Below are 114,165 nucleotides of genomic sequence, written 5' to 3' on the forward strand. Positions count from 1 at the left end.
CACAGAGTTGGGATCAAGCGGATCAATTTCTACTAAGTAGCCAAAGCGGTTGATCTCATTGGGCTGCTTGGCCAGGTCAAAGCGTTCATGCAGGCGCTCCCACTGGCGCAGCGTTGGGCCTTCCTCGGAGCCGAGGCGCTCACAGTACTTCTTGGCCTGCTCATCTTTGACGTCTTGGTAGTTGGCAAAATAGGGCTCGAAGTTTTCCTCACCGGAAAGGTAGGTGCCCCAAGGAGTCATGCCGCCGGAGCAGTTGGCAATGGTGCCAAGCACTGTGGTGCCCTGAGGGTCATCTTTGGTTTTTACATACTCGGTGCCGGCGAGCACACCCTGGATCTTCATGGGGGTGGTGGCGGTAATGCGGCGATTTAGTGGGCCAAATTCGCGCTTGAGCTCGCCTTTATCGCCCACCTTGGATACTTCGAGCACGCTTTGGCCGTGATTGGCCAGGCCGATATTGATTTGCTCATCGGTGGGATTATCCACGTCGTAGCCAGGGAACATGTGCGGCTCGGTGGTGTATTCGTGGGAGCACACATACACCATGCGGTTGTCGTCGCTGGGGTGGTCCATCAGCCCGGCGAAGTCATTATTAAAGCCGAATTGGCGCTCGGCATTGGCCGCGGTTTGGTTGTTGATGTCGAATTCCGGCACGCCCTCGAACATCGGATCACCCCAGGCGATCAGCACGTTCTTGTCGTAGCCTTCGGGTACAACAACCTCGTCTTTTTTATTGGGCTCAACCACGGGGAAGTTCATGCCCTGAGGCAATGCGATGTTCTTGGCCTCGCTGCTGGCTGCGGCTTGTGCGGTGCTGCTTGCCGCGCTGCTTCCTTCACTGCCGCAGGCTGCGAGTACCTGGGCGCCTGCGAGTGAGGCCACCGCCACGCCGGAGCCCTTGAGGATCCCGCGACGGGAGACGATTGCGCCAAAGTACTGGTTATTCGATTGATTGGTGGGTTCGCCCAGGCAGGCGTTACCGCACTTGTACTCGCAGGTTTTTGCCGATCGGCTTGATGCAAATGAGCTAAGTAGATTTAAGCCCTTGATCCCCATGTTGCTGCGCTCCTGAAGTGTTGTCCGAATCTTGTCCGGCACTTCACGCTAGGAGCTTCAGGTGTCAGCGCGATGTGGCAGAAGTGAATCAAGGGTAAACAATCAGCTTTTCGACGCCACCCTACTCACCACCGGCGAACATCACCGTATTATCCGGCCCAAACTCGATACCGGCTTTGCGTAGATCGCTGGTCACGGCAACGATGGCTGCGTCGAGTGCTGCCACGGTATCCATCTGGCGCGAACCAGACCAGAAGCGAACCTCCATCGTGGCCATACCATCGGCTACCTGGCGCAACACGGCCACCGGTGCTGGGGATTCGAGGATGGCATCGACCTTTTCTAATGCCTTGACCGCTACTTCACGAGCCTTTTGGAAGTCCTCGGCATGCCGGATCTTGACATCGAAATTGGTGCGCACCCACTCGTGGCGGGTTTGCACCGTGACGATGGAGGTGTGCAGCGTGCCATTGGGAATCAAGACCTGGCGGCCGGAGAAGGTGCGCACCGTGGTGGTGGAAAGGTTGATATCGGTGATGGTGCCTGCAACATCACCAATTTGGATTTGGTCGCCCACCAGGGGAGTTTCTCGCATCAAAATGACAAGGCCTGCGAAGGTATTGCCAAGCACCGTTTGGAAGGCGATACCGGCTGCAATGGAGACAACGCCCAGCCCGCCGATGAGGTTCACGGGTTTGACCGAAGGAAAGACGTAGGTAATCGCTGCCGCGACGGCCAGCGCAATCACCACCCACTGCGTAATCGAGGAAAACGCCCGGGCGGAGGCCTTGGTTCGGTGGGCAATCTTCAGCAGCGCCTGGTTCACAATCAGCTTGACTATCCAGGCGATCAGCGCGCCAACGGCAATGATGACTAAGCCAATGCCGAGATCATGCCAAGTAAGCGATTGAACGGCCTGTTGTACCTGGTCGGCGGGATTATCAGCGGCGAGCGTAAAAGACATGAGAAAATTGTAATGTTTCAGCGTCTAAAACGCAGCACGCCCTACTCGCTGTGTTGTTGCCACCACTGCACCACGCTCATTGCTTTGTGTCCCGTGAGCTTTTCCACGTGATCTGTCACCCCATCGAGCTCACCATTGGCAATGGCGGTGTAGGTGGAGATCCAGGCATCGACCTCCCATTCCGGGGCATTGTACGAAGCTCTGGATTCGCGGGCCTGCTCGAGTGTTTCGTTGATATAGCGCACCGGGGAACCAAGGAAATGGCTGGCGATGGTGGCAACTTCTTCCATGGTGATGGCCGCAGGTCCGGTGAGTTGATAGGCCCGATCGCGATGTTGTTCAGGCTGCGCCAACACCGCCGCGGCGCTGCGTGCTACGTCCTCGCGGCTGACAAAAGCTGCTTTGCCATCGCCCGCCGGGCCACGGATTGCACCATCGACGATGAACGCGGCTGTGGCCTCGGTATAGAAATTGTCTTGAAGGAAGGTGTAGTGCATACCGGAGCGTTTGATGTACTCCTCGGTGGCATAGTGCAGCCGAGCATGCGCGAAGGTGGCATCTGGCGCGGCGCCATAAAAGGAGAGGTAGACAATGTGTTGGACGCCTGCCGTGCGTGCGGCGTCCACTGCGTGTTGGTGCAGCTCTAAACGATCATCGCGTTCGGTGGTGGAGACTAAAAAGACCACGTCTTGGCCTTGAAACGCTGCGCGGAGCGTTTCGGGTTTCGCAAAATCGCCATAGACCCAGCCCGGTTCTTCTCGTGGGGTGCGCGATAGTCGGCTGATCTGAGCCTGGGGTGCGAGTTGGCTTAAGTTTGCTGCGGTGTGGCTGCCGATAAAACCGCTGGCGCCGGTGATCAGAATCTTCGTTGTCATGTCCACGAGTGTAGCGTCGAAAAGCTTTGGGCGCCGGGGCGGGGATGGCATTGATAAGGGGCGGGAAGGTTTCGGAATGCAAAGTGCGGATCGGGCAGAGGGGGTGATATGCAGCTTTTTGCTACCCCCGGAGCCGGGCAGGATTCGCAGTTTGGTGATTTGGCAGCAATGAAAACGTTATCGAAGTGCCCTGCTCGTGGCGCTGGTGGCGATTTTTCGGCGTAGAGCTGCACTTCTTAGGTAACACTTAGATCATTGACTAATAGGTAAGGCTTACCTTAAATTGGCGCCAGCACAGCCGAGGCCGTGCGGCGCCTGGCCACCACCTCCAAGGGAGTTGGATGCCGAGGCGAGAGTGAAAACCCCCTGTTTCCTCCCTTAAGGAGCACCCCAGAACTATGAAGCGCTCAGCTCTACCCCGCCGCGCGGCGGTTGGAATGCTCGCAGCGACGATGGCGATCGCGCCATTTATGGTCGCAGTCCCTCAAGCCGGTGCTGATGAAACGCACCAATGCGCCAATCTAGAAATTAAGCCCGGTCGCGGAATCGGCGAGCTCAGCATGGACACCTCCCGGAATTACAAACCAGGTGAGGTAGTCACAGTGAAAGGCTCCGGATTCGAGCAACGCCCCGCCGAGGGCGGCTCCTTCTCCTTCAAGATCGACGATAATAAAAACAAGTGGCCCGTCGACCAGCCCGATGCACGCTTCGAGAAGATCTCCCAGCCGGAACCCCAGATCATCATCCCCGCAGAATCCATGCTTTCTGCGGATGGAAGCTTCGAAGTGCAGCTCAGGCTGCCTGGTGACCTCAAAGACGGCGCGCACGTCATCCGTGTGCTCACCGGTAATGACGGGGGCTCCATGACCTCCCAACCAGTGAAATTCACCGTCAATTCCGGTGCCAATGATGGCCACTGCGGAACCGTGATTGAAGGCAACCAGGATGGAGCAGCTGAAGGCGCTCAACCATCCGAAGGTGGCAACCAAGACGGCGCCACCACCGAGACCCCAGCCGAGCCAGAGAAGCCGGCAGAGTCCGAAAAGCCAGCAGAGCCTGAGCAGCCCAGCGAGACTGAAAAGCCTGCAGAACCCGAAGGCAACCAGGGCGGCCAAGAAGGCGGATCCGAAGAGCAAGCCAACAGCAGCGATGCCTCGGCAACCGCGAGCGACGCCAAGAACAACGACCGCGGTCAGACCGTGAGCGCGAATGTCTCCCTTGAAGGCTTCACCCCCGGTTCCAAGGTAACCGCCACAGTGAACGGCCAAGCAGTGCTGTGGGGAAGTGGCCGTAACGCAAGCGCGGATCCGATCACCATCGGTGAAGACGGCACCTTGAACACCGCTGTCACCCTGCCCAAGGGCTCTGCTCCCGCCGGTGAGAACACCATCGTGATCACCGCCGACGATGACAAGACCGCAGAAGCAAAGATCACCACCACCGCAGGTGTGCAGGCATCTTCTACCAGCGCTAATGCAGAAACCACCGTTACGGTGTACAACCTGCCCGATGGTGCCAAGGTCACCGCGGTAGGCGCTAAAGGCAAGAACTACTACACCGGTTCCGGTGTCGACGCCGATAACCACGTCGCTGTCGTCGAAGGTGTGAAGCTGCCCAAGGACGCACCAGTAGGTGCTGCACTCGAGGCAACCTTTAGCCACAACGGCGCAAACCACACCGTTGCCGGTCCGAAGATCACCGCCGATAACTCCCCGGTCGCTGCCGATAGCTACTCCAGCATCTCCACGCAGCTTCCATCCGGCCTGTACCAAAGCGCGGCGAACACCAACACCAACGAGCTCTTTGTTACCCGCGCGGTAGGCCGCCCGCCGATCAAGGAATCCACCCTGTACAAGCTGGATGCCACCACCTTGGAGCTCAAGCAAGAGGCCAACGCATCCGCGATTGACCCCAACAACCCCGACGCTGGTGTGCACGCAGTCTACGGTGTTGGCCTGGATAACCAGCGTGGCCTGGTGTGGACAACCAACACCCGTACTGGCTCTGTTGCCGTGTACAAGCAGTCTGACCTCTCCTTGGTCAAGCAATTCCCCTCGGGCATCGTCGATCACGCACGCGATGTTGTAGTGGATGAGCAAACCGGCAAGGCGTATGTTTCCTCGCCTACCGGCAGTGGCATCATCGCTGAAGTAAGCGCCGACGGCAGCGTCCGCAATATCGAGCTCGGCGACTTCGGCGGCACCATGTCCCTGGCATTCGATCAGGCAACCCGCAGCCTCTTTACCGTGTCGCTTTCCCAGCCCAAGGCAGCCAAGGTTGATCTGGCCTCCGGCGATATCACCGTCATCGACCTGCCAGCCAACGATGTGGATCGTGGCTCCGGCGTTGCCTGGGACCCAAGCCGCGGCAACCTCTATGTGGCATCGCAGGGTAGCTCCAACGTTGTGGTGTACAACCTCGAGCAGAAGCAGCTTGTAGCAGAAGTGCCCACCGGTGCTGGTGCCCTCAACGCTGTCTATGACCCGGTCCATGACCGCGTGTACGTGACCAACCGCGGTGGCGGCACCGTCACGGTACTCAATGCCGAAGACTTCCAGATCGTGGCCAACCTGCCTGCTGGCGGCAACACCAACCACACCGCACTCGGTGCCAATGGCGTGGTGTACACCGTGCAGAAGTCTGCCACCACCAATGACAAGGGCGAGCCCACCAACACCGTGTACCGCTTCGCGCTCAACGAGTCTGCCCCCGCGCAGCCCGGCGGCACTGAGCAGCCCGGTGGTACTGAGCAGCCCGGCGGCACCGAGCAGCCCGGCGGCACCGAGCAGCCCGGTGGTACTGAGCAGCCCGGCGGCACCGAGCAGCCCGGTGGCGAAACCCAGACTCCTGGTGAGGGCACCGAAGATCCCGGCCAAAACGAGGGCGGACAAACCGACGGAGGTAACACTCCTGCTCCTGAGGAGCCTGAGCAAGGCGGCGTGTTCAAGCCTGGCCGCGTGGTGTCCTTCCTCTTCTCCGCAGTCACCTCCCTGCTCTCCATGAACTGGGTATTCCAGCTCACCGTAGCCTTCGGTGTGCCGTCTTGGATTAGCAAGTGGCTGCCTCGCTGGTAGGCCAGCACCTCTTGCATTAAGGCAAGAACCGCCCAATGTGGACGGCAACGTCTACAAGCAGGGCAAACCATAACCGCGGGCGGCAACGCCCGCGGTTATACCCGCACCTAAATCCCAAATACTTCGCGCTGAAACACGCGCAGCGATCGCTGACATAACTAAACACATTTAAAGGAACCCACCATGCTCACAATGCGCCGCTCGGCTACACATTGGCTCTTTGTTCTGCTCGCACTGCTGATGGCACTCTTTCTGTTCGCCTGCAGCTCAGAGGATGCTTCTTCCAACAATGCTGCTGGTGAAGGCAACACCCGAGTAGTGAAAGACAGTGACGGTGTAGAAGTCACCGTTCCTGAGCGCCCGCAACGTGTGATTACCTTTTCTGAACCCACATTGGATTCGGTCTTAGCTCTAGGCGTAAAGCCTGCCGGCACCGTAGCTGGTCGTGGTCTGACCACCGTGCCGGCATATCTCCAGGAACGTGCCGGTGACACTCCTATCGTCGGCAGTGTCGGCCAACCCAATTTCGAGGCCATTGGTGCTTTAAACCCAGACATGATTCTGGTGGATGGCACCAGCGTGAATAACAACCCTGACGTGATGGCTGCACTTGGAGAGATCGCCCCCACCGTCATGACTGGCTACGCCGGTGGCGACTGGCGCAAGAACTTCGCCATCGTTGCAGATGCCATGAACATGAATGAAGAAGGCAAGAAGGTACTCGAAGAGCACGATCGCCTTGTTGCAGAAACCTCCGCAAAGCTTGAGCCCTTCAAGGACAAGACCTTCTCCATCGTTCGCTGGCAGGGCAATGGTGCCTCCTTGATCCTCAAAGAACTTCCCGCAGGTCAGTCCCTGGAAGAACTCGGCCTGAAGCGCCCTGCAAATCAAGATAAGTTCGGTGGCGGACACTCCGAACCTGTGTCGAATGAAAACCTGGGCGATATCGACGCCGATTACATCTTCTTTGGCACCCTCGGTGGCTCCTCAGTTGGTAACCCCAATGCAGGTGGCAATGCCGACTCCAACGCTGCAGGCGCCTCGCTCGATGAAGCCCGCCAGGTACCAGGCTTTGACCAGCTCACCGCGGTACGCGATAACCACGTGATTCCCGTCGAGGGTTCTGCTTGGACGTCCACCGGTGGTCCTTTGCTTGTGCAAAAGATTATCTCCGACGTCGATACCCTGCTCGTGCAAAACCCTGCCATGCAGCCCTAAGCCAGAAGGTTTCTAGCGATGAATAGTGCTATTCAACCCCCGCGGCCCAGTGCTCAGACCTCTCGGGCCTTGTTAGGAGGACGCGCCAAGCGATTGGCCGCCCTTGGTGCAGGACTCGCCCTTGGCGTATCCCTCCAGGCAGGCAACGTGGTGTCCTTCATCCCGGTGCAACCTGCTCATGCACAAGATGCACAGTGTGCCTCCGGTGCTACACCTGAATTTGATGTTGCTGCAGAAGCCGATGCGCAAAATCAACTTCGGATCGTTGGTACGGGTTGGTGTAATTCCGAAGGACTCGGTGGTGCAAAGATTGCCGTGAAATTGGATGAGGGCAATATCAATCACCTCGATACCTCACTGCATGAAAACACCACCATTTGGTACATCATCGAGGCACAAAGCGACGGCAGCTTCGATGTGAATATGCCCTTGCCGGATGGCACCAATAGTGGAAAGTTGGGCTCGAATCCCACCTTTGGCCCAGGTGAGCACTCGATTCGCCTTTTGTCTGGTTCCTTGCAAGAAGGCGATGTGCGCGAGACACGCCCCACTCCTTCAGAGAAAAAGGAAGGCAAAGGCCGATTCTTGCTCGGTGAATACAAGCCCAATGGTCTGCCAGATACCGTCTTTAACTACGACAATGACTTAAGCAGTGACAAGAAAAACGGCGTGAAGGTCAGCACCAAAGGTGACAAGATTCAGGTGCAGGTGCCTTCTGCCCAGCCCGGCACCTGGGTGTACCTCTCCGCCTATAACGAGTGCGGGCAAACCAATGATCCCTACGGTGAGCAGTGGTTCCAGCTCGCTGAAGGCTCGACGGTCACTGCTGCGCTCAAGCCTGTCGACGCCCTACGTGGCAACGTGAAAATCACCGTCCAAGACGGCAGCCGCGGGGCTGGGCAGAAGCTGATTGGTTGGGATTATCTTGATTCCTCCGGCAAGCGTCCGGGTTGTGCCGAGCCCGCCGAAAGCGACGAGGCCGAGGATAACCAAGGCGGCGATGCGCAGTCGGATAAGCAAGAAACAAGCAAGCCAGAAGGCAACTCGGGTGCCGCTGAAAAAGGCAGTAGCGATCACCACGACGATGCTGATAGCAACACCTCTAGCTACTCCGGTGGTGGCACCAATCCGAGTAGCACCATTGCCCTAGGCGAAGACGCCGAGGCGGTATCGGGCGGTTTTTATGCCACCGATGATTCCTTCAGCGGCGGTGGCGGCGATAGCAGCGGTGGAGGTTTCACAGATAGCGGCTTTGATAGCAGCGACGATAGCCAACCGCGCCCGGATCACGATCCGGAACCGCCGGTGAAAAAGGCCTCGGAGCTTAACGACGACAACGCCGGCGAGGTCGACGCCAGCTTAGACGGCACCATCCTTTCGCTGCACGCAGAGCCAATGGCTGCTGGTGACTGGGTGTTCCTGCACTCCTATAACCCAGACCCCAAGGCATTGGGGTGGGTGGAAGCTGATGTCGACGGCAACGTCTACATCGACATCGCCGGGCTCAAGAAAGGCTCGCCCAAGATCACCTTGACCAGCGCAGATGACGAGTTACTGGGCTGGGTGCTGATCGATCTGGGTGATGAATCCAATGGCAATCGCCCCAGCGTGCGTACTGCTTCTTCTCAAACACCACTCATGGATGGCCGTGACTGGGCATTGATCATCGGCGCGCTTTTCGCCGTTGGTGTCGCCGCAGGCGGATTGATGCTTGGGCGTCGATCGCGAAGCTAATGCCCAGTGTTTTTCAAAGCAACCAGAAAGTCCGAGACATGAACAAGATCTCTCCAAAAGCAATGCTGCGCAGCACCGCTAAAGCTTGTGCTGCTGTATGCGCTGCCGCTGCCTTGGCCCTCGCGCCGAGCTTCGTGCCTCAGGCTGAGGCACTGCCGCCCGGTGGAGCCAATGGCTCCAATACGGGCAATAGTGTTTCCACCGTTTCTCCTACCACGGTGCAGCGCTGCGGCACCTTGAACTACCAGCTTCGCAATTTCGCCCCCAACACGATGGTGAGCGTGAAATTCGATGATGGTCAGCTTTCAAGCCAAGACCAGTCCCAGCAGGGCGCTGGCGTGGTGGCTCGCCAAATGAGCGATGCCAACGGCAACGTATCCGGCACCTTAAATATTGGCTGCAATTTCCCCACCGGCTCGCACTGGCTGCGCTTCCTTGCCACGGAACGAAAAGGCGACTCTGATCGAGAAACCCTCGGCTGGAGCAACCGAAGCCCCAACTTCACCGTGGTAGAAAAGGCCTCGAAGCCAGCCACGCAAGGCCAGGCATCTGGCGGTAACCAGGGGGCGAAGGAACAAAAGCCTGCCACCGGTGGCCAGAAGCAAAACCAAAGCCGAGGCAATGGCGGATCCAATAACTCCGGCGGATCCAATAGTGGCCAAGGCAATCAGCCCAAGGCCAAGAACTCCATCAGCCTCAACCGCGGAGGCAACTCCGGTGGTGCCAGTGGCGGCTCCGGTGGTGCGGGCGCACCAGGTGGGGCACTTGATTCGTCGCCAGGCGAAGAAGGCGGCGAGGGTGAGGACGCATCCTTGGCCGTGCTCGATGAAGGCGACGATGGCTCCAACGGCCAGGGCAGTGAAGGGGCGCAACAAGACAACACGCAGCTCAGTGCCGCTTCGCAGAACCGCAAGGATCGCGCACCAATCATGGGCGCGGTGATCGGTGGCGCCATTTTGATTGTCGGTTTCGCCGCCATGGCCTTGTGGTACACCACCACTGAGCGCCGTCGCCGCGCAGATGCACAGCTTTTAGGTGCTCAGCAGCAGGTAGTGATGCCAGATGCCGCCCAAGGCGGGTATCACGATGAGGCCTCGCACCCCAGCACGGCTACCTTTAGCCCTCAAAGCTATGATCCGCACGCGGATTATGGCCCACCCCAAGGCCCACAGGGTCCGCAGGGTTCTCAAGGCCCGCAGGGCCCGCACTCACCACGCTAGATGCTTGGCCAGGTGTGGTGTACGTGAGAAAAAATACCGTGGCAGTACTGGTGCTGGTGCTACTAGTACTGCTGAGCATGGGATTGTCTATGGCCATAGGCTCAAATCTCATTCCCTTCCGCACGGTGTGGCAGTCGCTGTGGCATCCAGACGGCTCTTTCGAGTCGGTCGTGGTCACCCAACAGCGTTGGCCGCGAACACTGCTGCTGATTGCGGTGGGCGCGGCCTTGGGCACGGCGGGTGCGCTGATGCAGGCGCTGACCCGCAACCCCTTGGCTGATCCCGGCATTCTGGGTGTCAATGCAGGCGCATCCCTCGCCGTGGTGGCGGCGGTGGCCGTGTTTGGGATATCCACGATTTCCTTTTATGTGTGGTTCTCATTTATCGGCGCCGCGCTCGCCGCCGTGGCGGTGTACATCATTGGCAGCACCACCACCGCGAGCATCGGTACCGCAGGAGGCCCGCCGAATCCTTCGCGTTTGGCCTTAGCTGGTGTGGCGGTAAGCATGGCCATCCAGGCGATTGTGCAGGTCATTATCTTGACCAACCAGCAGGCATTCAACGAGTTTCGCTTCTGGGCTGCAGGCTCGGCTCAAGGACGCGGCTTTTCGGTGTTCCTCACCGTGATTGGATTCATCCTGCTGGGGCTCGTCCTTGCCTTCCTCATCACGCCAGCGCTCAACGCCATGGCGCTTGGCGACGCCGCCTCCACCGCCTTGGGCGTGCGCCTTGGATTGGTGCGAGCAGTGGTGATGTGTTCAGTGACTCTGCTCGCTGGCGCAGCTACCGCCGCAATTGGTCCAATCATGTTCGTTGGCTTGGCGGTGCCCTATGTAGCGCGCACCATCGCGGGTGCAGATTGGCGCTGGATTGTGGCGCTCTCGGCCCTGGGTGCGCCCTCGTTTTTATTGCTTGCCGACGTCCTCGCCCGCGTCGTGGTGATGCCCAATGAAATTGAAGTGGGTTTGATGTCAGCCATCATCGGTGGCCCGATCTTTGTCGCCTTGGTGCGCCGATCGAAAGTGAGCGCCATATGAGCCAATTCAAAACTGTCTCCCTAGGATCCCGCCGCCCAATCACCGTGCGCATCGCACCACGCAGCGCCTTCGTCGCCCTGCTTCTTGCAGTGGTGATTTGCGTGCTGGGAGCCTTCGCACTGGTTACAGGCGAGTACCACATGACCATCGCAGAGGCGCTTCGCGCACTTGCCGGTAACTCCCAAGACCGTCTGGCTAATTTCTTTGTCCAACAACAGCGTGCGCCCCGCGTGCTCGCAGCCATCATTGTTGGCGCAGCCCTAGGTGTATCCGGCACGATCTTTCAATCCCTTTCCGATAACCCCCTGGGCAGCCCAGATGTGATCGGATTTAGCACCGGTGCGGCCACCGGTGCGCTGCTACAAATCATCGTCTTTTCTGCCACTCCAGCCGGTGTGGCCGTAGGCGCACTCTGCGGTGGCTTGGTTACAGCCATGGTGGTGTACGGACTGTCCTATGAATCCACTATGGGTGTAGGTGGTGTCCGTTTGGTGCTGGTAGGCATCGGTGTGTCGGCCATCTTGCACGCGGTGAACTCCCTGCTGATTGTGCGAGCCTCGCTGGCAAGTGCTCAAACCGCAGCGCTGTGGTTGGCAGGCACACTCAACGCCGTCAGCTTCGACTCCATGCGGCTATACGTGATCGCCATCGTGCTGTTATTGCCGATGGCACTGATGTTGAGCCGACCCTTGAACACGTTAAGCAGTGGAGACGACATTGCCACCAGCGTTGGCGTGAAAGTTCGTACACGTCGCAGCCAATTAGTCGCCATCGGCGTTGCCTTGATCGCAGCGGCCGTGGCCATCGCAGGCCCTGTGGCCTTCGTTGCTTTGGCGGCACCGCAGATTGCTAAACGCCTCGCGCGTTCTGGCGAATGCGAAATGATCGCATCAGGCCTTTGCGGAGCGATGCTGGTGCTGGGTTCAGACATCGCCGCTCAGCGCCTTTTTGCTCCTACACAATTGCCCGTTGGCGCAGTCACCGGCACCCTCGGCGGTGTGTACCTGGTGTGGCTGTTGGTTTATCAAAGCAGGAGGTCTCAGTGATGCCTACTCATCACAGCAGCGTCGCAGCAAGCGTTGCACCACCCCACGATCAAGCAGCCGCCATCGCAGTGCGCGACCTCGTTGCGGGCTATGGCAGGGGAGCTCGGGCGAAAGAGATTCTGCATTCGGTCGACGTCGATATCCGCCCCGGCACCTTCACCGTGATTGTTGGGCCAAACGCCTGTGGTAAATCCACATTGTTAAAAACCATGGCTCGCTTATTGCCCGTAGCTTCTGGGCAGATCGATATCCACGGTCGCTCACTTGAGGCTTATGGCACCAAAGAGCTTGCCCGCACCATGAGCTTTTTGCCCCAATCGCCACTCACACCAGAATCCATCGTGGTAGAAGATCTGGTTGGCCGTGGTCGCTATCCGCACCAAGGGCTCGTCCGCCAATGGTCACAAGCCGATGAGGCAGCAGTAGAAGCCGCGATGGTCCAGGCAGGAGTAGACAACCTTCGCGGCAGGGTCGTCCAGGAGCTTTCCGGTGGGCAACGCCAACGCGTGTGGTTGGCCTTGGTGCTGGCACAGCAGACACCGATTGTGCTGCTTGACGAGCCAACCACCTATCTGGATATCACCCACCAGCTTCAGGTGCTCGACGTTGCCCAGGAGCTGCAACGCTCGGGCAAAACGGTAGTAGCGGTGCTCCATGAGCTTTCTTTGGCGTTTCGTTATGCCACCGACCTGATCGTGATGAAGCAAGGCCGCGTCTTCGCAGCCGGGCGCGTTGATGAGGTGGTGACCCCAGAGTTGGTATCCGAGGTCTACGACGTGGACTGCGATTTAGTGCTCGACCCGCGCACCAGCCGCCCCATCTTGGTGCCGCACCCCCGCGGCTAGCGGCAGCAACACCGCGGCTAGCGGCAGCAACACCGCGGCTAGCGGCAGCAACACCGCGGCTAGCGCAAGAATCACCGCGGCTAGCGCCGGGGGGGGGGCTAAGCAAGCAGCGCCGCGACCCTAGCCAGGGTGGCAGGATGGACCATCTCGGGGTGGCTGATGCCAAGCGGATGGATGCGCAGCTCGGCGGTGTGTGCTTCCCACAAATGAGGATCGCGCACCGCCTCTGCTGCCTCCTGTGCTTGTGAGGTTGCTGCCACGGTGGCTTGGAAGAGGTCGATGCTGCCTGGGTAATAGCTGCTGCGGTGTTCGCGCATCAACCTCGCGTTGTGGCCTACTACTTCACTTACTTCGGCCAGCACCTCACTTGGCAGGTGCGCAAACGGTCCGCCGCTGTTGCTTAAAGCCTCTCGCAATTGCACGCGTGCGCGTTGTGGGTCTTGGGTATCAAGCACAGCAGGATCGCATCCTGCCATGGTGGCAATGCCTTGGAGCTTTTCAATCTCTGTTGGTGCAGGCAACGCCGCCCAGGCTTCTGCTGGGTAGGCATCTAAAAGGAGCACTCGGCGGCACTGAAAGCCAAAGGATGGGGCGCAGGCAGCAACCTCATGGGCAAGCACCCCACCTACAGACCACCCCACTACATCAACGTCAGTGACACCCAACATGGTGCACATCTGTGCGATGTCTTCGGCTGCGATCTTGGCAGCTTCTGCCAACGTGGCTGGCCGTGGGCTGGTTCCGTCTACTCCGGGTGCCTGGCATGCATACACACCTCGGGCAGGATCAAGTTGGGCTACTAAGCCCGCATAGGACCAGCCCAGCCCGCCGGCGGGGTAGAGGCAGATCACGGGAATGCCTTCACGGTGGGCTCGCAGGCTTAGCCATCGGGCGGTTCCTGTGTTCTTGCTTGGTTGTTCGGCGTCGAGCTGGCGCAGTGCATTGGCCAGCGCATCAACGCTGGGGGCTGCAAAAACGTCGGCTACGCGCACCTTTGTTCCCAGCGCATTGGCTAGAGCGATGGCCTCAAGGGAGGTGCCACCTAAATCAAAGAAGTTATCTTCTGTTCCAACAACTCCTAGGTTCAGCACCTCGGCAAAGGCCCGTTGTACTTGGGCGGTGTGTGGGTCTTTGGAAAGCTCAGCACTGCCTTGGTGTTCTACCTCCGGCAGCGGCAGCGCCTTGGTATCGAGCTTGCCGTTTAGGGTCATGGGTAAACGTTCCAGCAAGATGATCGCACTTGGCACCATATAACTGGGCAGCGCTGCTGTGCAGGCTTGGCGTATGGCGTGGATGAGTGCGTGCTCATCGGCGTGTGCATCGCTGGGGATGGCATAGCCTAGAAGCCTGCTGCCTTCGTGTACCACGGCCACGGCCTGGGCTACGCCGGAAACGTGTTGCATGGTCGCGCTGACTTCTCCAAGTTCGAGGCGTTGCCCGCGCAGCTTGACCTGGCCATCGCTTCTGCCGTGGTAGAGCAACGATCCATCGGCGCGCCACGAGGCAAGATCGCCGGTGCGATACATCCTGCGGTTCTCCTGGCATGCGGGTGCAAAAGGATCTTCGACAAATTGCTGTGCTGTTAGCACTGCTTGCCCAAGGTAGCCGTTGGCAAGTTGCACTCCGGCCAGGTAGAGCATGCCGCGTGCGCCTACCGGCACGGCTTGTTGCCAAGGATCGAGCACATAGGTGCGGGTATTCCACACCGGCTTGCCAATGGGAATCACACGATCTTCGGGCCTCACGGTGTGGGCGGTGACGTCAATGGATGCCTCCGTAGGTCCATAGAGGTTATGGACCTGCACATCAAAGGTGCTGGCAGTGGCATGGGCCAGGCCTGCATCCAAGGCTTCCCCGGAGGTGATGACATGTTTGAGGCAATCAAGATTAATGTCTGAGTCGCGTTGGCTATTAAGAAACGCCCCCAGGGCACTGGGCACAAAGTGGCAGTGGGTGACACCGGCGCTATTGATATGTTCTGCCACAGCTACTGGGTCGAGGTGTAGTTGCTCGGGCAAGATCGCGCAGGGTACGTCGTGGCTAAACGGCAAGAGCAGTTCCCATACAGAAACATCAAAAGAGCTCGGCGTTTTCTGCATAATGCAGGCCTGGGCTTCTCTGCTGATCTGGTAGTACTCCACCATCCATTCCAAGCGATTGAGCACACCGCGATGCGGCACGGCAACAGCCTTCGGTTTGCCGGTAGAGCCGGAAGTAAACAGCACATAGGCGGTGTGTTCAGGCTTGGGCAGCTCAAGGTCTGCCAACCATGCGGGTTCTTCAAAGCTTGGTTGCTGCCCTGCGCGGATGTCGGTGGAAGAAATCCGCAACGTTGCCTTGATGCCCACCGCGGAAGCGTCGAAAGCATCCCAAACGTCGGTATCTGGAATCACCAGCAGACGAGGTTGCGTGCGTTCGAGCATGTAGGCTCTGCGAGCTTCGGGCAAGGTGGGGTCCACCGGCACCCACTGGGCTCCCAGTAGAAGTACTGCGGCAATGCTTAAGCTTAACGACGCACTGCGCGGCAACCCGAGCGCCACCATATCGCCACTGCGAACCCCCAGGTCGTGCATCTTATTGGCAATGGTGGTGATCACACCCCAGGCTTGATCTGCCGGAAGTTCCTGTTGCGCAAAATACAACAGTGGCGCGGCACCATCGGGTGTTGCATGCAGCGCTGCCGCACGCTGTTGGTGCAGCAAGTGGCTCAGCGTGGTGGTGGAATCCCAGGGCAGCAAGTGTTGAGTGCGATTAAACACCTCGATGCACTGTTGCTGTTCTGCTTCAGTTGCGATGCTGATATCTGAAAGCCGTCGCGTTGGGCTGAGCTTGGATGCTTGTGCAAAGAACGCAGCCATGCGGTGTGCATGAGCCTCGATCATCTCCTGATCTTTTGTGCTGCCGTGGGCAAGCAAGAGGCAATCCCAGCCGCCATTGGGGGCAGATTGCAAGACCCATTCAGCATCAACCACAGGCCCTGCACTGAGTGTGCGAATTTCGCATTTCACACCAGCAAAGCAATAGCTGGGGGTAAAGGGGCGAATATTGATCGATGGGCCAAGCAGCCTGCGCGAGGGATCGCTGAGCCCATGGAGCCTGCGAATATCTTCTAGCCTGATCGACGCATGCGCACGAGCCTGACCGAGTTGCTGTGCCACACCAGCGATGCTTTCTTCCAACTTCGGAGCCATGCCAGGTGCTTGCACAGGGCAGGAAAGCGCGATGGGCAACACGCTTGCTACAGGGCTCATCGCTATTGTTTGTTGGCCAAAGGGGCGATGCATCATGGGCAAGCCCAGCGTGATCTGTTCGGTATGCGTCATCGCAGCGGTGTAGTGAGCAATGAGCGTACAAGCAATATCGAGCTCTGTGGCACCACTTGCTGCTGCGATCTTGCGCAACGCGGCGCGGGTTTCGGCAGCAATATGCGTCTGGGCACTCAGGCTATGTGGCCGCTTGGAGCCGTGGGTGTGGGCTATCAGCGAAGGTGGATCCACAGGCAATGATTGTGCGCGCCAGTATTGTGCGCATTCGGTACTAAAAAGCTCATCCTTTGTGGCAGATGCCTGGCTAAACGGGCTTGGTGGCAGAGCCTGCTCCTGGATCAAGGCGGTATAGCAGCGGGCCACCCAAGCAATAAAGGCATTGACCGCAAATCCATCGGCCACAATATGATGCACGCGCATCACCCACACAGTCGTGTGGGATTGAGCCTGATGCGGGATGCTAGCTACTACATGATGGATGAGCCCTGTCCCGCTGATCTTTTGGGTAGATGCAGGGGCTTGATCCACCAGGTGATGTGCCCAACGCGCAAGTGCTTCTGTGGAAGTATCGCTTACCCCCTGAGCTTCTATGGTGCGGGGATCAAGCACCTGCACTTTATGGGCCACAGGCTGGTCAGGAATGCTCATCACCGGCTGCTGTGCTTCGGTGAAAAAGCTGGCAGAAAACTCCGGTACCGCCCTCGTGCAGTGCTCGATGGCGCGTGTGAGGGTGTCACTATCCACGCTGTGATATGTGCCAGCGGCATCCTTGGTGGGTCGAAGGATCACCAGCTCGGCGCATTGGCATTGCTCAGGGGTGGTGGCATTGATAAACCAATGCGCCTGCTGGCCGGCGTTGAGCAAACGCTTCACAGTAGGGTTGCCTTTCCGGGTGAGTGTTGATTGTTGTTGCCTAGGGCTTCGGCCAATAATTCGATGAGGTTTTCGCGCCACCAGCAATAATCGTGGCCGCCATCTTCTACAGCCACGGTGCACGGCCAGCCAGCGCGTTGGGCGGCAAGGCTCAACAGCAGCACCCTCGGCAGCAGGGGAGTTTCGCGTGCGCCTACGGCCAGCAGCAGGGCAGGGTGGTGCTTCGGTGCAGCAAGGGCGTATTGCTCACTGATCCAGTCAACCACCCTGCTGCCCAGTGCACTCGGCGTAGCGTTTTCACCTGGTGCCCACCACATAGACGGCGACTGCGCCACCGCGGCAGCGATGTGCTCTGGGAAAAGTTGTGCACAGCGCAAGGCCAAGATGCCGCCGAGGCTTTGGCCGGCTACCACCAGGGGTTGCCGGGCTAGGGTATGCGGGCTTTCTTGCTTATCGAGCACCTCCTGCGCCCACTGCTGTGCCCAGGGAATGACTGCTTGGGCAAAATCATCATTGCCGCCGAGCACGCGGCGTCGGTCGGGGATGTCATTAACACCAATGCCAATAACGGCACAAGGGGGCAGCACCCCTGCGGAACAGGCTGCATCCAGGGCATCTGCGAGGCTGAAGCGGCGGAACCATGAGTCGGCGTCGAAAAGCACCACGGTGGGCAACGGCTTGTCAGTGGAAAGCACTGGCGCTGGAACCCACAAAAATACCGGCCTTTGGCCTAAAAGTTCGGCGCTTGCCTCAAAGAGGTGGCCAGAGTGCAGCCGATGGCCTTCAAGGCAGCGTGCTTGGGCGCCGGGTACTGGGGGGAAAAATTGCGGCGTCGGTGCTGCCTGGCCGGCAAAATGCGATAAACCCCGTGGTCCTTGTTGGGCAAGTGCCGGGCGTGGGGAGTGGGGGTCGAGCAGGTGTCCCTCGGTGCCGTGGGCGGCGTGGTGGCGTGTGGGGCCATCGCCGCCATTGCCGGTGCGGAAGCCATACGAGCCCTGATAGCTTGGGGGCAATATAAGTGTGCGCACCCACCAGCGTGTGCCGGGAATATGGTGCATGACACCTTGTGCATAATTATCTTTATCGGTGATGCGATTGAGAAAAAGATGCACACTTGCCTGATCAGCGGGAGTGTCCTCCGGGAGCTGGAACAGGAAGGTGTGGCGATTGCTGCCTTGCTCGTGCAGGGGAGTGCCCAGGCACACCAGCGCATCAATGACTTGCTCGCAGCGCTTCGGATCTTTATGCCCCAAGGCGCAAAGCTCGTCTTCATCAGCAAAACCCCTGGCCAACCAGGATCGGTACGCGCTCGAAGGATGTGTGGAAGTCTCTGCCATTAGGCGTTCAACTCCGCGATCCACTCGCGTGCGGTAGGCAGCGCCATCATTCGGTGAAAATCAATATCTGCGCCTGCTGCACGCCAGCTTTCAATCAGGGTGATCATTCTTAGAGAATCCAAGCCCTGTTCGCTGAGCAATGCGTCTAAATCCAGCTCGGCTGCTTCAATCTGCAACATTGCGGCAATGTCGGCCACAATACGATCCTGCTGGAGTGCTTGGGGTGAGGTGTCATTCATATGTCAGGCTCCTAAAACTTCAGACGGCTCAAACGCTTGTGTTTGAGCGCTGGGCATCGAGGGTGTCGGCAAGCGCTCGGCGGAGTTGCTTACGGCTAATCTTTCCCACGCCAGTGACGGGGAATTGGCGCACGAAGCGAAAATCGTCGGGGATCTTATACGCCGCTAAGCCACGGGCTTTTAGGTGTGCTCTTAATGCCTCGGCATTGCTGCGGTGCTGGCTGCTATCGCCGGCAATATCCTCGGCAACTAAGACGAAGGCGCAGCTTCTTTCACCCAAATAGGCATCCGGGATAGCCACTAAGGCGGCGTCTTTGACCAGGCTGTGGGCAAGGAGGTGATCTTCAATTTCCTCAGCGGAGATCTTTTCGCCCCCGCGATGGATCTGATCTTTATCTCTGCCCTCTACTACCAGGTAACCATCCTCGCGGCGGCGGACGATATCGCCGGTGCGATAAAAACCCTCCTCGTTAAAGCTTCCGGCATCCACCCCGCCCAAATAGCCGCGGATGGTGTAGGGGCCGCGAGTAAGCAGATGCCCTCGCTGCCCAGCAGGAACCTCCTGGCCGTGATCATCAACCACCAGGACTTCATCGGCAGGGCTCATTGGGCGGCCTTGGGTGTGGATGCATACCTCGTGCGGATCATCCAAGCGGGTGTAATTAACCAAGCCTTCTGCCATGCCAAATACCTGCTGCAATTGGCACTGCAAGGTCTCAGCCACACGGCTTGCTGCCTGCGGGGTAAATTTTGCACCACCTACCTGCAGCACCTCCAGGCTGGAAAGATCAAAGCCCAAGGCCGGAAGGATATTCATCCACGCCATCGCTAGCGGTGGCACAGCCGCAGTCATGGTGATGGCTTCAGCTTCAATCAGTGCACCCACCGTGCTTGGCGATGGATCAGCGCAAAACACCACCGTGCCGCCGGCATAAAGCACACCTAAGATGCCGGGCGAAGACATAGTGAAGTTGTGGCTTGCAGGTAATGCCACCAGAAACCGTGTGGCGGTGTTGAGCTTGCAAATCTCGGCCGACCTGCGCACGGAATAGAGGTAGTCTGCGTGGCTTCTAGGAATCAGCTTTGGCACACCGGTGGTGCCACCGGATACCTGCAACATGGCAAGCGCATGAGAGGCTGGCAGATCCACGGACTCGAGCCCAGCAGATGCAGTGGGCGAAGGTGGCTGGGTTGCACCGCCTGCATCTTCGCCGTGGAGCAGCACAATTAAGTCCGGATAGTCGCGTTGCAGCTCGGCTGCTAAGGCTTGGTGCGAAAAGCCTGCGTGTTGTTGGCAGGTGCTCAGCCCTCGTGCACCGGCTGAGCGAATGAAATGTTCGATCTCGCTTCTTCGGTGGGCAGGAAGTGCGAACACCGGCACCGCCGCCATGCGCCACAGCGCGAATACCTCAATGAGGTATTCCAACACATTGGGCAATTGCACGATCACCCGATCCCCAGGGCGAATCCCTACGTTGAGCAACTGCTTCGCTCGTTGTGCTGCGGCGCGGTTGAGCTCCTGATAGCTCAGGCGGATTTGTTGGCCATCAAGGCGGTTGGCCACCACTGCCTCTTGGGTGCCAAAGCGCGAAGCCGCATCGTCGAGGAACTCGGCAAATGTTTCATCCGTCCAATAGCCTGCCTGGCGATAGGCTTGTTCGACACTGGCCGGATACAAGCTGCCTGGAGCAGGCATCGCCACCGTGGGAATGGCTTGGGGGTAAGTGGTGTGGTGCGTCATCGTTGCAGCTCCAATTCGTATTCGGCGGCCCTAATAAGGCTGGGGCTTAGGCTCAGCGCCTGGATAAGGGGGCCGAATTTGCTTTGTGTTTCTTGCACCTCTGCTGCTGGATCGGAATGCTGCACGATGCCTCCGCCAGCACTGGCAAGAATGCGAAGGTGTTCTGAGGCGTTGCTTGCAGGATCCATCGTTGGTGGCAGCATCGTCGCACTTCGAATCCCCACTCGCCATTGGCCATTGCCTTGGGCATCGGACCAACCCACCGCGCCAGCATAAAAGCCGCGTTCGGGTTCTTCCTCGCTTAAAATGTGGCGCGCTTCGGGCTGCGGGTAGCCAGAAACTGCGGGCGTGGGGTGCAGCAATGCTGCAAGTTCCAGGCTGCTGATCGCATCATCGCGCAATTCGCCGGTGATTTTGGTGCCAAGGTGCCAGGTATGGCTGGTAGCACTAATCGATGGGCGCGCTGGAATATCTAGGCGGGTACATAATGGCCCAAGAGTTTCAGCGATGTCGTGTGTAACAAAGGCATGTTCGTGAAGATCTTTGGCCGAAAGCTGCAGTTCAGTTGCCCGAGCCTGATCCTGCACCGGATCAGCACTTCTAGCGATCGTGCCAGCCAAGGGGAAGGATTCGATATAGCGCCCGCGTTTTGCAATGAGTAGCTCAGGGCTGCTGCCTACAAAATAGGCACCTTGATATCGCTTGCCAGCGGCATCAAGGCGTAGCAGGTGTCCATCGCCTGTGGCGCTGCCTTGAAGGAAACGCCCCAGCAACCACAGGGGATCGGCAACAAGGTCTGCGTATTCACCAGAGGTGATATCCACACGCATCTGGCGTGAAAGCACCACTTTTTGTGCAATGCCTTGTTTGAGTTGCTCCACCATGCGCGCGACTCGCCCATGGTGCTCCCCGCTGTTGTGATTAAAGCTGATTGATACCGCAGCATCGTGTTCTGATGGCGCAAGAGCAGGGCTTGAAAGCGTGAGTGCCTGTTGGTGAATGCTATGGCGCTTGGGGCTAAACAAGCACACTGGATCTGCTTCGTGGAAGGGCAAAGCGCCCACGATGATCGGCACGGCCTGAGTGTGCAAGGCTTGGGCGGCCGCGCTCACGCTGGAAAATGTTTGAGCGATGCCAGTTGCTTGAAGCGTCTCCGTGGCAGAGCTAAAGATGGCCGAGGGATGCTGGGCAGTGCTGTGGCTATGGTTCACAGGCGCACCTCGTGGGTGCGTGCTTTCAGGGCGTTGAGCGCTTCGTTTGCCGCAACCACCTTGCCGCAGCGAGCTGCTACCCAATTGAGGGTGCGCTGGTGATCTTCTGCAGAGAAATCTGCAATGCCGTCTGCCACGAGGAAGGGCTGGATGTCGTTCATAAACGCATCGACGGCGCTGACTTGGCAGCCCATGTGGCCATAGACGCCGGTGATGATGAGTTGATCGCGGCCTTCAAATGCGAGTGCTTGGCGCAGATCGGTGCGCTCAAAAGCGCTATAGCGCCACTTCGTAAGCAGGTGGTGGTGCGGCAGTGGGGTGAGTTCTTCCACGACTTGAGCATCCTGGGTAGTTTGCATGCCTTTGCCCCAGAAATCGCTAAGAAGCCCGCGGCGAGCAGTCTTTTGCTCGGGTGGCTGCACGGAGTAAAACACCGGAACTTCCGCATCGTCGGCAGCCGAGATGAGTGCTTGGATATTTGGCAGCACGGTTGCCATAGGGGCTTGGTTCCGGTCGTATGCCTCAATGAAGTAGTTCTGCATGTCGTGGACGAGCAGTGCGCAGCGGTTGAGGTCGACGGTCCATTGCTCGGCGGTATTGGGGGTGCTCAACAATGCCAGCGGCTCGCTTGAGCTCAAGGGGTAGGGAGCAATCGCGGGAATGGGCATGGTGTTCTACTCGAATCTTTCTGGGTCGTGTTCAGGGGGGGGGTTGTCCGACATGCCTCATCGGCGTAACTCAAGATAGCCTAACCTAAGCGTCTAGGGTAGCCCCGCCGTCTACTCGCAGGTCATGCATGGTAATGTGCCGAGATTGCGGGCTGATGAGCCAAAGACATGCCTGTGCGATGTCTTCCGGGGTGGCGACTCGCTGCAGCGGAATGCCTAGGCGATAGGCCTCCGGGTTGCCTGCAATCACCTCCTGGTGGCGCTGCTTGAGCTGGGTTTCGGTATCGCTGGGCTCATGCCACATGCCGCGAAGCATTGGGGTGTCGGTGGAGCCGGGGGAGACGGTATTGCAGCGGACCCCATAGGGGGCGAGCTCAAGGCCAAGGGTGTGGACCCAGCTTTTTGCGGCAGCCTTTGATGCTCCATAGGCGGCCATGCCGCTTCTCGGTACCGCTGCGGCATTGGAGGTCACCACTACGATGGCACCTCGTTTGCGTGCGGCCATTTGTTGGGCAATCGGAGAACATGTGGCGATCACGCCTTCGAGGTTGATGGCTACGCTTTGCCGGATCGCGTCCCAATCGGGTTGTAAGGCGCTATCTGGGCGTAGCACTCCGGCGGTGTGGATGAGGTAATCCACAGGTGCTGGCAGTGCTTGGAGGTGGTGGTCAATAGATTCCGGGTCGCTCACATCTACTTCTGGTAGATCCCACCGCGACACGCTATAGCCGTGCTCAAGCAGTACATCGCAGGTGGCCTGCCCAATACCGCCCTTGGCGCCGGTGACAAGACAGTGGCCGCGGTGTTCTAAATCCTCAGAGTGCTTCAAAGCCATAAGGTAAGGCTAGCCTATCCCTCAATCTGGCAGTAGGTAGCCGCCCGTGGTGGCCGAAACTTGGTATCGCAACGTGCGCGCTTCCAAGGACACGGCTAGAGGCCCCCAATTGTTCTAGCGCGCTGGCCGCGTCGAGACTCCGTCCGCACCGCCCGGCCACCCAATCGATTGTTTCCTAGTGATCCTGGGCCGTGAAATCTGCAATCCCGTCCGTGATGACAAACGCCTGGATCTCTTTCATGAACGCGTCCACCGCGGAAACCTTGCAGCCCATATGGCCATAAATCCCAGTGATAATTAGCTGATCTCGGCGGGCAAAGGCGAGTGCTTGGTGCAAGTCTGCAGCCGGTGCATTGAGGACTAGCCCGCGGCGACGGTAAGCAACCGGCTACTCAATCGCCTCAAACTGCCCGGAGCGAAAATCCGCATCCCAGTGCCCGGTCAGTTGGATCAAAATGCGCTGGGCGTCGGCTCGCAGGTTCTGGGTGTCAGAAGTATTGGTGCTTATGTCCCCATCGTAAAGAGCGGGACCCACAAGGGGCGCCTAGCCGCGCGCTTTGCCGACCCGCCAGTAGCCGCTGAACAGGATGAGGTTTTTTGCCACGTCCCACTCGCTGACTAGGTGGCGGCGGACGGCTTTGACGATGGAGGCCTCGGCGCACACCCAGGCATAAGTGAGCTTCGGCGTGCCGTGCTGGCTCGCAATGCGATCGAGAGCATCCAGGCACATGGCCGCCTGCTGATCCTGCGGTAGCGTCAAACGGTGGTAACTGGCCAGCGGGTGGCCGTCGAAGGTACTGCTACGGCTGTCGCTGGAGATTTGCAGCGGAGTTGGTTCGAATTGTTCGTCGGTGCTGCCCACGACAACAACGTGAGTGCGGGCCAGATGCTCGTCGGTCAAGCTTTCCAGAATGTTCAATAGCGCCGGGTGAGATGCCGCATCTGCCACCAGCAACTGCGTGCCGTCGGTGTACTGGTAGTTGCTGGTCATCGTGTGGATGCCGATGGTCTGCCCCTCGGTGGCCTGCAGGGCCCAACGTGCGCCGGGGCCCATCTCGTTTTCGTCGTGGTCGCCTTCAGCCCCGTGTACCACCAGGTCAATAGTGACCGTCTGCGCCGCATTGTCATAAGCGCGGATTGTGTACCAGCGCAGATCCGGTCGCTGCTCCTCAGGCAGCTGCCCTACCGCAGAGCGGATATTCTTGACATCCTCCTCCGGCAGCACCAAGTCCCTGCCTGGCTGCGGCAGAATCAGTGCCACATACTCATCCGGCGCCGACGGCTGGAAATCCGCAAACTGTGGTGCCCGCAGCACCACCCGGCGCAGTTGCGGGGCGATCGACTTCACCCCCACCACCGTGGCTTCAAAGGTGTGCATCCGCAACGGAGCATCCGGGATGGCCATAAAACGTCGGTAGCCCATCCGCATCAAACCGACCATCGGCAAGTACGTCGCTTCCGACAGCGCGCCCGACAGTTTCGACAATTTCTGCTTAACGCCGGCAACCACACCCAAGCGCCCGGAGGACGAAGTATTCATGCCGCCACAATACCAAACCGACCGTTACGCACAACCCGTAAAGTATCGATACGCTGCAATTCTAAGGGCACCCTATCTAGAAGCAGGCTAACCTTAGTTACTCTTTCGATCAAGGACGCACCATGTCAAAAAATCCGCCGAGCCTCACCACAGCTCACCCCAGCAGCGCGACGAATCCATCCTGGCCGGCCACTGGCTACTTGCCAGCATGGGCAAGAAAGTCCTCCGCCCCGGCGGCCGCGCTCTAAGCGACTGGATGCTCACCCGCGCGAACCTCGGCCACGCCCGCGTCGTCGAGCTGGCACCCGACCTGGGTATCGCCGCGACCCAAATCCCCCGCTACCTCCCTCAGTCCACCATTGGAATCGATAGGGATGCCGACGCTGCCCGTCAGACATCCCAGCGCCTGCGCCGGCAGTCCGACGCGGCAACGATGATTGGAGATCCCCAAGACTGGGCCTGCAACCCGAGGATCTGGACGATGAGCTCAAAGCCGACACCCAGCGCTCGCTGCCCGCGCTGAAGAGTTCCCAGGTGGTCGCGGTCCGGCAGCCCAGCGGTGTTCCGTCGATGGCCCGGCAGCTCGATGTGCTTCCTGCGGTGGATCGGGGAGCAATTGCGCGGCTGAATCGGGATGCGCTTATCGCTGGTACTTCATCCATTTACCCGTTGTCTGTGCCGTGGTCTCTTGGCAAGGTCAGCCCCGTTAGTCATGGGGCAGTGACCAGAGCTCAACGTTCTTAAATTGGCAAACTGCGATCGTTAGCTACGGTGCCGGGGGGGTAAATAGGCTGTTTGGTCTGCTTGGTCTGCTTGGTCTGCGGGGTGGTCTACTGCGTGGCCTGAGCTGCATGTGTGCTGTGCGTTGTGCTGCTGTGCACTGTATTCTGTGCGCTGTATTGCTGCGTTAAAAGATGCGCGTTAGGGGAGCACCTGCAATTTGGCTGTGTAGGGCGGGGCGTGGCATAATGCTCGGGTTGCCTGTAATAGGTCGCTTAGCCGTGCGTTTCCGAGCGGTGAATGCGAGACCCTTCGGCCTTAAAGGTCCGTCGTCACTTCGGTGGGATTGCAGAGCAAATGCAAGCGAGACCGCGCGCGTCAGGACGGAAATCTGCCGCGCATGTATCCAGGTCAAGGAGACCCATAGTGATTCAGCAAGAATCGCGTCTGCGGGTTGCCGATAACACTGGTGCACGTGAAATTCTGTGCATCCGCGTACTCGGTGGCTCCACCCGACGCTTCGCTGGTATCGGCGACACCATTGTCGCTACCGTGAAGGAAGCAACCCCCGGCGGCAACGTCAAGGCCGGCGAGGTTGTTAAGGCCGTAATCGTTCGTGCGAAGAAGGAAACCCGTCGTCCGGACGGCTCCTACATTCGTTTCGACGAGAACGCTGCCGTGATCATCAAGAACGACAATGAGCCCCGCGGCACCCGTATCTTCGGCCCCGTGGCTCGTGAGCTTCGCGATAAGAAGTTCATGAAGATCGTTTCGCTCGCACCGGAGGTGATCTAAGGATGAAAATCCGTAAAGGCGATATGGTCCTCGTGATCTCTGGCCCCGACAAGGGCGCCAAGGGCAAGGTTATCCAGGCGTTCCCCAAGGAGGACAAGGTTCTCGTTGAGGGCGTGAAGCGCATCAAGAAGCACGTTGCTAACTCCGCACCCGAGCGTGGTGCTGAGTCCGGCGGCATCGTGACCCAAGAGTCGAAGATCCACGTTTCCAACGTGATGCTCCTCGACGCCGAGGGCACCCCCACCCGCGTGGGCTACCGCTTCGATGAGAACGGCAAGAAGGTCCGTATCTCGCGTCGTACCGGGAAGGACATCTAACCATGAGCGAGAACTACACTCCCCGTCTTAAGACCCGCTACCGCGAAGAGATCCGCACCAAGCTCAACGACGAATTCTCCTACGAGAACGTCATGCAGATCCCCGGTATTACCAAGGTTGTTGTGAACATGGGTGTGGGCGACGCTGCCCGCGACTCCAAGCTCATCAACGGCGCTCTTGAGGATCTCACCCTCATCACCGGTCAGAAGCCCGAGCTGCGTCGCGCCAAGAAGTCCATCGCGAACTTCAAGCTGCGTGAAGGCATGCCCATCGGTGCTCGCGTCACCCTGCGTGGCGACCGCATGTGGGAATTCCTCGACCGTCTGCTCACCGTGGCACTGCCGCGTATTCGCGACTTCCGCGGTCTGTCTGATCAGCAGTTCGACGGCCACGGCAACTACACCTTCGGCCTGACCGAGCAGACCATGTTCTACGAAATTGACGTAGACAAGGTGGATCGTCCCCGCGGTATGGACATCACCGTGGTGACCACCGCCACCAACAACGAAGAAGGCCGCGCCCTGCTGCGCGAGCTCGGCTTCCCCTTCAAGAAGAACGAGAAGTAAAAGCTTCGTTGCTTTAAAAGAGCTTAAGACCCCGCCTGGTGCGGGGTCTTTTCTTTTGCCCGAAGGCTCGACGCCCGAATAGGCGTAGTTGAAGGGCACGCAAACATAGCTGTTATGCTGCCAATTTCTTTTGAGCTTAACTGGGACGCTAATGTTCAGCTTCGTGTTACGCACCATGCTGAAATCGAAAATTCACCGGGCTACCGTCACCCAGGCAGATCTGCACTATGTGGGATCCTGCACCATTGACGCAGACCTCATGGACGCCGCCGACATTCTCGAAGGCGAAAAGATCGACATCGTTGATATTGATAATGGCAATAGGCTGAGCACCTACGCGATTAGCGGCGAGCGTGGTTCTGGGATTATTAGCATCAATGGCGCAGCCGCCCGATTGATTAGCCCCGGTGACCTCGTCATCATCATCGGTTACGGGATCTTCAATTCCGAGGAACTAGAGCAGTACGCACCCAAGGTGGTGTTTGTTAATGATCGTAACCAGCAGGTGGAGTTGGGTCATGATCCAGCCGATGCTCCAGCAGGTTCGGGATTGTCTAACCCCCGCACACCGCACTGAGTACACCACGCTGAGCGCACAACGGGGCCGCCCCTAGCATATTCCGGGGGTGGAAATCAGCGAAAACCCAAACAAAAACCCACTTGGTGCCCCCGGAATGTGTAAAGGTGTGAGGGGGAAATGGGGGTAGGGGATAAGCCGGCGGTTGAGCGTGCAAAATGCAGCAATAAACCCAAAATAACACTGCTTTTTTATCCCCTCTATACCTTTGGTGTAAAGCACCCCTTATCCCACATGGCGGTGAACAATACCCTGGGTTTTGTGAACACTATTGCCCAGATAACTAGCCCTAGGCCAGAGGCTTTAGGGTCAATACGCTATGGGCGTGTTCTGTACTTAAGAATCTGGGCAAGTGGCGCGGCATTCGGTGTGAGCGAGTGCGCTGGTGCGTCGAAAAGCTCCAGGTTGTCAAGCCCTCTTATCGGGTCTACTTGAGCTGTGAAGGTCGAACCCTATGTTTTCCTCCCGAAGCAAACCCCCGCTGTATTCACGTAAGCGTCGCATCGCGATCCGCTCCGCCGTGGTGATGGTGCTGGTGGCACCGCTGTTGGTGGCCGCGGCCTGGATGTGGTCGATGTGGGATCCCTCCCACTACCTCGACGAAGTCAAAATTGCCGTGGTCAACGAGGATAAAGGCGTGACCCAAGATGGCCAGAAGGTCAATTTTGGCAAGGACATTGAAAAAGGTCTGCTCGATACCAGCTACCTCAACGTTGAGGCCGTCTCTACCGATCAAGCCGGCAAGGGCATGCGCGATGGCGAATATATCGCCACCATTTCCATCCCCCAGGATTTCTCGCGCAACATCGCCACGGTGATCGATGAAAAGCCCAGCCAGGCAGATGTGATCATCTCTTATAACGATCACTATGGCACCAACACCCCGCTGCTGACCTCCGGTTTGATCCCAGGCATCCAGGCAGGTATCCAGTCCGGTATTACCGAAGGCTATGGCCAAGAAATTCTCGACGGCATGAACCAGCTTGGTGCCGGTTTGAAAGAGGCAGCCGATGGCGCCGTGCAGCTCGATGATGGCGCCGGCATGCTCAAAGACGGCACCGAACAAGGCATTGATGGTGCACACCAGCTCAAAGATGGCACCGAGCAGGTACGCGATGGCGCAGGCCAGGTCGATGATGGCGTAAGCCAGCTTCTCGACGGCACCCGCCAACTCGGCGACGGCGCCGCCCAAATCGATGCAGGTGTTGGCCAATTAACCGATCAACTGATCCCCCTTGCCCGTCAAGCAGGTGCCGCGGCCGATCAGATCCGCCCCATGATCCAGGTGCTGCGCCAATTGCAGCTCAACCAGGAAGCTGATCGCCTCCAGGGCATCGTGGATACCTTGAGCAATTCCAGCCCCCAAGGCGTTGCCAACCAGCTACAAATGCTCAAAGACGGCACCGCCGAGATGAGCCGCCAGCTCAACAGCCCCTCTGCTGAATACCTCGGTGGCATGCTCCAACTCAAAGATGGCACCTCGCAGCTTGCCGCAGGCACCGTCGAACTCGACGAGGGCATGGGCCAGATGCTCGACGGCACCTATCAGCTTGACGACGGCGTGCGCCAGCTCAAAGATGGCACGACCCAATTGCGCACCGGCCTGGTAGAAGGCTCAGCCCAAGCACCGCAGATCACCGATATTCCTGCTTCTTCGCGTCAATTGGCCATGCCAGTTGCCTACTCCCAGGATTATCAGCACCCGGTGCAAACCCTTGAAGATCTCAACGACCCCACCTCCAAGCAACTCTCCGGTGGCGTGACCTTCATCTTGATCCTCGTCTTCGGCTTCCTGTTCATGGTGCTGGTGAGCATGTTGGCACCGCACATCTTGGGCTACAAGCAGCGTCGCAATCCGCTCGGACAAGTACTCGGTGGTTTCGCCATCACCGCGGCCATTAACACTGTGCTGCTGTTCTTGCTGGTGTGGGCGGGCGCTCAGCTCGGTTTCTCGGTGCTGCACCGCGCGGCCTTTGCAATCTGCGTGATCATTTTGGCCACCAATGCCACCGCCTTCTTCCAGATGCTTCGCATTGCCTTTGGCCGCTTGATCGGAGGCACCCTGGCGCTGGGATTCTTCGCCTACGGCGTGTTTAGCTTCGGTGGTGTGTGGCCAATCCAGCTCACGCCGAAACCGCTGCGCCTCCTGCACGATATCCACCCCATGACCTATGCCCGCCAGCTCTTTATCGCAGGTGTGGAAGGCGATATTGATAGCTCCTACTTCGGCGCGGCCCTCCTGCTGGTGGTGCTGACCATCGTCTGCCTGGCTATCTCGGTATTCGTGGTCAAACGCCGTCAGAACCAAGAGGAAGCAGATGATACGGCCCCTGGTGCTGCTGATGCAGATACCAGCGAGCTGGTGAATTCCTAGTCTGCTCACCAAGAAAGCGGCTGCACCTTCAAGGTGCAGCCGCTTTCTATTGGGCTTGGAAGCGCTATGGCCTCGGGATCAGATAGAGCCCTGCGTGTTCTTCTACCGTGTATTCGATGGGCAGCACATCAAAGCGGTCGCCATCGGCATAGACGGGCATATCGGGCATCTCAATGCGGATCTTCTTGGCGCGGTACTGGCTCAAGCCTTCCTCGCCACGGATATTGCCGGTGTAGATCTTGGGGAACTTCCTGGCCACGTTGTAGCGATTCATGCGGCCAAGCACCGTGAGATCAAGCAGGCCATCATTGTGGCGAGCATCCGGGCAGATCTGCATACCGCCACCATAGGAGCGGGTATTGCCCACCGCCGCTAGGGTAATGGGCTCATCCACCACGAGTTCATCGTCGAGGAAGATCCGGCAGGGAATGGAGTGGAAGTGCAAAAACTCCAACACGATGGCTGCCACGTAGCGTGCAGAGCCCTTGGGCCAAGAAATGGTGTTGGCACGCTCGGTCACAATCGAGTCGAAGCCCTGGGTAACGCAGGTGCCGAAATAGCGCTCGTGACCATCATCGGTGCGCATCTTGCCTAGATCGGTGCGCACACTCACGCCATCAACCACCACTTCGGCGGCGCGCTCGGGATCGAGCGGAATGCCGTACTCGCGGGCGTGGTCGTTGCCCGTGCCGGCGGGAATGATGCCCAAGGGGGTATCGGTATTGGCCTGGGCTTGCAGGGCTAAGTTAATCAGCCCATCGCCGCCGCAGACCACGAGTGCATCAACGCCAGAATCGAGTGCCTCTTTGGCTAGCTCTGCAGAATTCTCGGGGCTTGAGCCAGCAATGCTGATCACATCCACGCCGAGCTGGTGAAAACGTGCCTCGGCGCGGTTGCTTTTGTGCTTGGCCAGGCCTTTACCGGCAGCAGGGTTGGTCAACAGCGCAATCTTGTTGATCTCGCGCTTGGCAATCTTGATGTCGTTCATGGCAGGAGCTTTCCTGGGTTGAGCACGCCCTGTGGGTCAAGGTGATCCTTCACAGCCCGCAGGATGCCCAGACCAAGCTGGCCTACTTCCTGCTGCATGAAGTCTGCGTGATCGGTGCCCACGGCGTGGTGGTGGGTAATGGTTCCGTTGTGCTCAGTAATGGCACGAAGAATAGAAAGCTTTGCGTGGCGCCACTGCTCGATGGGGGCCTCGTCCTGGGCGCCCAAGATGGTGAAGTACAAAGAGCAGCCATTGGCGTACACGTGAGAGACGTGGCAGAGCACCAGTGCCACCGAGTTCCCTTCGCCCAAGGCCTCGGTTACAGCGGCGGTAATCGCCTTTTTCAGATTCGGCACATTAGACCAGGTGGTGGCAGTTTCGAAGGTTTCGCACAGCACGCCTGCATCCAGGAGGGCGTCGCGAAGCACTGGGGCGCCAAAGCGACCCTTCTCCCACTTGCGCACAGGGGCCTCGCCCAAGGAGGTGGCACCCATTTCCAGCAGGAGGTTGCGGGTTTCTTCGTGGCGGGAGGCAACGTGCTCGCGGGTGCCTTCGTACATGGTTAGGCACAGGCAGCCATGCGGTGCTGCGGTGTCTTGCTCGCCAATGGCATCGGTGGAGGTGAGGTTGGTTGCCGATTCGATCTCGTCGGAAAGCCTGATCACCGTCGGGCCGGTCTTGTGCTGTTCAACGGCGCGAACTGCGGCCACACCGCTTGCAAAGTCGGGGAAGACGAATGCCTCATAGGCCTTGGCCTCAGGGATGGGGTGAACCTTCAGGCGCACCTTGGTGATGATGCCGAAGGTGCCCTCGGAGCCCATGAACAGCTCCTTGAGGTCTGGGCCTGCAGCGGAAGCGGGAGCTGCGTCGCCCACCGTCATGATGCCCTGAGGGGTGACCACTTCCATGGAAGCGACCATCTCATCAAAACGCCCATAGCCTGCGGAGTTCTGGCCAGAGGAACGGGTTGCGGCAAAGCCGCCGATGGTGGCGTAGGGGAAGGATTGGGGGAAGTGGCCAAGTTGCAGGCCGTGCTCAGCCAAGGCGATTTCTGCCTGCGGGCCGGACATGCCGGCGCCCAAGGTGGCCTCGCCGCTGATGGAATCCACATCTTCGATGGCATCGAAGCGGGTCAGATCCAGGCTGATCACCGCGTTGAAGCGGCCACGCAGCGGGGAAACACCGCCAACCACCGAGGTGCCGCCGCCGAAGGGGACAACGGCCACAGAGCTTTTCGACGCCCACTGCAGCAGTTCCAGCACCTGCTCATTGCTTTTTGGCGCCACCACGGCATCGGGAACATCGATGACCTGGTCCACGCGCCAATCCAGCAGGTCAAAGTAGGACTTGCCGCGTGCTCGGGGGATGCGCTGCTCGCGTTCGGTGGAGACATATCCGGCCCCACAGATTGCTTCGAGTGCTTCGAGCTGTGCCGCATCGAGGGCGCATTCGCTGATCTTGACTTCAGCAAGCGCAGGGGCGGGGCGGGGAGTGGTATTTCCTACCACTTTGCCCACGAGCGATTGCAGGCTTTTGCTCAGGGGCTTGGCTTCTTGCTCCGAGCCCCAAATGGAAAATGACATGGGAGGGAGTGGCAATGCGTTCATACCTTCAAGCTACAAGCGCCCCAAAAGCTCGGGAAGGGGGTAGGAGTTGAAAAGGGGGCCAAAAAGCGGGGTGTGTAAAGTTGCAGAAAAATTTCTCCAGCGCCTCCTGCCAGCGCAAAGAGGGATATTTTCTGCGTCTGCATCAATGATGTAAAGCGCAATTCCTTGACACCCCCGCCTCCCTAACGGCCACAATTAAGGCATGAGCACCGATGTAGACGAGGCGATCATGCGCGCCGCACGCACCCAAGTGGTGCAGATGGGCATTCGTCGCACCACCATGTCTTCGGTTGCTCGGGGAGCAAAGATTTCGCGCCCCACGCTCTATGCGCGTTTTAGTGGAAAAGACGCGCTCATCAGCAAGCTTTTAACCCATGAGCTGCTCACCGTCGTTGCCGAAGGTAAACGCCTGCCTGATACAGGCAGCGGTTTCGTCGAAGCACTCATGGATGCCGCCCGCGCGGTGGCAAGCAATGAAGTGGTCAAGGCAATCGTCGAAGAGCAACCGGAGCTGCTTGGCACCTACTTTTTTCGACGCCTCGGAGAATCACAGGTGCGCATCATCGGTGCGCTTGAGCGAAAGATCGCCCAGATCCAACGCAACGCCCCGCACACCATCTGCCACCGTGACCCCCACGCCGCAGCCACCATGTGCTGTTCGGTGCTGCAGCACTTTGCCATCAGCGCCAGAATTTTCGACCCCGTACTGCGAGCCCAACGCTCAGGCAGCACCTGGGATCAAGAACTACAAGTCATGCTAGAAGGGTATCTACTGCCATGAACACCGCACTCAACGCCGTGCGCCGGGAAGCTGACCTGGACTACCTCGCCAGCGATCCCGATGATATCGACCTCATCGTCATCGGTGGTGGCATCACCGGCGTGGGTATTGCCCTCGACGCCACCTCCCGCGGATTAAACACCGTGCTGCTTGAACGCCGCGACTTCGGCTTCGGCACCTCGCGGTGGTCCTCCAAGCTGGCGCACGGCGGCCTGCGCTACCTGACCAAACTTGAGGTAGGCATTGCCATGCACTCCGCCAAAGAGCGCGGCTTGCTGATGGAACACAACGCCCCTCACTTGATCCGCGCACTCCCGCAGGTAGCCCTGCTTGCCAGCGACACCAACCTGGTGCAAAAGGTAGCCATGCGCCTGGGATTTATTGCAGGCGATATGTTGCGCATCGCAGCCGGAACCAGCTCGAAGATCCTGCCGCGTTCTCGTTATGCCAATAAGAAAGAAACGCTGCAGATGTGCCCCACCGCGCTGCAAGATAATCTGCGCGGATCGTGGGTCAACTACGACGGCCAAATGGTTGATGATGCCCGCATCGTTGCCGCCGTTGCCCGCACCGCAGCAGGCGAGGGCGCAAGGATCCTCAACTACACCGAGGTCACCCATGCCGAAGGCACGGCCGTGGAATTCCACGATGCCATCGGCGGGCGTGATCTCCGGGTGCGCGCCAAGGCCGTGATCAATGCAACCGGTGTATGGGCAGGCACCGTGGATGAAGATATCCGCGTGCGCCCATCGCGCGGTACGCACCTCGTGGTGGACGCAGCAACCCTGGGTAATCCCACCGGTGCCCTCACCGTGCCACTGCCAGGTTCCATCTCGCGCTATGTGTTCTTGGTGCCGCAGCAATATGGCCGCGTCTTTATCGGGCTGACCGACGAAGACACCCCAGGCCCAATTCCCGATGTCCCAGACACTCCGGAAGAAGATATCGACTTCATCCTCGAGGCCATCAACCACGGCCTTGGCACCAAGCTGCAGCGCAGCGATGTGATCGGTGCATTTACTGGTCTGCGCCCGCTGATCGATACCGGTGCCGGTGGCTCCACCGCGGACCTTTCGCGTCGCCACAGCACCATCGAGGCCTCCAATGGTCTGATCTCCATTGTGGGCGGCAAGTACACCGAGTTCCGCCTCATGGCCGAAGAAGCCATCGACGAGGTGCTCAAGCGCAAGGGCATGCGTGCCGGCTCCTGCCGCACCACCAACCTTCCCTACGTGGGTGCTCCCACCCACCCAGGCAGCTTGAGGGTCAATGGTGCCGATTTGGCAGGCCTGCCAAACACCATGGTGCAGCGCTATGGCTATGAATCCCCACAGGTAGTAGCCACAGCACCCATCGAGCGCCCCATGGATAAGGTCGCCGGTCTGGATATCACCCGCGCAGAAGTGGCCTTTGCAGTAACCCATGAGGGTGCACTGAATGCAGATGACGTCTTGGATCGTCGTACCCGCATCGGCCTGGTACAACGTGACCGCGATGCAGCAGAACAAGAAGTAACAGAGATCGTTGAGCAGACGCTCGAATACATCAAGGAGAACCAGTAATGAGCAAGCGCAACGTCGCCGATCGGGTAGGGCGTAAATTCATCGGCCGTGGCCTGGCTTGGGCGCAGGTCCAACACCCCGGAGCAGTAGCCCGAGTGATCCAATTTGCCATTGCAAGGACCTCGTCTTCGCACAAGAAGGCCCCAAGCACCAGCGGCAAAGCCGTGGGGCTAGAAGCCGCACACCAGGCAGCAGGAGTGCCAGCGCCGCTGGAATTCCATCGCCTCAGTGGCATCCAAGCTGCAAGCGCGATCGCCGGGGTCACCCCTGATCAAGCTGCCACTATCCGTGTCAATAGCTAAGAGCTATATCTACGCAGTATTCCTAATGCTCCTGCCGGCTAATCACCAGCAGGAGCAATTCTGCGCAACTGACGGGATCTGAAAGATCGGCCTCACACACCTGCGCTGCTAAGCCCACGCGGGTACGCACGGTATGGCGGTGAATGCCGAGCACCTCTGCGGCGCGGGCAATGGAATTGCCTTGTTGGAGATACACCGCCAGGGTGCGGTAGAGCTCGGTGCGGTTGTTCTGGTCATATACCTTGAGCCGCTCGATGGTTTCTTGGGCTCTAAAATCCAAGGCTGCGCGCACGGCTGGGTCTTGGGTCCACAACATCCGATTGGTTTGGGCGCTGAAGTGCTCACCCAGCTTTAAGGCCCGCACCGAGGTAAGCAGGTGGTAGAGCGATTCTTTGGTAATTTCCGACCATGGTTGCTCGACATCGATGCCGATACGAAGTTTTTGGGCGTGCTCACGAAACAGCGTGAGGATATTCTTTGCGCTGCGATTGCCACGAAACAGCAGCAGTGCGGCATCTTTGCCAAAATTCACGGTGCATAATTCGCGTTCCACTAGCCGCAATTCCTCATCCACAGCGCTCAGTGCCTTCGCGATCTGCTGGGGGTCATTGGAGTGAATCAACACCGGCCGCACGCGCCCAGAACCATCGGCGATGCGGTTGAAGATGGCATCCAAAGAGCTCGGGTCTGTGGGCTGGCCGAGCAGCACCTTCAACGCCAGCTCATTGAGCATGCTGCGCGCAGCTCTTAATTGTTCGGGACGCTGCAAGAGGAGATCACATAGGCGACACGCCTGCTTAATCATCGCCCGGTCAAAACTATCCAGGGCAGTCTCGCGGTAAGTGGCCAGCTCAATCACGCGATCGCCGATTGGGGTCAGGCGATGCTGCACCACGCGCATGGGGCCAGCGGCAGTGCGCACGCCCTTCGGGTCGGCCTGCGCAAGGATGCGCTGGTCACTATCGCGAAGTACCGCGGCCAAATTCAGGCTCTGGGCCAGTTTGAGCATCACGCCTTGGAGGCCTTCTTGCATCGCGGCGTTTTGGAGTGCGGTTTGAGAGGCGTAGAGCGCCCGTTGTTGGCTGCTAGCGCGGTGGCGGAATTCCCGCTCGATCACGCTGCTAATCAACACAAACGGTGTGTCCCGTGGGACTTCGAATACTCCGATTCCTTCACGTTGAGCTGCCTGAATCAGTGGTGCTGGCACCTGCTCAAACACTAAGCCGGTGCCAAAGCCGATGGCGCTGACGTGATACTTGGCAAGGTCTTGAACGTAAGCATCAAAGCGTTCGGGGTGGTGCTCAAAGGCTAGACCCACGAGGAGGACGAGGGCGTTGGGCTGCAGGAAGGGTGTGGGGTTGAGCAGCTCTGTGGGTTGGACTACGTGGATTTCCTGCTCGGTGTTGCAGTGAAGTTGCAGGTTGAGCTGTTGCTGGCCAAGCAGCCACTGCAAGCTAATGGCAGAGCTATCCATCATCGTTCCTATAAAAATTTAGACAGTGCGGATAAAAAGATTCCTAAAGTTGTCCTTAATGTATATGGCTTCAGAGTAGAAGCGCCAGTCAAAATGTGTGGTGCCAGACACTATGCAGCGCTAATGCTGTAACCATCACACATGAAGAGGTGAACGCGAGTTGTTAACGCTGAATGCCGACCTAGGTGAGGGGATCGGCCGCCATAACTTCGGTAACGATGCTGCTTTAATGCAGCTTATCGACGTAGCCAATGTCGCCTGCGGCTTTCACGCTGGCGACCCGGCGGAAATGGAACGTACTGTGCGCTTGGCTCAAGAGCACGCAGTAGCAGTGGGCGCCCATCCCGGTCTGCCAGATCTTGCTGGTTTTGGACGCCGCGCCATGAACCTTGATCCTGCCGATGTACGCCGTTTGATCACCTATCAAACCGGTGCGCTCAAGGGTTTTTTAGATGCTGCCGATATGCCACTGCACCATATCAAGCCACACGGTGCGCTCTATGGCATGCTCGCCCGCGATGCCAAGCTCATGGAGGCAGCCGCTGGAGTGTGCAAGATTTTCAAGGTGCCGTTCTTCGGCCTTGCCGGTACCGCCCACGAGCAGGTGTGCGAAGCCGAAGGAGTGGCCTTTGTACCGGAGCTCTATGTCGATCTGGACTACGACAATGAAGGCAATTTGCTGATCCGCCCGCAACCAGAAGAAAAAACTCCTGAACAAGTAGCGCAGCGCCTGAACCAAGCCCTCGCAGACTGCACGATCACCGCCGAGGATGGCACCGCCGTGCCCGTTCGTTTTAGCAGCGTGTGCGTCCACTCCGATGGCGGGCACTCAGTGCAGATTGCGCAGCGCTGCCGCGAGGAACTCGATGCGTATCGGGAGTGCGAATGAGCGATCCACATAACATCACCATGGAATCTTTGGGCGAGGCTCGCATCACCTTTGGTGGCGATGAATTCGTCTTCGTGGAAGTCAGCGATGAAATGTCCCTGGCGGCAAATTTCCGCGTCACCGCGATTGCCAGGAAGGTGGCCGAGGCACGACAAGCAGGGCAATTAGAAGGCGTGATCGATATCTGTCCCGCCAACGCATCTCTGCTGCTTCGGATCGATCCGGAGCTCATGCACCCCTTTACGCTGGAACGGCGAATCCGGGAATTTGAGCGCGAGGCCGCCGATGAAGGCGGGCGTGTGCACACCCGCATTATTGAGGTGCCGGTGTGGTACTCCGATCCTTACACCTCTGAGGTTGTGGCGCGCTTTCGCGAGGGATACCACCAAGATCCCTCCGGCACAGACCTCGACTATGCCGCCGCCATTAATGACCTCGATAATGCCGAGGCCTTCATTCGGGCCCACCATGAATCCCCTTGGTTGGTGACCATGGTTGGCTTTGTGGCTGGGTTGCCTTTCATGTTTCAGCTCGTTGATCGCGATGAGCAGCTCGAAGTGCCGAAGTATCTAAGCCCGCGCACCGATACGCCTGCGCTTACGGTTGGTCACGGAGGCTGCTTTGCCTGCATCTACTCCGTTCGAGGCGCAGGCGGATATCAGATGTTCGGTATTGCCGCTGCGCCCATTTATGACCCAGAGCAGCACCTACCCGATTTTGAAAACTTCATGATCTTGTTCCGCCCGGGCGACATCGTGAAATTCAAACCTGTAGAGGAAGAGGAGTATCGCCGAATCCAGCAGGACGTGGACGCCGGTACCTACACCTACCGCATGAAGGACGTCAGCTTCGATATCAGCGAAGCCTTGGCAGATCGCCACAAGCTCAATGAGCGTCTGATTGGAGTGTTATATGCAGATTAATGTGCTTGAACCAGGCCTGAGCACCACCGTCCAAGACCAGGGTCGCACTGGCTACTACCACCTGGGTATTCCTCAATCAGGCTCCGCCGATCAACTTTCCGCACAGATTGCCAATGCGCTCGTAGGCAATCACCGCGATGCGGCGGTGCTGGAATGCACCTACACAGGTCCAACGCTGGTGGTAGATGATTACACCGAACTCGCTATTACCGGCGCGCCGGTAGAGGTCAAGATCAATGGGCGCAGGCAACCGATGTGGCATCGCCTGCACCTGCGCCCCGATGATGAGATTAGCTTCGGCGATCTGGACGAAGGTATTCGCTTCTACCTCGCGTTTCGTGGTGGCATCGATGTGCCAGAGGTGCTTGGCTCTCGGTCCACCTATGTGCTTGGGCGTCTGGGCGGTATCGGTGGTCGCAGGCTTGAAGCAGGTGATGTAATCCCTATTGGTGCGCCACAAAAGGATTTGCCGAAGCTGATGTATCTGGCAGAAAAATTGCGCCCTACCTTTTCTAAAGAGCAAGAGATTCGAATTCTTCGGGGCTTGTATGATCACTACCTCACCGAACAGGGGTGGCGAAACCTCGTCGAGTCCGAATGGACACTCACGCCTACCGCCGACCGAATGGGGTTGCGTTATGAAGGTCCTGGCGTGATGTGGGATGAGCGCGAACCCAAATTCGGCGCCGGTAGCGACCCCTCTAATATCGTCGATGCCGGTTATGCGGTGGGGTCTATCCAAATCCCCGGTGGTACCCAGCCAATTTTATTGCACCGCGATGCCGTATCTGGTGGCGGCTACGCCATGGTGGGCACCGTGATTAGCAGTGATATGGATGTAGTGGCCAGGGCTGCGGCAGGTACCAAGACGCGTTTTGTGGAGGTGGATATGGATACTGCCCTTGCGTTGCGCAAGCAGTCCAGAGCCTTGGTGGATATGTTCCACCCCTAAAGATAACGATTTAGCAGCATTGCTGATGATGGGCAGGGGATCGTCGACAAGCGATGATATATTGTCTCTTGTTTATACTTCCTCTTGAAATGGATATGCGATGAAAAATGCTGTGAAAGTTGTTATTGCCCTGCTCGTTGGTGCCGTGGTGGCGGTCGCTGGATTTATTGGGTTAACCAAAGCTGGCGTTATTGGCGACCCCGCCCGCACCATCACCTCAACGGGTATTGGCGGGCAGCTTGAAGATATTTCCGAATTAGCTGTTGAGCAATATACCTACTCGAATGTCGGGCGCTTTGAAGAAGATGGGCTCAAGGCGCTTGGCATTCGCATCCCGCTGACCGGGAAGAACTTCCTCGTAGCCTATGACGGCACGGTGAAGGCGGGGCTGAAAGATTTTGACAAGGTTGAGGTTGATATTAACGACGCTGATCAAACCATCACGGTCAAAACTCCTAAGGTGCAGATCCTTTCGAGTGAAATCGAGCCTTCCTCCGTGGTGGTGTATGACCAAAGCTTCAACCCTCTCAATCAGCTCAAGGTAGACGACCTCACCGAATTCCTTGAGACTCAAGAAAAGGAAGCCGAGAAGCAGGCAAAGAAGGAACACCTGCTGGATCAGGCATCGGAGCGGGTAAAGAAGCTGATGACCACCCAAACCGAAGCCTATATCGAGGGCTCAGATAAGCAGGACTACGCCGTGAAGGTTGAAACTAAATAAGGCGATGCAATCTGCTTGAGGCCAATATAGCCAGAAGCCGAGCGGGATCGAGAAGGATCCGCCCGGCTTCTTTTTCTGTTCAAAGCCTTAGTGTTGGCGCGGCGGTGTTCTTAGGAAAGAGGGCGATTTCACGCTCTGGAAGAAATTCGCTCGCATAATCCACCCTTTTACCCCTGCTCTTGAACGCTATTCACTGCTCAGTGACCCCAATACCTGTGGGATTGCTACCCCGATAGTTTAATGTGACCCAACTCGCCAAGGGGTTGTTGATGTGACCTAATGCTAGGCTTATCGGAACAAAACCAACGACGCCTCCTGCCCCGGATACGCCCTGGGCAGTAAAAGGGGAAGCAACGTTAGGAGATGAGCGCCTTGACCAGGAGCTTTCGCGAGAAAGTGATCTACCAGATCTACCCAAAGTCCTTCTATGATTCCGACGGCGACGGGGTAGGCGACCTGCGTGGCGTTATTGAAAAAGTGCCGTATATCGCCTCCCTCGGCATCGACATGGTGTGGTTTAATCCCTTCTTCGTTTCCCCCGGGCGCGATAATGGCTACGACATCGCCAACTACTACGAAGTGGACCCAGCCATGGGCACCATGGACGATGTGGAAGAACTCATCCAGGCGCTCGACCAACACAACATCGGCGTGATGTTCGATATGGTGCTCAACCACACCTCCACCGAACATGAATGGTTCCAGCGAGCACTCGCCGGAGAACGCGAATACCAAGATTGCTACATCATCCGCGAAGCCCCAGAAGGCGAATTACCCACGAACTGGGTATCGAAATTTGGCGGCCCAGCATGGGCTCCCTTTGGGGATACCGGCAAGTACTACCTCCACCTCTTCGACCCCACCCAAGCCGACCTGAACTGGCATAACCCAAAGGTGCGCGAAGAAGCGGCCAATATTGTGAATTTCTGGCGCGAAAAAGGTGTGCGAGGATTCCGCTTCGACGTCATCAACCTCATCGGCAAAGAGCCCGAACTCGAATCGGCACCCGCTGGAGTCGATGATCGCGTGATGTACACCGATGGCGTGCACGTCGACCGCTTCCTCCAGGAACTCAACCGCCGAAGCTTTGGCCAAGACGCCGATGCCGTCACGGTGGGGGAGATGTCTTCTACCAGCATCGAACGCTGCATTGGCTACTCCAAGCCCGAAAACCACGAATTGAATATGGTGTTTAACTTCCACCACCTCAAAGTGGATTATGACCAAGGCCAAAAATGGTCGAAGGTTCCCGCAGACATCGTGGCGTTGAAGAAGATCCTCAACGAATGGGCTGTCGGCATGCAAGAAGGCGGCGGCTGGAATGCCCTGTTTTGGAATAACCATGACCAGCCACGTGCCATCGACCGCTTCGGCGACGCCGGTCCACTGCGCGTTTACACGGCCACCATGCTTGCTAGCGTGATCCACCTGCTTCGCGGCACGCCCTTTGTGTACCAGGGTGAAGAAATCGGCATGACCGACCCTCGCTACACCAGCATCGAACAATACGTGGATGTAGAAGCCCGCAACGCCTACCAGGCACTCCTGCAAGCAGGGCACAGCGAGCAGGCTGCCTTCGAGATCGTGCACGCCAAAGCGCGCGATAACTCCCGCACCCCAATGCAATGGGATAGCAGCGAATACGTAGGCTTTAGCAGCGTGCAACCCTGGCTTGAGCCCACCCGCCAAGATGAAATCAACGTTGAAGCCGAGCAAGCCAGTGGCGAGATTCTGCCGTTTTATCAACGCCTGATCGAGCTGCGACACAGCATGCCGATCATTGCAGAAGGCAGCTATGCCCCCTATGCCCTTGAGCATGAGCAGGTCTTTGCCTATTGGCGTGAATATGAGCAGCAACGCCTTTTGGTGCTGGCCAACCTCACCGGCGATAAGGCCGAGGTTGAGGTGCCAGAAGCGATGCTCGATGCAACCCTGCTTGTGCACAACTATTCAGACCCTAAGCCCGCGGCGAAAATGACGCTGCGAGCTTATGAAACCATCGCATTACTCAAGTAGTCCCCTCCGAAGAAGAAAGATTCCTCATGAGCGAACACTCCGTGCGGCTGCTGAGCCCAGCAAGTGGCACCATCATTCCGATTGGTCAAGTTCCCGATAAAGTCTTTGCCTCTCAAGGCGTAGGCGATGGCTTTGGCGTAGCCAATCCTGCATCCGGAGAGATGCGTACCCCGGTTGCCGGCAAGATCACGATGGTGGCAAAAACCGGCCACGCCATTGGTATTCGTACCGAAGAAGGCCTCGACCTTCTGGTGCACCTGGGTATCGACACCGTCGAGCTTGAAGGCAAGCCTTTCACGCTGAATGTTGAGCGTGGTGCGCAGGTAGAGGCCGGCGAAGTCTTCGGCACCATGGACACCCAAGCCATCGAAGATGCCGGCAAGAACACCACCATCATCGTTGCGGTGACGAACTCCAAAAAGAAGCTCGAAGCCATCGAGGTGGAAGAGCACCAGGTCAATGCCGGCGAGCTTGCCGTCGAGGTCACGCTTCGGGCAGCAAAGCCAGCTGCAGAAGCAGGCGCCGCCGGTGCTGCAGGTGCTGCCGCTGCTGCCGCGGCCGATAAGCAGGACTCCGGCAAAGCAGTAGCACAGCAACGCCCCGCCGAATTGAGCGGATTCGACGCCCTAGCCTGGGACATCCTGAACCTCATTGGTGGCAAAGAAAACGTCAAGTCGGTCACGCACTGCATCACCCGTGAGCGTTTCTACCTCCACGATGAGTCCAAGGCGAACGACGCCGCCGTCGCCGAGCTCGAAGGCGTTATCGACGTGGTGAAAGCCGGTGGACAGTATCAGGTAGTGATCGGCCCGGATGTTGAAGATGTCTACGATGCCATCGTCAAGCAACTCGGCGAGGATAAAGCCGCAGGCGAGCAAGAAGCAGTAGAACAAAAGCCACGGCCCGACTCCGCGATCGGTTGGGTCAAGCAGGGCTTTAGCTCCCTGATCGGTGTGATCACCGGCTCAATGATTCCGATCATTGGCCTGCTTGCCGCATCCGGCATTATCAAGGGTATTCTTTCGCTGCTCACCACATTCAATGTGACGACGCAGGATTCCAATACCTTCCAGATCATCAACGCCATGAGCGACTCGGTGTTCTACTTCCTGCCGATTTTTGTCGGCTTCACCGCAGCCAAACGCCTAGGGGCAGATCCGATCATCGTCGCCATTATCGGTGGTGTGCTCACCCACCCATCCATCGTGGATCTCTCCGGCCAGGAAGCCTCCCGCGACTTCCTCTCCGTGCCGCTTAACGGTGACTTCTTCGGCCTGCCCATCAACATCGCCAGCTACTCCTACTCGATCTTCCCGATCATCGTGGCTGCCTGGGTGGCCTCCAAGGTGGAACCTTGGCTCAAGCGCATTGTGCCGAACACCGTCCGCATGATCTTCGTGCCACTGCTTGAAGTAGTGATCGTTTCCCTGGCCATCCTCTTGGTGCTCGGCCCGGTGGTCATGCTCATCTCCGGTGGTATTGCCAACGCAATTCAATGGCTCTACGACCTTTCGCCAACCATCTCTGGTCTGTTCATCGGTGGCTTCTACCAGGTGCTCGTGATCTTCGGCCTGCACTGGGCCGTGATCCCGCTGGTGGCTCAAGACATCGCCAACACCGGCCACTCCTACCTCAACGCCATCATCTCCGCCACGATGGTTGCTCAGGGTGGCGCAGCCCTGGCCATCTTGGTCAAGTCCAAGATTCAGAAGATCAAAGGCCTGGCAGGTCCTGCCACCATCTCCGCGTTCTGTGGTGTGACCGAGCCTGCTATGTACGGTCTGAACCTGAAGTACGGTCGCACCTTCATCATGGCCTCCATCGGTGGTGCCGCCGGCGGCTTGCTCACCGGCCTGTTCAACGTGAACATGTGGGGCTTTACCGGCTCGCTCATCGGCTTCACGTCCTTTGTGAACCCCGACGGCCTGGACTTCAGCTTCTGGGGCTTCCTCATCGCCTCCGGTGTAGCACTGGCAGTCTCCTTCACACTGACCTACCTCTTTGGATTCAAGGATTCAGATGTGGAGCAAGCGCGCGAGGTGAAGAAGGTTCGCCTAGGAAACCGAGAACCTGTAGCCAAGTAGCCTTAGCTTTTCGACGCCAAACGCCCCGCTCAAGCGGGGCGTTTCCTATGTTTCGCGCTGGTGGCGGGTTGAGTGGGGTGAGCGGGCGAGCCCATTAGTGTTCGCAGCTCCACAGTGTTGCCGCAGGCTTTTGCAGCTTTCGCAAAACTGCCCGACGCGCCCACAAGCCTGCTGCATTTCTGCGCCGCTGGTGCCTCGGCTCAGAGCGCAAACACCCAAGATATTTTTCGCCGCCGTCCCCATTACCGGCGGTTCCTCGCAAATCGTTGGCCGCGGACTGGGCTCCAGCAATGAACTTCCCGAGGTGAATCAGGCTGTCGATCTCGACCGCTAGTCCGGTAGACCGTATCAGGTTGCTGCGGTGACCGCACCGAGTGAAATCTCGGTGAAGAATTCTTGTGTCACTCCTTAGGGCGCGCCTTCGGGAATTGAAGGTACCGCGACTGTGCGCTGTTCAGCGTCGCTACGAGTGAATTTCACAGATGCGCCATTTCCAGGATCCGAATAATCCGGTGAACTATCGCATCTCCTACGTTGCCAAGGATTACTCGCTTGCCATCGTTGGCGACCCCGATCGCCTTTCCGGCTTCGTGCTTTCCCGCACCCCGGAGTTCAGCTGGGAACAATGGGATCTGCTCAAGTCGACATGGAGCAAACCAAGCCCATCTGCAGGCTCTACTTTCTAAGCACAAGAACGCACCAACCTTCGCCAATGCGTTGCTAGGTTGGGGCCTCGTTGAAAGTTCAAAGACCCAGGCGCATACCCCTAAGGGCAGAGGCGACACTGGGCCGTACGTCCCTCAATGTATGTAGGGAGATTTCTAGAGTCAACCGTGGAGGTGCTGATTGATGGATCGCGAAGCTTTTGAATCCTGGTTTTCTCCGGCACGCGCGGAGAGATTTCCGACAGGTTTTGCCGGAACACCGAACCCAAGCTCAGCACCTATCTGACCTTTATGTATGGTCTACTCGGCTTTCCGCTGCTTGCTTCGAAACAGGCTTGCTCATCACGATTCAATATTGAATGTTGATGCTCTTTAGCAAACAAAGAGGATATTCCGAGTGGCTTCTTCTATGGATAAAGAGATGGGTGGATCCAACAGCAGTCTCGAGTGGAAGAAATCTATTCGCAGCGACCAAAAACTGCAGACTCTAAGAACACTGTGACAGTTGCGGCAAAATCGGCGTGGCCGGAATATTTGGAGCTGGGCGCGTACATCTGCCAACCCGGAAGAGGATTTCAGAATGTAAAAAACTTTCGGCTTCGACGCAGATAAGGAAACCAAGACTGAGGTTCCATCGATCGTGCATCGGCTCGACAACGTGGTGCGGAGCGAAGATGAGGCTGATCGGCTCCGTCGCAGTCAATGCAGATACGACAAGCGAATTGGGCATCTTATCAAAAAGGCCCTTGAGCTGGAGCAATCAGAATGCACTGAGGGGAAGTATCAAGTATTTCTTCTCACAAAAGAAGGTACATCCCCTGACGCTCCTTCTGGTCGCCGAATGTTGGACCAACCAATTCCTCATCAACAGAATGGAAATGGCAGCGCGTTTACACGGAAGCAACGGTATGTTTCTCGACATGCACTTGAAACTGCGGGAATGACAGCCGATCTGATTGAGTGAGAACTCCTCAGGCGAAAAACGCCCCAACTTTTTGCAGAACCGCTGTGGAAAGGTTCAAAAACAGAGGAGTGTCTGCCGGAGGCAGTGGTACAACCTGGCCGTTGCTGGACTTTGCTATGGGGCGGACTCCCGAGTGCCGATTCGGAAAGGATTCGGGAACCTCTAGGCGCCTGACATGAGCGCGCGGAAGGCTGTGATGATTTCTTTCTCTGTGGGGTAGTTGCCGGAGCGAGCTACCTGGACGAGGAAGCCGTCGCAGTAGATGGCGATGGCGCGGGCAGCTACCGGGCTGGTGAATTCGCGCATGACGTTCTCAATCGCGTCGAACCAAACATTCGACACCTTCTGCATAGCTGGATTGTCGATGCTTTGGAGGACGAACATCATTTGTCCACGAGCGCGGAATCTATCCTCGACACCCCTGGTTAACACCCGGGCGAGTACGACTTCGGGCGTGCCGGATTCCCTCATTTCCTGCAACATGGCAGAGATGTCGCGATCAAATACCTCGGAAAGCCACTGGAAAGCCTCGGTCATGAGGTTATTAAGGGAAGCAAAGTAGGCCGTGGTGGAACCAAGGCTCACTCCAGCCTCGGCGGCGATCATGCGGTGGGTGACGTTATAAGGTCCGTGAAGAATGGCTAACTTTGCTGCTGCCTCGATTATAGACTTCTTGCGGCGTTCTGGATCTCGCGGCAATCTCTCCCTTGGCACCCCGCTAGTGTACCGCAGCAGAACCTCAGGCCATTCACTGCGCATTAGCGTGCGTTCGTTGCACGCTTCTTTGAGATACACGCCCAACCCCAGGTAAGAGCGAAAATGATGAGCACGCCCGCGATCGAGGTGACGATGGAACCTTCAAAGCCCAACGTCCCGCCGGAGAAGAGCTCTCGTCCCTCGACTGGAGTCGATTCGAGGAAGGGCCCCTGGGGCTCGTTTCCTGAAGCTTCCACTCCGGAAACGAAGCCTTGGCTGAAGTTCCAAGCTGCGTGCGCGGTACCAACGAGCCACAAGCTTCCGCTTGGATAGTAGAGCAGGGCAAATACGAAACCGAAGATGATGCGGTTGATAACAGGCATCGCCGACATGCCGGGATTGAGTGCGTGACCTGTGGCGAACATGAGGCTGGTGGTGATGATGGAGACTTTCCCGTTCCATAGTTTGGAGAAGAAAGGCATGAGGTAGCCGCGGTAAATGAGCTGCTCCCATGTGCCCTGGGCAGTGAAGAAAATGAGCGCCCCAAGGATTGCGCCGATCGCGGACTGGCCCAATACCCAGCTCCATGTGGTGGCACCTAATGCTCGGATGATTACCGCGACGATGGCAAGAAGGCCGATGCCGAGCCCGATCCCTACGAAGACATCGCTTAGGGGCGGCCTTTGTTAAATCCCAATCACTCCCATGACAGCTTGGATGAATAAATCATGAGATAACCACCGCCGATGAGGGAAGCTCACATAGCTGCCGCTGAGGGGAGGTTGACGAGGTGGTTCTCGTCGTAGGGGAGGACGAGTCCAAAGAGTGCGGCGAAGATCCCGGGGATGATGGCGAATACGACAAAAGAAACAAGCAGCGGGTTTACGAATAGCCGGAGGTATCCCTTGTCGTTGATGTGTTGGAGATTACTTGCGCACATGCGGTTGCCTTTCGTGGAAAGCGTTAGAACACATGGAAATGCCGGGTAGTAGGCATCGGCAAAGGGATTAGGGCCGGCAAATTCGGTTTAGTGTACATCTGTACTGTAAGCTACTTTTGCGTAAACGCCCTTAAGAAAAAGGAAGGCCACAGCCCCGTGAGTCATGTACCTCAGTCGCCACCCCGCACCGGAGGGAATGTCACTATGCAGGTTGATAAGCCCACCCCACGCAAGCCGTGGCTGTGGGCGATAGTTCTTGTCGTCTCAATCGCCGCGCTCATGGCGCTCCCCAACGTGTTGTCTAATGCTTTGCCACCGGTTCACGAGACCGTTGAAAAAGAGGAACTCAAACTCGGAGACCCCTCAGACGGTGAATGGAACATACCCGTCAGCGGCGTGGTGTGCCAGGAAGTGCCGCTGAAACTCATCAAAACCTACGACTGCGGTGGGGATGAGGTGGCAACTTCCGTGATAGAGACAACGGACAATCCTGATCTAGCGTTGCAGCGACTCACTCGTGCTGTCGCTAACTCTGATCTTCCAACGGAAACTCCGCATCAGACCGGAAACGTCCGTGTCATCACTTTGGATTCAGAGCAAGCCAAAAATATCGGAAAGTACGGTCTTTCCGAGGGGCAGCAGATCACGGGAGCGTCCTTGACCCGTAAGGATCAGACAATCGTAGCGATTGTTACCGGTAGTCCACAGATGGGACATCAGATCGTTCAGACTCTTGAGAAAGCGAGTGCTCAGTGACCAGTACATCATCTAAACCCGTCCCCTTTGTCATTCTCCTTGCCATCGGACTGATCTTGGGTACTGGCGTCATTGCGCTTAATCTGTTTGGAAATTACAACGTCAGCCCAGTCGGATTGTGGATCGGACTCGCCTTCTCGGCGGCTTATGTAGCTGTCTTGCTGCTCATTTTCGTTCTCATGAAGATCCTTCCACCCAAGCCCTGGGTATGGTTGCCCATCGCCTTTTGGTGGGGTGCTGGGGCGAGCATGGGATTCGTCATGATCTCAGGTGATGGCGTCACCAATCTTTTTGAACAACTTGGACTTCCAATCTTCACTGTGTCGCTTGCAGGTGCATGGCCGGAGGAAATCGGTAAAGGAGTAGGAACCCTCCTGATTCTTCTGTGCATTCCCGCCCTCAAGCGTCAGTGGCATGGACTCGCTGTAGGTGCTTTCGTGGGATTGGGCTTCGTCGTCATTGAAAATATTGGTTATGGAGTAACTGGTGGGATACTCAACCCCATCTCGGATGCAGTCGGTGTGAGCAAGGTTTGGCTCGCCCGCACGGTTGCAGGACCCATGCTGCACGCAATCTTTACGGGCATTGCTGGCTGGGGCATTGGCCTTGGGTTGTTCAGCCGTGACAAATCAACGAAGTGGCGCTGGGCCGTGGCATTGGGCTTCGTTTTCCTCGGTTTCTTCTGCCACTTCCTGTGGAATGCCTCGCCGTCCAATCTAACGGTCAATTACATGACCATGGGTGTGGCCGCACTCGTAGGCTATGGAACCTTCATTGTCTTGTTATTCCGTGCTCGCAAACTGCAGAAAAAGGCACTGGAACCAGCTTCTTAGTGTGTTCGGGGAAATGCTTAAAAGGTCTGTTTAGGGGCCCCGGTCTATGAAACCATGACCCCTCAGGCAAAAACGCCCCAACCCTTTGCGAAACCGCTGTGGGGTTGGGGCGGAGCCGTCGAAAAGCTAAAGCAAATCAGCGGCTTTCAAGATGCTCGCAATCGCTTCGCGGGAGGGGGCATCGTCGATCGGTGCCAGGGGAACAGACATTAAGTTGGATTCGAAGACGCCCATCAGCTCAAGCGCAGTCTTAAAAGAGCCCACACCTGCGGCCGGGCCAACCTTGGCAATGGGCTGGAATACGATCTCGAACAGCGCTGCCAAGCGATCTTGCTCGCGGCGAACGGTATCCCACTGGCTTTCCTGAGCGGCCTTCCACATGCGTACATAACCATCGGGATCCACATTGCCTAGTCCTGGCACGCAACCATCGGCGCCGGCAAGAAATGCCCCATCAACCACGGCCTCGTGCCCGGTGAGCAACACTAAGGGCGAGCCCGCGGCACGGTTGAGCGCCACCAAGCGGCGGAAGGATACGTCGTCACCGGAAGAATCCTTCACACCTGCAAGCACACCTTCGCGGCCGAGCTGCACCAGCATTTCGGGGATGAGCTTGGTGTGCACGCACACGGGAATGTCATAGGCCAGCACCGGCAGGGAGGTGGCTTGGGCAATGGCGCGGAAGTGCGCCTCTACTTCCATCGGCCCTGAAATTGCGTAGAAGGGCGCTGTGGCCACAACGGCATCCACACCAGCTTGTTCCGCTTGGCGAACATGCTGAAGCACCCGGTTTACCTGCATATCAATCACACCGGCATACACCGGTACTCGGCCATCAACCTGCTTGACCACTGCGCGAAGCACAGCGCCGCGATCTTCATCGCTTAAAAAGGCAACCTCGCCCGAGGACCCGAGGGCAAAAATGCCGTCGACGCCAGCGGTGATGAGTTTATCCACCAGCTTTTCAAGGGAGCCGAAGTCGATGCTGCGATCGACGTGGAGGGGAGTAAGCAGGGGAGGGATGATGCCCTTCGTGATCTTCATGATTTGTCCTTTCAGAGCAGTGAGGGAGTAGCGGCGAGCAGGGTTGCGGTGTAATCCTGCTTGGGCTTGGCAAAGAGGTCTTCGGTGGGTTGTTCTTCGATGATTTCACCGGCAAGCATCACGCACATCCGATCCGATACATAGCGCACGGTATTGATGTCGTGAGAGATAAACACCAGGCCGAGCCCTAATTCCTTGCGCAGGTCAGTGAGCAAATTCAAAACCTGGGCGCGCACGGATACATCGAGTGCGGAGGTTGGCTCATCGGCGATGATCAGATCGGGCTCCAAGGCAAGCGCACGGGCGATGGCCACGCGCTGGCGTTGGCCGCCGGAGATCTGCCTGGGCAGTACATCGAGTGCGGATTGTGGCAGGCCCACCAGGTCTAGCAGCGTGCGTACACGCTTGAGCCTGGAGGCATCGTTGCCAATGCCGTGGACCTTGAGCGGATCAATGAGTTGTTCTTTCACGCTCATTCTTGGGTTGAGCGCGGTGGCGGGATCCTGGAAGACCATCGATACCGCCCGCCCGAGCTCTTTGCGCTGCGCACCGCGGTGATTCAGTGTGGCACCTCGAAAGAGCACCTCGCCGCTGGTGGGTTTTTGCAGTCCCACCATGACCCTTGCCAGGGTTGATTTTCCGCAACCGGATTCGCCCACAATGCCGACTACTTCGCCGCGTCGCGCCACGAAGTTGATGTTCTTATTGGCGTGCACCGTATCGGGTCGAAAGAGCTTGCCGGTACGGGTTTTATGCACCACATTGACGTCTTTAAGCTCGAGCGTTGGTGGCTTCCGGGTTTGAGCTAATGGCTGGCTCATTGGGTTACTCCTTCCGAACCGCGGGCGGCAAGTAGGGCATCGGTGGCGGCGAAGGTGTGACCGTCTTCGAGATCCACCGGCCTGAGGGTTGGGCGCTCGTCGACGCCAATGTTGTGGAATTGGGAGCGAGGAGCAAAGCGATCGCCGTGAACAAATTCCCGTGGGCTCGGCACTGTGCCGGGTACTTGGTACAGGCGCTTTGCGCCAGACTCGATGGAAAGCACAGCGCCTAATAGGCCGCGGGTGTACTCGTGTTGAGGGTTCGCCAGCACGTCGCGGGTCTTGCCCTGTTCGACTACCTGGCCGGCGTACATCACAGTGATCTTGTGGGCGAGCTTGGCCACAAGTGCAAGATCGTGGCTGACGAAGATCATGGAGAAGCCAAGCTGTTCACGCAGCTCATTGAGTAGATCAACCACCTGGTGCTGCACCGTCACGTCGAGCGCTGTGGTGGGTTCATCTGCGATGAGCAAACGAGGGTTGCGTGTGAGCGCCATGGCGATGAGCACGCGCTGGCGCTGGCCACCGGAAAGCTCATGCGGGTAGCTCTTGAGCGTGCGCTTGGGATCTAAGCCCACCAGTTCGAGCAATTCCTCGGCGCTGCGCTTACCGCCGCGACGAATGAGCTGATTGAGCTGGGACTTAATCAACATCGATGGGTTTAATGAGCTCAAAGCATCTTGGTAAATCATGGCCATGTCGTGGCCGCGGAGTTGATTACGCTGCTCGGCGGAAAGCTCCAAAAGGTTCTTGCCATCGAAGAGGATTTCGCCTTCAATCCGGGCATTTTGAGGCAAAAGCCCCATGATCGCCATGGAGATCAAAGACTTACCGCAGCCAGATTCACCCACCAAGCCCATGGTTTGGCCAGGGGCGACATCGAAGCTGACGCGATCAACAATATTGACATCACCGTGGGCGTCGGGGAATGCGATGCTGAGGTCTTTTACTTGCAGAATCGGAGCTTCATTGCGGGTGTAATGCAAGCGGCGGTCGTCGGCAAGCTCTGCACTGCGCAGCTTGGCCAAAGAGCTATTCAGCGATGCCCGGGCCTCATCTTCGGATACCTGGCCAAGGGTGTTTTTGGTAGCCACCTGCTCGCCATCGGTGGTGGCTGCGGTGCGCTTGATGGTGGGAGATGCCATCGCATCGGTAAGACCTTCAGAAAGAATATTGAGCGCAAGCACCGTCAGCAGGATCATCAGGCCTGGGAAGAAGGTGGGCCACCAAGCGCCGGAAAGAAGGAGCTGCTTGCCGTCGGCGAGGATATTGCCCCAGGAAGGATTCGGCGGCTTCACACCGGCGTTAATAAAGGAAAGCGAAGCCTCGAAAACGATGGCGTCTGCCACGAGCACCGTGGCGAACACGGCAATGGGTGCGACCGTATTGCGGGCAACATGCTTGATCAAGATATGGGGGACCCGAGCACCCATCACCTTGGCGGCAGAGACGTAATCCTCACCAAACTCAGCCAGGATATTTGCGCGAACCACACGGGAAAGCTGCGGGACGTACAAAAAGCCGATGGCCAGCACCAATACCGGCAAAGAATTGCCGAATACCGCGACGAATACCGCTGCCAAGGCGATGCCGGGGAAGCTCATAATGATGTCCAAGGCGCGCATCAGCACCTCGGATACGGCCTTGCCAGCGGTGGCGGCGATGGAACCTAATACCGCGGCCGCCAGCAACGCCACGCCAGTAGCGAGCAAGCCGATAATCAACGAGGAACGAGCACCATAGGCAACGCGGGCGAAAATATCGCGGCCGATGGCGTCGGTACCAAACCAGTGAGTAGCAGAAGGCGACTGCACGGGCTTGGTGGATTCTAGCGGGCTGAATTGGGCAATGATGGGGGCAAAGATGGCAAGAAGTGCAATGGCAATTAAAAAGCCGAGGGCGATCTTTGAGGCGCGCGGCAGGTTGCGGAGGCCGCTGAAGCGCTGGCCGGCGCGTTGTTCGAGTGTATTGGTCAATGAACGTCGCATTAGATGCTCCTGATGCGCGGATTGACGAGGACGTAGAGCATGTCCACGATGATGTTGATAACGATGAAGGCGATGGCCACTGTGAGCGTGACGCCTTGGACGAGGAAGACGTCATTACGAGTGACACCGTCGAGAATGAGCTGACCCATCGCCTGGATATTGAAGATGATCTCGATGATCACCGCGCCACCCATGAGGTAGCCAACGCGCAAGCCCAGCACCGTGATTGGGGTGATAAGTGCATTGCGCAAGACGTTTCTGGAGATGACTTCCACCTTGGGCACACCTGAGCCGATGGCGGTACGAACATAATCCTTATCCAGTTCTTCCACCATGGCCGTGCGCACCACGCGGGTAAGCGAACCCGCCACGGGTACGGCGAGGGCGAAGGCAGGAAGGAACATGTTGTTGATGTACGTGCCCGGATCCTGGCTAAAAGGCACCCACTTGGTAATCAGTGCTGGGAAAAATCCCCAACCACCAGGCACCGCGCCGACCCACTGGATCAGCAAAATAGCCAACCAGAACGAAGGGGTTGCCAGGGCGGCGATCGATACGACGCGGATGACCTGATCTGGCCAACGGTCGCGATACAAAGCAGCGAGCACGCCGAATACGAGCGACAGCACGGCGGCGATGATCAGGCCTAAGAAGGTAAGTTGCAGCGTGATGGGGAAGGCCTTGGCGATGACCTCGGTGACCGGGGTGTTGCCGGTGGTGGTGCCGAGATCGCCGTGGAGCATATCTACCAAAAATCGGCCGTAGCGCACGAGGAGCGGGTCATTAAGACCGTGGGACTCTCGATATTCTTCGAGCGCATCCATGGAGGCGGCTTCGCCGAGGGCGAGGCGCGCCGGGTCGGCTGGGCTGAATGACATGATGAAAAAGACGAGGAATGTCACGCCCAGGATCATCACGGGTAGCGCGAGGAGCCTTCTTCCTATGAGACGAAGGAGGTTGGACATTGTGGTTCTCCCGAAAGTTAAGGGGGCGAGCTTGGGATGCTGGTGCAGTGGTGACTGTGCTGGTGCTGGTTATTGCGTAGAGCCCACATCCAGGAATCGCAGGCCGGTCAGCGAAATCGGCTCAAAATTGACAAGCGTGCCGGGGTTCCAAGCCGTGGGTGTCTTGCGGTGGAACAGCGGGTAGAGCGGCACTTCTTCGCTCAGCAGATCAAAGCACTGATTCCACCGTTGCTGCTGCTCCTTGGCGTCTTGGGTGTATAAGGCGCTATCGAGTAGCTGCTGCATCTTGGTGTAGGAGGGCTGGCCTTTCCAGTGCATACGCGATTCGGTCCACGTATCTCCCGAGTACCACCAGCGCATGAGCAGATCTGGGTCATTACCAAAGACGCTGGGATCGCCTGGGGCAATCACGACGTCGTAGGCATCGGGTTTGCCGTCGATGGTGTTGTACACATCGGAGGACTTCTTTTCAATGAAGTCGACCTCAACGCCAGTATCTTTGAGCGACTGGGCAATCAGCGGGGTGCACTTTTTTACCCAATCGTGGTCGGTGCACAGCATTCTGAGAGAACGCAATCCACTGTCTTGGAAGAGCTTGCGAGCCCGCTCTACGTCGTGGTCATACACCGTGGAGGCGCGATGATAATTGGGGTGATCTTTTTGCAAGAACGACGTGGGCTTGGTGGCTTGATCCAGCATCGCCACCTCAATGACCTTGTCCATATCAATCGCGTAGAGGAATGCCTGCCGATTGCGCAGATCGTGGAAGGGGTTTGAGGGGTCGTTGTTAAACATGGCGAATAACAAACCGAAGCCCTGCACGGATTCCACTTTGCTGGTGGCCTTGAGCTGGGTAATAGAAAGGTAGGGCACCGAGTCGATGGCTTGTACCGATTCGGATTGGATGGCGTTGGAACGCGTCGAGGCATCGGGGATGACCTGCCAGACCATGTGCTTGGCTCGTGCCGGACGCGGGCCGTTGTAATCATCATTGCGCTCGAAGCGCACGGCCTTGGAGGTGCCACCGTTATCGGTCATCTTGAAAGGACCGGTGCCAACAGGGTTGGCGTCGAAGCCCTCGGGATCTTCCTCCACCAGATTCTTGGGCACGATCTTGACCACGGAGAGGCGTTCGGGAAGCAGATTGACTGCCTTGCTTAATTGGATCGTGACCGAGGTTGGTCCACTTGGGGTGACCGATTCGATGAAGGGGATGAAGCTTGCGTAGAGGGACTTATTATCCGGGTTGAGTACGCGCTGGAAGGAGTAGGCCACGTCTTCGGCGCTCACTGCTTGGCCGTTGTGGAAGCGAGCACCTTTGCGTAGGTCCACCTTGACGTTGGTGCTATCACCTTCGGGCATCACGCTTGCCAGTGCTGCGTAGACTTCGCCGCTGGCCGGGTCGATTTCGGTGAGCCCTTCGAGGGTGTGCCAGTTGGCTGCGATGGTGAGGGCTGATGTGGTGGTCATCGGGTCGTAGCCATTGGTGCCGAGTTCATAGGAGATGGCTGCGTCGATGGTGCCGTTGGGGTTGATGTCCTCCGGGCTGGCGGTGGGGAGATTGCCGAGGGTGACTCGATCTTTTGGTGCGCAGGCTCCGAGTGCTCCAGCGAGGGCTGCAGAGGAGGCGATGGTGGCTGAGAGTTTGAAAAAGTCTCGCCTTGAGTACTGGCGACCTTGGAAAAATTCCATGAGGATCCTTTCAACGCTTCGCACTGTGCGTCTCGCACCGAGTGTGGCTGAGACTGCTCAGTGCCGATAGCAAAAGTCGGCTAGAACACATCGTGAGCCCTGATGTGATCTTCGTGATTCCAGGGTACATCAGACGTCTGACAAGTGAAAGGGCTTGTGTTAAGATTGTGAGTAGAAAAACCAAAGAATATGCCGTCTTGCAGTAGTGATGCTCAAGTATTGAGGTGTGTGGCTCAGCCTCGAAGAACCGGATGCAAGGTGATTGAACAAGAACGACGCTCAATCACTTCAGTGCCGAAGGGGATCGAAAGCTCTACTCGCACCGCAATATCGAGGCAAAAAACCTGCACTACTGAGGGTGACACCGAAGCGCAGCTTTTCAAGGAGTAACGATGCCTCACAATGCACCGCGAGAGGATCAAAGCGTGCAAGGCCGGACGCGGCAGGCGCGTAACTATGCACCCAAAGCGGCAACGCCAAGCCATAGTGCAGGCCAAAATACTAGCTATGTTGGCACCACGCTTCCCTCGCGCAACCCCACGGTAATTGCCATCGAGGAGCTCATCCGCGATCAGAACCTCACCCCAGGTGACGTGTTGCCCTCCGAGGCTGCGCTGTGCGAAATGCTCGGCGTCTCACGATCCTCAGTGCGCGAAGCCATGCGCACCCTCGCCAGCTTGGACGTGGTGGAAACTCGCCACGGTCACGGCTCCTATGTGGGCAATATGTCGCTCGCCCCGCTGGTCAATGGCATGGTGCTCCGCTTGACCCTCAACGAGGAATTGGCGCTAGAAAACCTCTCGCATGTGGTGGATATGCGCGTTGCCCTCGATATGGCCAATGCTGAGGAGCTCGCGCGCTACTACCAGGGCCAGCCGATGGAGAAACTGCGCGGCATCGTCGAGGCCATGGCGCAGCGTTTTGCCGATGGTGAATCCTTCGCCCGGGAAGATTTTGAGTTCCATGAAGAACTCACCAATCACCTTTCCAATCCTTTGATGCGCGAGATGAGCCTGGCCTTTTGGGAGATCCACACCCGAGTCGTGCCGGTGCTTGGCTTGAGCGATCCAGAAGATGTGGAAGATACGGTCAAAGCCCACGCCAAGATCCTCGATGCCCTCCACGATGGCGACCCAGCACGGTATCGCGAACTCATCACCGAGCACTATGGGCCACTACGCAGGGTGATTGAAAAGAAACGTGCCCAAGCCCGCGGCTAACTACACCTGCGTATCAACACCTACGCACCCTCACCTGCGTTGCGGTGGCCAGGCGCTCAACCCCAAGGAGAGTCCATGCATGCAATTGGAATCGATATCGGCGGCACGAAAATAGCCGGAGGTATCGTCGCTGAACAGCCCACCACCGTTGTGCGCCATGTCAAGGCCCCAACGCCCAAAGAGCAGGTTATTGATCAGGTCATCGCATGCATTGCTGAACTGATCGCCGAGTATGACGCCCCAATTTCTAGCATCGGCATCGGAGCGCCCGGAGTGATTGACCCCGTTGCCGGCACCGTCGTTGCTGCAGGGCCCACCATGCCCACCTGGGCCGGAACCAATATCCGCGATGCGGTGGCAGCGGCATTCCCAGACATTGCAGTTGCCGTCCACAACGATGTGCGCGTCATGGGCCTTGGAGAAGCCCTCTATGGTGCTGGGCGCGGCTATCAAAGCGCGCTCTTTCTTAGCCTCGGCACAGGTGTCGGCGGGGCGATCCTAAGAGATGGCAACCTCTTAGCCTCCCCGCACTACACCGCCGGGGAACTGCGTTGCCTGCTAGGGCGATTGCCCAACGGCCAGGCAACCACCATCGAAGCCCTTGCCGCAGGCCCCGGCCTGGAACAAGCCTATGCGCAGCGCACAGGTGAACACGGACTCGACCTACGCCAGGTGATGCGCCGCTACCACAGCGGCGATGCTCAGGCCTATGAAGTAATCGATACCCACCTACACGCCCTCGGCCAGGCAATCAGCGGCTTCGTCGCCGCCATCGACGTCGAAGTGCTCGTACTCGGCGGGGGAGTGGGCAATATCGGTGCCCCAATTCTTGATCCCTTCATCCGCGGATTTAGAAGTGGCGGCATTGCACCAAGCAACACCATCCCCGTCCACCAGGCACAACTTGGCACCGACGCACCAATCATCGGCGCTGCAGCCCTGGGTGCTCGCAGTGTCCAAGCATGAACCACAACGATCAACCGCTCGAAGCTAAAGAAACAAGCTATAAGGAATCAGCATGAACGCCGAAGCATTCTTTGAACAAGTTCGCGATTCACTCATCGTCTCTGCCCAAGCCCCCGATGGGCACGTGCTACGCCACACCCCCACCATTGCCATGTTGGCCAAGGCGGCAGAAGCAGGCGGTGCAACAGCCATTCGTTGCGGTGGCTATGGCGGCGTCGAAGATATTCAAGCGGTGCGCGCCTCGGTGTCGGTTCCCGTGATCGGCCTGACTAAAGAAGGCGACACGGGCGTGTACATCACCCCCAGCGTCGAAAGCGTGAAGGCGGTGGCACAGGCAGGTGCCGACGTTGTGGCTATCGACGCCACCGATCGCCCCAGGCAAGACGGCGCCACATTTGGCCAACAAGTAGCGGCCGCCCACGAATGCGGGGCACTGGCAATGGCAGATATTGCCACCGCAGAAGAGGCGCTGGCTGCCCACAAAGCTGGGGCTGATCTGATTTCCACCACGCTGGCCGGCTACACCGAGCACCGCGAAAAAACCAGCGGGCCGGATTTGGAGTTGATCCGCGAGATCCGCGCGTTATTAGAACGTGAATGCCCCGGCGAATCCGTATTCCTCATTGGAGAAGGACGTTTCCACACCCCCTCGCAGGTAGCGGAGGGCAAAGCCGCCGGTGCCGACGCCATCATCGTCGGTACCGCCATCACTGATACCGCCTGGATCACCCAGCAGTTCGCAGCTCAGGCAGGTGCATAATGCACACTTCCGAGCACAATGAACCACTCAAACTTCGCGGCACAATCCTTTGCCCCGATGGGCTGCTAGAAGGCGAAGTCACTATTCGTGATGGTGTGATCACAGAGATCAATCGCCAGGAAGCAAGCAACGTAGCGGATGCTGCAAATCCCCAGCGTGGTGGGGAGGTTGCGTCGAAAAGCGAGCAATTCATCTTGCCTGGCTTTGCCGATGTCCATAATCACGGCGGCGCCGGGGAATCTTTCCCAACATCGGATCTCGAAGGCTGCGCCAAAGCCGCACGGCACCACCGCGCGCACGGCACCACCACCTTGTTGGCCTCCACCGTCTCCATGAAGGAGCCGGTGCTGTTGCCGCAACTGAGCCTTCTGGCGGAGCTTGCCCAAGAAGGCCTGATCGCCGGTATCCATGCCGAAGGGCCATTTGTGAATGCCTGCCGCTGCGGCGCCCAAGACCCCGATGCGATCATCGAAGGTGATCCCGAGCTTTTTGCCAAGATGCTCAAAGCCTCGAAGGGGCATTTGCGTTCCATTACCTTGGCGCCTGAAACCGCCAATATTGAAGCCCTGGTTCATGCCTGTGCTGAGCACAACGTGATCGTGTCCTTCGGCCATTCGGATGCCGATTTTGAGCAGGCGGCTCGGGCGATTGACTATGCCCACACGGCCGGCGCAACGATTACCGCCACGCACCTTTTCAATGCGATGCCCCCACTGCATCACCGCAACCCAGGCGTTGCCGCTGCCATGATCGAGGCCGCCGGCCGCGGCGTTGCTGCAGTGGAATTGATCGCCGACGGGGTGCATTTAAGTGATCACACCGTAGCCATGCTCATGGAGACGCTAGGCCCTGATCACATCACCTTTGTCTCCGATGCCATGGGGGCAGCAGGAAAAGCTGATGGCGATTACATGTTGGGCGCGCTTGCGGTGCAAGTCCGTGATGGTGTGGCGCGTTTGCGCACCGAAGACGGCGCGGCCGGCGCGATTGCTGGAGGCACCTCGCGCATCATCGACCAAGTCCGAAGGCAGGTGGCCTATGGGCACTCATTGGAGTCGGTGGTGCGCGCAGCCACCACAGGCCATGAGCTTTTGGGCCTGCCAAGTGGGCTCAAGGTGGGTAACCCGGCAGATATTGTGGTGTGTTCACCTGACTTTGAGGTCCGTGAGGTCTTGAGCAAGGGCCAGTCGGTACGCGCGCCGGAACAACAACCCGAGTCGGTACGCGCGCCGGAACAACACCTCGAACAACCCCAGCACCCCACCGGATAACCCGCCAGACCCAAGATAAAAGCCGAGAATTTAAAGGAGCCAAGAGGTTATGGAAATCGTCATTGTTCAGCACAAAGATGAAGCTGCCCGGATCGCAGCGGATATCGTCGAAGGCTATGCCCGTGAAGGGAAAACGCTGGGGCTTGCCACAGGCTCCACGCCGCTAGGCACCTATCAGGAGCTGATTCGCCGCCACCGCGAGCAGGATTTGAGCTTCCGTGATTGCCAGGCCTTCCTTTTGGATGAGTACGTGGGTCTTCCGCGCAGCCATGAGCAGACCTACTATCAGACGATTCGGCGGGAATTTACCGCTCATATTGATATTGGCGATGCCCAGGTGCATAGCCCTGATGGCACTGCTGAGCACCCCGGTGAGGCCGCACGAGCCTATGACCGCTCGATTGGCGAAGCCGGTGGCGTTGATATCCAGATCTTGGGCATCGGTTCGGATGGGCACATTGGTTTTAATGAGCCCACGAGTTCCTTGCAAAGCCGCACTCGCATCAAGACCTTGCACCCCGATACCGTGCGCGATAACGCCCGCTTCTTCGACGATGATGAGTCGAAGGTGCCACACCATGTGATGACCCAGGGTATTGGCACCATCGGCGAGGCAGGCCACCTGCTGCTCTTGGCGTTCGGTGAAAATAAAGCAGAGGCCATCGCGGCGATGGTGGAAGGCCCGGTTTCGGCGATGTGCCCCGCTTCGGCCTTGCAGATGCATGAGCACGTCACGGTGATCGTGGATGAGGCTGCGGCCGCCGGGCTCAAGCACACCCAGTACTACAACTACGCATTGGAAAATAAGCCCACCTGGCAGGCTTTCTAAGCTTGTCGACGACGAAACCCGCCCCACATCACGTGGGGCGGGTCGCTGTGGTTGCACGCTACGCGTCTAGCGGCAATCGATCATGTTACGCAGGGGGCGGTGGTCTTGGCTTTGCTGCTGCGCAGCCCCGTGGGCTGTGTCAAAGCATGCTGATATTTCGCGCAGCGCGGTGGTAGTACCAAAGACGCCCTCCCAAGGTTGGTGCTTGGCGCAGTGAGAGAGAAGATCCACCGCAGGCCCAAGGTGGTGTGGCTCGTAATTGTGTACTCCGGTAATGCTGCGCCACCCACGAACCAGCCACTGCGGATCTACGGCGATAGGCGGTGTTGGGAACACGCTTCCTACCAGTACTGCTGTGCCACCGATATCGAGTGATTGGATAGCTGATTCCACTGCCTGAGGTGCACCGGAAAAATCGAGTGCGATATCCACGCACGAGTCCTGGTGTTCAGCCTCGCGGGTTGTGGCACCCCAGCGACGAGCCAGTGCGAGGCGAGTGGGGTTCGGGTCTGCCGCGATGACGGTGTCGGCGCCGAAAAGCTGTGCTGCTTGTACTGCATATAACCCCAACATGCCTACGCCTTGGATCAGTACGCTTTTCCCGGCAAGGCTGGGGTGGTTAAGTGTTTTGCACCCCACCGCATCGAAGGCAGCAATCACCGTTGCCGCCGCGCAGCCGGCGGTGGCGGCGATGGGATCGGGTAAGTCCTCTTCGATCTTGAGCACACCTTGACCAGGGCGAAGAATGATGTGGCTGGCATAGGTTCCAGATAATGCCCAGGAGGATGTGGTGGGCTCGTGGCCTACCTTCTGTACGTGGTGGCACTTCGCTTGCAGCCCCTGTGTGCAGCGCTCGCATTCACCACAGGCAGCAATCACCGACCACACCACCCGATCACCTGCCAAAAGTGCTGCACCGTGCAGGTCTTTGCCATTGTTGCTGGCAATGATCCGGCCTACCCCTTCGTGGCCTAGTACCGATGGGCAGGGGGATTGGCGCCTCCCGCTGACGGTGTGGCGGTCTGATTGGCAGATGGTGCTCGTTGAGATCCTGACCAGGCTTTCGCCGGGAAGCAGCGCAGGGATCGGCATCGAGGTGGGCTCAAAGGTGCTGCCTCCGCGCCAGACCATCGCCAGCGCGCTGCTCGTTGAGTCGCGCAGTTGGGTGTTATCTGTCATGGGATGTGTGCCGCCTGATCGTCGACAAGCTACAAAGACGCAAGTGGCCTAGGCCTGCGCGGAGTCTTGGGCGGGGAGCACATCCACCACATCGGCGGCCTTGTCCAAGATGAATGTTGCCTGCTCAGCGGCGAAATCCTCGGCGGATAGGTGGCCTGTGAGCACCCCGGCGGAGTGGACCTTTGCGGCCTTGGCTGCCTGAATATCCACGACCGTGTCGCCGAGGGAGATCACGGCGTCGGGGTTATCAATACCTGTTGCCCGCATAACTGCCTGGATCATGTCGGGGGCGGGGCGACCATTGGGCACTTCATCGCCGGCAACGCTCGTATCCACCACGGCGTCTTCGCCGCTACCGCTCGTCCACTGCAGCGCATCAAGGATGATATCGGTGATGTCCCGGGAGAACCCGGTGGTCAGCCCCACTTTGATGCCCTTGGTGCGCAAGCTGCGAAATGCTTGGATGATCTCCGGCATCGGTGTCGGCGGCTCCTCGCGGTAGACGCGTCCGAGTTCCTCGCGGAACCACTGGAAGCAAGCCTTGACTCGTTCATCGCTGGCTTCGATGCCGCCGATGGTGAGCAGATTGCGAATGGCCCACTGCTTCTCGGTGCCCATCCACTGTTGAAATTCCTCATCCGAAAACTGTGCACCTTCGCGCTCGACGGATGCACGCAGCACGCGATACACCTCGTCGCGATCATCAATGGTGGTGCCCGCTAGATCGAATACCGCAAGCTGGATGGGGGTGGTGAGTGTGTCAGTCATGGAATGTTCCTTTCATGCTTGTATTGCTGTTCACGTTCAGCACTGTTGCTTCCTAGCGAACAGTCTTGCGCATCCACATCGCGAGTGCCTCGATAGCGAGGACCACAATAAGAATCAGCCCCACAATGTAGGTCACAACATCAAATTGATTCACTCGCGCGGCGTTGAGTAGCTGGAACCCGATGCCGCCGGCTCCGATCACGCCCAACAGCGTTGCTGCACGGAAGTTGGTATCGAGCAGGTAGAACACGTGGGCAAAAAATGCTGGCAATGCTTGGCGCAGGGTGGTGGAGAAGAAGATTTGAACCTCCGTGGCTCCTGTTGCACGGGTGGCTTCTTGGACGCGGATATCCGTTTCCTCCAAGGAGTCAGCGATGAGCTTGGATAATAAGCCCACCGCCCCGAGTGCCAGCGCGAGGGTGCCAGCCACAGAACCTAAACCGGTGACCACCACGAAGATGATGGCAAGGATGAGCTCCGGGATGCCGCGAACGCCGACGATGATCAGGCGGAAGAAGCCGCTGATAGCGCGGTTGGATACCACGTTGCGCGCTGCCAGCACGCCGATCGGCACGGCAAGAAGAGCGCCGAGGACAGTGGCGGCCAGCGAGATCTGGAAGGTGAGCAAAAGCTGCTCGAATACGCTACTGCCGATGCCGCCATCGCTTGGCGGGAAGAACAGTGCCAGGGTTTCCGGCAGGGAGATCAGGCCTTCCCACAAGGCACGTGGGCTGAGATCCACCTTGGCCACGGAGGCGAAGAAGATCAGCAGGATCAATGCCGCAGCGAGGAAACGTCGCACGCGGTCGATGTTCCAAGGAGGGCTGATGCGCTGGAGATCGGTTGCTGCCTCCGAGGCGCGGGTGCGGCTCCACAAACGGTCGACCCAAGTCTTTGGGCGCGATGCGCTGGAGTGGCCGCCAAGCAGCGCTTGGCGAATGGTGCCAGAAATCAGTTCCGTGACGATACATAGACCTAGCACCACCAGGGCTAGTGCCATGCCACGCTGGTAATCCAGCACTCTTAAGGATTCTGAGATCGCAAGTCCGATACCACCGACACCGACATAGCCCAGCAGCACCGAGGTGCGAAGGTTGATATCAAATCGGTGCAGTGCGGTCGCGATGATTTGAGGCAGGAGTGCCTGGGGGATGGTGGCAACGATCTGTTGGCGACGGCTGGCGCCTGCAACTTCGGCGGCCTCCCTGGGGCCATCGTGAAGATCTTCAATCGCGTCGGCATACAGTTTGCCCACCATGCCCACGGAGTGCAGCGCCATGGCAAGGATGCCGGCGGTAGCACCAAGCCCGAACACTCTTAAAAAGAAGATGGCGAGCACAAGATCGGGGATCGCGCGGGCAAGCACGATGAGCGTTCTGGCAGCGCCGCGTGAGAAGCGATTGCGCGATGTTGCTTGGGCAGCGGCAACGGCAACGGGGATAGAAAGCACTACAGACAAACTGGTAGCGAGAAACACAATCGCCAGGGTTTCGGCCACCATCGAAACAAGCTCAGCGGCCGGAGGGAAGTCGAGGGGGAACATCCTGGCCAGGAATGCCACGGCATTATCTGCTGATTGCGCAATGGCGGCGATATTGATCCCTAGATCCTGAACGGACCATAACCCCGCTACGAGGAAGGCCACAACGACGGCGGTGGCAATAACGTTGCTCGGTGCCAGCGTAGGGCGCGAACTTGGCCGTATGGGCCTGGCTTTTTCCAGCACAGGGGCCATTAGCGCGCTCCCGTCGTCACTCGGGAATGTGGGTCTTTGGCTTCCGTCGTGGCCGAGACTGCGGAGTAGATAGAAGATGCGGTGGTGGCATCCAGGCCGCGAGTTTCACGGTCGAGCACGATCTTTCCGCTGCGCAAACCGATAATGCGGTCGGCAAAGTCAATGGCAAGCTGCACCTGGTGCAAAGAGGCAACAACGGTGAGGTTGTCCTCGCGGCTGATCTGCTTAATCAGGTCGATCACCTGGTGTGAGCTCACAGGATCCAATGAGGCCACTGGTTCGTCGGCAAGCAAAATCTTTGGGTGCTGCAGCAGGGAGCGAGCGATAGCTACGCGCTGGCGTTGCCCACCGGAGAGGGTATCGGCGCGCTGGAAGGCGCGATCTGCAAGCCCAACGCGATCGAGCTGCTCTAATGCTTCTTTGCGCAGGCTCTTGGGGTACATCATGAGGGTGAGTCGCGGGCCGCGCAGTGAGCCGAGGCGCCCAGCGCACACGTTTTCTAGCACCGACATTGGCCCGACGAGGTTGAAGTCTTGAAAGACCATGCCGATTTCACGCCGAAGGTTACGAAGCTCCTTCTTATTCAACTCGGCTAGGTCTTGGCCAAGGACTCGGACATGCCCCTTGGTGGGTTGATGCAGTCCATTGAGGTGGCGAAGCAGGGTCGATTTTCCGGAACCGGAAAGGCCAAGTAACACGGTGATTTCGCCTTGTTTTAGCCCGGAAGTTACGCCATCGAGCCCGCGCACGGTGCCAAAATCTTTGGTCACGTTTTGCATTTGGATGGCGTAGATCTGGTCGATTTCACGTTGCAGCTCGGTGGTGATGGGTTTGGGGTGTTCCACGAAGTTCACTCTTTCCTAGTGTCTTTGGGGTGGTGGCCTTTGAGCTAGCCAACGTTTTTGCAGGCGTCTGCTTCGGTGACTTCGCAGATCTTGCGGATGGAGTTGTAATCGGCATCAGTAACCGGCAAGTATCCATATTCGATCTCTTCTGGCAGCACGCAGTCTTGCTCTGAACTGCAGATGCCGGCCTTGACCAATTCCGGTTTATTGGCTTTGGTTTGGATGACCTCGCGGATCTTGTCTACCAATGCCGGGTCGAGGGTCGAGGTGTTGAGCACGATGGGGTCTTCGGGAATGGGGTTGGAAGTCCAGATCTCTTTGACTGCATCAGGTTTGATCTGGCCGGACTTTTCCAAGGTGGTCAGCATGGAATCGTGGGCGAAGGCCACTTCGCATTGCTCGGAGTCGAGCCCGAGCAGGGAGGCATCGTGCCCGCCAGCCATGACTGCTTCCACATCATTTTTGGGATCAATGCCAACGCTGAGCAGACCCTCGGAGGGGACGAGGTATCCGGAGGTAGAGGCTGCGTCGACAAAGCACACCTTCTTGCCCTTGACGTCTTTGAGATCCTTGATGGCAGAGCCCTGCTTGACGTAGGCGATGGAGCGGTAGGCGGGGGCGTCGTCCTTGTTGTTGGTGGGAGCCGCAATGGGGTCGATATCCACACCGGAGTCCTTGGCAATCACATAGGAGAAAGGCCCATAGGAGGCGATATCGATTTGCCCTGCGCGTTGGCCTTCAATCACTGCGGCGTAGTCGGCAGCGTTTTGGAAGTTCACCTTCACGCCGGCTTCTTGCTCAATGAGCTTGGCCAAGTTGGAGTAGGTGGATTCGAGGGTTTGGGAAGATTCTGCGGGGACTGCGGCGAAGGTGACGGACTTTTCTGAGTCGGAACCATCGGAGCTACATGCGCTCAGCCCTGCTGTGAGACTGAGAGCAGCGATGCCTGCAATGGCGGCGGTGGTAGCGCGTTTGGTGGACCGAGGAAGAGTGGTCATGGGGGAGATATCCTCTCGGGATCGTCGTGGTGCTGGCAGGGGGATGAGGTTTGTGTCCCCGCCTTCACTGATGATTGTGAACCACCGCGCGCCAAATATCTATACAATTACGAAGAGTTCATCTTGGATAGCTTCTATTAACCTTCGCGATAACCAGCCTTCAGCTTCAGGGTGTGAAAATGCGCTGTTAGTCACAGTATTTCACCACCTGAAGCTGGCGAAGGTTCAAGGCAACCTGTACATACTTCTTGCTAGCACTCGCTCAAGATATGCGCCGCAAGGCCGAAGGATAGGGTCATGCCAATGCCGGAAGCCACCACCGCGACCAGGGTTTTTTGGTCTGGTCGGTGAATCACCAAATTGGTGGCAGGGGAATCGGCATAGGTGCCCTGCCAGCGCTGCTTCACCCGAAGACCCTTTACGCCAAGATAGGCCGCAGCCTTGTTTTGCAGCAGCGTGGCAATGCTTTCTTCGATAAAGGGCGTTGGACTGTCGTGATAGTCATGAGAATCGCCGACGAGCAAGCCTTCAGGAATGGCGGTGACCATGAGGTTTGCAATGCACTCCACCAATTCGGGTTCGCGCTGTTGAAGTTCGCGGCGAAGCTCTGGAACCGAAGCCATGGCGCTAAAGCCGTCGTAGCGGGCCAAGGAGGTGCCGCTGAGCATGCAAAAATCAGAGGCGATGTGCTCGGGGCGTTCCACCAGCGCCATGCTGAGGGTGCAGGAGCGCACCTGCTCAGCTTGTGCAATCTCGGGCATGAGGTAGGAGAGGTTTACGCCAGGGCACACCACCACGCGCTGTGCTTCCCACTGGCCACGGCTGGTATCCACCACGCCATCGGCGGTGGATCGCAACGTGGTATTCCACTGGAAAATCACGCCCTGAGCTTCGAGCCACTGCGCAAGCTTTGGTGCAGCTTCCCGGGGGTTTACTCGCATATCCAAAGGAAGTAGCGCGCCGCCGACGGGCTTGAGGTGGTTGTGTCCGAGCCGCTGCTCAACCTCACCTGGGCTCAACAGCGTTACCTGCTCAACCCCGCGGTGATCTGCGAACTCTTCGAGCACGCTCATTTCCACTTCGCTGGTGGCCGGAATCAGGGTGCCCGGCTGGGCTGCCCAAAAGCCTGCATCCTTCGAGGCGCTAGCCCAACCTTCTCGGGATTTCGCCACCATGGCCTGGAGTTCATCGGCCTGTCCGGTAAAACACGCGTGGCCGAAGTTTTGAATTGAGGCCCCAACTGGACGGGAATTTCTTTCAATTACCATCACCTTCAGGCCTTGTTCTAAGGCTCGATAGGCGGTGGCAAGGCCAATGATTCCGGCTCCTACGACGATAAGGTCGAAAGGCTGTGCTGTGTGCTGCTGATCTTGTTGCATGGCCTTTATTATGCTCGCCATGCCCGCCCAAGATCCATGGTTGTCTATATAAGTTTGGCTAGAATTCACTTGCTTTACCTCATGGCTACATCGCGGCATTGATGCAGATAAGGCGGTATTTCCGCCCACGTTTCAGCCGAGAAAACGCCCAAGGTGCTCACCACATGTGGGGTATTCTGATCACTACATCATGGCGCCTAGCCTCCTTGCGGAGCATGCGACATGAAAGTGACAAGACATTGATACAGATCGCCCCTAGCGTTCCCACTTGTGCCCACACCGGGTTGAAGTAGGGCGGGCCTTAGAGATGCAGGACGTGGTTGTGGCATTCCAACAGCATGAATTGATTGCAAATTTCCTGCGTAAAGAGATCACCTCTGGCGCCTTACACCCGGGCGATCCTTTGCCTTCCGAGGCGGAGTTATGTGAACAATTCTCCTCTTCTCGCGGGCCGGTACGTCAGGCGATGAGCACCCTGCGCAACGAGGGCTTGATTTCTTCTGGCCGCGGCCGACGATCGGTGGTGCTGGAGAATATCCGCTCCCAACCTTTCGATTCAGTGATTTCTTTTACGCAGTGGTGTTTGGAAAGTGGCGTGCAGCCAGGCCAAAAAACCCAGTGGATGATACGCAAGCCTGCCGATAAGCCCATGGCTGATGCGCTAGAAATTGCCGAAGGCGAACCCATTGTCTCCCTTTTGCGTTTAAGAACCATGGACGGTACGCCTGCGATGCTCGAGCGTCTGACCTATCCGCTGTGGGTTGGCCAACATGTATTGAACTTTGACCCTGATTCTGGGTCCATTTATCAGCGCATCATCGATTGCGGCGTGGATATCCATCACGCCAGCCGAGCCATCGACGCGATTGCGGCTCCCCAGGAAGACGCGGAATTGCTCGGTGTTGAACCAGGCGCGCCACTGCTTCGTATGTACCGTCGGGCCTTCACCCGTGAGGGCGTGCCGATCGAGGCTTCCGATGATCGCTACTTGCCTTCGCGGGCTCGATTCTCCTTGGTATCAGTTCGCGGCAATCGCTCGCCTTTGAGCCTGGTCACCAACCAGGGTGATGCTGCGAGCGCTTAAGCAGGAGCTTGTCGACGAAAAATGCCCGCCCACATCACGTGGGCGGGCATTTGGCTGCGCTGCTTATTCGCTGCCGAGCTTCTTGTCGGCGGCGTCGCGTGCCTTGTCGATCTTGTCTGCCTTGTCCTCGCCAAGCTTCTGCTTTGCAACGTCAGCAGCCTTGTCGAGGGCCTTATCGGTGTTCTCCTCGTTGTTGAGGAAGTCCTTTGCCTTATCCATGATGCCCATATGCAACTCCTTCGTATGTTGTTGGGGACATTGACCTTTAAGAGCATAAACCTCATGCTCGGAGGTTGCGAGCTGGAGGTGAAAATAGCGGGGCAGAAAAAAGGCTTGCAAAAGCGCTTGTCTATACCGTAGTGTTGCACTTTGGACTTTTTCGAGGAGTCCAATTTGTAAACGTAAAACACCTACTTTGTTGTAGGCCTCCCGCCTTTTGCGGCCGTGCGAGGAAGTGGCAGCGAGCGCTTATAGCTACTGAGCTATAAGAGCGATGAGTGGCCCAAGAACGCACGGTGACGTTTCAGGTGGGTAGAGGAACCGCAACGAGAAAGGCGCAAGGTCACTTCTTATGACCATGACCGATCCTATTGCCGACATGCTGTCGCGCGTGCGCAACGCTAACCACGCGCATCACGACGCCGTGTCGATGCCTTCTTCCAAGCTCAAGGCAAACATTGCCGAGATCTTGAAGCAGGAAGGCTACATCGCTGACTACCAGGTTGAGGATGCCAAGGTTGGCAAGACCCTCACCCTGAACCTGAAGTACGGCCCGAACCGCGAAGGCTCCATCCAGGGCCTGCGTCGCGTGTCCAAGCCGGGTCTGCGCGTGTACGCAAAGTCCACCAACCTGCCGAAGGTGCTCGGCGGCCTGGGCGTGGCTATCATCTCCACCTCCCAGGGTCTGCTCACCGATCGCCAGGCTCACGAGAAGAAGGTGGGCGGGGAAGTCCTCGCCTACGTCTGGTAAGAGAAGGGGGACTAAAACATGTCACGTGTAGGTAAGGCACCTATCGCTATCCCGTCCGGTGTGGACGTCAAGATTGACGGCCAGCACGTAGAGGTAAAAGGCCCTAAGGGCACCCTCAACGTTGACGTACCGGCTCCGATCTCTGTTGCTGTTGAAGACGGCCAGATCGTGGTCAACCGTCCGGATGATCACCGCAAGAACCGCTCGCTGCACGGTCTTTCCCGTTCGCTCGTGAACAACATCGTTGTTGGCGTGACCGAGGGCTACACCATCAAGATGGAAATCTTCGGTGTTGGTTACCGTGTGCAGCAAAAGGGCCAGGACCTCGAGTTCTCCTTGGGTTACTCCCACCCGGTTCTGATCAAGGCTCCGGAAGGCATCACATTCGCTGTGGACGGCAACACCAAGCTGTCCGTTTCCGGTATCGACAAGCAAAAGGTTGGACAGATCGCCGCCAACATCCGCCGTCTGCGTAAGGACGATCCTTACAAGGGCAAGGGTATTCGCTACGAAGGCGAGCAGATCCGTCGCAAGGTCGGAAAGACGGGTAAGTAAAAGATGAGCAACAACGAGAACAACAACGGCAAGCGCCTGCCGGTTGGCAAGGACATTTCCACCCGCCGTCGCCAGGCTCGCGTACGCCGTCACGAACGCATCCGCAAGAACCTGCGTGGCACTGCCGAGGCTCCTCGCCTCGTCGTCCACCGCTCTTCTCGCCACATGCATGTCCAGGTCATCGACGACACCAAGGGCCACACCCTTGCTGCCGCTTCCACCATGGAAGCCGATGTTCGTGGCATCGAAGGCGACAAGAAGGCCAAGGGCGCCAAGGTTGGCCAGCTCATTGCTGAGCGCGCTAAGGCCGCTGGCATTGAAAAGGTCGTCTTTGACCGCGCAGGTTACAAGTACCACGGCCGCGTTGCTGCGCTGGCCGAGGCTGCTCGCGAAGGTGGTCTGAAGTTCTAATGACCGCTTTCACCAAGAACATCAACGGAAGGATCGCGTAATGCCGGGACGTGAACGGCGTGACGGCGGACGCTCCGCCGACAACAACAACGACAACCGCAACGAGCGCCGCGGCGGCCGCCGCGACGACCGTCGTAACCAGCAGGACGAGCGCTCGCAGTACATCGAGCGCGTCGTGACCATCAACCGTGTGTCCAAGGTTGTGAAGGGTGGTCGTCGCTTCAGCTTCACCGCCCTCGTGATCGTTGGCGACGGTAAGGGCATGGTCGGCGTTGGCTACGGTAAGGCCAAGGAAGTTCCTGCGGCAATCCAAAAGGGTGCAGAAGAAGCACGTAAGAACTTCTTCCGCGTGCCCATGATTGCCGGCACCATCACCCACCCCGTGCAGGGCGAAGCCGCTGCCGGTGTTGTGATGATGCGCCCCGCTGCACCTGGTACCGGTGTGATCGCCGGCGGTGCTGCCCGCCCCGTGCTTGAGTGCGCAGGCGTACAGGACATCCTCTGCAAGTCGCTGGGCTCCGACAACGCCATCAACGTGGTGCACGCCACCGTTGCTGGCCTGAAGCAGCTCGCTCGCCCCGAAGAGGTTGCCGCTCGCCGCGGTAAGACCTTAGAGGAAGTGGCTCCGGCTCGTATGCTGCGCCAGCGCGCAGGACAGGAGGCGTAACACCATGGCCCTGAAGATCACCCAGAAGAAGGGACTGGTTGGCGCAAACCCGAAGCAGCGTAAGAACATGACTGCTCTCGGCCTCAAGCGCATCAACCACTCCGTAGTCCGCGAAGATTCCGCAGCCGTGCGTGGCATGATTCATATCGTGCGCCACATGGTTGAGGTAGAAGAAGTGGCAGGGGAGTAAAACATGAGCGAACCAATCAAGCTCCACGACCTGCGCCCCGCACCGGGCGCTAACAAGGCCAAGACCCGCGTTGGTCGCGGTGAAGCCTCCAAGGGTAAGACCGCTGGTCGCGGTACCAAGGGCACCAAGGCTCGTAAGCAAGTTTCGGCTGCTTTCGAGGGTGGCCAGATGCCGCTGCACATGCGTCTGCCCAAGTTGAAGGGCTTCAAGGCTCGCAACAAGGTCTACTACCAGGTAGTCAACGTTGCAGACCTGCAGAAGCACTTCGAAAACGGTGGCGACGTCACCGTTGCAGACCTCGTTGCTAAGGGTCTCGTGCGCAAGAACCAGCCCGTCAAGGTGCTGGGTAACGGCGAAATCTCCGCCAAGGTCAATGTGACCGTGGAGAAGTTCTCCAAGTCCGCACAGGAAAAGATCGAAGCCGCTGGTGGCTCGATCACCGCTTCCAAGTAATACTTGCAAGCAGGCACCCCGCTGAGCAGCAGCTCAGCGGGGTTTTGCTATGCCCAAACAGGCAAGCAAGAGCCAAGCGATTAGCGTGGATGCAAGATAAGACGGAAAGGACACAGCAACACGCCATGATCCCAAGCACGCATCCCGATGCAACACTCGCCTTCGACGCAGCCCAAGCTGCAGCCAAGCTCATTCGCGCGAGAAGAGCCGAATACAATCTCGAAGCCCTCGGCGTAGAGCACAAAAGCTCTAGCGTTGACCCAGTCACGGTAGTAGATAAAGAATCCGAGCAGCTCATCGCCACCTGCCTGCGTGAATACGAACCCGAAGTGGCCATTTTGGGCGAGGAATCCCAAGCCGGTGGCAGCCATAGCGGCAACCGACGCTGGATCGTCGACCCCATCGACGGCACCGTGAACTTCCTCTACGATTCCCAGGCCTATGCCGTATCCATTGCCCTGGAAGTAGCAGGAGCCATCGAAGTAGGCGTGGTCTGTGACGTCCCCGCCGATACCACCTACCTTGCCGTGCGAGACGAAGGCGCTTGGCGTTTCAGCCACGGCCAATGGCAGCGTGTAAGCTGCTCGCAGCCAAAGTCCCTCGCTAGCACGCTCGTTGCTACGGGCTTTAGCTACGTCTCAAGCCGCAGAGACACTCAAGGCGAGTTGCTTGCACACTTGCTTGGGCAGGTACGAGATATACGGCGCTTCGGCTCGGCTGCACTCGACCTATGCCGAGTAGCAGAAGGCAGCGTAGACGCCTACTACGAACACGGCCTGAATCCTTGGGATTTTGCTGCCGGAAGCCTCATCGCCGCAGAAGCTGGAGCAGTGTGCACGGTGCCAACCTTAGACACGTTTGGCGATCAGCCCGCGCTCCTTTGTGCTGCAGCACCCTCAATAGCTCAAGAGCTTGCAGCCTTGCTCCCACAAGACCTTAAAAAAGAGAGCATTAGCACAGCGTAGAAGGTATGTCTTGGCGTAGATTGAAAACGTCAGAAACGCTAAAAAGCAAGAATTTTCAGGAGCATCAATGATCACAGCAAAGAACTGGATGGCGCTGCTCGTGGGCGTGTTATTCATCATTGCCGGCATGTTGGTCTTTGCCAACCCGGTATGGAATATGGCCACCCTGGGCTGGATCTTCACCTTCATCGTCTTAGTCGATGCCATCATCGCCATCGTCGACTACTTCCAACGCCCCAAAGCCTTCAGAAGCGGATGGGACCTCGCCTTAGCCGTGCTGACGCTGATCATTGGCATCGGCCTACTTGGCAATTCCGCCATGGCGCAGGCAACCATCGTGCCCTACCTGGTGGGATTCTGGCTGATCTTCATTGGTGCTGGCCGCATCGCCGCTGGGGTTGTAGGCCCGCGCTCGCTCAAAGCCACCTTGCTCATCTCCGGCACCTTGGTGCTCGTACTCGGCGTGGCCGTGATGTTTAATCCGCTGTTCTCTGCGATTGTGCTGTCCTATGTTTTCGCATCCGTACTCATCGTCTTTGGCGTGATCCGTGTGCTCGAATTCTTCAGGCCAGCAGAAGCCTAAACGCAAAAAAGTACGAGGCCGGGCTGAGAAAGCCCGGCCTCGTTGGTTTTCAAGGTGCTAATACTCAAGCTCGCCTGCATATAGGTTGAGCCGATCATCGCGCACAAATCCGGCCAAGACCATGCCGGTGGCGCGAGCTAAATCCACGGCCAAAGAAGTGGCAGCAGAGACGGCCACAAGCGCCGGAATGCCAGCTAACGCGGCCTTTTGCACCAGCTCGAAGGAAGCGCGAGAGCTCATCACCAAGACCTTGTCGTTGGCGGGCAGCGCATCGTCTAAGAGCAAGGCGCCAATGGCCTTATCGGCTGCGTTATGGCGCCCGACGTCCTCGCGTAGAAGTTCGAGTTCGCCCTGAGCATTAAAGATGCCTGCTGCATGCACGCCGCCGGTGCGTCGAAAAAGCTTCTGTTGCTTGCGCAGCATCTGCGGCATGGCCGCGATCTGCTCGGCGCGCAGACGAGGAGGGGAAAGCTTGGTGGGCACGCGACGCAGTACCGCGTCCATCGAGCTTGAACCGCACACACCGCAGGCAGAAGTGCCGGGGCTAAGCCGGATGTGCTCAAGGCCAGGGGCACGCACGCCTGGGCGCAAGTCCACCTCCAGCACGTTATAGGTATTAACCCCATCTGCGGTGGCGCCGGCGCAGTAGCGGGCCTCGGCAACATCCGAAGCGCTGCGGATGAGGCCTTCGGAAAAGAGGTAGCCATGAAGCCACTCAATGTCGTGCCCCGGTGTGCGCATGGTGCTTGCTACAACTTGGCCCCCGATGCGCACCTCAAGGGGTTCTTCCACGGCAATGGAATCGGCGCGGCGTTCGTGGTGAGGGGGATCGTCGACAAGCGAAATCTTGCTAACGGCGATATTGCGTGAGAGCCTACCCACTACTGCTGCTGCTCCTCGAGTACGAGTCCTTGTTTCTCGGCTTCTTCGGCGGTGATCCCCACGGGTTCGAGGCGCACCACCACCGACTTGGAAATCGGGGTATTGGAGTGCTCGGCGGATTCTGAAAGCGGGATCACGGCATTGGCCTCGGGGAAGTAGGCGGTGACGCAATCCTTGGCCGTCTGATACTCCACGATGCGGAAGTTGGGAGCTATACGACGAACACCGTCATACTCAGAGACGATATTGACCAAATCGCCATGGTGAAGCTTTCGCTCACGACAATCCTCGGGGCTGACAAACACCACGCGGCGGCCATTGGAGATACCGCGATAGCGATCATCGAGGCCATAAATAGTGGAGTTGTACTGATCGTGCGAACGCACCGTGGACAACAAGAAGGCGCCGTGCGGTAGATCAATCACGTTGGTTTCATTCACCGTGAGCTGCGCTTTCCCGTCGGAAGTGTTGAAGATGCGCTCACGCGGGCCGTTGGGCAAGAAGAAGCCACCGGGGATATTAATGCGCTCGTTATAGCGCTCGAAGCCGTTGATGGTGGCCTCGATATGATCGCGGATCACCGAATAATCGTCGATCATCGGCTGCCAAAAATCATCGCCAAAGGTGGCAATGCCCGTCTTGGCAATAATCTCGACCTCGGATTGCAGGTCCAGGTCCTTGTTGGCGGTGCGCTTACCAATAGAGGCGTGCACAGAGGAGAAGGAATCCTCCACCGTGATCTTCTGCGGGCCAGAGGCTTGCACGTCTTTATCCGTGCGCGCCTTAACCGGAAGGATCAACGAGCGTCGCCCCGGGTAGGCGTGAGAACCATTGGGCTTGGTGGAAAGGTGCACCGTGAGCTCCTGGGAACTCATGGCCTGTTCAATCACCGTGGTATCAGGGGAGATGCGCACGAAGTTGCCGCCAAGCGACATAAAGAACTTGGTCTTCCCATCGCGCATCGCCCGCATCGAATCCACCGAGTCAAGACCATGTTCGCGGGGGACATTGAAGCCGAAGCGATCTTCTAATGCCTGCAGGAAATGATCGGGCATCTTCTCCCAGATACCCACCGTGCGGTTACCCTGCACATTCGAGTGCCCACGCAAGGGAGCAGCACCGGCGCCGGGCTTGCCAATATTGCCGGTGAGCAACAAGAAATTGACCATCTCGCGCAAGGTATAGACGGCGTTTTTGTGCTGGGTAACGCCCAAGGTCCAACTCAGCACCACCGTCTCGGCGGCCTCCACCATGTCCGCCACGCGATTGACCTGACGCTTGAGCACACCGGAGCCGCGCTCCAGCTCAACATCATCGAGGGATTGCAGATGCTTGATCGTCTCTTCCACACCAGAGCAGAAGGTGTTTAAGAAATCATGGTCGATTGCGTCGCGTCGGATCAGTTCTTTATTTAAGGCCTGGAAGAAGGCGCGGTCGCCATCGAGGCGCACTTGCACGTACTCATCGGCGAGTTTCTCGGCAACACCGAGCGCACCCTTGACGGATTGAGGCTCCATAAAGCTAATCAACCCAGCCTCGGGCAGGGGATTAATGGCAACGATCTTGCCGCCGTTGTCCTTGCACTTTTTCAACGCTGTGAGCGAACGCGGGTGGTTGGTGCCGGGGTTTTGCCCCACAGAGATAATCAGGTCGGTGTTATAGAAATCCGACATCACCACCGAGCCCTTACCAAGGCCTAGGGTTTGGCCCAAGGCAGAGCCGGTGGATTCATGGCAAAGATTGCCGCAATCGGGCAGGTTATTGGTGCCGAGCCTGCGAGCTAGCAGGCCAAAGAGATAGGCAGCCTCATTCGAGGCGCGCCCGGAGGTGTAGAAGATGGCCTCTTCCGGACGAATGCTGTGCAATTGCTCAGCGATGAGCTCATAGGCCTGGTCCCAGGAAATCGGGCGATAGTGTTCGTCCCCAGTGTCGCGGTCATAGAGCATGGGGGTGGTTAAACGGCCCTGTTTGCCCAGCCAGTGATCGGTTTTCTCGCGCAGATCGCTAATTGAGTACTTGGCAAAAAATTCAGGCGTTGCGCGATGGGGTGTTGTCTCCTCGGCTACGGCCTTGGCGCCGTTTTCGCAAAACTCCACCACGTTCAGGTCGCTTTGCGCAGGTTCTGGCCAAGCGCAACCGGGGCAGTCGATGCCGCCGTCTTTATTCATCGTCAGCAACGGCAATAGTGCCCTATTCGGCACTGCATGTTGCATTGCATGCAGCACACCCGGAACGCCGGCGGCCTTGGTCTTTCGCTTTGACACCTTCGGTGCATCAAAGGTGTTCTGCTCTGCGTTCACGGGGGTGGGAGTGTGCTGGCTCATAGTTGCCGATTCTAGCTACCCCAGCACACCCATGGGGATAGCCTCAGGCTCGCACCGGTACGGCAGGGGCTTAGAGCAGCTCCCTGGCTTTCTCGATCAGCGCTTCAATTTCTTCCACGCTGGCATCCTTGGCAGCCAACCCCACTAAGAAAGCGCTCAATGGTGCAGCCGGCCTGGCCTGTTGGTGGGCAATATCGCGAGTGAGATCCAGCAAAGCCGGAACCACTGCACGGGCAGCCTCGACATCAATATCGAATGCTTGGGCAAGGCGAGTCACCCACTCATAGGTGCTTGAAAGATCTTGTGCCATAAGGCTGTATCTTAAGCGCTCACCGCGGCACTCACCGCGGCACTCACCGCAGCCACACCTCTGCCACTACTGCGGCAAACGAGCCCCGCTGGACGTCGAAAAGCAATGCAAACCACCAGGGACGACGCGTGCAAACACGGTGCTTCCCACCGCGGGGCTTGTGCCCGGAGTGGTGCGGATAACCACCTGATTGCCCAGGTCTGCGGCCTCATTGTTCGAGGGCTCAGCGTGGCGCCCGGCTGCACCCTGGAGAGCGCCATAGAGATAGGTATCCGAGCCAAGCTCTTCTACCAGGGTGATCTCCAGCGGCAGATGGCCGGGAGCTGGGGCGCTGAGAAGTTCGAGCGCCTCGGGTCTAAAGCCCAACGTGATCGCGTTGCTTCCTTCTTCTTCCAGGGCGTGAAGCGTCGCGGGGCTTAACTGCAGCCGGGCCTGGCCGAGCACGGCCTGATCGCCTTCTACCTGGAAGGTGTGCAGGTTCATTGCCGGTGAGCCAATAAAGCCAGCGACAAAGGCATTTGCTGGGAGTTCATAGAGCTCACGCGGTGTGCCCACTTGCTGAAGCACCCCAGATTCGAGCACCGCGATCCGGTCGCCCATCGTCAGCGCCTCGGTTTGGTCGTGTGTGACATACACGGTGGTCACGCCGAGTTTTTTCTGCAGCGAGGCGATTTGGGTTCGGGTTTGCACACGCAGCTTGGCATCGAGGTTGGACAAAGGCTCGTCCATGAGAAAGACCTGGGGTTCGCGCACGATTGCACGCCCCATTGCCACGCGCTGGCGTTGGCCACCTGAAAGGGCCTTGGGTTTGCGGTCGAGCAGCTCGCTGAGGTCGAGCATGCGGGCGGCTTCTTCGACTCTTTGGTTGATTTCTTCTTTGGAGCGCCCATCCATTTTGAGCGCGAATCCCATATTTTCGCGCACGCTCATGTGTGGATACAGGGCGTAATTTTGAAACACCATGGCGATGTCGCGGTCTTTTGGCGCCACATTGCTTACGTCACGATCGCCGATGAAAATCCGGCCCTCATTGACCTCTTCTAATCCGGCGAGCATGCGCAGGGTGGTGGACTTACCACAGCCGGAAGGGCCTACGAGCACGAGAAACTCGCCGTCGTGGATTTCCAGTGAGATGTGATCCACTGAGGCCGTACTCGCGCCGGGGTAGATGCGCGTAGCTTGTTCAAACCTTACGGATGCCATGTGGCGCTCCTTATCTTCATTGGCAGGTACGTGCCAAACGATCCGAGTGAAGTGGGGTGTATAACGCAAAAAGCTTTTCGACGTTGCCGATCACATTACTTCTTTCTAGGTGATCTCGATGGCTGTGCGCAGGTGTACTGCTATGAGCAAGACAACGTGGGTGGTAGAGTGACTGCGTCTAAGACTGTGAAGACCCCAAGTGCTGGCAGATCAATACCGAGGCGGTGTTGGAGCTGCCCAGCGCCTGGCCCGAAATCAACCACGTGAACTCTGCGCCAAACCCTTTAGGGCGCCAACGCAGAGCCCAGGAGGCTAAGTGTCCGCCATTACTCAGGCATTCCGGGACGCGGATCTGCGCAAGAAGATTCTGATCAGCATTGCCCTAATTGTGCTGTACCGAATTGGTGCCCAGATCCCTTCCCCCGGCGTGGACTACGCAAGCATCAGTGGAAGGCTGCGTGACCTCACCGCCGACTCCTCAAGCGTTTATTCGCTGATCAATCTCTTCTCCGGCGGTGCGCTGCTGCAACTGTCCATCTTCGCTATCGGCGTGATGCCTTATATCACCGCGTCGATCATCGTGCAGTTGCTTACCGTTGTGATTCCTAAGTTTGAGGAACTCAAAAAGGAGGGGCAGTCGGGTCAGGCCAAGATGGACCAGTACACCCGTTACCTCACCTTGGCACTCGCGCTCTTGCAGTCCGCCGGCATCGTCGCCTTGGCGGATCGCCAGCAGCTCCTTGGCGCAGGTGTGCAGGTGCTCGTCGATGACGCCTCGGTGTGGACCTTGGTGGTGCTTGTAACCACCATGACCGCCGGTGCCATCCTGGTGATGTGGCTCGGTGAGATCATCACCGAGCGCGGCGTGGGCAACGGTATGTCCCTGCTGATTTTCGCCGGTATTGCGACGCGTCTGCCTTCCGATGGTGCCAATATCCTCAGCAGCTCCGGTGGCGTGGTGTTTGGCGTGGTGCTGGCCGCCGTGATCCTGCTGGTGATCGGCGTGGTCTTCGTGGAGCAGGGCCAGCGCCGCATCCCGGTGCAATACGCCAAGCGCATGGTTGGTCGACGCCAATACGGTGGTTCCTCGACGTACCTGCCGCTGAAGGTGAACCAGGCCGGCGTGATCCCCGTGATCTTCGCCTCCTCCCTGATCTACATGCCGGTGCTGATCACGCAGATCATCCACTCCGGCAGCACCGAGGTTTCGGATAGCTGGTGGCAGCGCAATGTGATCGCTCACCTCCAACAGCCCAGCTCCTGGCAGTACATCGTGATGTACTTCGTGCTGATTATCTTCTTCTCCTACTTCTACGTTTCGGTGCAGTATGACCCGAATGAGCAGGCGGAGAATATGAAGAAATATGGTGGCTTTATCCCCGGAATTCGCCCCGGTCGCCCCACAGCCGAGTACCTTGGATATGTGATGAATCGTCTGCTTTTCGTGGGCGCGCTCTACTTGGGCTTTATCGCGGTGCTGCCAAACATCGCGCTAGATTTAGGTGTGAGCGGCGGCGGAGCCACCGGTGCAACGCCATTCGGTGGTACGGCCATCCTGATTATGGTGTCCGTGGCATTGACCACCGTGAAGCAGATCGAATCGCAACTTCTGCAAAGTAACTACGAAGGATTGTTGAAATAATGCGTCTGGTACTCCTTGGCCCTCCCGGTGCTGGTAAAGGCACTCAAGCGGTGATCCTGAGCGAAAAGCTTGGCATCCCCCACATCTCCACCGGTGATCTCTTCCGCGCAAACATCGGCGAAGGCACCGACCTGGGCAAAGAGGCTCAGGAGTACATCGACGCCGGCAAGCTTGTGCCTACCGACGTCACCGCCCGCATGGTGAAGGCTCGTTTGCAAGAAGAGGACGCCAGCAATGGCTTCCTGCTCGACGGCTTCCCACGCACCGTGGAACAGGCCGATATCCTCAACGGTTTCCTTGAAGAGTTCGGCACCAAGCTCGACGGTGTGATCAACTTCCAGGTGTCCGAGGACGTGGTGGTTGAGCGCATGCTGGGTCGTGGCCGCGCCGACGACAATGAAGACACCATCCGCACCCGCCTTGAGGTGTACCGCTCTGAAACTGCTCCCTTGATTGACTACTACGGTGAGCAGATCATCAACATCACCGCCGAAGGCAGCGTGGAAGAGATCAACGCTCGCACGCTCGAGGCTCTCAAGAGCTAAGGCCAAAAAACTTCAACACCGGGTGTGGCTACGCTGCCCCGGTGTTTTCCATTGCTCCACAACTTAAAGAGGAAGCCCATGGCTTTTAGAAGAAAACGCAAAACCATCCCCGCAAAAACTCCAGGCGAACTCGACGCTATGGAGGCAGCCGGACGCATCGTAGGCGAGGCCTTGGATGCTGTGCGCGCTGCCGCAGCTCCCGGGATGAGCACACTCGACCTCGACCAGATCGCCGAGGAGATCATCCGCTCCCACGGTGCCACCCCAACCTTCCTGGGCTACCAAGGTTTCCCGGCCTCCGTGTGCGCATCGGTGAATGAGGAGATCGTCCACGGCATCCCAAATAGCCGCAAGATCCTTAAAGAAGGCGATCTTGTGTCCATCGACTGCGGCGCCACCTTTGAAGGCTGGGTGGGGGACTCGGCCTTAAGCTTCGGCATCGGCGAGATCGCCGAGGACGTGCAGGCGCTGAATAAGGCCACGGAGTTTGTGCTCTATGAAGGTCTCAAGGCGATGGTTCCCGGCAATAGGCTTAGCGACGTCTCCAACGCCCTTGAACAGGCAACGCGCGCGGCGGAACAGCGCTTCGGTGTGGCGCTCGGCATTGTGGATGGCTACGGCGGCCACGGCATCGGGCGCACCATGCACGAGGATCCTTACTTAGAAAATGAAGGCAAGCCGGGCAAAGGGCCAATCATTCAGGCCGGTTCGGTGCTGGCCATCGAGCCGATGCTCACCTTAGGTTCCGTGGACTCTTTCGTGTTAGAAGACGAGTGGACTGTGGTGACAGAAGACGATTCCTATGCAGCACACTGGGAACACACCGTGGCAGCCACCGATCAAGGGCCCCGTATTCTTACCCCGCGAAAGAGCATGAGGGCATAAGGGGAGTAACGTCACCTGGCGCTTTTCCGATATAATCAAGAAAGTCGCAACAATTAGGTGACGGAAACAACGCGAGACATTCCTTTGAGGATGCGCGATTTTCTTCAAGAAGGGTTTATAGTAGCTGCCATGTCATACAAGCCTCGCCACGCTAAGAAGTCCCCGCTGCGCCGTCGAGCCACTGCGGTAGTTGGCACCACTGCCGCCACCGTCGCTCTCGTTGCTGCCCAGCAGCCCGCCAGCGCCCAGGATTTCGGCTCCCTGAAGCTGCCATCCAGCTTGGATCAGATCATCCAACTGCCTGGCGCAGTGACCCAGCCGGCGGAACAGCTCAACCAGCGCATCAACGACAGCCTGCAGCAATTCGGGCAGCAGACCCGTGATGGGGCATGGCAATTGCGCGAGGTGCTGCGCCAGCAGGCCGAGGCATTGCCGGTTGAGCTTCGCGAGCAAGCCCTGATCGCCATCGACTCCACCGTTGAGGCTTTCTTCCCCGGTTTGATTGCAGAGCGCACCGTTCCTGCTCCGGCTCCTCGCCCAGTAGAGCCAGTGCCTGCAGAAAACCCCTGCCCCAAAGAGGCTGATGCCTGCATCGACCTGGCCAAGCAGGAATCCTGGCTGCAAGAAGACGGCAAGATCACCTATGGTCCCGTGCCGATCTCCAGTGGCCGTGCCGGCTATGAAACCCCCACCGGGCGCCACATCGTCAACCGCAAGGTCAAAGACGAGGTCTCTCGCGAGTTCAACAATGCGCCCATGCCGAATGCTGTGTACTTCACCAATAACGGCATTGCCTTCCATGAGGGTGATCCGAATGTGATGTCTCATGGCTGCATCCACCTGCGCCACGATGATTCCGTGAAGTACTTCGATACCCTTCAAAATGGCGATCTGGTGTACGTCTTCTAATACACCGAGATCACATTTCGCTCCTGCCACGCCGAGTCGAGGCAGGAGCGTTTGGTATTTTCGCAGCTTGCGTGTAGTGTGGAACGTTGGTGTGTGCACTTCAGTGCCACGCCAAGGTAAACATTCCAAACATTCAGGCTACTGAGCAGCAGTTTTGTTGCCAGGGTCTTAGGAAAGTGGAGGCTATGGCTAAGGAAGGCGCAATCGAGGTTGAGGGTCGAATTATCGAGCCTTTGCCCAATGCAATGTTCCGCGTCGAGCTCGACAACGGGCACAAGGTGCTCGCTCATATCAGTGGCAAGATGCGCCAGCACTATATCCGCATCCTCCCCGAGGATCGCGTTGTAGTGGAGCTTTCACCCTACGACCTCAACCGAGGTCGCATCGTTTACCGCTACAAATAAGTAACTTTCAGCCTTCATACTCTCAAGCCACGCCGCTTGTATAGCAGCGTGAGTGATGGATACCTCCAGCGACGGTGGCTGGAGCCCCGTATGACGTGTACACCCATCGTCCGGCGCCGACCGGGCAAAGCGTGTGCCATGTACGAGGACGAGTATGGAGAAAACCACCGTAACAACCGGAAAGGTACTGCCACATGGCACGTCTAGCTGGAGTTGACCTCCCGCGCAATAAGCGCATGGAGGTTGCACTCACTTACATCTACGGCATCGGCCCCGCCCGTGCCGCCACCTTGCTTGAAGAGACCGGCATCTCCCCGGACCTGCGCACCGACAACTTGAGCGACGAGCAGCTCTCTGCTCTTCGTGACGTTATCGAAGCAACCTGGAAGGTAGAGGGTGACCTCCGCCGTCAGGTACAGGCCGATATTCGTCGCAAGATCGAAATTGGTTCCTACCAGGGTCTGCGCCACCGTCGTGGTCTGCCCGTTCGCGGTCAGCGCACCAAGACCAACGCCCGCACGCGCAAGGGCCCGAAGAAGACGATCGCCGGAAAGAAGAAGTAATTCATGCCTCCAAAAGCACGTAGTGGCGCACGCCGTACCGGCCGTCGCGTCGTAAAGAAGAACGTGGCTCAGGGCCACGCATACATCAAGTCCACCTTCAACAACACCATCGTGTCCATCACGGACCCCAACGGTGCTGTGATCTCCTGGGCGTCCTCCGGCCACGTTGGCTTCAAGGGCTCCCGCAAGTCCACCCCGTTCGCTGCACAGCTTGCTGCTGAGAACGCTGCCCGCAAGGCAATGGACCACGGAATGAAGAAGGTCGACGTTTTCGTTAAGGGTCCGGGCTCGGGCCGCGAAACCGCTATCCGTTCTCTGCAGGCTGCCGGCCTTGAGGTTTCGTCCATCACCGACGTCACCCCTCAGCCCTTCAATGGCTGCCGTCCGCCGAAGCGTCGTCGCGTTTAAGAAAGGAAAGGTAACTTACTATGGCTCGTTATACCGGCCCAGCAACCCGTAAGTCCCGCCGCCTCCGCGTCGACCTTGTCGGCGGAGACATGGCATTCGAGCGTCGTCCTTACCCTCCGGGGCAGGCCGGCCGCGCTCGCATCAAAGAGTCTGAGTACTTGCTGCAGCTTCAAGAGAAGCAGAAGGCTCGTTTCACCTACGGCGTTCTGGAAAAGCAGTTCCGCCGTTACTACGCAGAAGCTAACCGCCTGCCCGGCAAGACCGGTGACAACCTGGTGATTCTGCTCGAGTCCCGCCTCGACAACGTGATCTACCGTGCAGGTCTTGCACGTACCCGTCGTCAGGCACGTCAGCTCGTGTCTCACGGCCACTTCCTGGTCAACGGCAAGAAGGTCAACATTCCTTCCTTCCGTGTCTCCCAGTACGACATCATCGACGTTCGCGACAAGTCGCAGAAGATGCTGTGGTTCGAAGAGGCTCAGGAGAACCTGGTCGACGCCGTCGTTCCTGCTTGGCTGCAGGTCGTCCCGGCTAACCTGCGCATCCTCGTGCACCAGTTGCCCGAGCGCGCTCAGATCGACGTTCCGCTGCAAGAGCAGCTCATCGTCGAGCTTTACTCGAAGTAATCGCAGCATGTGGTGCTTTTGCACCACGCGGTTACTGCCACTCGAATTTTCCTTTCCGTCCACAGACGTCAAATAGCGGTCGTCACCTCAAGGAGAGTCCTCTTCATGCTCATTTCTCAACGCCCTACTCTCACCGAAGAGTATGTTGATTCCGCTCGTTCACGGTTCGTCATTGAGCCGCTCGAGCCGGGCTTTGGCTACACCCTCGGCAACTCGCTGCGCCGCACCCTGCTTTCTTCTATCCCTGGTGCTGCTGTCACCAGCGTGAAGATCGACGGTGTGCTGCATGAGTTCACCACCATCAATGGTGTGAAGGAAGATGTTTCCGACATCATCTTGAACATCAAGGGATTGGTGCTGTCCTCCGACTCCGATGAGCCGGTTGTCATGTACCTGCGCGCCGAAGGCCCAGGTGAAGTCACCGCAGGCACCATCGAGCCTCCAGCAGGTGTTGAGATCCACAACCCCGATCTCCATATCGCTTCCCTCAATGAGCAGGGCAGCCTTGAGATCGAGATGATTGTGGAGCGTGGTCGCGGTTATGTTCCGGCAACGCTGTACTCCGGTACCAGCGAAATCGGCCGCATTCCCGTGGATCAGATCTACTCCCCGGTACTGAAGGTGAGCTACAAGGTCGAGGCCACTCGTGTTGAGCAGCGCACCGACTTTGACAAGTTGATCATCGACGTGGAAACCAAGAACTCCATGGCTCCCCGCGACGCCCTGGCGTCGGCAGGCAAGACCCTGGTTGAGCTCTTCGGTTTGGCACGCGAACTCAACACCGCCGCAGAAGGCATCGAAATCGGCCCCTCCCCGCAGGAGACCGAATACATCGCTGCCTACGGCACCCCGATCGAGGACCTGAACTTCTCTGTTCGTTCCTACAACTGCCTGAAGCGCCAAGACATCCACACCGTTGGTGAGCTCGCAGAGTGCACCGAATCGGACCTGCTGGATATCCGCAACTTCGGTCAGAAGTCGATCAACGAGGTCAAGATCAAGCTCGCCGGTTTGGGCCTGAGCCTCAAGGACACCCCTGAGGATTTCGACCCCACTCAGCTTGAGGGCTACGACGCCGCCACCGGCGATTACGTGGACACGGACCCGGAAGATTCCGAGTAAAAGCCCCCATGGGTCACCCTGGGTGACCCAACGCGCTCACAACATCCGTTTTACGAGGAGAACACTATGCCTACCCCTAAGAAGGGCGCCCGCCTCGGCGGTTCCGCGAGCCACCAGAAGCACATTCTGTCCAACCTCGCGGCACAACTGTTCGAGCACGGTGCCATCAAGACCACCGATGCCAAGGCTAAGATGCTGCGTCCTTACGCAGAGAAGCTGATCACCAAGGCAAAGTCCGGCACCATCGCCGACCGCCGTAACGTGCTCAAGCTGGTCAACAACAAAGAGATCGTCAAGCACCTCTTTGACAACCTTGCACCCCAGTTCGAGGGCCGTGAGGGTGGCTACACCCGCATCATCAAGCTCGAGAACCGCAAGGGCGACAACGCTCCCATGAGCCAGATCTCCCTGGTGCTCGAAGAGACCGTCTCCAACGAGGCCAACCGTGCTGCTCGCGCCGCTGCTTCCAAGCAGGCCGAAGAAGCCAAGGCTGAGGAGAACACCGAGGACAACGCTGCAGAAGCCACCGAGGCTGAAGCAACCGAGACCGAGGCTAAGGAAGAAGAGAACTAAAACACTCTTTCTTTCAGCACAACGGGTCGAAGCAGTGATGCTTCGGCCCGTTTTTTTGGGTTATGCTCAACCCAGACTGCACCCCTCAAAGCCGAATCAAAAGGATTGCGCCTTGTTCCGAAACCACCACAACAAGCTCTCAGTAGCAGGTTTTGCCATCTTGCCGGCGGTGGCATTACTTTGGCTCGGACAATTCATCGCCATGCTCATGTGGGATGGCACCTACCTGCCAGACACCATGTACATCAGCGACCTCGGCGCACGCGAATGCGAGGTGCTCTACGATGCAACCATGCCCCGTGCGGTGTGCAGCCCAGGGCATATCTTCTACATCATCGGCTTCCAACTCGCCGGCATCCTGCTTTTGCTCAGTGCCACCGCCCTGCGCGGCCTTGGAGTAGACCACAAGGGCGCAGCCTCGAAAAAGCCACCCTACCGCGGCGCGCTGATCAGCGCCTTTGGCCTCGCCACCGTGGGCATCTGCCTGGTGCTCAACGCCATGTTGGATGTAGGCGATAGCGTGATCATCCACCACCTCTGCTTCGGTATTGGTTGCGCAGCGCTGTGGGTAGTGATGCTAAGTAATGCCGTGATCTCCTTGCGCTACCAGCCCTTGCTCAAACAACCCAGCCAACCACTGCTGAACAAGACCCAGGCGATTATCACCCTGATCATCCTGGCAATCTCCGTTGCCGGCTATCTGCTCTTCGTGTTCAGCCCGCCACCAGCTTCCTACGGCCTCTACCAACACATCGCCGTCGATAGCGGTGCGGTGTGGATGCTGTTGTTTGCCAGCGTGCTGATCAAGCTCTCCCGTACCAAGGCATCCTCTGCGAGCACCCATGCCTAGAATCCGCATCGATCTTGCCTACGACGGCAGCAATTTTCACGGCTGGGCACGCCAAGGCAACCAGGACCTAAGAACGGTGCAAAGGGTGCTCGAAGACGCCCTCCAATTAATCCTGCGTGAACCTATCGCACTCAGCGTCGCAGGAAGAACCGATGCCGGGGTGCACGCCAGCGGCCAAGTGGCGCACTTCGATGTCCCCTCAAGCGCCCTCGATACCCGAAGCATTGATGGCGACCCATCGAGGCTGGTGCGCAGGCTTGCCCGGCTGTTGCCCGAAGACGTGCGCATCCACCGCTGTGCATTCGCCCCAGAGGGTTTCGACGCACGTTTTTCGGCCCTGGCCCGCCACTATCGCTATCGCATCACCACCCACCCGCGAGGTGCCTTACCCACCAGAGCTGCTGATACCGCCGCATGGCCGAAACAGGTGGACCTGCAGCGCATGAATGATGCCGCACAGGCGCTGATTGGCCTGCATGACTTCGCCGCTTTTTGTAAGCACCGCGAGGGAGCCACCACCATCCGCGAGCTCCAGGCCTTTAGCTGGCACGATATTTCCACGCCAGAGGAGCCACAGCTCTACGAGGCGCGGGTACAGGCCGATGCCTTTTGCTGGTCGATGGTGCGATCCCTGGTTGGTGCCTGCCTCGTGGTGGGAGAGGGGCGCCGCGAGGATGAATTCACTCGCCGGCTGCTGAGCCAAAGCAGCCGTTCAAATAATGTACCGGTTGCCCCAGCGAAAGGGCTTAGCCTGGTGCAAGTGGACTACCCGCCGGCTGAAGAACTCGCCCAGCGCGCCAACGCCACCCGGGCAATAAGAAGCCTGGATTAAAAACAGGTGGGAACCGCACACCGCGCAATTGCGTCTAATTCCTAGTGAGGGTTATTTTGCCAACACTAGGAGGCCACCATGGCGCAGCCGCCGATGCGTCCCACCACCAAAGCCCAAGTTTCAGGGCATAAATTCTTAAGCCGAAGGCTCGAACTTGGGGTAGCGCTTGGCGACGAGCGCATGCTGCATGATCCACTCGGCAAACGTCGCAAAGCTGTGGCAGCAGGCCTAGCCATCAGCATCTTGCTGTGTGTAGGATCCGCCGCCTTGGCGTGGCTCAAACCCGAACCCGACCCTGGCGATGCGCCCATCCTGAAAGCCCAAAGCGGCCAATTGCTGGTGCGCGAGGAACAGGTGTTGCACCCCGTGGCAAATCTGGCATCGGCAAGGCTGCTGGTAGGCGAGCCTGCTCATCCCATCAAAGCTGGTGATCAGATCCTGCGCCAAACCCCCATCGCCGCACCGGTGGGCATCGTGGATGCACCAGGGATCCTGAGTGATCAGCCAGTAGAGCAACCATCCTGGAGCCTATGCACCACCCAAGGCCCAAATACACCAAGCAGCGGGATCCCAAGAATCCCAGGGGCCGTGGAGCATATTGTGCTTGGCCAGGAACAGGTGCCCAGCTTGGAGAAAAGCAAGGGCATTTTGGCTGCCGTGGGCGCTCAAGAGTGGATCATTAGCCATAACCAACGCCTCTTACTCCCAGCAGAAGACACCCCTGAGGGCAGGGCGATCCGAAGGCAGATGAATATCGACCACTCCACCGCCAGGTGGCGGCCACCGGAGGATGTGCTCAATGCCATCGCTGAAGCTCCGCCGGTGCCCCAATGGCACGGCGATATCCTCCAAGCAGAAGATCAAGCCTGGTTGAGCCTGCCCCAGGGCATCATTGCGCTTACGCCACTGCAGCGCGATATCTTGCTCGATTTGGGCAATAACCTGAAAACGCTTGGGCGCACTGAATTGACGCAACGCAGCGATGCGCAGCGCAGTATCGATCTACCCGAGCGCACCGTGGAATGGATCGACCCGGCAGCACAACCGATCTGCATCCAAACCCAATGGCAGCAGGGTGAATTTGAGCATCATGTTGGCGTGGCTGCACTATCAGCAGAACAACTTTTAGCACAGGCCGTCGCCTTGCCGGGCACCTCAGTGGCAACACATGCGCATACCTTCGGCACAGCCATTGGAGTACGCACCATCAACGGCACCCACGTGATCGGGGAGTCGGGACTTCGCCATAAAATCAGCGATGCCAACTACCAAGCCCTCGGCTTGGCAGCACCAGTGATGATGCCCTGGGTACTGCTCCGGCTCCTGCCCGAGGGCAGCGAACTTTCCGCCAAAGCCGCAGGCAGAAGCTTTGTAGAACCGACCACACCACAATCTCAAGAGCGCGCACCCAAACTCCACAACCCTGCACCTGGTGAACCTGCCAAGGAAGATAGTGCCCAAGGAGCACAAGAAGCACCAGAGCAACAAGGCCAATCCGAGGCGCCCGAGGATAAGGAGCCACCTCAGGATTCAGAAGGTTAAGAATCCTCCACACCTAGCGGGCGTTGATCACAGGAAGCAAAGGCATAGGCAAAAAGGCCTTGGAGCACCGCGACGTGCTGCCGGGGCCTGGGGTTGTTGTGCGATGCAGTGGTGGTGCGCTGGGGTAGCCGCTGTACTAGAGCTGATGTACTAGAACTCACTGCGTACCGGGACTGTGAGGTTGAAGACGAACCCAGGAGCGAGGAAAAAGAGAAGCGCTACACTTGGTTTTAGCCCTTGTCCTGATCAAGGGGGCTGTGCCAAGCTAGCAATTTGTGATGCTTGAAGGAGGTGGAGCTTGCCGTGGGCAGTATGCGTGATGCCGTAGCTGAAAGAGTCGAACGCCTGGAGCGGAATCACCAGGCGTTAAAACAGCGGCGTTATGGATTCCTCGTTCGCCCGCTCGTGCTCACCTTAGGCACCCTGATCGTGATTGTCGGGCTCATCACCATTCCTTTCCCCGGCCCAGGCTGGCTCACGGTATTTATCGGCATTGGTGTTCTAAGCCTTGAGGTGCACTGGGCTGCACGCCTTCTCGGTTGGGGCGTTACTTCCTACGACCGCTTTAGCACCTGGTATCAGCCACAGCCGAAAAAGGTGCGATACTCAATCATTTCCGGCACAGTGCTCGCCGCCTGGATTACGGTTCTTGGCATCACATGGGTTGGCTGGAAAATGGGGATGTTCCCAGCACTAGATCCCGTGCTCGCCTCTACGCCCTAATTGCCGTGGCGCCGCTCAGTGCCGCGCAGCGCCACTAACACGATGCCGAGCAATCCGAAACCGAGCAATAACAGCAGGAGCTTATTCCAACCCTGCGTCACCACCGGCGAGCGGGCAGCTAGGTGGATCTGATGCTGTTGCGCTGGCTCATGCCGAAAGGTCAGGCTTCTTAAAGGATCCACCACCCCGGCATTGGGATCAACGCTGTGATACAGCATCGCCCGCAATGCAGCAGGGGAGGCCTCGGGGTAGCGTTGCCGCAAGAGCGCGAAGGTGCCTGATACTAAGGGGGCAGCAAAGCTGGTGCCCTCAAAGGCTGCGGTGGAGTTATAGCTGGTGGTAGCTGAGGCCAATCCGCTGCTACGAGGATCTATTGCAGCCAGCACCTGCCCAGGGGCACTGAGTGCACCACCTTGCACGGGCATGGAGTATGCAGCCAAGGTGCGCTCATCGCTGGTGGCGCCAACACCTACCACCAGCGGGTGCGCCGCCGGTAGTCCTTGACTGTGTTCGGTGCAAGGGCCTCCAAGATTGCCGGCAGCAGCCACCATCACAATGCCACGGGCTTCTGCCTTTTTAATCACCTGGTCTAGAGGCGTGTGCTCTAAGGATTGATCCTGTGGCACGCAGGCCACCACCGAAATATTGATCACATCTACGTCGCGTTCAATCGCGGTATCGATGGCTTCTACCAAGGTGGCGATGGTGCCGGCGGTATCCTCGCGCCGTTGATCGCCTGCTTGCCGGATTCCCAAAATCTCTGCGCCTGGGGCCACACCAACCACGCCATCGCCATTGTCGTGGGCAGCAATCACCCCGGCGACGATGGTGCCGTGGGCTTGGCAATCACCGGCCTCATTGTCCGGGTGCAGCTTAAGGCGAGGGTGCGCTTCTACGCCTGTGTCGATCACGGCAACTGTTACCCCGGTGCCGTCGGCAAAGCGATGGGCGTGGCGATACGCATCGCTGCTCAGCGCCTGAGAAGCAACCTGATGGCTATCAGCAGGAACCGTACCGGGGCATTCTGCACCTTGAGCCACGCCAACGAGGCTGCCCGCAGGCACAAGAAGTGCTCCGAGGCCGATACCCAGTGCGCACGCCACTCCAACAGCACGCCGGGCAGCAATCACATTCTTGAGGCCTGGAAGTTTCGCCCTCATCCCGCATGCCCCCTGAGCAGGGCAAAAAGCCCAAGGATGTGCAGCGTTAAGGGGATGGCAAGGCATACGGCGGCTGCTTCTAGGCGTTCGAGCCACACCACGGTGGTGGGGGCTACTGTGCGCAAGCGTGGCGACCAAGCACTCGCAAGGGCTAAGGCTCCACAAGCAACACCTGCTAGAGCCAACCACACCCAGTGTCCGTGCGCAGCAGCACTCACACTCGCGCTGAGCAGCGCTGCCATTGCCACAAGCCACATGCACCAAATGCTCATCGTTGATTGATGCCGGTGAGCATGCAGCACCAACGCCAATGCCACACATAACCCCAAGGCAACGCAGGCACCGGCCTGGGAATGTAACCCCAGGCTTGGCAAGCTGCCACAGGCAAGCAAGAACAGCGCAGGGATAGAGCTACAGGCGATGGCCACATGGAAGCCGTTGAAAATAACGCGCGCAACCTTGGCCTGTTCATTCAGCAGCGCCGGGTCGTGTTCCCCATCGCCATGCCCCAAATCCTCACCGGCCGTTGGCACCCTGGGCACACTTAGGCCGGCAAGGTGCGCCGCAAGCAATGGCGCGGCCAGGGCAAATAGTGCGCCGCCAAGGATAACCAGGGCACTGGCGCCAACGATCCACCCAAAGGGATCGCTGAGGTAGCGCTGGTGCAACCATCCAGCCGGTGCTGCACAGCCAAGCAGCAAACATGTGCTCAAGCTGGCAATACAAGAGGTGCGCAGGGCGTCTGCTTCTTCTTGGCTCAAGGTGCCATTGCATCCCAGCTTCTCTGCGTGCTTGGGCTGCCACATGTTCGAGCCTTCACCGGCATCCGTCGTGGGCAGTCCTGCTTCGTGCTTGCCCGCTAGTTCACCTTTCGTGCTCGGCGTCTTCTTTGCAGCGATGCCTCGGCGAAGCGGCCCATCTTCGAGGTAGCCGATGCGCAGGTGCATCCCGGTGCGCACCCGGACGATTGCCCAGCACACGCCAATGGCACTGGCCGCTGCCGCCACCGCGGCGATCAGCCCCCACACAGCATCTTCTGCATGATTGCCTGCCACATAAACCCCAGCACCGATGCCCACAAGCACGGCGATCATGGGCATGATCAGCGGATTTGGCTGAAAAGCAAAGGCGGCAGTCAGGAGCACCGCAGCGATCATGCAGGCCAGCCCGGCGTCGATCGTTGAGGCGCTGAGGCAAAGCAGGGCGATGCACCCTAAGGCCCCGGTGGCGGCAGCGGCGATGGAGGTATGCCGCGCCGGGCGTTCAAAGTGGGCAAGGGCCGAGACGGCTTCGGCGGAGTCGCGCAGCACCGGCACGGGCGTGGGTCTGCGAGGCCTGAGCATCACCACCGATCCGTGGCCGAGGCCCATGGTGGCGATGGCTTCGTTGGCATCAAGTTCAATGCCGGCTGGTGTGGTGGCTTGCCAGGGCACGCTGACTGCTGGTGCCTGGGTGAGGTCGAGGACTTCCGCGAGCACTTCGGCGATGCTCGAACTTGCCGGAATCGACATATCCACGGCCTGAACCTTCTGGCTTGTTCTGCCGGAGTCGATGCGAAAATGCAGCCGAATGTCCTGGTCTACGACGTGCACAATATTTCCCCCTTGAGTGAATGCCGGGGCTTGTGATGCCCCACGCAGTGATACGCAATCGGGTAGCGGTGCTGTGCGATTCCCCAATCGCACGCTATCCCTTTTGCTGCAAGCTATCTTGACCTAAGCTCAAGGTCGTGTCCACCGGAACGCGGGTGGCACCGGAGATTGTGTACGGGGGTACACAACTTTGGGGGATTGATCAAAAGGGGGATTGATTTTCGTGACTCGCACGTTGGCTCGAAAGCTTTTCGACGCACCACTGCCGCACAGCACCGACGCTCGCAGCCTTGCATCTGAGACGGATACAGCCATAGAGCCACCCATTGTGCCGGACTTGCCACAAGGCAACCTCAAAGCACAGGCAGTGCCGAAGGCTCAACAGCCGCAACCATTGCCGTGGCCGCGGATCATCATGCCGGTGGTGATGGTGTTGGCCATGGTAGCCATGGTGGCGTTTATGGTCTTATCCCAGGCCACCTTCAATCCAATGATGATGATGTTCCCGCTGTTTATGGTGGTGTCGATGTTGGCGATGCTGCAGCCTAAAGGCAGCAATGAAGAAGACGACACCCGCCGCAGCTACCTTCGCCACCTGGTGGTGTTGCGCGATCAAGCCTTAGAAAACGCTGCGATCCAGCGCCAAAGGGAACATACCCTGCATCCAAATGCCAATACGTTAAGCCAAGGGCCTGTTGAGCACCGTGAACAGCGTGATCCTCAGCATGAGCACTTCATGGCGGTTCGCCTTGGAGTGGGACGCACCCCACTTTGCACACCGATTGAGGTAGAAGATCCTGGGAATGCAGAAGACCTCGACCCGGTCTGCGCTATTGCGCTGCGCAGGGTAGTGCGAGCTGTTGGCACCATCCCGGAAATGCCCGTGGTGCTTCAACTGCAGGCATTCCCAATCATTGCTGTTGTGGGAGAGCAGGCTGCTGCTGCGATCCGACAGATGCTGCTGCAATTGGCCTATCACCATCAGCCGGCGCACGTCAGCATCGAGGTCGATGCGCCTTTACGTCAGCTTTGGCAGTGGCAATGGTTGAAATGGTTCGCGCACTCCACTGCCCATGCACACCACGGTGTGCATATCGTCGATGCTCAGCATCACGATGCCGCGAGCATGCCGGGCATCAGCACAAACCGCACCTTGGTGCTGTGCTTTCAAGGAGATCTTGCTCAAGCAGAGCTGCACCCAATGGTGGCCTTGGCAGAAGCAGAAGGTTTGGTGCTGCTTGCTCAACACGACCGGATCAGTGTGCTCACCGAGGCCGGTGTGGAAGATTTAGGCCAGCTCGAAGTAGCGAGCGTCGCTGCGGCTGCGCACCTAGCGCGAAGCCTGGCCACCAGCGATCCCCAGGGCGGATCACCTTTAGGCTCGCAGCCGCTTGAGGGGCTATTCCCGGAGGTAGAACAGTTACGCAAACGCTGGGTTGCCAGAGGCCCGCAACGGCTTCAAGTGCCGATTGGTGTGCGCGAAGATGGCGCAAGCCTGCTTCTAGACCTCAAAGAATCCGCCCACGGCGGCATGGGGCCGCATGGTCTATGTGTGGGCGCGACCGGCAGTGGTAAATCAGAATTGCTGCGCACCCTGGTTGTATCGCTTGCTGCTCTGCACGATCCAGAGACGCTGAATTTTGTGCTGGTGGATTTCAAAGGCGGCGCTACGTTCTTAGGCCTGGAAAAGCTGCCACATACCTCCGCGGTGATTACGAACCTTTCTGAAGAAGCCGTGCTAGTCGAGCGCATGCATGCCGCCATCGCAGGTGAAATGCACCGCCGCCAGGAGCTGTTAAGAAAGGCCGGCAACTTTGCCAACGTGGGTGAATACATGGCTGCCCGTGAACACCGCCCAGAGCTCGAAGCCATGCCGGCCTTGGTCATTGTGGTGGATGAATTTTCGGAACTGCTCGGCCAGCACCCAGATTTTGCAGACCTTTTTGTGGCGGTGGGAAGGCTTGGCCGTTCTTTGCACATGCACCTGCTGTTGGCCTCGCAGCGTTTAGAGGAAGGCAAGCTGCGCGGGTTGGATTCTCACCTGAGCTACCGCATTGGGCTCAAGACCTTCTCCTCGGCGGAATCTCGCCAGGTACTTGGTGTTGCCGATGCCTATGAGCTGCCCAATACTCCCGGCGCCGGGTTATTAAAAACCGCCGATGGCGAATTGCTGCGCTTTCATACCGACTATGTTTCTGGGCCTTTAATGGTGCCAGCCCAAGCCCGCGATGCCTCCGGGAGGGCTCGCCGCTGGGATGGTTGGGAATCCACCGAGGTAGATATGTGCGAAGCCACCTCGGGTGCAACCTATTTGGAATCCTTGGTAGATGCCGCGGTGCAGCTTGGCAGCGAGTTAGGTATGCAGGCACGCCAAGTGTGGTTGCCGCCGCTGCCCGAGGCAATCGCGCTGGCCTCGGTGGTGCAACCCGAAGGTGATTTGCGCGCAGCCATTGGCATTATTGATCGCCCTTTCGAGCAGCGCCAGGATCCCTTGGTGCTGGATTTCCATGGCCAGCAGGGTCACGCCGCCATCTGTGGTGGGCCACAGTCGGGTAAAACCACTGCCCTTCGCACCTTGGCGCTTGCTTTGGCGCTTAAGCACAGCACCCAGCACCTGCGCATGTATGTGCTTGACCTAGCGGCGAAGGATTTGGCGGCGCTGGCGCAGTTGCCGCACGTGGCTGGGGTGGCGCATCGCGATGAGCCGGAAAAGGTGGCTCGCATCATCGATGAGGTGCTTGGCCTGGTGGATGATGCCGAGGCGCGCCACACCTTCTTGCTTATCGACGGCTGGCATGTGCTGGCAGCCGAGTATGAAGAACACTTGGAGTCTTTGAACCGGATAGCCGCAGATGGTCTGGCCTCCCGGGTGCACTTGGTGCTCAGCACCCCCAGGTGGACGGCAATGCGACCTGCGGTGCGTGATCTGATTGCCCAAAGAATCGAGCTGAAATTAGGAGAGGCGCTCGATTCTTTGATTGATCGCAAAGTCCAGGAACGCCTCCCGCACCGCCCAGGCTTAGGCGTGCATCACAGCAAAGAACAAATGCTCATTGCCCACAGCGCGGCCCAAGATATCGCCCATGTGGCCAGGCATTGTGCCGATCAGCCACGGGTGCCTGCACTCAAGCTTTTGCCGCACACCATCAGCGTGGATGCGCTGGAGCGCAAGGGCGCGGTGGCACTTGGTGTTGGAGCTAAGGACCTCAAGGCAGTGGCGTGGGACTGGAATCAATCACCGCATCTGCTGTGTTTCGGCGCCCAAGGCTCTGGAAAATCCACGCTGCTTGCCTCTGTGATGCAGCAGGTAGCAGCCATGGATCCGAAGCAGGCGCGCCTGGTGTTAATTGATCCGCGCCGCAGTCATCTTGGCAGCGTGCCGGAGCACATGTTGGCCGGATATGCCGGCTCGCGCCAAGCAACGGAGGCGCTGATGGCAGAGACGCTGATTACCCTGCGTGGGCGTTTGCCTGGAGCTGAGTTAAGTGCCGAGCAGCTTCGGGCTCGTACTTGGTGGGAAGGCCCGGAGCTATTTGTCTGCATCGATGATGCAGACCTCTGCGATGCCGCCTCCCTTGCGCCGCTTCTAGAGGTGTTGCCACATGCCCGAGATATTGGTTTGCATGTGGTGCTGATCAGAAAGATGGGCGGGGCCATGCGGGCGCTATTCCAGCCCCTGTTGGCTGAGCTTAAAGATCAACACCCACTGGTGTTGCTGCTCAGCGGTGAACGCGATGATGGTCCCCTCTTCGGTGTGCGACCAAGTGCACAAATCCCGGGGCGTGCGGTGTGGATTGAACGCGGAAGCCAGCAGGGGATGCTGCAGGTTGCCGTGCCGAAGGAAACCTTATGAGCACGTTGAGCATCAGCGTCTTAGATGCCGCCACCATTTTCGAAGGCCCGGACACGCTGTTTCGTTATGACTTACCCGGCACCGGCATCGTCGAGGGGTGGGCTACCGAGGCGGTGATTGCACAAGCCAAAGAGCTTCTTGATGGTTGGGAACATGGCGATGTTGAACTCATTGGCGAAGGTGAGGCCGTTGAGATCCTCAAAGCTGAGCTGCTTGCCGCTGGTGCACAGGTGATTGAGCCTGAACCGCAGGTAGCGCAGGTAGAGCCGCGGCGCGCAACGATGCCGAAATTGGCTATAAAGCAGCAGTGTGGGGTGTCGAAAAGGCAAAAGATCGCCTGGGGATTGATCACGAGCGTGGCGCTATTGGCGGTGATTGCTTCGTGGCGTTGGCTTGCAAGTGCCGATGCGCCAGCGCCCATTGAGGCCCAGGCGGAGCCGAGTAAAACCACTGTGGCTTCGATCAGCACCCCTGCGCCGCCTGCTGCTAAAGCTCCTGTGTTGCGCAGCATGGAATTAGATGGGCTTCGCGTGAAGCTGCCGGTGGATTTTGGGTTGGCGGCAAGTGATGGCGATGTGATGGCAACGGGCGAGGACCCGAATCTGAGGATCCTGCTGAGCAAGGAGCAGCCAGGCAGAAGCTTAAGCAACACCCTCGATGCGGTGCGAGTCGATGATTCCCTGGAGGTCCTTGAGGCTCACGCCCGTGTAGCTGAGGCACCCGCGGTGGTGTACTTAGAGCGCGCAGCCGATGGTTCCCAAGTGCGCTGGACGCAATGGCAGCGCGGGGAGCACATGCTATTTGTCGGTTGCCAAACGCGTGAGGCTGCATCGAACCAGCAATTAGCGGCCTGTGACCAGGCAGTTGCAAGCCTTGAGCTGGGGTGAACAAAGAACTTTGCTTGAAAAGGGAACCGCTGGGCTGGCAATTACGTCTAACAGTAGTGAGTGCTTAGCAACGGCCTTCTGGCCGGGCTGGCACCTCAGCACTGATGCTCTCGGGGAATGTCAGTGATCAATTTGAACCGCGTAACAGTTCTACAAAGGGGGAATCACGTGACCAGTGCGTTTCGTACAGAATCCGACGTAATGGTGAGCACCGCCGCTCGGGTGGATGACACAAATAATGAAGTACAAGGCGAATTGACCAGGCTGCGCGGCGTAGTCGATGCAGTTCGCGGATCTTGGGTGGGAAGTGCTCAGCACAGCTTTGATGGGCTGATGGAACGCTGGAATGCTTCCGCGCGTGATCTGCAGCAGGCGCTGCAATCCATCGCCGATAACATCCGCTCCAATGCAGGATCCTTTGACCACACCGAAGCCGACAACGTGGCAGCCTTCAACGCCGTGGGCGGCCAAGGCCTAGCACTGTAAATAAGGGGGAACAACCATGGACATGATCAAGTACGGATTCGGTGAAATCGAAGCCGCAGCAGGAGATATTCAATCCACCTCCGGGCGCATCAACGCCCTCTTGGAATCGCTGCGCGCACACATCCAGCCGATGGTGAGCACCTGGGAAGGCGAATCCGCCACCGCATACCAGCAGGCCCAGGCGCAGTGGGATCGCGCAGCCGCGGAGCTCAACACCATCCTTTCCACCATCGCCAACACCGTCCGTCAGGGCAATGAGCGCATGAGTGAGGTGAACCGTTTGGCAGCAGCTTCCTGGGGCTAGAAGCTTTTCGACGCCCCCGCGCCCATCAACAACGCACCTCGATACATGGCAACGAACGCGAGGCCTGCTGCTTTGATTGGCGCCCCGCTTCCGATACTGCGAACGCGCAACCAGGGCAGGTTGCGCGTTTCGTGCTTTTCGGCTGCAGCCTTCCGAGGCGCTACGTGCTGTGGGTCTTGAGAAGTTCCTGCAGGTCGCTTTTCTGGACGGGCTTATCCGTCGCACGATTCTTTAAATCCTTACTGATGTTTAGCCTGAATCCTTGGCCACTACGGTAGAAGCATCTGGCTTTGGCTGATGCACTCGATTTGATGGTGCTATCCAGCCACTTGACGCCATTATCGCCGAAGAGCGAACCTCGGAATACAACGATGGCGTTTCTCTCCTCAGCCGTTCCCATGAAGGTGCGCACGTACTCCAAAATGGGCCGTTGAGAGGGCAAGAAACGCCCGAAATCTGCGTTTTGGTCAGCGACGTTGAGCTCAAAATCTTCGGAATGCAGCAACTTTTTTAGGTCCGCACCAGTTTTAGACGCGTAGGGATGCAATTCGACCTGTGCTACCAAGTCCGAGGTTGATATATTCCTCTCTTTTTCTGGAAAGAGGGATCGCAGATATGTCTTGGCGTCAGGAGCGCCAAAGTAGGTTGTGTGCCAGTTGTGCTTTCCCATGGGCCACTCTTCGGGATCCTGTGGAAATAGTTCTTCCCCGCCCCAAAGGCTGGCACTATCGCCATGGCAATTTAATGGAGGGCAGAAAGCAAAGTCCGGGCTCCTGCCGTCCATAGACCAAGGGACTAAGACTTCTTCGCCTCTGATGTGTCGCAGCAGCTTTTCTTGTTCTTGTTTCCATTGCTCTCGTGCTCGTTTGCGAACACGTTCAGACTTCTCATCGGCCGTATCGCTTGGGTTAAAACCATAGAGATCTCCGATGCAGTAATGCAGCTTGCCCCGTGTTTTCCATGGCAGAGCGGAAAAGGGGCGACCCATGACCCAGTCGGAGTACTCATGAAAGCCAGGGTTCATGGTCACTACCAACAAGCGAGCGGCTGAGAGATCCCCCATGAACGGTTGCGGTACTGCCGGGTAGAGCGGAAGTGCCTTTGCATCATCGGCTTGGAACTCTTTGAGCTTGTTGCCTTCATAACCGTTCACCCAGGAACGAAGCGTTGCTAGGCGCTTGCCTTCTGGGTCAGCCTCGTCTTTCAAGAAAGCAACATCTTTGGGGTGGATAAACGTATCAGGTTCGAGTTCTCCCTGATCGAATTCACCATTGCCATGCAGAAAAGCCTCAAAGGGCTTGCCGTTTAAAAACCCGTCATTCCAGAAATTGGTCACAGCGTTGGCTGCCTCTTGTAGGCGCTGGCTAGCGTCCTTCTTTGTTTCGCTCATATCTATTAATCAACTCCCCAAGCCTATTGCGGGCAAGTGTTTTCGAGGTGGACGAGAGGGGAGCTGGCCGTGGGCGTCGAAAAGCAAGAAGCCTTCGAGCATTTTTGGCTGTGTGCTGCCAATGGGGTAGGGTAGAGCGCCTGTGTGGAGTGTGCCCTTTTTCGGGCGCACAGCAGATCACCTCGGGTCTCCACCGGCCGCCGTGAGTGATCTTCCATTCGAGACTTTTGGCTGGCAGTTCTAGACAGACTTAAAAGGAGTCATTCAGTGTCTACTTACCACCCGAAGAGCGGTGACATCACCCGCAAGTGGTACGTCGTTGACGCGACTGACGTTGTGCTTGGTCGTCTTGCAACCCACGTAGCTGACCTGCTGCGCGGTAAGGGCAAGCCCCAGTTCGCACCGAACGTTGATTGCGGCGACCACGTGATCGTCATTAACGCTGACAAGGTTCACGTTTCCTCCAACAAGCGCGAGCGTGAAATGCGCTACCGCCACTCCGGCTACCCGGGTGGTCTGAAGAGCATGACCCTTGGTCGTTCGCTTGACCTGCACCCCGAGCGCGTTATCGAAGAATCCGTGCGCGGCATGATGCCCCACAACCGTCTTTCCCGTGCATCCGTGAAGAAGCTGCACGTGTTCGCCGGTTCCGAGCACCCCTACGCAGGCCAGAAGCCCGAAACCTACGAGATCAAGCAGGTGTCCCAGTGAGCGAACAGAACGTAAACGAAAACTTCGAGGCAGAAGCAGCCGACATCGCCGCTGCTGCCGCCGCTTCCGAGGAATTCACCAACACCATTGGTGACGCTGTAGCCGTTGAGGCCGAGGTTGAAGAGGCCGAGGCTCCTTCGCTGCACGAAGGCCCCATCCAGACCGTTGGTCGCCGTAAGCGCGCCATCGTGCGCGTGCGCATGGTGGAGGGCTCCGGCCAGTTCATCTGCAATGGCCGCAGCCTGGAAGAGTACTTCCCCAACAAGCTGCACCAGCAGTTGATCAAGGCTCCTCTGGACCTGATCGACCGCGACGGCCAGTTCGACATCGTGGCAAACCTCACCGGTGGCGGCCCCACCGGCCAGGCTGGCGCTTTCCGCCTCGCCATTGCCCGTGCACTCAACGTGTACAACCCGGCTGACCGTGCCGCCCTGAAGAAGGCTGGCTTCCTTACCCGTGACGCTCGTGCCGTCGAGCGCAAGAAGGCCGGTCTGCACAAGGCACGTCGTGCCCCGCAGTACTCCAAGCGTTAAGCCAACACTTATACGCTTCAGCAACGCCGCCAACTCCCGCATCGTTCGGGGTGGCGGCGTTTGCCGTTGCAGCGACCACCCCAGCAGCCACCACAGCGGCCAGGTGCCGCACATCCGACACCTGGGGCTCCTGCCGGGTTGCCCAAGGGCTTGATTCCAGGCGCTGATAGGATAGCGGGGTTATTATCCAAACGCCCGAGGCACTTGGGCGTGGCACAACACCGTAATAGAGCACCCGGATGGCACCTTCTTTCTTTCACGCCCATGACAAAGGCGCAGCTCGCAAGGGGATATTCAAACCCAAGCGTGCACCGCGCCTGCCCATGACTGTGGAATCACACAACCTCGGCGGGGAGCCGATCGGAAAGAAGATCCGGCGTGTACCAGGCATCGACGGCCTGCGTGGCATCGCAGTATTGGCCGTGGTGATCTACCACTTCGCACCTCTGCTTCTACCGGGTGGCTACCTGGGCGTGGATGTCTTCTTCGTCCTCTCCGGCTTTCTAATCACCTCCCTGTTACTGCGTGAATACGCGGCCACCGGCGCGATTAGCCTCAAAGACTTCTGGGTACGCAGGTTACGTCGAATAGTTCCCGCAGCCACCATGGTGCTGCTGATCACGGTGCCGATAATCAGGCTCTTTGGCGGCAATCTCGCCGTTGGCCTGGACAAACAATTCTTTGGCTCCCTGCTCTTTGTCAATAACTGGGTGCAAATCGCCAACGACAACACCTACTTTGGCCAAGATCAAGTGCAGATCTTTGCCCACTATTGGTCGCTGGCGGTAGAAGAACAGTTCTACATCCTCTTCCCGCCAATCGTGGTTGGCTTGCTCTGGCTGCTGCGCAGGTTCGGGCGGCGCTCGATCCGGCCTGTGCTCATGGCGGTGTTCCTTCTAGGTGCTGCATTCAGTGCCACGTGGATGGCCATCAAGGTAGAACCAGGCCAAGACCCCACCCGCGTCTATTACGGCACCGATACCCACGCCTTTGGCCTATTAATCGGCGCGGCCCTCGCAGCGTTGCTCACCTCTACCAGCAAAACGGCAAAGGATTCATGGCCGCGGCATTCTCGGGGCCTGCGCACGCTGCTTGGCATCGTTGGCGTGATCGCCTTTGTGCTGCTGCTGTGGCAGATGTGGGCCATGGGTGATGATCTCACCTTTACCTATCGTGGTGGTTTGGTCATCGCCAGCACGCTCACAGCAATCGTGCTGGCAGCCACCGTGTTTGAAGTCGGGCCGATCAGCAGGCTCATGGAATTGACACCACTGCGGTGGCTTGGCGAGCGCTCCTTTAGCCTCTACCTCTGGCACTGGCCGATCATTCAGCTTTTGCGCCATTGGTTCCCCGAACAACCCTGGCAGCTCTTGGCCATCATCGCCGTGGCGGTGTCCTTGCCGCTTTCGGCTTGGTCGTATCGCAATATTGAAACCCCCATCCGGCGCGGTGGATACCTCAAGGCCGCAAAACGCCGCATGGCCACGCTCACCTCACCGGATCTGCGGCCAGTGCGCGCCTGGATCACCACGGTATTGGCAGTGCTTGTGCTACCAAGCGCCACGATTGCCTCGCTGGTCACTGCCCCGGATAAAACCGATCTTGAACGCTTCCTGGATCAAGCAGCAGCCCAGCAACAAAAGGCAGAGGCAGCAGAAACCACCAAGCCGAAGCCCGTGCGCGAGATGCCGAAGGGCAATCAGATTTCGGCCGTGGGCGATTCCGTGATGCTGGCCAGCGCGGAGGTGCTGCGCACAGAATTCCCCGGCATCTACGTTGATGGTGAAGTCTCGCGCGCCTTGGTCACCGCGAAGCCGATCCTGCAGCAGATGATTGCCGACGGCACCCTTGATCAATTTGTCGTGCTCGGCTTTGGCACCAATAGCCAAGTTGATGATGAACTCATGGACGAGGTGATGGAGGTGCTCGGATCGGATCGCATCGTGGTGATCACCGAGCCCTATGGTGATCGTCCCTGGATTCCTTATTCACGCGAAGCGATCCTGAAAGCAGCAAAGCGTTATAGCAACCTCTATGTCGCGCCCTGGTGCCAGGCAGTGGCCAGCGATTCGCTGATGCTTCGCGATGATGGCATTCACCCCACCCCCGAAGGCGCCTTGGTGTATGCCGATACCATCCGCGATGCCTTCAAGCAGTGGAAAGACGATAAGAAGGTCGTGCCAAGCACCTGCGGCTAGGCCCCAAGCACCTGCGGCGAGGCCGGTGCACCCGCGGCGAGTCCCGCGCAGCTTCGCTGGCCAGCATCGCCTGAGCTTCGCCGGCCACAAAGTCGGGGTGGAGGCCTAGGTTCTCAGCCTTGGCAGGCATAATGCTTGGTATGACTCGTCTTTTCGGTACCGATGGTGTTCGCGGTTTGGCGAACAAGAAGCTCACGGCTCAACTTGCCCTGCGCCTCGGCGCGGCTGCGGCAGAAGTGCTGACTCGCGATAATCGCAGCGGCAGTCGCCGTCCGGTAGCAGTAATTGGGCGAGATCCACGCGTCTCCGGTGAAATGCTTGCCGCTGCGCTGGCCGCAGGCATGGCAAGCCGCGGCGTGGACGTGCTCCGCGTAGGCGTCCTGCCCACCCCGGCAGTCGCCTTCCTGACTGACTTTTATGGCGCCGATATGGGCGTGATGATTTCTGCTAGCCACAACCCGATGCCGGATAACGGCATCAAGTTCTTCTCCAAGGGCGGCCACAAGCTGCCCGATCATGTAGAAGATGAGATCGAAGAAGTCATGGAAGGCCTGGAGGAATCCGGGCCCACCGGCCACGGAGTAGGCCGTGTGATTGAAGAGGCCACCGATGCCCGCGAACACTATTTAGATCACCTGCGCACCTCAATGCCCGAGCAACTCGACGGCATCAAAGTGGTGGTGGACTGCGCTAATGGTGCCGCCAGCGAGGTTGCCCCCATGGCCTATGCAGCAGCCGGCGCTACCGTGGTGGCCATTCACAATAAGCCCAATGCCTACAACATCAACGATCACTGCGGTTCCACCTACATCGATCAGGTGCAAGCCGCGGTGCTTGAGCACGGCGCTGATTTAGGCCTTGCCCATGATGGTGACGCCGATCGCTGCCTGGCGGTAGACGCTGAGGGCAATGTGGTCGATGGCGATCAGATCATGGCGATTCTTGCTCTGGCCATGCAAGACAATGGCGAGCTGCGAAAGAACACCCTGGTGGCAACGGTAATGAGCAACCTTGGCCTGCACATTGCTATGCGTGAGGCTGGCATTACGCTGCTAAACACCAAGGTGGGCGATCGCTATGTGTTGGAAAAGATCAACGAGGGCGGCTACAGCCTCGGCGGCGAGCAGTCCGGCCACATTGTGATGCCCGATTTCGGCACCACCGGTGATGGCACGCTTACTGGCCTGGCACTGATGTCTCGTATGGCCCAGACTGGGGTTTCTCTGAAGTCCCTGGCCGAAGCCATGAAGGTATTGCCGCAGGTGCTCATTAACGTCCCTGTTTCGGATAAGTCGGCCATCGAATCCCACCCCGAGGTGGTTGCTGCGATCGAATCGGCCACCGACGAGCTTGGCGATACTGGCCGCGTGCTCCTTCGCCCCTCCGGCACCGAGGAATTATTCCGCGTGATGGTCGAAGCAGAGGCCGAAGAAAAAGCCCGCCGCATCGCGGGTGCCCTCGCAGCGGTGGTTTCTAAAGTCTAAGGGAACCGACCCCAAGGTTTTTGCGTCAAATACTAGTGAAGGTTTTTGGCTCAACAATTTTGGGGGAATGATGACGTACATGGCATTGGATGCCGCCAAGGCACTTGCCGTTTTGACACAACTTTCGGGCGAAGTTTCAACCCAGCGCACCTCGCATGCAGCGGCTTCGCCCCACCTGGCACCGGGGAGCACAGGCCGCGACTTCGGCGCCCAACAAGCTGCCCTGGAGCGGCTTTTTGCTCTGCTCCACCACCAGCACCAACGCCGCTACGACACCTTGGCCGATGCCACAAAGAAGGCAAATTCCCAGGTAGAAGCGGCTCGCGAGACAGAAGCCGGCAATGCCGCTGCCTTTGGGGGTTCGCAATGAACCCCTCTTTTCAGCTTTTCGACGCCGCGGTGCAAGGCCTTCGCGGTGCCTCCAATGGCCTGTATGCAGGCCCGCACACCTCAAGGGCTGCCCTTGAGCACGCCTTTGGGGCAACTGCTGGGCTGAATCCCAGCGCCGTGGCGGCAGCAGCGAAGAACATCGGCGGCAAGAGTGACCCAGAAAATACCGGGGTGCTCGGCACCTTGGGCGCTGAGGTTTTAGAGTTCTTTGCCGAACAAGCCATCAGCGAAGGCATTGAAAGCCAGATTGAAGAACTCTTCCAAGGCCACCAGCGCAATACTGATATCGGCCAATCCGCCGGCAGGGCAGGCGAGGCCATGGAATGCATCGATCAAGAAGCAGCGCGCACCTGCAATACCGCCTTGGGGGCATTAAGCGCTGCGATGGGGCCACTTTTGAGCGCGATTAGCGCCACCAACCCCATACTCAATCCCCTAGCGGGGGCGGGAATTTTTCAAGGGCTGGTTCGCACAGCCGAAGGGCTTATCAATGCCACGTCCACGTTGATCATGGGCACCTGCCAGGCCAGGGACGAAGCCATCGGCGCCTGCTTGGACCAATTGCGAGGTGAATGCGAATCCGCAGCCACAGCACCCAGCAGCACCAGCCAGCAGTGCCTCGAACACCAAGGCGCCACCCCAGCTCCAGTGCCTCCACCAGCGGCACCTGAGCAGGTGGCTGAGCACAAAGCACCAAGCCCAGTTTCGGGTGGATCGGCAACGCCGGTGACAAGCACACCTGAACAACCAACCCAGCCTGCGGCGCCAGCATTACAGAAGGCGGGGGTGCATCCGGCGTCGATAAGCCCGCAAGCAACGCCACTGCCAGGTGTAGCAGCCGGGATTGGGCAGGCCGTTGGGGCTGTGGCGCAGGGTGTAGCTGAGCAGCTCACACAAGGGGCGGCCCAGCTTGGTGCGCAGGCAGGCCAGGGTGCGGCGCAAATCGGGGAAGGGGGCGTGATGCAAGAAACGGGGATGCCGGCCCAAACTATGGCTGAGGCGATGCAAGGATTTGGCATCTCGATCGACATTGATGCAGATATTCACCTCGGCGGGTGTGAGGAAGTCCCCGAGGCGCAGCCTGAGCCCGAGTGCCCTGAACCGTCTGCTCCTGAGCCGCCTGCACCTGAGCCGGAGGAGGCCGAGCAGAACAGCCCACCGCCTGCAGAAGCTGAACCTCAACCGCCTGCACCTTCAAAGGCGGAACTTGCAGCGAATGCCGCCAAACCCCAATACGCCGCGAGCGCAGCAACTGCAGGCGCCGAGGCATCAGTGGCACCAGAGCCTCCCGCGCCCGAGCCGCCTGCTCCTGAACCACCCGCACCTGAACCACCTGTGGCGAAGAAGGCAGGAGGGTGGTCATGAGCTACGAGGACTACATTGCCGATTTTCGCAAGCGCACCGCCCAACGAGTAGCGGATTTTGAAAAACTCGTGCGCGAGGCAGAAGCCGCGGTGCAAGCAGCAAAGCACAAAACTGCAGACGCCTCACCTGTACAGCCTCAAGCAACAACAAAGCCCCGAAAGCGCGGGCGCGTTCGGGGCATCTTGCATTCTTCCTAGCGTTTGAAGGTGCCGAGGTCGGCTCGCTCTTTCAAATCCTCGCCGGTGTAGATGCGGGTCTTTTTCAGCTCCTGCTCGGGATCCGAAAAAGCCTGGTACTTGTTCTCGCCGGCGAGCTCGTGAAGGAAAAAGCCGGTGGTCAGGCCACGCACCTGCTCGCGCACGCCAGTTTTAATGCCGCCGGTGCCGGTGGCCAGCTTAAACAGCACATCTTCGCTTAAGACCTGCGAACGGCCCTTTTCCATTTCGCGGTACACCACATCGCCGCCCCAGTTGGCGGCCATCTTAGCGGCATTGCCGTAATCGAAAAACGCCTCTTCATCAGTGGTGATGACCAAGCCAGGGGCCTGCACCTTGGCTGCCAATTCCTCGGCATTCGGGTGGCTCGTGGCGGGGTAGAGTGCGGCAACGGCAGCAACATTGTCGCGCTGCGCTGCAGCAAGCACGGCCGCGGCAGCGCCCATGCCGTGTCCGGCGACACCGATGCGCCCAGGGGCAACGCTGACGTTGCCGGTGCCGAGCTTCACGCCGGTGAGGATCTGCAAGCAGGTTTCAATATCTGCTGCGAAACCGCGAACATCGGGGATCCAACCGCGCTCGGTGTTCGGTGCCGCTACTGCAATACCCCAGCTTGCGAGGTGACGCAGCGTGCCGTGGTATTTTTCTACGCCCTTCTTCCAATCGTGGGCGAACACCACACCAGGAATGCCATTGCCTTCGGCTGGGGTGTACACACGCCCCTCGATGCCTGCGTAGGCAAGGTCGCCGACGAGGACGCGGTGAGGGCCGCGCTTAGAAAGCTTTGGTAGTTGCTTGGACAGTTTGGTAGCCACGGTGTCTAAGGATAGTGGATACCAGCGCCTTGAGGTGGCACCGCCTGGCACAGGTGGCAGAATAGAACACCATGAATCTGCTCGAAGCCCGCATCAACCTCGATGCCATCGCCGCCAATACCGCCAAACTCAAGGCAAAGGTGGCGCCAGCGAAGTTGATGTGTGTGGTCAAAGCCGATGGCTACAACCACGGCGCTTTAAAGGTAGCCCAAGTGATGCAAGAAGCAGGCGCCGATCAATTTGGCGTCGCTACCTTTGCAGAAGCCCTTGCACTGCACCAATCAGGTGTGCAACGCCCGATCATGTGCTGGCTTTGGTCGCCCGATCAAAACGTCGCTGAAGTGCTCGACGCTGGAATAACGGTGGCGGTGGCGTCGAAAAGCCAAGTGCAAGCAGTGCTGCAGCACGGTCGCGGCAAAGTAGTGATCAAAATTGATACCGGCATGCACCGATCGGGGGTGCTTGAGCAGCAGTGGGAAGAGATTATGCGCGCCCTAGCCCACTCCGAACTGGAAGTGACCGGGCTGATGAGCCACTTTGCTTGCGCCGATGACCTTGAAAGCAGCGCCACCGATGAACAAATTGCGGTATTCAAACGAGCCATCGAGCTCGGGCGTTCTCTCGGTTTGGCCCTGCCATGCAACCACATAGCCAACTCTCCAGCAGTGCTTTCACGCCCCGATGCCTACTTTGAGATGGTGCGCCCCGGCATCGCCCTCTACGGCTACGAGCCGATCAAAGACAGCAATCATGGGCTTGAAGCAGCGATGCAATGGGTGGCCCGAGTAACGGTGGTGAAAAAGATCGCCGCTGGTGATGCGGTGAGTTATGGGCACACCTGGCGCGCCCCGCATGACGGAGCCATCGCGATTGTGCCGGCGGGCTACGCCGATGGTTTAGCGCGCGCGGCCCAAGGCCACCTCGAAGTCACTATCGGCGGCAAGCGCTTCCAGCAAGTAGGCAGGGTTTGCATGGACCAGATCGTGGTCTTCCTCGGCGCCGATGAAGCAGGAGTACAGCCCGGCGATGAGGCAGTGATTTTTGGGCCAGGAGGAATGAGCGCTGGCGAGCTCGCGGATGCCCTTGGCACCATCGACTACGAGATTGTCTGCAGCCCCAAGGGGCGCACACGCAGGGTGTACCAGCACACGCACACTCACCTTCAGGAGCAAGCATGATTGAGCTATCTTCCGGCAACCGAACCTGCCCCGATGTGGCAAGCACCCAAAAGCTTGCAGAAGAAATTGGTGCCCAACTCAGCGCCGGCGATGTGGTGATTTTGGTTGGACCTTTGGGCGCGGGCAAAACCACCTTTACCCAAGGGCTTGCCCGAGGCCTTAAGGTGCAAGGTCGGGTGACCTCGCCCACCTTCCAGATTGCCCGAGAACACCAACCCATCAACGATGGCCCTACGCTGATTCACGTGGATGCATACCGCCTGCTTGAAGCCGGCGAAGATCCCATTGACGCGCTGGAATCATTGGATCTTATTACCGAGCTCGATCACGCAGTGGTGGTGGCCGAGTGGGGCGGGGGCATGATGGAGCAGCTTGCTCAGCGTTTTATTGAAATCACCATTGATCGCACCACCGCAGCCGAGCAGGATCCGGAATCGGAAGCGCGGATCATCTCCTGGGAAACCAAGGAAGTCTAGGTAGCGCGCGAATAGGTAGGTGGGGGGGGTCCGGCATCGAGGTGGGGGTGCGAGCCTGATGCCTTTGAGTGCTCTTGAGGCCTTGGCCCGGCCTGACGCCGCGATGCAAGCCTGATGCCTTGGCCCGGCCTGATGCCCCGATGCAAGCCTGATGCCGAAGGCGAAGCTCCCCGAAAGGGGCTGAGGTCACACCGGCGTCTGATCTCAGCCACATTTTCGGCTCTGAGCTTGAGCTGGCACGCCCTCCTGGCAAGAATCGTGAGTGCTGTTTTTTACACCGATTATCGGATTTTTTGAAAGGCGAGACACCCTTGCTGGATTATTTGGCAACATCGCCGCTGCTCACCTTGGTCATCATTTTGGCCCTGGGTCTGGCGCTGGGAAAGATACGTTGCTTTGGCATCTCTTTAGGCGCCGCGGCCGTTTTGTTCGTGGCCTTGGCCTTATCCACGCTCAATCCCGAGCTTGAGCTGCCACCACTGCTGTATCAACTTGGCCTTGCCATGTTCGTCTACGCCATTGGCCTCGAAGCCGGCGGAGCCTTCTTTGCGCAGTTCAAAGCCCGCGGCTGGAAGCTGAACCTCTTCTTAGTGGTGCTGCTTGTGGCGATGGCGGTGCTCTCTGTTGCGATTGTGAAGCTGCTGGGCATCGAGCCGACCATTGGTGCTGGCATGTTTGCCGGTGCGCTGACCTCCACGCCTGGTATGGCGGCGATGGTCAATATGTTGGGCAGCATTGATCCTTCTCAATCAGCCCAGCCCGTGGTGGGTTACTCCCTGGCATACCCGGGTGCGGTGATTGGTTCCATCGTGGTGGCTGCGGTGGGCGCGAAATTGCTCAAGGTGAATCACCGTGAGGACGCTCGCGCAGAAGGCCTGATCAGCGATCCGCTTGCGTGGCGTGGTGTGCGCATCGGCGAGGGGGTCCATGGCCGTATTGGTGATGTGCAGGCCATTACCGGCCAACAGGTGATTGCAAGCCGCATTGTGCGTTCCGATCATGAGCATGAGCTGGGAATGCGCGATCGTGAGCTTTGCCCCGGCATGGTGTTGGTGCTCAATGGCACCCCTGATGCTTTGGAAAAGGCCATCGCGGTGTTGGGTGAGCCGGTGGAGTTGAGCCTCGATGGCACCAACTTGGTGTATTCGCGCATCACTGTTTCAAATAAGGACATCGCCGGTATGAGCCTTGGGCAGCTCAATACGTGCTCGCGTGGCTTCCTCGTTGTTCGCGCCCGCAGGGGTGATGCTGATGAGGTTCCAAACCCAAGCACCGTCATTCGCCTTTCCGATCGTGTGCGTGTGGTTACCACCCCTGAGCGTTTGCCGGAGGTTCGCCGCTACCTCGGGGATTCTGAGCGTGAGCTTGCCGACGTCGACCTCTTGCCTTTCTTTATCGGCCTCCTCGCGGGTCTTCTCTTAGGCATCATCCCGGTTCCCTTGCCGGGCGGCAATACGCTTTCGCTCGGCTTCGGTGGTGGCCCGATTGTGGCTGGTTTGGTGCTCGGCGCCATGGAAAAGAGTGGTCCTTTGCGCTGGCAGGTTCCCTACCACGCGAATCGCACCATCAGCACCCTAGGTTTGAGCATCTTCCTAGCAGGTGTGGGCACCAAGGCTGGCGTCGGTTTCCGCCAGGCGATCACCGACCCAAGCTCCTTTGCCGTGATCGGCGGCGGTTTCATCGTCACCATCGCCTCGGCGGTGCTCTGCGCTGCGGTGTGCATGCCAGTACTGAAACTCAAATGGGATGAGGCGATGGGCGTGGCAGCAGGTATGACCACGAATCCTGCCGTGATCTCCTATCTCAATGGTCAAACCACTACTGAGCTTGCAACCAGAGGCTATGCCACGGTGTACCCAACGGCGATGATCGGCAAAATTATCGCCTCGCAGGTAGTGCTGCTCTTACTTATCTAGCCGCAATATGTGTGGGCAAGCTGAGCCAGTCGGGTGGCGCGTAGTAGCGTTTGATGTAGCAAGCAACCGGCGTGAAGCGACGCCGTGCACCTTTCGAAAGGATCCACCATGCAACTACCCAAGCCGCTCCGCGCACTCGCTACCGTGCTGATTGTGCTGTTCCTGCTCATCGTCGCCGGCATGATTTTCAAGGCCAGCCAGGAAGAGCAACAGCCACTTTCGGGCAAGCGCCTTGAGGCAACGCTGCAAAAGCTTGAAGATCAAAACATCCACATCGCAGGCCTTGTCATGGCGGATCTCTATGGCACCGAGTGGATGGAAGCCGCTACCGTGTGCTCCGGCATGACCGTTGAGCAGGTAGAGCAGCTCGGCGTTGGTTCTGACCTCTTTGCCATTGAAGAAGGCAGCATCCCGATGGATAAGAACTACCTGGTCTTCGTCAACCAGGATGGTGACTTCGCCTCTGCGGAATTCAACACCGAGGACGTCAATCTGTGCTTCCAGGGTCAGCCCACCGCCTTCCGCGCCTATGACATGAACCAGTTCTACCTCGACGGCGATACCTGGATCTTGGCAGGTTAAACCCTTGTTGCTGCTCACGATCGATAGTGCCACCCCGCGGCTTGTGCTTGGGCTTGTACGCGACGCCGAGGTGCTGGCACAGCGTTGCTTAGACGATGCCCGCCGCCACAACGAAGCATTAGTGCCAACGGTGCTAGAGATGCTTGAGGCCACGGGTTTCAGCTTTGATGATCTCCAAGGGGTCGTCGTGGGCTGTGGCCCTGGGCCATTTACCGGCTTGCGTGTGGGCATGGTCAGCGCCATGGCCTTCGCCGACGCTTTGGACATCCCCGTCACCGGTGTGAGCAGTCACCGCGCCATCGCCTCGCAGCTTCCAGGCTCGAAGGTGCTGGTAGTTACCGACGCTCGACGTCGAGAGGTGTACTACACCGAGCTTGTCGACGGCGCAGTGCAACAAGGCCCTGAGGTGTGCAAACCCGCGGATCTGCCAGCAATGCAGGTGGATACGCTCAGCGTCCCGGAGCATCTAGAGCAGGCGGTGCTTGAGCAGGTGCGCGCCGGCAAGGTCGTCCACGAGTACCCGAGTGCACGCGGGCTTGCTGCAGTGGCTGAGTTCGATCCGCCTCAGCCACCGGAGCCGCTGTATTTGCGCCGCCCGGATGCCAAAGAGCCCACGGTGCGAATTTCTCCTGCGATCCCGCAGGATGCAACCCAACCCCCTGCTGGGGAACAGTCGCAGGCATGAGTGCAGATGGCCACCAAGGCGAAGCCGCGTTGCGCATTCGCCCGCTCAGTGACTTCGACGCCCCACGCTTAGCGCACTTAGAGCAGCAGCTTTTCTCCGGCGATAATCCCTGGTGCGCGGAGGATTTCCGCGCCGAGTTCTCCCAGCCACACACGCTGTATCTCGGCATTGAGTTAGATCAGCAGCTCGTGGCCTATGCGGGTGTGGCGTTTCTTGGCCCTGCACATCAACTCGAATGCGAGATTCACACCATCGGCGTTGATCCCGCCTACCAGGGCAGGGGGCTTGCCCGGGCGATGATGAATCAGGTGTGCGCGTTGGCTGATCAACGCGGTGCTGCCATCTTTTTAGAGGTCCGCACAGACAACGAGCCCGCGATTGGCCTGTACGAGGCCTTTGGTTTTCAGCGCATTGGGCTTCGCCGCAATTACTATCAGCCCTCTGGGGCCGATGCCTTTACTATGCTGCGTCCTTGTTCTTCTGATCTTGCGAAAGGTGCCTCATGATCATTCTGGGCATTGAGTCCTCCTGTGATGAAACAGGCGTGGGCATTGTTCAGCGCCACGACGATGGATCGCTGGAAGTGTTGGCCAATACGGTTGCCAGCTCGATGGAACAGCATGCCCGCTTTGGTGGTGTGGTTCCAGAGATCGCCTCTCGTGCGCACCTGGAATCGATGGTGCCAGTGATGCGAGCTGCCCTGGCCGAGGCCGGTATTCGCCGCCCGGATGCGGTAGCGGCCACCGTTGGCCCCGGTCTTGCAGGTGCGCTCTTGGTGGGTGCCTCTGCGGCGAAGGCCTACGCGGCTGCTTGGAATGTGCCTTTTTATGGCGTGAATCATCTAGGCGGGCACGTGGCTGTGGCCAATTTGGGCGGTGCAGAGCTCGGCCATTGCGTGGCGTTGCTGGTATCGGGTGGCCATACGCAATTGCTTGAGGTGGAAGCAGTGGGCAGTCCGATGCGTGAGCTTGGCTCCACGCTTGACGACGCCGCCGGCGAGGCCTACGACAAGGTCGCCCGTCTGCTGGGCTTGGGGTATCCCGGTGGCCCGGTCATTGATCAGTGGGCGCAGCGGGGAGATAAGAAGGCCATTCGTTTCCCTCGTGGCTTGATGCGTGCCGATGAGATGCGCGGAGAGCACCGCTTTGATTTCTCTTTCTCTGGGCTCAAAACCTCCGTGGCTCGCTATGTAGAAGCAGCCGAGCGCGAGGGGCGAAGCATCGATATCGCCGATGTGTGCGCCAGCTTCCAGGAGGCGGTATGCGATGTGCTTTCTGCCAAGGCGGTCTTGGCGTGTAAAGAAACCGGGGCGCCTACCTTGCTGCTTGGTGGGGGAGTCGCTGCGAATGCTCGTTTGCGTTCATTGCTTGGCGCCCGGTGCGCAAGCGCCGGCATCGAGTTGCTGGTGCCGCCACTGAAATTGTGTACCGATAACGGCGTGATGATTGCCAGTTTGGCGGCCGAACTCATCCATGCTGGTGGCAAGGCATCTGGCCTGGATGTGGGCACCAATACCGGCCTTGACGTGAGCATTCCTTTGGTGAGTTAGCTCTAAGCAATCACGCTTGAAGCCTTAGCACTGTAACGAGTAGAGTGCTAAGAGGTTGTCTCAGACACACAGTTGTTCACCCGCGACGACGGCTGTGCTGGCATCTGCAACCGGCACAATTCTTTGACACTTCATCAATGGAGGAACACCGTGGCAAACGTTCAAATTAAGCCGCTCGAGGACCGCGTTCTAGTAAAGATCAGCGAAGCCGAGACCACCACTGCTTCTGGTCTGGTGATCCCGGACTCTGCTAAGGAAAAGCCCCAGGAGGGCGTTGTTGTTGCAGCAGGCCCCGGCCGCTTCGCCGACGATAAGCGCGTGCCCATGGACGTTAAAGAGGGTGACACCGTGGTCTTTTCCAAGTACGGCGGCACCGAGCTGAAGTACAACGGCGAAGAGTTCTTGCTGCTCAACGCCCGCGACATCCTCGCGAT

The 114,165-nt window shown here is 58.4% G+C and carries 110 protein-coding genes (2 of these 110 running past the window's edge); 72 read left to right on the forward strand and 38 right to left on the reverse strand.

What is annotated here, in order from left to right:
- The 3 genes from IEU99_RS04960 to IEU99_RS04970 form a co-directional block, all read right to left on the reverse strand.
- Positions 1-1,056: the 5' portion of a PhoX family protein gene (locus IEU99_RS04960; RefSeq protein ID WP_128890494.1), read on the reverse strand. 1,026 nt of this gene lie to the left of the window's left edge; 1,056 of the gene's 2,082 nt are visible here — the first part of the coding sequence; it begins with the start codon at positions 1,054-1,056; its stop codon lies off the left edge, out of view.
- 121 nt (positions 1,057-1,177) lie between these two features.
- Positions 1,178-2,020, reverse strand: a complete 843-nt coding sequence (locus tag IEU99_RS04965; protein ID WP_123960910.1) for a mechanosensitive ion channel family protein — start codon at positions 2,018-2,020, stop codon at positions 1,178-1,180.
- A 41-nt stretch (positions 2,021-2,061) separates the two neighbouring features.
- Positions 2,062-2,895, reverse strand: coding sequence for an SDR family oxidoreductase (locus IEU99_RS04970; protein WP_128890493.1), 834 nt, complete (start codon positions 2,893-2,895; stop codon positions 2,062-2,064).
- Positions 2,896-3,293: 398 nt separating this feature from the next.
- On the opposite strand from IEU99_RS04970, the gene IEU99_RS04975 reads away from it, so the two are divergent.
- From IEU99_RS04975 to IEU99_RS05005, 7 genes are all read left to right on the forward strand, one after another.
- The gene (locus IEU99_RS04975) at positions 3,294-5,969 is read left to right on the forward strand and encodes a hypothetical protein (RefSeq protein ID WP_128890492.1); all 2,676 of its coding nucleotides are present in this window, start codon (positions 3,294-3,296) and stop codon (positions 5,967-5,969) included.
- Positions 5,970-6,152: 183 nt separating this feature from the next.
- Positions 6,153-7,187 carry an ABC transporter substrate-binding protein gene (locus IEU99_RS04980; protein WP_229718392.1) on the forward strand — a complete coding sequence of 345 codons (1,035 nt, stop codon included), beginning with the start codon at positions 6,153-6,155 and terminating at the stop codon, positions 7,185-7,187.
- Positions 7,188-7,205: 18 nt separating this feature from the next.
- Positions 7,206-8,921 (forward strand): hypothetical protein, encoded by a 1,716-nt coding sequence (locus IEU99_RS04985; RefSeq protein WP_128890491.1) that lies wholly within the window; start codon positions 7,206-7,208, stop codon positions 8,919-8,921.
- Positions 8,922-8,959: 38 nt separating this feature from the next.
- On the forward strand, positions 8,960-10,141 hold the full coding sequence (locus IEU99_RS04990) for a hypothetical protein (RefSeq protein ID WP_128890490.1): 1,182 nt from the start codon (positions 8,960-8,962) through the stop codon (positions 10,139-10,141).
- A gap of 23 nt (positions 10,142-10,164) precedes the next feature.
- Positions 10,165-11,178: a FecCD family ABC transporter permease gene (locus IEU99_RS04995; RefSeq protein ID WP_229718393.1), complete on the forward strand. Its 1,014-nt coding sequence runs from the start codon at positions 10,165-10,167 to the stop codon at positions 11,176-11,178.
- The gene (locus IEU99_RS05000) at positions 11,175-12,224 is read left to right on the forward strand and encodes a FecCD family ABC transporter permease (RefSeq protein ID WP_128890489.1); all 1,050 of its coding nucleotides are present in this window, start codon (positions 11,175-11,177) and stop codon (positions 12,222-12,224) included. The genes IEU99_RS04995 and IEU99_RS05000 overlap by 4 nt, the downstream gene beginning before the upstream one ends.
- Complete coding sequence (locus IEU99_RS05005) at positions 12,224-13,069, forward strand: ABC transporter ATP-binding protein (protein WP_128890488.1); 846 nt, start codon at positions 12,224-12,226, stop codon at positions 13,067-13,069. The genes IEU99_RS05000 and IEU99_RS05005 overlap by 1 nt, the downstream gene beginning before the upstream one ends.
- 98 nt (positions 13,070-13,167) lie before the next feature.
- On the opposite strand, the gene IEU99_RS05010 is transcribed toward IEU99_RS05005, so the two are convergent.
- The 9 genes from IEU99_RS05010 to IEU99_RS05050 form a co-directional block, all read right to left on the reverse strand.
- Entirely contained in the window at positions 13,168-17,208 is a 4,041-nt protein-coding gene (locus IEU99_RS05010) for a non-ribosomal peptide synthetase (RefSeq protein WP_128890487.1), read from the reverse strand.
- Positions 17,205-18,545, reverse strand: a complete 1,341-nt coding sequence (locus tag IEU99_RS05015; RefSeq protein WP_128890486.1) for an alpha/beta hydrolase — start codon at positions 18,543-18,545, stop codon at positions 17,205-17,207. The genes IEU99_RS05010 and IEU99_RS05015 overlap by 4 nt, the downstream gene beginning before the upstream one ends.
- A complete protein-coding gene (locus IEU99_RS05020) occupies positions 18,545-18,784 on the reverse strand; it encodes a phosphopantetheine-binding protein (RefSeq protein ID WP_128890485.1) in 240 nt (79 codons plus the stop codon). The genes IEU99_RS05015 and IEU99_RS05020 overlap by 1 nt, the downstream gene beginning before the upstream one ends.
- A gap of 28 nt (positions 18,785-18,812) precedes the next feature.
- Positions 18,813-20,480 carry a (2,3-dihydroxybenzoyl)adenylate synthase gene (locus IEU99_RS05025; protein ID WP_128890875.1) on the reverse strand — a complete coding sequence of 556 codons (1,668 nt, stop codon included), beginning with the start codon at positions 20,478-20,480 and terminating at the stop codon, positions 18,813-18,815.
- A gap of 41 nt (positions 20,481-20,521) precedes the next feature.
- Positions 20,522-21,736, reverse strand: coding sequence for an isochorismate synthase (locus IEU99_RS05030; RefSeq protein WP_128890484.1), 1,215 nt, complete (start codon positions 21,734-21,736; stop codon positions 20,522-20,524).
- On the reverse strand, positions 21,733-22,404 hold the full coding sequence (locus tag IEU99_RS05035; RefSeq protein WP_128890483.1) for an isochorismatase family protein: 672 nt from the start codon (positions 22,402-22,404) through the stop codon (positions 21,733-21,735). Before IEU99_RS05035 ends, IEU99_RS05030 begins: the two co-directional genes overlap by 4 nt.
- 85 nt (positions 22,405-22,489) lie before the next feature.
- A complete protein-coding gene (locus IEU99_RS05040) occupies positions 22,490-23,239 on the reverse strand; it encodes an SDR family oxidoreductase (RefSeq protein ID WP_128890482.1) in 750 nt (249 codons plus the stop codon).
- Positions 23,240-23,414: 175 nt separating this feature from the next.
- A complete protein-coding gene (locus IEU99_RS05045) occupies positions 23,415-23,576 on the reverse strand; it encodes an isochorismatase family protein (RefSeq protein ID WP_128890481.1) in 162 nt (53 codons plus the stop codon).
- Between the two features lie 207 nt (positions 23,577-23,783).
- Positions 23,784-24,779, reverse strand: coding sequence for a siderophore-interacting protein (locus IEU99_RS05050; protein ID WP_128890480.1), 996 nt, complete (start codon positions 24,777-24,779; stop codon positions 23,784-23,786).
- 208 nt (positions 24,780-24,987) lie between these two features.
- Between IEU99_RS05050 and IEU99_RS05055 the strand changes: the two genes are divergently transcribed.
- From IEU99_RS05055 to IEU99_RS05080, 6 genes are all read left to right on the forward strand, one after another.
- Positions 24,988-25,302, forward strand: coding sequence for a hypothetical protein (locus IEU99_RS05055; protein ID WP_128890479.1), 315 nt, complete (start codon positions 24,988-24,990; stop codon positions 25,300-25,302).
- A gap of 623 nt (positions 25,303-25,925) precedes the next feature.
- On the forward strand, positions 25,926-26,294 hold the full coding sequence (gene rplN, locus IEU99_RS05060; protein WP_123960894.1) for a 50S ribosomal protein L14: 369 nt from the start codon (positions 25,926-25,928) through the stop codon (positions 26,292-26,294).
- A gap of 2 nt (positions 26,295-26,296) precedes the next feature.
- The gene (rplX, locus tag IEU99_RS05065) at positions 26,297-26,611 is read left to right on the forward strand and encodes a 50S ribosomal protein L24 (RefSeq protein WP_123960892.1); all 315 of its coding nucleotides are present in this window, start codon (positions 26,297-26,299) and stop codon (positions 26,609-26,611) included.
- Between the two features lie 2 nt (positions 26,612-26,613).
- Entirely contained in the window at positions 26,614-27,177 is a 564-nt protein-coding gene (rplE, locus tag IEU99_RS05070; RefSeq protein ID WP_123960890.1) for a 50S ribosomal protein L5, read from the forward strand.
- A 163-nt stretch (positions 27,178-27,340) separates the two neighbouring features.
- Positions 27,341-27,754 carry an aspartate 1-decarboxylase gene (panD, locus tag IEU99_RS05075; protein WP_128890478.1) on the forward strand — a complete coding sequence of 138 codons (414 nt, stop codon included), beginning with the start codon at positions 27,341-27,343 and terminating at the stop codon, positions 27,752-27,754.
- A gap of 454 nt (positions 27,755-28,208) precedes the next feature.
- Entirely contained in the window at positions 28,209-30,128 is a 1,920-nt protein-coding gene (locus IEU99_RS05080; RefSeq protein ID WP_128890477.1) for a YhgE/Pip domain-containing protein, read from the forward strand.
- Between the two features lie 64 nt (positions 30,129-30,192).
- Here the strand turns inward: IEU99_RS05080 and IEU99_RS05085 are convergent, their stop codons facing one another.
- Complete coding sequence (locus tag IEU99_RS05085; RefSeq protein WP_128890476.1) at positions 30,193-31,116, reverse strand: diacylglycerol kinase; 924 nt, start codon at positions 31,114-31,116, stop codon at positions 30,193-30,195.
- Complete coding sequence (locus tag IEU99_RS05090; RefSeq protein WP_128890475.1) at positions 31,113-32,699, reverse strand: FAD-binding oxidoreductase; 1,587 nt, start codon at positions 32,697-32,699, stop codon at positions 31,113-31,115. The genes IEU99_RS05085 and IEU99_RS05090 overlap by 4 nt, the downstream gene beginning before the upstream one ends.
- A 226-nt stretch (positions 32,700-32,925) precedes the next feature.
- Between IEU99_RS05090 and IEU99_RS05095 the strand changes: the two genes are divergently transcribed.
- From IEU99_RS05095 to IEU99_RS05105, 3 genes are read left to right on the forward strand one after another with little or no spacing between them, the layout of a single operon-like run.
- A complete protein-coding gene (locus tag IEU99_RS05095) occupies positions 32,926-33,504 on the forward strand; it encodes a TetR/AcrR family transcriptional regulator (RefSeq protein WP_128890474.1) in 579 nt (192 codons plus the stop codon).
- Positions 33,501-35,066, forward strand: a complete 1,566-nt coding sequence (locus tag IEU99_RS05100) for a glycerol-3-phosphate dehydrogenase/oxidase (protein ID WP_128890473.1) — start codon at positions 33,501-33,503, stop codon at positions 35,064-35,066. The genes IEU99_RS05095 and IEU99_RS05100 overlap by 4 nt, the downstream gene beginning before the upstream one ends.
- Positions 35,066-35,368, forward strand: a complete 303-nt coding sequence (locus IEU99_RS05105; protein ID WP_128890472.1) for a hypothetical protein — start codon at positions 35,066-35,068, stop codon at positions 35,366-35,368. Before IEU99_RS05100 ends, IEU99_RS05105 begins: the two co-directional genes overlap by 1 nt.
- A gap of 22 nt (positions 35,369-35,390) precedes the next feature.
- On the opposite strand, the gene IEU99_RS05110 is transcribed toward IEU99_RS05105, so the two are convergent.
- Complete coding sequence (locus IEU99_RS05110; protein ID WP_128890471.1) at positions 35,391-36,845, reverse strand: PucR family transcriptional regulator; 1,455 nt, start codon at positions 36,843-36,845, stop codon at positions 35,391-35,393.
- 157 nt (positions 36,846-37,002) lie between these two features.
- On the opposite strand from IEU99_RS05110, the gene pxpA reads away from it, so the two are divergent.
- The 7 genes from pxpA (at position 37,003) to IEU99_RS10985 (ending at position 45,113) form a co-directional block, all read left to right on the forward strand.
- Positions 37,003-37,731: a 5-oxoprolinase subunit PxpA gene (gene pxpA / locus IEU99_RS05115; RefSeq protein WP_128890470.1), complete on the forward strand. Its 729-nt coding sequence runs from the start codon at positions 37,003-37,005 to the stop codon at positions 37,729-37,731.
- A complete protein-coding gene (locus tag IEU99_RS05120) occupies positions 37,728-38,654 on the forward strand; it encodes a 5-oxoprolinase subunit B family protein (RefSeq protein WP_128890469.1) in 927 nt (308 codons plus the stop codon). The genes pxpA and IEU99_RS05120 overlap by 4 nt, the downstream gene beginning before the upstream one ends.
- Positions 38,644-39,606, forward strand: a complete 963-nt coding sequence (locus tag IEU99_RS05125) for a 5-oxoprolinase subunit C family protein (RefSeq protein ID WP_128890468.1) — start codon at positions 38,644-38,646, stop codon at positions 39,604-39,606. The genes IEU99_RS05120 and IEU99_RS05125 overlap by 11 nt, the downstream gene beginning before the upstream one ends.
- Positions 39,607-39,706: 100 nt before the next feature.
- Positions 39,707-40,327 carry a DUF4230 domain-containing protein gene (locus IEU99_RS05130; protein WP_128890467.1) on the forward strand — a complete coding sequence of 207 codons (621 nt, stop codon included), beginning with the start codon at positions 39,707-39,709 and terminating at the stop codon, positions 40,325-40,327.
- Between the two features lie 363 nt (positions 40,328-40,690).
- A complete protein-coding gene (treC, locus tag IEU99_RS05135) occupies positions 40,691-42,343 on the forward strand; it encodes an alpha,alpha-phosphotrehalase (RefSeq protein ID WP_128890466.1) in 1,653 nt (550 codons plus the stop codon).
- 26 nt (positions 42,344-42,369) lie between these two features.
- Complete coding sequence (locus IEU99_RS05140) at positions 42,370-44,427, forward strand: PTS sugar transporter subunit IIABC (RefSeq protein ID WP_128890465.1); 2,058 nt, start codon at positions 42,370-42,372, stop codon at positions 44,425-44,427.
- A gap of 482 nt (positions 44,428-44,909) precedes the next feature.
- Positions 44,910-45,113, forward strand: coding sequence for a lipocalin family protein (locus IEU99_RS10985; RefSeq protein WP_229718395.1), 204 nt, complete (start codon positions 44,910-44,912; stop codon positions 45,111-45,113).
- Positions 45,114-46,218: 1,105 nt separating this feature from the next.
- Here the strand turns inward: IEU99_RS10985 and IEU99_RS05150 are convergent.
- The 3 genes from IEU99_RS05150 to IEU99_RS05160 all read right to left on the reverse strand — a co-directional run bounded on the left by IEU99_RS05150 (position 46,219) and on the right by IEU99_RS05160 (position 47,692).
- Entirely contained in the window at positions 46,219-46,770 is a 552-nt protein-coding gene (locus tag IEU99_RS05150; RefSeq protein WP_164931191.1) for a TetR/AcrR family transcriptional regulator, read from the reverse strand.
- Between the two features lie 44 nt (positions 46,771-46,814).
- Positions 46,815-47,327, reverse strand: coding sequence for a CPBP family intramembrane glutamic endopeptidase (locus tag IEU99_RS05155; protein WP_164931190.1), 513 nt, complete (start codon positions 47,325-47,327; stop codon positions 46,815-46,817).
- Positions 47,328-47,509: 182 nt separating this feature from the next.
- Positions 47,510-47,692 carry a hypothetical protein gene (locus IEU99_RS05160; RefSeq protein WP_128890462.1) on the reverse strand — a complete coding sequence of 61 codons (183 nt, stop codon included), beginning with the start codon at positions 47,690-47,692 and terminating at the stop codon, positions 47,510-47,512.
- Between the two features lie 204 nt (positions 47,693-47,896).
- On the opposite strand from IEU99_RS05160, the gene IEU99_RS05165 reads away from it, so the two are divergent.
- On the forward strand, positions 47,897-48,448 hold the full coding sequence (locus tag IEU99_RS05165; RefSeq protein ID WP_128890461.1) for a hypothetical protein: 552 nt from the start codon (positions 47,897-47,899) through the stop codon (positions 48,446-48,448).
- On the forward strand, positions 48,445-49,281 hold the full coding sequence (locus IEU99_RS05170; protein ID WP_128890460.1) for a PrsW family intramembrane metalloprotease: 837 nt from the start codon (positions 48,445-48,447) through the stop codon (positions 49,279-49,281). Before IEU99_RS05165 ends, IEU99_RS05170 begins: the two co-directional genes overlap by 4 nt.
- 126 nt (positions 49,282-49,407) lie before the next feature.
- On the opposite strand, the gene IEU99_RS05175 is transcribed toward IEU99_RS05170, so the two are convergent.
- The 5 genes from IEU99_RS05175 to IEU99_RS05195 form a co-directional block, all read right to left on the reverse strand.
- Positions 49,408-50,325, reverse strand: a complete 918-nt coding sequence (locus IEU99_RS05175; RefSeq protein ID WP_128890459.1) for a dihydrodipicolinate synthase family protein — start codon at positions 50,323-50,325, stop codon at positions 49,408-49,410.
- A gap of 11 nt (positions 50,326-50,336) precedes the next feature.
- The gene (locus IEU99_RS05180; protein ID WP_128890458.1) at positions 50,337-51,146 is read right to left on the reverse strand and encodes an ABC transporter ATP-binding protein; all 810 of its coding nucleotides are present in this window, start codon (positions 51,144-51,146) and stop codon (positions 50,337-50,339) included.
- Complete coding sequence (locus IEU99_RS05185) at positions 51,143-53,134, reverse strand: dipeptide/oligopeptide/nickel ABC transporter permease/ATP-binding protein (protein ID WP_128890457.1); 1,992 nt, start codon at positions 53,132-53,134, stop codon at positions 51,143-51,145. The genes IEU99_RS05180 and IEU99_RS05185 overlap by 4 nt, the downstream gene beginning before the upstream one ends.
- Positions 53,134-54,099, reverse strand: a complete 966-nt coding sequence (locus IEU99_RS05190) for an ABC transporter permease (RefSeq protein WP_128890456.1) — start codon at positions 54,097-54,099, stop codon at positions 53,134-53,136. The genes IEU99_RS05185 and IEU99_RS05190 overlap by 1 nt, the downstream gene beginning before the upstream one ends.
- A gap of 69 nt (positions 54,100-54,168) precedes the next feature.
- The gene (locus IEU99_RS05195; protein ID WP_128890455.1) at positions 54,169-55,791 is read right to left on the reverse strand and encodes an ABC transporter substrate-binding protein; all 1,623 of its coding nucleotides are present in this window, start codon (positions 55,789-55,791) and stop codon (positions 54,169-54,171) included.
- A gap of 392 nt (positions 55,792-56,183) precedes the next feature.
- Between IEU99_RS05195 and IEU99_RS05200 the strand changes: the two genes are divergently transcribed.
- From IEU99_RS05200 to nagB, 5 genes are all read left to right on the forward strand, one after another.
- On the forward strand, positions 56,184-57,011 hold the full coding sequence (locus tag IEU99_RS05200) for a FadR/GntR family transcriptional regulator (RefSeq protein ID WP_128890454.1): 828 nt from the start codon (positions 56,184-56,186) through the stop codon (positions 57,009-57,011).
- Between the two features lie 75 nt (positions 57,012-57,086).
- On the forward strand, positions 57,087-57,977 hold the full coding sequence (locus IEU99_RS05205; protein ID WP_128890453.1) for an ROK family protein: 891 nt from the start codon (positions 57,087-57,089) through the stop codon (positions 57,975-57,977).
- Between the two features lie 52 nt (positions 57,978-58,029).
- Positions 58,030-58,737, forward strand: coding sequence for an N-acetylmannosamine-6-phosphate 2-epimerase (locus IEU99_RS05210; protein WP_128890452.1), 708 nt, complete (start codon positions 58,030-58,032; stop codon positions 58,735-58,737).
- The gene (locus tag IEU99_RS05215) at positions 58,737-60,008 is read left to right on the forward strand and encodes an amidohydrolase family protein (protein WP_128890451.1); all 1,272 of its coding nucleotides are present in this window, start codon (positions 58,737-58,739) and stop codon (positions 60,006-60,008) included. Before IEU99_RS05210 ends, IEU99_RS05215 begins: the two co-directional genes overlap by 1 nt.
- Positions 60,009-60,057: 49 nt before the next feature.
- Positions 60,058-60,837, forward strand: coding sequence for a glucosamine-6-phosphate deaminase (gene nagB, locus IEU99_RS05220; RefSeq protein WP_128890450.1), 780 nt, complete (start codon positions 60,058-60,060; stop codon positions 60,835-60,837).
- Between the two features lie 66 nt (positions 60,838-60,903).
- Here nagB and IEU99_RS05225 read toward each other — a convergent pair whose 3' ends face one another.
- From IEU99_RS05225 to IEU99_RS05250, 6 genes are all read right to left on the reverse strand, one after another.
- A complete protein-coding gene (locus IEU99_RS05225) occupies positions 60,904-62,016 on the reverse strand; it encodes a zinc-binding dehydrogenase (RefSeq protein WP_229718396.1) in 1,113 nt (370 codons plus the stop codon).
- 48 nt (positions 62,017-62,064) lie between these two features.
- Positions 62,065-62,784 (reverse strand): HAD family hydrolase, encoded by a 720-nt coding sequence (locus IEU99_RS05230; protein WP_128890449.1) that lies wholly within the window; start codon positions 62,782-62,784, stop codon positions 62,065-62,067.
- Between the two features lie 52 nt (positions 62,785-62,836).
- A complete protein-coding gene (gene phnE, locus IEU99_RS05235) occupies positions 62,837-64,519 on the reverse strand; it encodes a phosphonate ABC transporter, permease protein PhnE (protein WP_128890448.1) in 1,683 nt (560 codons plus the stop codon).
- Positions 64,519-65,298, reverse strand: a complete 780-nt coding sequence (gene phnC / locus IEU99_RS05240; RefSeq protein ID WP_188358295.1) for a phosphonate ABC transporter ATP-binding protein — start codon at positions 65,296-65,298, stop codon at positions 64,519-64,521. Before phnC ends, phnE begins: the two co-directional genes overlap by 1 nt.
- Positions 65,299-65,408: 110 nt before the next feature.
- Complete coding sequence (locus IEU99_RS05245; protein WP_128890446.1) at positions 65,409-66,362, reverse strand: phosphate/phosphite/phosphonate ABC transporter substrate-binding protein; 954 nt, start codon at positions 66,360-66,362, stop codon at positions 65,409-65,411.
- A gap of 251 nt (positions 66,363-66,613) precedes the next feature.
- A complete protein-coding gene (locus tag IEU99_RS05250; RefSeq protein WP_128890445.1) occupies positions 66,614-67,741 on the reverse strand; it encodes a TIGR03364 family FAD-dependent oxidoreductase in 1,128 nt (375 codons plus the stop codon).
- A 307-nt stretch (positions 67,742-68,048) separates the two neighbouring features.
- Here IEU99_RS05250 and IEU99_RS05255 point away from each other — a divergent pair, with 307 nt between their 5' ends.
- A complete protein-coding gene (locus IEU99_RS05255; RefSeq protein WP_128890444.1) occupies positions 68,049-68,825 on the forward strand; it encodes a GntR family transcriptional regulator in 777 nt (258 codons plus the stop codon).
- Positions 68,826-68,888: 63 nt separating this feature from the next.
- On the opposite strand, the gene IEU99_RS05260 is transcribed toward IEU99_RS05255, so the two are convergent.
- Positions 68,889-69,053, reverse strand: coding sequence for an antitoxin (locus IEU99_RS05260; RefSeq protein WP_128890443.1), 165 nt, complete (start codon positions 69,051-69,053; stop codon positions 68,889-68,891).
- 343 nt (positions 69,054-69,396) lie between these two features.
- Between IEU99_RS05260 and rpsH the strand changes: the two genes are divergently transcribed.
- The 8 genes from rpsH (at position 69,397) to IEU99_RS05300 (ending at position 73,619) form a co-directional block, all read left to right on the forward strand.
- The gene (rpsH, locus tag IEU99_RS05265; protein ID WP_128890442.1) at positions 69,397-69,795 is read left to right on the forward strand and encodes a 30S ribosomal protein S8; all 399 of its coding nucleotides are present in this window, start codon (positions 69,397-69,399) and stop codon (positions 69,793-69,795) included.
- Positions 69,796-69,813: 18 nt separating this feature from the next.
- Entirely contained in the window at positions 69,814-70,350 is a 537-nt protein-coding gene (gene rplF, locus IEU99_RS05270; RefSeq protein ID WP_128890441.1) for a 50S ribosomal protein L6, read from the forward strand.
- A gap of 3 nt (positions 70,351-70,353) precedes the next feature.
- Complete coding sequence (gene rplR / locus IEU99_RS05275) at positions 70,354-70,761, forward strand: 50S ribosomal protein L18 (RefSeq protein WP_128890440.1); 408 nt, start codon at positions 70,354-70,356, stop codon at positions 70,759-70,761.
- Between the two features lie 40 nt (positions 70,762-70,801).
- A complete protein-coding gene (gene rpsE, locus IEU99_RS05280) occupies positions 70,802-71,428 on the forward strand; it encodes a 30S ribosomal protein S5 (protein ID WP_123960842.1) in 627 nt (208 codons plus the stop codon).
- Between the two features lie 4 nt (positions 71,429-71,432).
- Positions 71,433-71,618 carry a 50S ribosomal protein L30 gene (gene rpmD, locus IEU99_RS05285; protein ID WP_123960841.1) on the forward strand — a complete coding sequence of 62 codons (186 nt, stop codon included), beginning with the start codon at positions 71,433-71,435 and terminating at the stop codon, positions 71,616-71,618.
- A gap of 3 nt (positions 71,619-71,621) precedes the next feature.
- Positions 71,622-72,071 carry a 50S ribosomal protein L15 gene (gene rplO / locus IEU99_RS05290; protein ID WP_128890439.1) on the forward strand — a complete coding sequence of 150 codons (450 nt, stop codon included), beginning with the start codon at positions 71,622-71,624 and terminating at the stop codon, positions 72,069-72,071.
- A 125-nt stretch (positions 72,072-72,196) separates the two neighbouring features.
- Positions 72,197-73,036 (forward strand): inositol monophosphatase family protein, encoded by an 840-nt coding sequence (locus IEU99_RS05295; RefSeq protein WP_164931189.1) that lies wholly within the window; start codon positions 72,197-72,199, stop codon positions 73,034-73,036.
- 67 nt (positions 73,037-73,103) lie between these two features.
- On the forward strand, positions 73,104-73,619 hold the full coding sequence (locus tag IEU99_RS05300; protein ID WP_128890437.1) for an HdeD family acid-resistance protein: 516 nt from the start codon (positions 73,104-73,106) through the stop codon (positions 73,617-73,619).
- A 57-nt stretch (positions 73,620-73,676) separates the two neighbouring features.
- On the opposite strand, the gene fdhD is transcribed toward IEU99_RS05300, so the two are convergent.
- From fdhD to IEU99_RS05320, 4 genes are all read right to left on the reverse strand, one after another.
- Positions 73,677-74,501, reverse strand: coding sequence for a formate dehydrogenase accessory sulfurtransferase FdhD (fdhD, locus tag IEU99_RS05305; protein WP_128890436.1), 825 nt, complete (start codon positions 74,499-74,501; stop codon positions 73,677-73,679).
- Entirely contained in the window at positions 74,501-76,825 is a 2,325-nt protein-coding gene (locus IEU99_RS05310) for an FdhF/YdeP family oxidoreductase (RefSeq protein ID WP_128890435.1), read from the reverse strand. Before IEU99_RS05310 ends, fdhD begins: the two co-directional genes overlap by 1 nt.
- A 70-nt stretch (positions 76,826-76,895) precedes the next feature.
- Complete coding sequence (locus tag IEU99_RS05315) at positions 76,896-77,135, reverse strand: DUF6457 domain-containing protein (protein WP_188358289.1); 240 nt, start codon at positions 77,133-77,135, stop codon at positions 76,896-76,898.
- A gap of 66 nt (positions 77,136-77,201) precedes the next feature.
- Entirely contained in the window at positions 77,202-78,338 is a 1,137-nt protein-coding gene (locus IEU99_RS05320; protein ID WP_128890434.1) for an ABC transporter ATP-binding protein, read from the reverse strand.
- A gap of 316 nt (positions 78,339-78,654) precedes the next feature.
- On the opposite strand from IEU99_RS05320, the gene secY reads away from it, so the two are divergent.
- The 14 genes from secY (at position 78,655) to IEU99_RS05390 (ending at position 89,962) form a co-directional block, all read left to right on the forward strand.
- Positions 78,655-79,980, forward strand: a complete 1,326-nt coding sequence (secY, locus tag IEU99_RS05325) for a preprotein translocase subunit SecY (protein ID WP_128890433.1) — start codon at positions 78,655-78,657, stop codon at positions 79,978-79,980.
- Positions 79,980-80,525 carry an adenylate kinase gene (locus tag IEU99_RS05330; RefSeq protein WP_128890432.1) on the forward strand — a complete coding sequence of 182 codons (546 nt, stop codon included), beginning with the start codon at positions 79,980-79,982 and terminating at the stop codon, positions 80,523-80,525. The genes secY and IEU99_RS05330 overlap by 1 nt, the downstream gene beginning before the upstream one ends.
- A 78-nt stretch (positions 80,526-80,603) precedes the next feature.
- The gene (map, locus tag IEU99_RS05335; RefSeq protein ID WP_128890431.1) at positions 80,604-81,410 is read left to right on the forward strand and encodes a type I methionyl aminopeptidase; all 807 of its coding nucleotides are present in this window, start codon (positions 80,604-80,606) and stop codon (positions 81,408-81,410) included.
- Between the two features lie 129 nt (positions 81,411-81,539).
- Entirely contained in the window at positions 81,540-82,319 is a 780-nt protein-coding gene (locus IEU99_RS05340; RefSeq protein ID WP_128890430.1) for a L,D-transpeptidase, read from the forward strand.
- A gap of 185 nt (positions 82,320-82,504) precedes the next feature.
- Positions 82,505-82,723: a translation initiation factor IF-1 gene (infA, locus tag IEU99_RS05345; protein ID WP_013241245.1), complete on the forward strand. Its 219-nt coding sequence runs from the start codon at positions 82,505-82,507 to the stop codon at positions 82,721-82,723.
- Positions 82,724-82,917: 194 nt separating this feature from the next.
- Positions 82,918-83,286 (forward strand): 30S ribosomal protein S13, encoded by a 369-nt coding sequence (gene rpsM / locus IEU99_RS05350; protein ID WP_123960829.1) that lies wholly within the window; start codon positions 82,918-82,920, stop codon positions 83,284-83,286.
- Between the two features lie 3 nt (positions 83,287-83,289).
- Positions 83,290-83,694, forward strand: coding sequence for a 30S ribosomal protein S11 (gene rpsK, locus IEU99_RS05355; protein WP_123960828.1), 405 nt, complete (start codon positions 83,290-83,292; stop codon positions 83,692-83,694).
- Positions 83,695-83,714: 20 nt separating this feature from the next.
- Positions 83,715-84,320, forward strand: coding sequence for a 30S ribosomal protein S4 (rpsD, locus tag IEU99_RS05360; RefSeq protein WP_128890429.1), 606 nt, complete (start codon positions 83,715-83,717; stop codon positions 84,318-84,320).
- Between the two features lie 105 nt (positions 84,321-84,425).
- Positions 84,426-85,442 (forward strand): DNA-directed RNA polymerase subunit alpha, encoded by a 1,017-nt coding sequence (locus IEU99_RS05365; RefSeq protein ID WP_128890428.1) that lies wholly within the window; start codon positions 84,426-84,428, stop codon positions 85,440-85,442.
- A gap of 66 nt (positions 85,443-85,508) precedes the next feature.
- Positions 85,509-86,015 (forward strand): 50S ribosomal protein L17, encoded by a 507-nt coding sequence (rplQ, locus tag IEU99_RS05370; protein WP_128890427.1) that lies wholly within the window; start codon positions 85,509-85,511, stop codon positions 86,013-86,015.
- Positions 86,016-86,127: 112 nt separating this feature from the next.
- Positions 86,128-86,865, forward strand: coding sequence for a DUF998 domain-containing protein (locus IEU99_RS05375; protein WP_128890426.1), 738 nt, complete (start codon positions 86,128-86,130; stop codon positions 86,863-86,865).
- On the forward strand, positions 86,858-87,697 hold the full coding sequence (gene truA / locus IEU99_RS05380) for a tRNA pseudouridine(38-40) synthase TruA (protein ID WP_128890425.1): 840 nt from the start codon (positions 86,858-86,860) through the stop codon (positions 87,695-87,697). The genes IEU99_RS05375 and truA overlap by 8 nt, the downstream gene beginning before the upstream one ends.
- Before the next feature lie 78 nt (positions 87,698-87,775).
- Positions 87,776-89,239 carry a type VII secretion protein EccB gene (gene eccB, locus IEU99_RS05385; protein WP_128890424.1) on the forward strand — a complete coding sequence of 488 codons (1,464 nt, stop codon included), beginning with the start codon at positions 87,776-87,778 and terminating at the stop codon, positions 89,237-89,239.
- A gap of 303 nt (positions 89,240-89,542) precedes the next feature.
- Positions 89,543-89,962, forward strand: coding sequence for a TIGR02611 family protein (locus IEU99_RS05390; protein WP_128890423.1), 420 nt, complete (start codon positions 89,543-89,545; stop codon positions 89,960-89,962).
- Here IEU99_RS05390 and IEU99_RS05395 read toward each other — a convergent pair.
- Positions 89,959-91,122, reverse strand: coding sequence for a S8 family serine peptidase (locus IEU99_RS05395; protein ID WP_164931188.1), 1,164 nt, complete (start codon positions 91,120-91,122; stop codon positions 89,959-89,961). The genes IEU99_RS05390 and IEU99_RS05395 overlap by 4 nt on opposite strands.
- Positions 91,119-92,714 carry a type VII secretion integral membrane protein EccD gene (eccD, locus tag IEU99_RS05400; protein ID WP_128890421.1) on the reverse strand — a complete coding sequence of 532 codons (1,596 nt, stop codon included), beginning with the start codon at positions 92,712-92,714 and terminating at the stop codon, positions 91,119-91,121. The genes IEU99_RS05395 and eccD overlap by 4 nt, the downstream gene beginning before the upstream one ends.
- A 223-nt stretch (positions 92,715-92,937) precedes the next feature.
- Here eccD and eccCb point away from each other — a divergent pair, with 223 nt between their 5' ends.
- From eccCb to IEU99_RS05420, 4 genes are all read left to right on the forward strand, one after another.
- The gene (gene eccCb, locus IEU99_RS05405; protein WP_128890420.1) at positions 92,938-96,567 is read left to right on the forward strand and encodes a type VII secretion protein EccCb; all 3,630 of its coding nucleotides are present in this window, start codon (positions 92,938-92,940) and stop codon (positions 96,565-96,567) included.
- Complete coding sequence (locus IEU99_RS05410; protein ID WP_188358290.1) at positions 96,564-97,454, forward strand: type VII secretion-associated protein; 891 nt, start codon at positions 96,564-96,566, stop codon at positions 97,452-97,454. Before eccCb ends, IEU99_RS05410 begins: the two co-directional genes overlap by 4 nt.
- Positions 97,455-97,622: 168 nt before the next feature.
- Positions 97,623-97,940, forward strand: coding sequence for a WXG100 family type VII secretion target (locus tag IEU99_RS05415; RefSeq protein ID WP_123960817.1), 318 nt, complete (start codon positions 97,623-97,625; stop codon positions 97,938-97,940).
- 16 nt (positions 97,941-97,956) lie between these two features.
- Positions 97,957-98,244, forward strand: a complete 288-nt coding sequence (locus tag IEU99_RS05420; protein ID WP_123960816.1) for a WXG100 family type VII secretion target — start codon at positions 97,957-97,959, stop codon at positions 98,242-98,244.
- A 160-nt stretch (positions 98,245-98,404) separates the two neighbouring features.
- On the opposite strand, the gene IEU99_RS05425 is transcribed toward IEU99_RS05420, so the two are convergent.
- The gene (locus tag IEU99_RS05425; protein WP_128890419.1) at positions 98,405-99,634 is read right to left on the reverse strand and encodes a hypothetical protein; all 1,230 of its coding nucleotides are present in this window, start codon (positions 99,632-99,634) and stop codon (positions 98,405-98,407) included.
- Between the two features lie 267 nt (positions 99,635-99,901).
- On the opposite strand from IEU99_RS05425, the gene rplM reads away from it, so the two are divergent.
- The 7 genes from rplM to IEU99_RS05460 all read left to right on the forward strand — a co-directional run bounded on the left by rplM (position 99,902) and on the right by IEU99_RS05460 (position 106,512).
- Entirely contained in the window at positions 99,902-100,345 is a 444-nt protein-coding gene (gene rplM, locus IEU99_RS05430; protein WP_123960814.1) for a 50S ribosomal protein L13, read from the forward strand.
- The gene (gene rpsI, locus IEU99_RS05435) at positions 100,342-100,878 is read left to right on the forward strand and encodes a 30S ribosomal protein S9 (protein WP_128890418.1); all 537 of its coding nucleotides are present in this window, start codon (positions 100,342-100,344) and stop codon (positions 100,876-100,878) included. Before rplM ends, rpsI begins: the two co-directional genes overlap by 4 nt.
- 323 nt (positions 100,879-101,201) lie before the next feature.
- Entirely contained in the window at positions 101,202-103,076 is a 1,875-nt protein-coding gene (locus IEU99_RS05440) for an acyltransferase family protein (RefSeq protein ID WP_164931187.1), read from the forward strand.
- A gap of 140 nt (positions 103,077-103,216) precedes the next feature.
- Entirely contained in the window at positions 103,217-104,560 is a 1,344-nt protein-coding gene (gene glmM / locus IEU99_RS05445; protein ID WP_128890416.1) for a phosphoglucosamine mutase, read from the forward strand.
- A gap of 67 nt (positions 104,561-104,627) precedes the next feature.
- A complete protein-coding gene (locus IEU99_RS05450; protein ID WP_128890415.1) occupies positions 104,628-104,930 on the forward strand; it encodes a hypothetical protein in 303 nt (100 codons plus the stop codon).
- Positions 104,927-106,315: a hypothetical protein gene (locus tag IEU99_RS05455; RefSeq protein WP_128890414.1), complete on the forward strand. Its 1,389-nt coding sequence runs from the start codon at positions 104,927-104,929 to the stop codon at positions 106,313-106,315. Before IEU99_RS05450 ends, IEU99_RS05455 begins: the two co-directional genes overlap by 4 nt.
- Positions 106,312-106,512: a hypothetical protein gene (locus tag IEU99_RS05460; protein WP_128890413.1), complete on the forward strand. Its 201-nt coding sequence runs from the start codon at positions 106,312-106,314 to the stop codon at positions 106,510-106,512. Before IEU99_RS05455 ends, IEU99_RS05460 begins: the two co-directional genes overlap by 4 nt.
- Here IEU99_RS05460 and IEU99_RS05465 read toward each other — a convergent pair.
- Complete coding sequence (locus IEU99_RS05465) at positions 106,509-107,345, reverse strand: dienelactone hydrolase family protein (protein ID WP_128890412.1); 837 nt, start codon at positions 107,343-107,345, stop codon at positions 106,509-106,511. The genes IEU99_RS05460 and IEU99_RS05465 overlap by 4 nt on opposite strands.
- A gap of 71 nt (positions 107,346-107,416) precedes the next feature.
- On the opposite strand from IEU99_RS05465, the gene alr reads away from it, so the two are divergent.
- From alr to groES, 8 genes are all read left to right on the forward strand, one after another.
- Positions 107,417-108,523: an alanine racemase gene (alr, locus tag IEU99_RS05470; RefSeq protein WP_128890411.1), complete on the forward strand. Its 1,107-nt coding sequence runs from the start codon at positions 107,417-107,419 to the stop codon at positions 108,521-108,523.
- Entirely contained in the window at positions 108,520-108,999 is a 480-nt protein-coding gene (gene tsaE, locus IEU99_RS05475) for a tRNA (adenosine(37)-N6)-threonylcarbamoyltransferase complex ATPase subunit type 1 TsaE (RefSeq protein WP_128890410.1), read from the forward strand. Before alr ends, tsaE begins: the two co-directional genes overlap by 4 nt.
- A 311-nt stretch (positions 109,000-109,310) precedes the next feature.
- Positions 109,311-110,915 carry an aspartate:alanine exchanger family transporter gene (locus IEU99_RS05480; protein WP_128890409.1) on the forward strand — a complete coding sequence of 535 codons (1,605 nt, stop codon included), beginning with the start codon at positions 109,311-109,313 and terminating at the stop codon, positions 110,913-110,915.
- Positions 110,916-111,023: 108 nt separating this feature from the next.
- The gene (locus IEU99_RS05485; RefSeq protein WP_128890408.1) at positions 111,024-111,497 is read left to right on the forward strand and encodes a hypothetical protein; all 474 of its coding nucleotides are present in this window, start codon (positions 111,024-111,026) and stop codon (positions 111,495-111,497) included.
- A gap of 4 nt (positions 111,498-111,501) precedes the next feature.
- Positions 111,502-112,182, forward strand: coding sequence for a tRNA (adenosine(37)-N6)-threonylcarbamoyltransferase complex dimerization subunit type 1 TsaB (gene tsaB / locus IEU99_RS05490; RefSeq protein ID WP_128890407.1), 681 nt, complete (start codon positions 111,502-111,504; stop codon positions 112,180-112,182).
- Complete coding sequence (gene rimI, locus IEU99_RS05495; protein WP_128890406.1) at positions 112,179-112,688, forward strand: ribosomal protein S18-alanine N-acetyltransferase; 510 nt, start codon at positions 112,179-112,181, stop codon at positions 112,686-112,688. The genes tsaB and rimI overlap by 4 nt, the downstream gene beginning before the upstream one ends.
- Positions 112,685-113,731, forward strand: coding sequence for a tRNA (adenosine(37)-N6)-threonylcarbamoyltransferase complex transferase subunit TsaD (tsaD, locus tag IEU99_RS05500; protein ID WP_128890405.1), 1,047 nt, complete (start codon positions 112,685-112,687; stop codon positions 113,729-113,731). The genes rimI and tsaD overlap by 4 nt, the downstream gene beginning before the upstream one ends.
- A 150-nt stretch (positions 113,732-113,881) precedes the next feature.
- A protein-coding gene (groES, locus tag IEU99_RS05505; protein ID WP_123960799.1) for a co-chaperone GroES crosses the window boundary here: on the forward strand, positions 113,882-114,165 show its 5' portion. The gene runs 13 nt beyond the window's last position; 284 of the gene's 297 nt are visible here — the first part of the coding sequence; its start codon is at positions 113,882-113,884; its stop codon lies beyond the right edge, outside the window.

Source organism: Corynebacterium pelargi (assembly GCF_014635485.1).
Taxonomy (GTDB): domain Bacteria; phylum Actinomycetota; class Actinomycetes; order Mycobacteriales; family Mycobacteriaceae; genus Corynebacterium; species Corynebacterium pelargi.

Excerpts from the sequence above, each read along its gene's own strand:
- IEU99_RS05055 (WP_128890479.1), top strand. The coding sequence starts at position 24,988 with ATGGGCAAGAAAGTCCTCCGCCCCGGCGGCCGCGCTCTAAGCGACTGG.
- IEU99_RS05230 (WP_128890449.1), bottom strand. The coding sequence starts at position 62,784 with ATGACTGACACACTCACCACCCCCATCCAGCTTGCGGTATTCGATCTA.
- IEU99_RS05255 (WP_128890444.1), top strand. The coding sequence starts at position 68,049 with ATGCAGGACGTGGTTGTGGCATTCCAACAGCATGAATTGATTGCAAAT.
- IEU99_RS05025 (WP_128890875.1), bottom strand. The coding sequence starts at position 20,480 with ATGCCTGCTCCAGGCAGCTTGTATCCGGCCAGTGTCGAACAAGCCTAT.
- IEU99_RS05425 (WP_128890419.1), bottom strand. The coding sequence starts at position 99,634 with ATGAGCGAAACAAAGAAGGACGCTAGCCAGCGCCTACAAGAGGCAGCC.
- glmM (WP_128890416.1), top strand. The coding sequence starts at position 103,217 with ATGACTCGTCTTTTCGGTACCGATGGTGTTCGCGGTTTGGCGAACAAG.
- rpsM (WP_123960829.1), top strand. The coding sequence starts at position 82,918 with ATGGCACGTCTAGCTGGAGTTGACCTCCCGCGCAATAAGCGCATGGAG.
- alr (WP_128890411.1), top strand. The coding sequence starts at position 107,417 with ATGAATCTGCTCGAAGCCCGCATCAACCTCGATGCCATCGCCGCCAAT.
- IEU99_RS05090 (WP_128890475.1), bottom strand. The coding sequence starts at position 32,699 with ATGTCATTTTCCATTTGGGGCTCGGAGCAAGAAGCCAAGCCCCTGAGC.
- IEU99_RS05420 (WP_123960816.1), top strand. The coding sequence starts at position 97,957 with ATGGACATGATCAAGTACGGATTCGGTGAAATCGAAGCCGCAGCAGGA.
- rplR (WP_128890440.1), top strand. The coding sequence starts at position 70,354 with ATGAGCAACAACGAGAACAACAACGGCAAGCGCCTGCCGGTTGGCAAG.
- IEU99_RS05050 (WP_128890480.1), bottom strand. The coding sequence starts at position 24,779 with ATGAATACTTCGTCCTCCGGGCGCTTGGGTGTGGTTGCCGGCGTTAAG.
- IEU99_RS05180 (WP_128890458.1), bottom strand. The coding sequence starts at position 51,146 with ATGAGCCAGCCATTAGCTCAAACCCGGAAGCCACCAACGCTCGAGCTT.
- IEU99_RS05315 (WP_188358289.1), bottom strand. The coding sequence starts at position 77,135 with ATGGCACAAGATCTTTCAAGCACCTATGAGTGGGTGACTCGCCTTGCC.
- rpsH (WP_128890442.1), top strand. The coding sequence starts at position 69,397 with ATGACCATGACCGATCCTATTGCCGACATGCTGTCGCGCGTGCGCAAC.
- IEU99_RS05005 (WP_128890488.1), top strand. The coding sequence starts at position 12,224 with ATGCCTACTCATCACAGCAGCGTCGCAGCAAGCGTTGCACCACCCCAC.
- rpsE (WP_123960842.1), top strand. The coding sequence starts at position 70,802 with ATGCCGGGACGTGAACGGCGTGACGGCGGACGCTCCGCCGACAACAAC.
- rplX (WP_123960892.1), top strand. The coding sequence starts at position 26,297 with ATGAAAATCCGTAAAGGCGATATGGTCCTCGTGATCTCTGGCCCCGAC.
- IEU99_RS05215 (WP_128890451.1), top strand. The coding sequence starts at position 58,737 with ATGCACACTTCCGAGCACAATGAACCACTCAAACTTCGCGGCACAATC.
- IEU99_RS05120 (WP_128890469.1), top strand. The coding sequence starts at position 37,728 with ATGAGCGATCCACATAACATCACCATGGAATCTTTGGGCGAGGCTCGC.
- IEU99_RS05395 (WP_164931188.1), bottom strand. The coding sequence starts at position 91,122 with ATGAGGGCGAAACTTCCAGGCCTCAAGAATGTGATTGCTGCCCGGCGT.
- IEU99_RS05340 (WP_128890430.1), top strand. The coding sequence starts at position 81,540 with ATGTCATACAAGCCTCGCCACGCTAAGAAGTCCCCGCTGCGCCGTCGA.
- IEU99_RS05460 (WP_128890413.1), top strand. The coding sequence starts at position 106,312 with ATGAGCTACGAGGACTACATTGCCGATTTTCGCAAGCGCACCGCCCAA.
- IEU99_RS05105 (WP_128890472.1), top strand. The coding sequence starts at position 35,066 with ATGAGCAAGCGCAACGTCGCCGATCGGGTAGGGCGTAAATTCATCGGC.
- IEU99_RS05310 (WP_128890435.1), bottom strand. The coding sequence starts at position 76,825 with ATGAGCCAGCACACTCCCACCCCCGTGAACGCAGAGCAGAACACCTTT.
- IEU99_RS05190 (WP_128890456.1), bottom strand. The coding sequence starts at position 54,099 with ATGTCCAACCTCCTTCGTCTCATAGGAAGAAGGCTCCTCGCGCTACCC.
- IEU99_RS05035 (WP_128890483.1), bottom strand. The coding sequence starts at position 22,404 with ATGCCCATTCCCGCGATTGCTCCCTACCCCTTGAGCTCAAGCGAGCCG.
- tsaE (WP_128890410.1), top strand. The coding sequence starts at position 108,520 with ATGATTGAGCTATCTTCCGGCAACCGAACCTGCCCCGATGTGGCAAGC.
- IEU99_RS05200 (WP_128890454.1), top strand. The coding sequence starts at position 56,184 with ATGCCTCACAATGCACCGCGAGAGGATCAAAGCGTGCAAGGCCGGACG.
- IEU99_RS05160 (WP_128890462.1), bottom strand. The coding sequence starts at position 47,692 with ATGTGCGCAAGTAATCTCCAACACATCAACGACAAGGGATACCTCCGG.
- nagB (WP_128890450.1), top strand. The coding sequence starts at position 60,058 with ATGGAAATCGTCATTGTTCAGCACAAAGATGAAGCTGCCCGGATCGCA.
- truA (WP_128890425.1), top strand. The coding sequence starts at position 86,858 with ATGCCTAGAATCCGCATCGATCTTGCCTACGACGGCAGCAATTTTCAC.
- IEU99_RS05165 (WP_128890461.1), top strand. The coding sequence starts at position 47,897 with ATGCAGGTTGATAAGCCCACCCCACGCAAGCCGTGGCTGTGGGCGATA.
- IEU99_RS05080 (WP_128890477.1), top strand. The coding sequence starts at position 28,209 with ATGTTTTCCTCCCGAAGCAAACCCCCGCTGTATTCACGTAAGCGTCGC.
- rplE (WP_123960890.1), top strand. The coding sequence starts at position 26,614 with ATGAGCGAGAACTACACTCCCCGTCTTAAGACCCGCTACCGCGAAGAG.
- phnE (WP_128890448.1), bottom strand. The coding sequence starts at position 64,519 with ATGGCCCCTGTGCTGGAAAAAGCCAGGCCCATACGGCCAAGTTCGCGC.
- infA (WP_013241245.1), top strand. The coding sequence starts at position 82,505 with ATGGCTAAGGAAGGCGCAATCGAGGTTGAGGGTCGAATTATCGAGCCT.
- map (WP_128890431.1), top strand. The coding sequence starts at position 80,604 with ATGGCTTTTAGAAGAAAACGCAAAACCATCCCCGCAAAAACTCCAGGC.
- IEU99_RS10985 (WP_229718395.1), top strand. The coding sequence starts at position 44,910 with ATGCGCCATTTCCAGGATCCGAATAATCCGGTGAACTATCGCATCTCC.
- IEU99_RS05140 (WP_128890465.1), top strand. The coding sequence starts at position 42,370 with ATGAGCGAACACTCCGTGCGGCTGCTGAGCCCAGCAAGTGGCACCATC.
- IEU99_RS05440 (WP_164931187.1), top strand. The coding sequence starts at position 101,202 with ATGACTGTGGAATCACACAACCTCGGCGGGGAGCCGATCGGAAAGAAG.
- IEU99_RS04980 (WP_229718392.1), top strand. The coding sequence starts at position 6,153 with ATGCTCACAATGCGCCGCTCGGCTACACATTGGCTCTTTGTTCTGCTC.
- rimI (WP_128890406.1), top strand. The coding sequence starts at position 112,179 with ATGAGTGCAGATGGCCACCAAGGCGAAGCCGCGTTGCGCATTCGCCCG.
- IEU99_RS04975 (WP_128890492.1), top strand. The coding sequence starts at position 3,294 with ATGAAGCGCTCAGCTCTACCCCGCCGCGCGGCGGTTGGAATGCTCGCA.
- rpmD (WP_123960841.1), top strand. The coding sequence starts at position 71,433 with ATGGCCCTGAAGATCACCCAGAAGAAGGGACTGGTTGGCGCAAACCCG.
- rplO (WP_128890439.1), top strand. The coding sequence starts at position 71,622 with ATGAGCGAACCAATCAAGCTCCACGACCTGCGCCCCGCACCGGGCGCT.
- rplQ (WP_128890427.1), top strand. The coding sequence starts at position 85,509 with ATGCCTACCCCTAAGAAGGGCGCCCGCCTCGGCGGTTCCGCGAGCCAC.
- IEU99_RS05450 (WP_128890415.1), top strand. The coding sequence starts at position 104,628 with ATGATGACGTACATGGCATTGGATGCCGCCAAGGCACTTGCCGTTTTG.
- IEU99_RS05300 (WP_128890437.1), top strand. The coding sequence starts at position 73,104 with ATGATCACAGCAAAGAACTGGATGGCGCTGCTCGTGGGCGTGTTATTC.
- IEU99_RS04965 (WP_123960910.1), bottom strand. The coding sequence starts at position 2,020 with ATGTCTTTTACGCTCGCCGCTGATAATCCCGCCGACCAGGTACAACAG.
- IEU99_RS05015 (WP_128890486.1), bottom strand. The coding sequence starts at position 18,545 with ATGGCAGAGACTTCCACACATCCTTCGAGCGCGTACCGATCCTGGTTG.
- IEU99_RS05095 (WP_128890474.1), top strand. The coding sequence starts at position 32,926 with ATGAGCACCGATGTAGACGAGGCGATCATGCGCGCCGCACGCACCCAA.
- IEU99_RS05020 (WP_128890485.1), bottom strand. The coding sequence starts at position 18,784 with ATGAATGACACCTCACCCCAAGCACTCCAGCAGGATCGTATTGTGGCC.
- IEU99_RS05485 (WP_128890408.1), top strand. The coding sequence starts at position 111,024 with ATGCAACTACCCAAGCCGCTCCGCGCACTCGCTACCGTGCTGATTGTG.
- IEU99_RS05110 (WP_128890471.1), bottom strand. The coding sequence starts at position 36,845 with ATGATGGATAGCTCTGCCATTAGCTTGCAGTGGCTGCTTGGCCAGCAA.
- tsaD (WP_128890405.1), top strand. The coding sequence starts at position 112,685 with ATGATCATTCTGGGCATTGAGTCCTCCTGTGATGAAACAGGCGTGGGC.
- IEU99_RS05125 (WP_128890468.1), top strand. The coding sequence starts at position 38,644 with ATGCAGATTAATGTGCTTGAACCAGGCCTGAGCACCACCGTCCAAGAC.
- rplF (WP_128890441.1), top strand. The coding sequence starts at position 69,814 with ATGTCACGTGTAGGTAAGGCACCTATCGCTATCCCGTCCGGTGTGGAC.
- IEU99_RS05195 (WP_128890455.1), bottom strand. The coding sequence starts at position 55,791 with ATGGAATTTTTCCAAGGTCGCCAGTACTCAAGGCGAGACTTTTTCAAA.
- IEU99_RS05245 (WP_128890446.1), bottom strand. The coding sequence starts at position 66,362 with ATGACCACTCTTCCTCGGTCCACCAAACGCGCTACCACCGCCGCCATT.
- IEU99_RS04970 (WP_128890493.1), bottom strand. The coding sequence starts at position 2,895 with ATGACAACGAAGATTCTGATCACCGGCGCCAGCGGTTTTATCGGCAGC.
- IEU99_RS05320 (WP_128890434.1), bottom strand. The coding sequence starts at position 78,338 with ATGGCATCCGTAAGGTTTGAACAAGCTACGCGCATCTACCCCGGCGCG.
- IEU99_RS05225 (WP_229718396.1), bottom strand. The coding sequence starts at position 62,016 with ATGACAGATAACACCCAACTGCGCGACTCAACGAGCAGCGCGCTGGCG.
- IEU99_RS05100 (WP_128890473.1), top strand. The coding sequence starts at position 33,501 with ATGAACACCGCACTCAACGCCGTGCGCCGGGAAGCTGACCTGGACTAC.
- IEU99_RS05410 (WP_188358290.1), top strand. The coding sequence starts at position 96,564 with ATGAGCACGTTGAGCATCAGCGTCTTAGATGCCGCCACCATTTTCGAA.
- IEU99_RS05210 (WP_128890452.1), top strand. The coding sequence starts at position 58,030 with ATGAACGCCGAAGCATTCTTTGAACAAGTTCGCGATTCACTCATCGTC.
- IEU99_RS05040 (WP_128890482.1), bottom strand. The coding sequence starts at position 23,239 with ATGGCTTTGAAGCACTCTGAGGATTTAGAACACCGCGGCCACTGTCTT.
- rpsD (WP_128890429.1), top strand. The coding sequence starts at position 83,715 with ATGGCTCGTTATACCGGCCCAGCAACCCGTAAGTCCCGCCGCCTCCGC.
- phnC (WP_188358295.1), bottom strand. The coding sequence starts at position 65,298 with ATGCAAAACGTGACCAAAGATTTTGGCACCGTGCGCGGGCTCGATGGC.
- IEU99_RS05295 (WP_164931189.1), top strand. The coding sequence starts at position 72,197 with ATGATCCCAAGCACGCATCCCGATGCAACACTCGCCTTCGACGCAGCC.
- eccB (WP_128890424.1), top strand. The coding sequence starts at position 87,776 with ATGGCGCAGCCGCCGATGCGTCCCACCACCAAAGCCCAAGTTTCAGGG.
- IEU99_RS05250 (WP_128890445.1), bottom strand. The coding sequence starts at position 67,741 with ATGCAACAAGATCAGCAGCACACAGCACAGCCTTTCGACCTTATCGTC.
- treC (WP_128890466.1), top strand. The coding sequence starts at position 40,691 with ATGAGCGCCTTGACCAGGAGCTTTCGCGAGAAAGTGATCTACCAGATC.
- IEU99_RS05185 (WP_128890457.1), bottom strand. The coding sequence starts at position 53,134 with ATGCGACGTTCATTGACCAATACACTCGAACAACGCGCCGGCCAGCGC.
- IEU99_RS05085 (WP_128890476.1), bottom strand. The coding sequence starts at position 31,116 with ATGAACGACATCAAGATTGCCAAGCGCGAGATCAACAAGATTGCGCTG.
- IEU99_RS05455 (WP_128890414.1), top strand. The coding sequence starts at position 104,927 with ATGAACCCCTCTTTTCAGCTTTTCGACGCCGCGGTGCAAGGCCTTCGC.
- IEU99_RS05000 (WP_128890489.1), top strand. The coding sequence starts at position 11,175 with ATGAGCCAATTCAAAACTGTCTCCCTAGGATCCCGCCGCCCAATCACC.
- IEU99_RS05365 (WP_128890428.1), top strand. The coding sequence starts at position 84,426 with ATGCTCATTTCTCAACGCCCTACTCTCACCGAAGAGTATGTTGATTCC.
- IEU99_RS05130 (WP_128890467.1), top strand. The coding sequence starts at position 39,707 with ATGAAAAATGCTGTGAAAGTTGTTATTGCCCTGCTCGTTGGTGCCGTG.
- IEU99_RS05175 (WP_128890459.1), bottom strand. The coding sequence starts at position 50,325 with ATGAAGATCACGAAGGGCATCATCCCTCCCCTGCTTACTCCCCTCCAC.
- rpsK (WP_123960828.1), top strand. The coding sequence starts at position 83,290 with ATGCCTCCAAAAGCACGTAGTGGCGCACGCCGTACCGGCCGTCGCGTC.
- IEU99_RS04990 (WP_128890490.1), top strand. The coding sequence starts at position 8,960 with ATGAACAAGATCTCTCCAAAAGCAATGCTGCGCAGCACCGCTAAAGCT.
- IEU99_RS05330 (WP_128890432.1), top strand. The coding sequence starts at position 79,980 with ATGCGTCTGGTACTCCTTGGCCCTCCCGGTGCTGGTAAAGGCACTCAA.
- IEU99_RS04985 (WP_128890491.1), top strand. The coding sequence starts at position 7,206 with ATGAATAGTGCTATTCAACCCCCGCGGCCCAGTGCTCAGACCTCTCGG.
- IEU99_RS05260 (WP_128890443.1), bottom strand. The coding sequence starts at position 69,053 with ATGGGCATCATGGATAAGGCAAAGGACTTCCTCAACAACGAGGAGAAC.
- IEU99_RS05205 (WP_128890453.1), top strand. The coding sequence starts at position 57,087 with ATGCATGCAATTGGAATCGATATCGGCGGCACGAAAATAGCCGGAGGT.